Annotated in this window: 99 protein-coding genes and 4 tRNA genes (1 of these 103 running past the window's edge); 64 read left to right on the forward strand and 39 right to left on the reverse strand. The window is 53.6% G+C overall.

All coding sequences use genetic code 11. The features are described from left to right. Positions 1–252: 252 nt before the first annotated feature. From ACIDEJ_RS00005 to ACIDEJ_RS00015, 3 genes are all read right to left on the reverse strand, one after another. Positions 253–816 (reverse strand): acetate uptake transporter, encoded by a 564-nt coding sequence (locus tag ACIDEJ_RS00005; RefSeq protein ID WP_411986041.1) that lies wholly within the window; start codon positions 814–816, stop codon positions 253–255. A 390-nt stretch (positions 817–1206) separates the two neighbouring features. Beyond that, positions 1207–1770 (reverse strand): acetate uptake transporter, encoded by a 564-nt coding sequence (locus ACIDEJ_RS00010; protein WP_411986041.1) that lies wholly within the window; start codon positions 1768–1770, stop codon positions 1207–1209. A 230-nt stretch (positions 1771–2000) separates the two neighbouring features. Then, positions 2001–4310, reverse strand: coding sequence for an FdhF/YdeP family oxidoreductase (locus ACIDEJ_RS00015; RefSeq protein ID WP_411986042.1), 2310 nt, complete (start codon positions 4308–4310; stop codon positions 2001–2003). Positions 4311–4885: 575 nt separating this feature from the next. On the opposite strand from ACIDEJ_RS00015, the gene ACIDEJ_RS00020 reads away from it, so the two are divergent. The 6 genes from ACIDEJ_RS00020 (at position 4886) to greA (ending at position 12838) form a co-directional block, all read left to right on the forward strand. Beyond that, positions 4886–5797, forward strand: coding sequence for a lactate/malate family dehydrogenase (locus tag ACIDEJ_RS00020; RefSeq protein WP_411986043.1), 912 nt, complete (start codon positions 4886–4888; stop codon positions 5795–5797). Between the two features lie 156 nt (positions 5798–5953). Beyond that, positions 5954–6571: an FKBP-type peptidyl-prolyl cis-trans isomerase gene (locus ACIDEJ_RS00025; RefSeq protein ID WP_411986044.1), complete on the forward strand. Its 618-nt coding sequence runs from the start codon at positions 5954–5956 to the stop codon at positions 6569–6571. 56 nt (positions 6572–6627) lie between these two features. Further along, positions 6628–7446 carry a 4-hydroxy-tetrahydrodipicolinate reductase gene (gene dapB / locus ACIDEJ_RS00030; RefSeq protein ID WP_411986045.1) on the forward strand — a complete coding sequence of 273 codons (819 nt, stop codon included), beginning with the start codon at positions 6628–6630 and terminating at the stop codon, positions 7444–7446. 181 nt (positions 7447–7627) lie between these two features. After that, positions 7628–8773: a glutamine-hydrolyzing carbamoyl-phosphate synthase small subunit gene (gene carA / locus ACIDEJ_RS00035; protein ID WP_411986046.1), complete on the forward strand. Its 1146-nt coding sequence runs from the start codon at positions 7628–7630 to the stop codon at positions 8771–8773. Between the two features lie 21 nt (positions 8774–8794). Further along, positions 8795–12019: a carbamoyl-phosphate synthase large subunit gene (carB, locus tag ACIDEJ_RS00040; protein ID WP_411986047.1), complete on the forward strand. Its 3225-nt coding sequence runs from the start codon at positions 8795–8797 to the stop codon at positions 12017–12019. 342 nt (positions 12020–12361) lie between these two features. Beyond that, positions 12362–12838: a transcription elongation factor GreA gene (gene greA, locus ACIDEJ_RS00045; RefSeq protein WP_411986048.1), complete on the forward strand. Its 477-nt coding sequence runs from the start codon at positions 12362–12364 to the stop codon at positions 12836–12838. Positions 12839–13117: 279 nt separating this feature from the next. On the opposite strand, the gene yhbY is transcribed toward greA, so the two are convergent. Continuing rightward, entirely contained in the window at positions 13118–13417 is a 300-nt protein-coding gene (gene yhbY, locus ACIDEJ_RS00050; protein WP_411986049.1) for a ribosome assembly RNA-binding protein YhbY, read from the reverse strand. A 90-nt stretch (positions 13418–13507) separates the two neighbouring features. Between yhbY and rlmE the strand changes: the two genes are divergently transcribed. The 14 genes from rlmE (at position 13508) to rpsO (ending at position 26698) form a co-directional block, all read left to right on the forward strand. After that, positions 13508–14137, forward strand: coding sequence for a 23S rRNA (uridine(2552)-2'-O)-methyltransferase RlmE (rlmE, locus tag ACIDEJ_RS00055; RefSeq protein ID WP_411986050.1), 630 nt, complete (start codon positions 13508–13510; stop codon positions 14135–14137). 41 nt (positions 14138–14178) lie between these two features. Further along, positions 14179–16110, forward strand: coding sequence for an ATP-dependent zinc metalloprotease FtsH (gene ftsH / locus ACIDEJ_RS00060; protein WP_411986051.1), 1932 nt, complete (start codon positions 14179–14181; stop codon positions 16108–16110). A gap of 115 nt (positions 16111–16225) precedes the next feature. Beyond that, positions 16226–17059 (forward strand): dihydropteroate synthase, encoded by an 834-nt coding sequence (gene folP / locus ACIDEJ_RS00065; protein WP_411986052.1) that lies wholly within the window; start codon positions 16226–16228, stop codon positions 17057–17059. A 57-nt stretch (positions 17060–17116) separates the two neighbouring features. Beyond that, entirely contained in the window at positions 17117–18460 is a 1344-nt protein-coding gene (glmM, locus tag ACIDEJ_RS00070; RefSeq protein ID WP_411986053.1) for a phosphoglucosamine mutase, read from the forward strand. Positions 18461–18637: 177 nt separating this feature from the next. Further along, the gene (gene tpiA / locus ACIDEJ_RS00075) at positions 18638–19420 is read left to right on the forward strand and encodes a triose-phosphate isomerase (protein ID WP_411986054.1); all 783 of its coding nucleotides are present in this window, start codon (positions 18638–18640) and stop codon (positions 19418–19420) included. A 3-nt stretch (positions 19421–19423) separates the two neighbouring features. Beyond that, positions 19424–19762, forward strand: a complete 339-nt coding sequence (gene secG, locus ACIDEJ_RS00080; RefSeq protein WP_411986055.1) for a preprotein translocase subunit SecG — start codon at positions 19424–19426, stop codon at positions 19760–19762. 9 nt (positions 19763–19771) lie between these two features. Continuing rightward, positions 19772–19858: transfer RNA gene (locus tag ACIDEJ_RS00085), tRNA-Leu, on the forward strand. An 81-nt stretch (positions 19859–19939) separates the two neighbouring features. Then, a tRNA-Met gene (locus ACIDEJ_RS00090) sits at positions 19940–20016 on the forward strand. Between the two features lie 169 nt (positions 20017–20185). Continuing rightward, the gene (gene rimP, locus ACIDEJ_RS00095; protein WP_411986056.1) at positions 20186–20641 is read left to right on the forward strand and encodes a ribosome maturation factor RimP; all 456 of its coding nucleotides are present in this window, start codon (positions 20186–20188) and stop codon (positions 20639–20641) included. A 27-nt stretch (positions 20642–20668) separates the two neighbouring features. Next, a complete protein-coding gene (nusA, locus tag ACIDEJ_RS00100; protein ID WP_411986057.1) occupies positions 20669–22168 on the forward strand; it encodes a transcription termination factor NusA in 1500 nt (499 codons plus the stop codon). 25 nt (positions 22169–22193) lie between these two features. Then, positions 22194–24875 carry a translation initiation factor IF-2 gene (gene infB / locus ACIDEJ_RS00105; protein WP_411986058.1) on the forward strand — a complete coding sequence of 894 codons (2682 nt, stop codon included), beginning with the start codon at positions 22194–22196 and terminating at the stop codon, positions 24873–24875. A 65-nt stretch (positions 24876–24940) separates the two neighbouring features. After that, positions 24941–25369 carry a 30S ribosome-binding factor RbfA gene (rbfA, locus tag ACIDEJ_RS00110; RefSeq protein WP_411986059.1) on the forward strand — a complete coding sequence of 143 codons (429 nt, stop codon included), beginning with the start codon at positions 24941–24943 and terminating at the stop codon, positions 25367–25369. Then, positions 25369–26334 carry a tRNA pseudouridine(55) synthase TruB gene (truB, locus tag ACIDEJ_RS00115; protein ID WP_411986060.1) on the forward strand — a complete coding sequence of 322 codons (966 nt, stop codon included), beginning with the start codon at positions 25369–25371 and terminating at the stop codon, positions 26332–26334. The genes rbfA and truB overlap by 1 nt, the downstream gene beginning before the upstream one ends. A gap of 94 nt (positions 26335–26428) precedes the next feature. Beyond that, positions 26429–26698: a 30S ribosomal protein S15 gene (gene rpsO / locus ACIDEJ_RS00120; protein ID WP_411986061.1), complete on the forward strand. Its 270-nt coding sequence runs from the start codon at positions 26429–26431 to the stop codon at positions 26696–26698. 68 nt (positions 26699–26766) lie between these two features. On the opposite strand, the gene ACIDEJ_RS00125 is transcribed toward rpsO, so the two are convergent. After that, positions 26767–28839 (reverse strand): putative bifunctional diguanylate cyclase/phosphodiesterase, encoded by a 2073-nt coding sequence (locus ACIDEJ_RS00125; protein ID WP_411986062.1) that lies wholly within the window; start codon positions 28837–28839, stop codon positions 26767–26769. A gap of 202 nt (positions 28840–29041) precedes the next feature. Between ACIDEJ_RS00125 and pnp the strand changes: the two genes are divergently transcribed. The 10 genes from pnp to deoD all read left to right on the forward strand — a co-directional run bounded on the left by pnp (position 29042) and on the right by deoD (position 41380). Continuing rightward, on the forward strand, positions 29042–31153 hold the full coding sequence (gene pnp / locus ACIDEJ_RS00130) for a polyribonucleotide nucleotidyltransferase (RefSeq protein ID WP_411986063.1): 2112 nt from the start codon (positions 29042–29044) through the stop codon (positions 31151–31153). A gap of 162 nt (positions 31154–31315) precedes the next feature. Beyond that, positions 31316–32215, forward strand: a complete 900-nt coding sequence (gene nlpI, locus ACIDEJ_RS00135; RefSeq protein ID WP_411986064.1) for a lipoprotein NlpI — start codon at positions 31316–31318, stop codon at positions 32213–32215. Positions 32216–32428: 213 nt separating this feature from the next. Then, positions 32429–34018, forward strand: coding sequence for a peptide chain release factor 3 (gene prfC, locus ACIDEJ_RS00140; protein WP_411986065.1), 1590 nt, complete (start codon positions 32429–32431; stop codon positions 34016–34018). Positions 34019–34074: 56 nt separating this feature from the next. Then, complete coding sequence (locus tag ACIDEJ_RS00145; protein ID WP_411986066.1) at positions 34075–34272, forward strand: hypothetical protein; 198 nt, start codon at positions 34075–34077, stop codon at positions 34270–34272. Positions 34273–34340: 68 nt separating this feature from the next. Beyond that, entirely contained in the window at positions 34341–35132 is a 792-nt protein-coding gene (locus ACIDEJ_RS00150; RefSeq protein WP_411986067.1) for a TatD family hydrolase, read from the forward strand. A gap of 167 nt (positions 35133–35299) precedes the next feature. After that, positions 35300–36796 (forward strand): NupC/NupG family nucleoside CNT transporter, encoded by a 1497-nt coding sequence (locus ACIDEJ_RS00155; protein WP_411986068.1) that lies wholly within the window; start codon positions 35300–35302, stop codon positions 36794–36796. A 373-nt stretch (positions 36797–37169) separates the two neighbouring features. Further along, the gene (gene deoC / locus ACIDEJ_RS00160; RefSeq protein ID WP_411986069.1) at positions 37170–37943 is read left to right on the forward strand and encodes a deoxyribose-phosphate aldolase; all 774 of its coding nucleotides are present in this window, start codon (positions 37170–37172) and stop codon (positions 37941–37943) included. Positions 37944–38031: 88 nt separating this feature from the next. Then, positions 38032–39387 carry a thymidine phosphorylase gene (gene deoA, locus ACIDEJ_RS00165; protein ID WP_411986070.1) on the forward strand — a complete coding sequence of 452 codons (1356 nt, stop codon included), beginning with the start codon at positions 38032–38034 and terminating at the stop codon, positions 39385–39387. Beyond that, positions 39384–40601: a phosphopentomutase gene (locus ACIDEJ_RS00170; RefSeq protein ID WP_411986071.1), complete on the forward strand. Its 1218-nt coding sequence runs from the start codon at positions 39384–39386 to the stop codon at positions 40599–40601. The genes deoA and ACIDEJ_RS00170 overlap by 4 nt, the downstream gene beginning before the upstream one ends. Before the next feature lie 68 nt (positions 40602–40669). Further along, positions 40670–41380, forward strand: a complete 711-nt coding sequence (deoD, locus tag ACIDEJ_RS00175) for a purine-nucleoside phosphorylase (protein ID WP_411986072.1) — start codon at positions 40670–40672, stop codon at positions 41378–41380. A 137-nt stretch (positions 41381–41517) separates the two neighbouring features. Here deoD and ACIDEJ_RS00180 read toward each other — a convergent pair whose 3' ends face one another. Beyond that, positions 41518–42240, reverse strand: a complete 723-nt coding sequence (locus ACIDEJ_RS00180; RefSeq protein WP_411986073.1) for a YtjB family periplasmic protein — start codon at positions 42238–42240, stop codon at positions 41518–41520. Between the two features lie 83 nt (positions 42241–42323). Between ACIDEJ_RS00180 and serB the strand changes: the two genes are divergently transcribed. Then, positions 42324–43301: a phosphoserine phosphatase SerB gene (gene serB / locus ACIDEJ_RS00185; RefSeq protein WP_411986074.1), complete on the forward strand. Its 978-nt coding sequence runs from the start codon at positions 42324–42326 to the stop codon at positions 43299–43301. Here the strand turns inward: serB and ACIDEJ_RS00190 are convergent. Next, positions 43298–45676, reverse strand: coding sequence for a PilZ domain-containing protein (locus ACIDEJ_RS00190; RefSeq protein ID WP_411986075.1), 2379 nt, complete (start codon positions 45674–45676; stop codon positions 43298–43300). The genes serB and ACIDEJ_RS00190 overlap by 4 nt on opposite strands. Before the next feature lie 153 nt (positions 45677–45829). Here ACIDEJ_RS00190 and radA point away from each other — a divergent pair, with 153 nt between their 5' ends. Beyond that, on the forward strand, positions 45830–47191 hold the full coding sequence (radA, locus tag ACIDEJ_RS00195) for a DNA repair protein RadA (protein ID WP_411986076.1): 1362 nt from the start codon (positions 45830–45832) through the stop codon (positions 47189–47191). Between the two features lie 16 nt (positions 47192–47207). On the opposite strand, the gene ACIDEJ_RS00200 is transcribed toward radA, so the two are convergent. Further along, positions 47208–47576: a PilZ domain-containing protein gene (locus ACIDEJ_RS00200; protein ID WP_411986077.1), complete on the reverse strand. Its 369-nt coding sequence runs from the start codon at positions 47574–47576 to the stop codon at positions 47208–47210. Between the two features lie 330 nt (positions 47577–47906). On the opposite strand from ACIDEJ_RS00200, the gene ACIDEJ_RS00205 reads away from it, so the two are divergent. Beyond that, a complete protein-coding gene (locus ACIDEJ_RS00205) occupies positions 47907–49259 on the forward strand; it encodes an NCS2 family permease (protein WP_411986078.1) in 1353 nt (450 codons plus the stop codon). A gap of 162 nt (positions 49260–49421) precedes the next feature. Here the strand turns inward: ACIDEJ_RS00205 and ACIDEJ_RS00210 are convergent, their stop codons facing one another. Then, the gene (locus ACIDEJ_RS00210) at positions 49422–49922 is read right to left on the reverse strand and encodes a GspH/FimT family pseudopilin (RefSeq protein WP_411986079.1); all 501 of its coding nucleotides are present in this window, start codon (positions 49920–49922) and stop codon (positions 49422–49424) included. A 131-nt stretch (positions 49923–50053) separates the two neighbouring features. After that, positions 50054–50569 (reverse strand): GspH/FimT family pseudopilin, encoded by a 516-nt coding sequence (locus tag ACIDEJ_RS00215; RefSeq protein WP_411986080.1) that lies wholly within the window; start codon positions 50567–50569, stop codon positions 50054–50056. Positions 50570–50788: 219 nt separating this feature from the next. Here ACIDEJ_RS00215 and ACIDEJ_RS00220 point away from each other — a divergent pair, with 219 nt between their 5' ends. After that, the gene (locus tag ACIDEJ_RS00220; protein WP_411986081.1) at positions 50789–51127 is read left to right on the forward strand and encodes a P-II family nitrogen regulator; all 339 of its coding nucleotides are present in this window, start codon (positions 50789–50791) and stop codon (positions 51125–51127) included. A gap of 136 nt (positions 51128–51263) precedes the next feature. Here ACIDEJ_RS00220 and ACIDEJ_RS00225 read toward each other — a convergent pair whose 3' ends face one another. The 5 genes from ACIDEJ_RS00225 to yiaY all read right to left on the reverse strand — a co-directional run bounded on the left by ACIDEJ_RS00225 (position 51264) and on the right by yiaY (position 55156). Next, positions 51264–51443, reverse strand: a complete 180-nt coding sequence (locus ACIDEJ_RS00225; RefSeq protein ID WP_411986082.1) for a small highly charged protein — start codon at positions 51441–51443, stop codon at positions 51264–51266. Positions 51444–51588: 145 nt separating this feature from the next. After that, the gene (locus ACIDEJ_RS00230; RefSeq protein ID WP_411986083.1) at positions 51589–52869 is read right to left on the reverse strand and encodes an RsmB/NOP family class I SAM-dependent RNA methyltransferase; all 1281 of its coding nucleotides are present in this window, start codon (positions 52867–52869) and stop codon (positions 51589–51591) included. A gap of 68 nt (positions 52870–52937) precedes the next feature. Continuing rightward, on the reverse strand, positions 52938–53609 hold the full coding sequence (locus ACIDEJ_RS00235) for a DUF2461 domain-containing protein (RefSeq protein WP_411986084.1): 672 nt from the start codon (positions 53607–53609) through the stop codon (positions 52938–52940). 55 nt (positions 53610–53664) lie between these two features. After that, positions 53665–53892, reverse strand: coding sequence for a hypothetical protein (locus ACIDEJ_RS00240; RefSeq protein ID WP_411986085.1), 228 nt, complete (start codon positions 53890–53892; stop codon positions 53665–53667). Between the two features lie 115 nt (positions 53893–54007). Next, complete coding sequence (gene yiaY / locus ACIDEJ_RS00245) at positions 54008–55156, reverse strand: L-threonine dehydrogenase (protein WP_411986086.1); 1149 nt, start codon at positions 55154–55156, stop codon at positions 54008–54010. Positions 55157–55490: 334 nt separating this feature from the next. Here yiaY and ACIDEJ_RS00250 point away from each other — a divergent pair, with 334 nt between their 5' ends. From ACIDEJ_RS00250 to ACIDEJ_RS00310, 13 genes are all read left to right on the forward strand, one after another. Continuing rightward, positions 55491–55979, forward strand: a complete 489-nt coding sequence (locus ACIDEJ_RS00250) for a MarR family winged helix-turn-helix transcriptional regulator (protein WP_411986087.1) — start codon at positions 55491–55493, stop codon at positions 55977–55979. 446 nt (positions 55980–56425) lie between these two features. Beyond that, a complete protein-coding gene (malQ, locus tag ACIDEJ_RS00255) occupies positions 56426–58621 on the forward strand; it encodes a 4-alpha-glucanotransferase (protein ID WP_411986088.1) in 2196 nt (731 codons plus the stop codon). Between the two features lie 83 nt (positions 58622–58704). Continuing rightward, the gene (gene glgB, locus ACIDEJ_RS00260; protein WP_411986554.1) at positions 58705–60900 is read left to right on the forward strand and encodes a 1,4-alpha-glucan branching protein GlgB; all 2196 of its coding nucleotides are present in this window, start codon (positions 58705–58707) and stop codon (positions 60898–60900) included. After that, the gene (gene glgX / locus ACIDEJ_RS00265; RefSeq protein WP_411986089.1) at positions 60819–63134 is read left to right on the forward strand and encodes a glycogen debranching protein GlgX; all 2316 of its coding nucleotides are present in this window, start codon (positions 60819–60821) and stop codon (positions 63132–63134) included. The genes glgB and glgX overlap by 82 nt, the downstream gene beginning before the upstream one ends. A 28-nt stretch (positions 63135–63162) precedes the next feature. Next, on the forward strand, positions 63163–65676 hold the full coding sequence (locus tag ACIDEJ_RS00270) for a glycogen/starch/alpha-glucan phosphorylase (RefSeq protein WP_411986090.1): 2514 nt from the start codon (positions 63163–63165) through the stop codon (positions 65674–65676). A 31-nt stretch (positions 65677–65707) separates the two neighbouring features. Continuing rightward, positions 65708–66976 (forward strand): glucose-1-phosphate adenylyltransferase, encoded by a 1269-nt coding sequence (gene glgC / locus ACIDEJ_RS00275; RefSeq protein WP_411986091.1) that lies wholly within the window; start codon positions 65708–65710, stop codon positions 66974–66976. Between the two features lie 20 nt (positions 66977–66996). Further along, on the forward strand, positions 66997–68568 hold the full coding sequence (locus ACIDEJ_RS00280; protein ID WP_411986092.1) for a glycogen synthase: 1572 nt from the start codon (positions 66997–66999) through the stop codon (positions 68566–68568). 60 nt (positions 68569–68628) lie between these two features. Continuing rightward, positions 68629–71685, forward strand: a complete 3057-nt coding sequence (locus ACIDEJ_RS00285; RefSeq protein WP_411986093.1) for an EAL domain-containing protein — start codon at positions 68629–68631, stop codon at positions 71683–71685. 49 nt (positions 71686–71734) lie between these two features. Further along, on the forward strand, positions 71735–73018 hold the full coding sequence (locus ACIDEJ_RS00290; RefSeq protein ID WP_411986094.1) for a DEAD/DEAH box helicase: 1284 nt from the start codon (positions 71735–71737) through the stop codon (positions 73016–73018). Between the two features lie 79 nt (positions 73019–73097). Further along, positions 73098–74120: a CobW family GTP-binding protein gene (locus ACIDEJ_RS00295; protein WP_411986095.1), complete on the forward strand. Its 1023-nt coding sequence runs from the start codon at positions 73098–73100 to the stop codon at positions 74118–74120. Next, positions 74120–75481 (forward strand): MATE family efflux transporter, encoded by a 1362-nt coding sequence (locus tag ACIDEJ_RS00300; RefSeq protein WP_411986096.1) that lies wholly within the window; start codon positions 74120–74122, stop codon positions 75479–75481. The genes ACIDEJ_RS00295 and ACIDEJ_RS00300 overlap by 1 nt, the downstream gene beginning before the upstream one ends. 105 nt (positions 75482–75586) lie before the next feature. Next, positions 75587–76876, forward strand: coding sequence for an NAD(P)/FAD-dependent oxidoreductase (locus ACIDEJ_RS00305; protein WP_411986097.1), 1290 nt, complete (start codon positions 75587–75589; stop codon positions 76874–76876). 150 nt (positions 76877–77026) lie between these two features. Next, the gene (locus ACIDEJ_RS00310) at positions 77027–77728 is read left to right on the forward strand and encodes a SapC family protein (RefSeq protein WP_411986098.1); all 702 of its coding nucleotides are present in this window, start codon (positions 77027–77029) and stop codon (positions 77726–77728) included. A gap of 259 nt (positions 77729–77987) precedes the next feature. On the opposite strand, the gene ACIDEJ_RS00315 is transcribed toward ACIDEJ_RS00310, so the two are convergent. Next, a tRNA-Thr gene (locus ACIDEJ_RS00315) sits at positions 77988–78063 on the reverse strand. Between the two features lie 10 nt (positions 78064–78073). Then, positions 78074–78149 (reverse strand) — tRNA-Phe (locus ACIDEJ_RS00320). Positions 78150–78580: 431 nt separating this feature from the next. Between ACIDEJ_RS00320 and ACIDEJ_RS00325 the strand changes: the two genes are divergently transcribed. Beyond that, a complete protein-coding gene (locus tag ACIDEJ_RS00325) occupies positions 78581–79762 on the forward strand; it encodes an MFS transporter (protein WP_411986099.1) in 1182 nt (393 codons plus the stop codon). Positions 79763–80102: 340 nt separating this feature from the next. Here ACIDEJ_RS00325 and ACIDEJ_RS00330 read toward each other — a convergent pair whose 3' ends face one another. After that, on the reverse strand, positions 80103–80384 hold the full coding sequence (locus tag ACIDEJ_RS00330; RefSeq protein WP_411986100.1) for an oxidative damage protection protein: 282 nt from the start codon (positions 80382–80384) through the stop codon (positions 80103–80105). A 7-nt stretch (positions 80385–80391) separates the two neighbouring features. Beyond that, on the reverse strand, positions 80392–81492 hold the full coding sequence (gene mutY / locus ACIDEJ_RS00335; RefSeq protein WP_411986555.1) for an A/G-specific adenine glycosylase: 1101 nt from the start codon (positions 81490–81492) through the stop codon (positions 80392–80394). Positions 81493–81659: 167 nt separating this feature from the next. Here mutY and trmB point away from each other — a divergent pair, with 167 nt between their 5' ends. The 4 genes from trmB to ACIDEJ_RS00355 all read left to right on the forward strand — a co-directional run bounded on the left by trmB (position 81660) and on the right by ACIDEJ_RS00355 (position 85157). Beyond that, positions 81660–82376 carry a tRNA (guanosine(46)-N7)-methyltransferase TrmB gene (gene trmB, locus ACIDEJ_RS00340; RefSeq protein WP_411986101.1) on the forward strand — a complete coding sequence of 239 codons (717 nt, stop codon included), beginning with the start codon at positions 81660–81662 and terminating at the stop codon, positions 82374–82376. A 23-nt stretch (positions 82377–82399) separates the two neighbouring features. Beyond that, positions 82400–82723, forward strand: coding sequence for a 50S ribosome-binding protein YggL (locus tag ACIDEJ_RS00345; RefSeq protein ID WP_411986102.1), 324 nt, complete (start codon positions 82400–82402; stop codon positions 82721–82723). Positions 82724–83136: 413 nt separating this feature from the next. Then, positions 83137–83937: a YggN family protein gene (locus ACIDEJ_RS00350; RefSeq protein ID WP_411986103.1), complete on the forward strand. Its 801-nt coding sequence runs from the start codon at positions 83137–83139 to the stop codon at positions 83935–83937. Positions 83938–84215: 278 nt separating this feature from the next. Beyond that, positions 84216–85157: a LysR family transcriptional regulator gene (locus ACIDEJ_RS00355; protein ID WP_411986104.1), complete on the forward strand. Its 942-nt coding sequence runs from the start codon at positions 84216–84218 to the stop codon at positions 85155–85157. A gap of 181 nt (positions 85158–85338) precedes the next feature. Here the strand turns inward: ACIDEJ_RS00355 and hemW are convergent, their stop codons facing one another. The 7 genes from hemW to ACIDEJ_RS00390 all read right to left on the reverse strand — a co-directional run bounded on the left by hemW (position 85339) and on the right by ACIDEJ_RS00390 (position 90152). Beyond that, the gene (hemW, locus tag ACIDEJ_RS00360) at positions 85339–86472 is read right to left on the reverse strand and encodes a radical SAM family heme chaperone HemW (protein ID WP_411986105.1); all 1134 of its coding nucleotides are present in this window, start codon (positions 86470–86472) and stop codon (positions 85339–85341) included. Beyond that, the gene (gene rdgB, locus ACIDEJ_RS00365) at positions 86472–87074 is read right to left on the reverse strand and encodes an RdgB/HAM1 family non-canonical purine NTP pyrophosphatase (RefSeq protein WP_411986106.1); all 603 of its coding nucleotides are present in this window, start codon (positions 87072–87074) and stop codon (positions 86472–86474) included. The genes hemW and rdgB overlap by 1 nt, the downstream gene beginning before the upstream one ends. Positions 87075–87142: 68 nt before the next feature. Next, on the reverse strand, positions 87143–87574 hold the full coding sequence (locus tag ACIDEJ_RS00370) for a DUF4426 domain-containing protein (protein WP_411986107.1): 432 nt from the start codon (positions 87572–87574) through the stop codon (positions 87143–87145). Positions 87575–87655: 81 nt separating this feature from the next. Beyond that, positions 87656–87943, reverse strand: a complete 288-nt coding sequence (gene yggU / locus ACIDEJ_RS00375) for a DUF167 family protein YggU (RefSeq protein WP_411986108.1) — start codon at positions 87941–87943, stop codon at positions 87656–87658. Next, positions 87943–88491 (reverse strand): YggT family protein, encoded by a 549-nt coding sequence (locus ACIDEJ_RS00380; RefSeq protein ID WP_411986109.1) that lies wholly within the window; start codon positions 88489–88491, stop codon positions 87943–87945. Before ACIDEJ_RS00380 ends, yggU begins: the two co-directional genes overlap by 1 nt. Positions 88492–88529: 38 nt before the next feature. Then, the gene (gene proC / locus ACIDEJ_RS00385) at positions 88530–89348 is read right to left on the reverse strand and encodes a pyrroline-5-carboxylate reductase (protein WP_411986110.1); all 819 of its coding nucleotides are present in this window, start codon (positions 89346–89348) and stop codon (positions 88530–88532) included. A 96-nt stretch (positions 89349–89444) separates the two neighbouring features. Beyond that, positions 89445–90152, reverse strand: coding sequence for a YggS family pyridoxal phosphate-dependent enzyme (locus ACIDEJ_RS00390; protein ID WP_411986111.1), 708 nt, complete (start codon positions 90150–90152; stop codon positions 89445–89447). A gap of 38 nt (positions 90153–90190) precedes the next feature. On the opposite strand from ACIDEJ_RS00390, the gene ACIDEJ_RS00395 reads away from it, so the two are divergent. From ACIDEJ_RS00395 to ACIDEJ_RS00410, 4 genes are all read left to right on the forward strand, one after another. Then, positions 90191–91228, forward strand: a complete 1038-nt coding sequence (locus ACIDEJ_RS00395; RefSeq protein WP_411986112.1) for a type IV pilus twitching motility protein PilT — start codon at positions 90191–90193, stop codon at positions 91226–91228. Between the two features lie 9 nt (positions 91229–91237). Further along, positions 91238–92350, forward strand: coding sequence for a PilT/PilU family type 4a pilus ATPase (locus ACIDEJ_RS00400; RefSeq protein WP_411986113.1), 1113 nt, complete (start codon positions 91238–91240; stop codon positions 92348–92350). A gap of 122 nt (positions 92351–92472) precedes the next feature. Further along, positions 92473–93570, forward strand: coding sequence for a hypothetical protein (locus ACIDEJ_RS00405; protein ID WP_411986114.1), 1098 nt, complete (start codon positions 92473–92475; stop codon positions 93568–93570). A gap of 112 nt (positions 93571–93682) precedes the next feature. Beyond that, positions 93683–94219, forward strand: a complete 537-nt coding sequence (locus tag ACIDEJ_RS00410; RefSeq protein ID WP_411986556.1) for a glutathione peroxidase — start codon at positions 93683–93685, stop codon at positions 94217–94219. A 94-nt stretch (positions 94220–94313) separates the two neighbouring features. Here the strand turns inward: ACIDEJ_RS00410 and ruvX are convergent, their stop codons facing one another. From ruvX to ACIDEJ_RS00430, 4 genes are all read right to left on the reverse strand, one after another. Beyond that, the gene (ruvX, locus tag ACIDEJ_RS00415; RefSeq protein WP_411986115.1) at positions 94314–94736 is read right to left on the reverse strand and encodes a Holliday junction resolvase RuvX; all 423 of its coding nucleotides are present in this window, start codon (positions 94734–94736) and stop codon (positions 94314–94316) included. Next, the gene (locus ACIDEJ_RS00420) at positions 94733–95293 is read right to left on the reverse strand and encodes a YqgE/AlgH family protein (protein WP_411986116.1); all 561 of its coding nucleotides are present in this window, start codon (positions 95291–95293) and stop codon (positions 94733–94735) included. The genes ruvX and ACIDEJ_RS00420 overlap by 4 nt, the downstream gene beginning before the upstream one ends. 24 nt (positions 95294–95317) lie before the next feature. Then, positions 95318–95656 (reverse strand): stress response translation initiation inhibitor YciH, encoded by a 339-nt coding sequence (yciH, locus tag ACIDEJ_RS00425; RefSeq protein ID WP_411986117.1) that lies wholly within the window; start codon positions 95654–95656, stop codon positions 95318–95320. A gap of 186 nt (positions 95657–95842) precedes the next feature. Further along, the gene (locus ACIDEJ_RS00430) at positions 95843–96172 is read right to left on the reverse strand and encodes a hypothetical protein (RefSeq protein WP_411986118.1); all 330 of its coding nucleotides are present in this window, start codon (positions 96170–96172) and stop codon (positions 95843–95845) included. Between the two features lie 194 nt (positions 96173–96366). On the opposite strand from ACIDEJ_RS00430, the gene ACIDEJ_RS00435 reads away from it, so the two are divergent. After that, complete coding sequence (locus ACIDEJ_RS00435; protein WP_411986119.1) at positions 96367–96927, forward strand: DUF4136 domain-containing protein; 561 nt, start codon at positions 96367–96369, stop codon at positions 96925–96927. 198 nt (positions 96928–97125) lie between these two features. Next, positions 97126–97953 carry a mechanosensitive ion channel family protein gene (locus ACIDEJ_RS00440; protein WP_411986120.1) on the forward strand — a complete coding sequence of 276 codons (828 nt, stop codon included), beginning with the start codon at positions 97126–97128 and terminating at the stop codon, positions 97951–97953. Between the two features lie 169 nt (positions 97954–98122). On the opposite strand, the gene ACIDEJ_RS00445 is transcribed toward ACIDEJ_RS00440, so the two are convergent. After that, complete coding sequence (locus tag ACIDEJ_RS00445) at positions 98123–98752, reverse strand: trimeric intracellular cation channel family protein (RefSeq protein ID WP_411986121.1); 630 nt, start codon at positions 98750–98752, stop codon at positions 98123–98125. Between the two features lie 266 nt (positions 98753–99018). Between ACIDEJ_RS00445 and ltaE the strand changes: the two genes are divergently transcribed. Continuing rightward, positions 99019–100032 (forward strand): low-specificity L-threonine aldolase, encoded by a 1014-nt coding sequence (gene ltaE, locus ACIDEJ_RS00450; protein ID WP_411986122.1) that lies wholly within the window; start codon positions 99019–99021, stop codon positions 100030–100032. A gap of 30 nt (positions 100033–100062) precedes the next feature. Here ltaE and ACIDEJ_RS00455 read toward each other — a convergent pair whose 3' ends face one another. From ACIDEJ_RS00455 to trhP, 3 genes are read right to left on the reverse strand one after another with little or no spacing between them, the layout of a single operon-like run. Next, positions 100063–100263 (reverse strand): hypothetical protein, encoded by a 201-nt coding sequence (locus tag ACIDEJ_RS00455; protein WP_411986123.1) that lies wholly within the window; start codon positions 100261–100263, stop codon positions 100063–100065. Between the two features lie 26 nt (positions 100264–100289). Then, on the reverse strand, positions 100290–100547 hold the full coding sequence (locus ACIDEJ_RS00460; RefSeq protein WP_411986124.1) for a YfhL family 4Fe-4S dicluster ferredoxin: 258 nt from the start codon (positions 100545–100547) through the stop codon (positions 100290–100292). Positions 100548–100559: 12 nt separating this feature from the next. Further along, positions 100560–101933 carry a prephenate-dependent tRNA uridine(34) hydroxylase TrhP gene (gene trhP, locus ACIDEJ_RS00465; protein ID WP_411986125.1) on the reverse strand — a complete coding sequence of 458 codons (1374 nt, stop codon included), beginning with the start codon at positions 101931–101933 and terminating at the stop codon, positions 100560–100562. A gap of 294 nt (positions 101934–102227) precedes the next feature. Here trhP and ACIDEJ_RS00470 point away from each other — a divergent pair, with 294 nt between their 5' ends. After that, a complete protein-coding gene (locus ACIDEJ_RS00470) occupies positions 102228–103076 on the forward strand; it encodes an HDOD domain-containing protein (RefSeq protein WP_411986126.1) in 849 nt (282 codons plus the stop codon). A gap of 30 nt (positions 103077–103106) precedes the next feature. Further along, a complete protein-coding gene (locus tag ACIDEJ_RS00475; RefSeq protein ID WP_411986127.1) occupies positions 103107–104645 on the forward strand; it encodes a putative bifunctional diguanylate cyclase/phosphodiesterase in 1539 nt (512 codons plus the stop codon). Positions 104646–104666: 21 nt separating this feature from the next. Here ACIDEJ_RS00475 and ACIDEJ_RS00480 read toward each other — a convergent pair whose 3' ends face one another. From ACIDEJ_RS00480 to ettA, 3 genes are all read right to left on the reverse strand, one after another. Next, on the reverse strand, positions 104667–107774 hold the full coding sequence (locus ACIDEJ_RS00480; RefSeq protein ID WP_411986128.1) for a multidrug efflux RND transporter permease subunit: 3108 nt from the start codon (positions 107772–107774) through the stop codon (positions 104667–104669). Next, positions 107761–108873, reverse strand: a complete 1113-nt coding sequence (locus ACIDEJ_RS00485; RefSeq protein ID WP_411986129.1) for an efflux RND transporter periplasmic adaptor subunit — start codon at positions 108871–108873, stop codon at positions 107761–107763. The genes ACIDEJ_RS00480 and ACIDEJ_RS00485 overlap by 14 nt, the downstream gene beginning before the upstream one ends. Positions 108874–109195: 322 nt before the next feature. Beyond that, a complete protein-coding gene (gene ettA, locus ACIDEJ_RS00490) occupies positions 109196–110863 on the reverse strand; it encodes an energy-dependent translational throttle protein EttA (RefSeq protein WP_411986130.1) in 1668 nt (555 codons plus the stop codon). A gap of 202 nt (positions 110864–111065) precedes the next feature. Between ettA and ACIDEJ_RS00495 the strand changes: the two genes are divergently transcribed. Continuing rightward, positions 111066–112535, forward strand: a complete 1470-nt coding sequence (locus ACIDEJ_RS00495; protein ID WP_411986131.1) for a sensor domain-containing diguanylate cyclase — start codon at positions 111066–111068, stop codon at positions 112533–112535. Positions 112536–112594: 59 nt separating this feature from the next. On the opposite strand, the gene ACIDEJ_RS00500 is transcribed toward ACIDEJ_RS00495, so the two are convergent. Further along, positions 112595–113659 carry an FAD:protein FMN transferase gene (locus ACIDEJ_RS00500; protein ID WP_411986132.1) on the reverse strand — a complete coding sequence of 355 codons (1065 nt, stop codon included), beginning with the start codon at positions 113657–113659 and terminating at the stop codon, positions 112595–112597. A gap of 211 nt (positions 113660–113870) precedes the next feature. On the opposite strand from ACIDEJ_RS00500, the gene ACIDEJ_RS00505 reads away from it, so the two are divergent. Next, positions 113871–114344: a hypothetical protein gene (locus tag ACIDEJ_RS00505; protein WP_411986133.1), complete on the forward strand. Its 474-nt coding sequence runs from the start codon at positions 113871–113873 to the stop codon at positions 114342–114344. A 59-nt stretch (positions 114345–114403) separates the two neighbouring features. Next, positions 114404–114862: a YaiI/YqxD family protein gene (locus ACIDEJ_RS00510; protein WP_411986134.1), complete on the forward strand. Its 459-nt coding sequence runs from the start codon at positions 114404–114406 to the stop codon at positions 114860–114862. Between the two features lie 34 nt (positions 114863–114896). Here the strand turns inward: ACIDEJ_RS00510 and ACIDEJ_RS00515 are convergent, their stop codons facing one another. Next, a protein-coding gene (locus ACIDEJ_RS00515; protein ID WP_411986135.1) for a sigma 54-interacting transcriptional regulator crosses the window boundary here: on the reverse strand, positions 114897–115343 show its 3' portion. Its footprint extends 1650 nt past the window's final position; the window shows 447 of its 2097 coding nt (coding positions 1651–2097); the start codon falls outside the window, past its right edge; its stop codon occupies positions 114897–114899.

A 115343-nucleotide genomic window follows, 5' to 3' on the forward strand; every position in this document is an offset into this window, starting at 1 on the left:
ATCAGGACGGCACAGAACCTGAACCAGTGAAACATAACCATTCCTTTCATGTTATTCAGGGGGTGTTTGGCTGATAAGGATGTCAGCCTTCACAAAACAGACTGCATAAGATAGCAAGTGTCAGCACGGGAGACGAGTAGCGCCGGCGTGGTAAACCGGCGTACTGGCGCAGGGAATTGTTACAAATATTGTGCTGGCAGCCCATGGACATGCGCTGCCAGTCTTGACTTTTCAGGCCCTTTGGCCCGGTGTTTATGCGGGCTCGCCAATGGGCAATACGGTTTTGCCGTATTTCTCATTGAGCACTTCCGCCATGGCCAGATAAATGGCCGAGGCGCCACAGAAAATGCCTTCAAAGCCCGCCATGGTGCCCAGCCATTTATTGCCGGTGAAATCTTTTATGGCCAGCATGAAAAACAGCACTACCAGTGAACCAAACACCACTTGCAATGCCTTGGGCCCTTTGAGGGTGCCGAAAAACATCAGCAGGGTGAAAATGCCCCACATCAGCAGATAGCAGCCCATGGACAGCTCGTCTGCCGCTTCGGCCCAGCCCCATTTGGGCAGTAATAGCAGCAATACCAGGCTTATCCAGAAAAAGCCGTAGGAGGTAAAAGCGGTAACCCCAAAGGTGTTGCCTTTACGGTATTCCAGTATGCCCGCAATGATTTGGGCGCAGCCGCCATAAGCCAGCCCCATGGCCAGGATCATGGCATTCAGGCTAAAAAAGCCGGCGTTGTGTATGTTAAGCAGGACGGTGGTCATGCCAAATCCCATCAGGCCAAGAGGCGCTGGATTTGCCAGTTTTTCGCTCACAAATAGTCTCCAGAAATTGGTGGTGATGACACTACACCCGTGGTGCAGTTTAAAATAACGGCGGGATTCTAGAGGGCGCTGGCGTGGCCGGGCAATAGCTGCCCATGGCAGACTGTTGCATTATTTTAACATTGTGAAATCAGGACGGCACAGAACCTGAACCAGTGAAACATAACCATTCCTTTCATGTTATTCAGGGGGTGTTTGGCTGATAAGGATGTCAGCCTTCACAAAACAGACTGCATAAGATAGCAAGTGTCAGCACGGGAGACGAGTAGCGCCGGCGTGGTAAACCGGCGTACTGGCGCAGGGAATTGTTACAAATATTGTGCTGGCAGCCCATGGACATGCGCTGCCAGTCTTGACTTTTCAGGCCCTTTGGCCCGGTGTTTATGCGGGCTCGCCAATGGGCAATACGGTTTTGCCGTATTTCTCATTGAGCACTTCCGCCATGGCCAGATAAATGGCCGAGGCGCCACAGAAAATGCCTTCAAAGCCCGCCATGGTGCCCAGCCATTTATTGCCGGTGAAATCTTTTATGGCCAGCATGAAAAACAGCACTACCAGTGAACCAAACACCACTTGCAATGCCTTGGGCCCTTTGAGGGTGCCGAAAAACATCAGCAGGGTGAAAATGCCCCACATCAGCAGATAGCAGCCCATGGACAGCTCGTCTGCCGCTTCGGCCCAGCCCCATTTGGGCAGTAATAGCAGCAATACCAGGCTTATCCAGAAAAAGCCGTAGGAGGTAAAAGCGGTAACCCCAAAGGTGTTGCCTTTACGGTATTCCAGTATGCCCGCAATGATTTGGGCGCAGCCGCCATAAGCCAGCCCCATGGCCAGGATCATGGCATTCAGGCTAAAAAAGCCGGCGTTGTGTATGTTAAGCAGGACGGTGGTCATGCCAAATCCCATCAGGCCAAGAGGCGCTGGATTTGCCAGTTTTTCGCTCACAAATAGTCTCCAGAAATTGGTGGTGATGACACTACACCCGTGGTGCAGTTTAAAATAACGGCGGGATTCTAGAGGGCGCTGGCGTGGCCGGGCAATAGCTGCCCATGGCAGACTGTTGCATTATTTTAACATTGTGAACTCACGGCAAAGCGGCCCGGACAAAATGTTGTCTGGGTCGCATTTTTTCACAAATTGCTAAATTAACGCCCGGTAATCCGGGCGCATGAGGGTTAGTGGGTACTTGCCAGCAGTGCCGGTTGCGTGCTTTTGCACACAGTCACTGCCACTGATTTTGAGGTGGGGGTTTCACAGCGATCGCCAAAACTGTCCAGCGGGATCAGGGCATTGGCTTCCGGGAAATAGGCCGCCAGGTTGCCTTTGGCAATATCATGGGGTACCACTTTGAACGCTGATATTTGCCGTCTGATGTCATCATGCCAAAGACTGGCGATATCCACTAAATCACCGGTTTTCAGCCCCAGTTGCTGCATGTCGTCCGGGTTGAAAAACACCACGTTGCGTTCGCCAAAAACGCCGCGGTAGCGGTCATCATATCCGTAAACCGTGGTGTTGTACTGATCATGGGAGCGCATGGTTTGCAGTAAAAACACCTGTTGGCCAGCGGTTTTGTCTGCAGGCAATGGCACTATCATCTGCGGTAGGGCGTGGGCTGTGAAGCGGGCCTTGCCTGATGGGGTTTGCCAGCGGTGTTCACTGGCAGAATTGCCCAGATAAAAGCCGCCGGGAAGATCCAGCCGCTGGTTGAAATCGCCAAACTCAGTGAATACTTGGGCAATCAGCTCGCGGATGCGGTCATAATCATCCACCAGGGCCTGCCAGTCCACCGGATTGGTTTTTCCCAGCGTGGCCTGTGCCATGCCGGCCACAATGGCTATTTCGGAGCGGATGTCTTCTTCGCGCATGTCCACCTTGCCGGCAGAGGCATGCACCATGGAGAAGGAATCCTCTACGGTGATTTGCTGCGGTCCGCTGGCCTGAAGGTCAATGTCGGTACGGCCAAGGCAGGGCAGGATGACAGAAGCTTTACCCGGGGTGACATGGGTACGGTTTAACTTGGTGGCAATGTGCACGGTCAGTTCAGCGCCACGCATGGCGGCGGCCACCCGGCTGGTATCGGGCGCGGCGGCCACAATGTTGCCTCCAAGGCCGATGAAGATTTTACTGTCGCCCCGGCGCAGGGCTTCCAGCGCGGTAATCACGCTGTGTCCGTGCTGCTGTGGCGGGGCAAAACCGAATACCTGCTCCATCCGCTCAAGAAATGCCGGTGACGGTTTTTCATTAATGCCCACGGTGCGATCGCCTTGCACATTGGAGTGGCCGCGCACCGGGCACAAGCCTGCCCCTTCTTTGCCTACCTGACCAAACAGCAACTGCAAATTGACCAGCTCCTGAATGGTGGCTACCGAATGTTTGTGTTGGGTAATGCCCATGGCCCAGGTCACAATCACTTTGTCCGCCGCCTGATAGATGTCAGCCGCCTTGGTGATTTGCTGTTTGCTGAGCCCTGATTGCTGTTCTATCTGAGACCACTCGGTGGCATCCACCCGAGCCAGATACTCTTCCATGCCTTGGGTATGCTGGGCGATAAACGCCAAATCAAATACCGATCCACCCCGGGATTGGGCCTCACGATGCCGGGCCAGAAGGATTTTGACCATGCCCCGCACTGCCGCCATATCGCCACCCAACTTGGGAATGAAGTAGTCGCTGGTGGTGGGGGTGGAGCCATTACTGAGCATCTCCAGTGGATCCTGCGGATTGGTAAAACGTTCCAGACCGCGTTCTTTGAGGTTATTGAAGGCAACGATGCGGGCGCCACGTTTGTAGGCGCTGGCCAGGGTTTCCAGCATGCGCGGATGGTTGGTGCCGGGGTTCTGGCCGAACAGGAAGATGGCGTCTGCCTTGGAAAAGTCTTCAATGCGGGTGGTGCCCTTGCCAATCCCGATGGATTCTGCCAGCCCCACGCTGGTGGCTTCATGGCACATGTTGGAGCAGTCCGGGAAATTATTGGTGCCAAAGCGGCGGGCAAATAACTGGTAAATAAAGGCCGCTTCGTTGCTGGTACGTCCCGAGGTGTAAAACTCCGCTTCATCGGGGCTGCTCAGCTGGTTGAGATGGCGGCCAATAAGGGTGAAAGCCGCATCCCAGCTGATGGGCTCATAGTGATCCGTAGTGGGGTTATAACAAACCGGCTCGCTAAGGCGCCCCTGGAATTCCAGCCAGTAATCACTTTGCTTGTTAAGCCAGCTTACATTGTGGCTGGCAAAAAACTCGCTTCCCACCCGCTTGGCGGTGGCTTCCCAGTTCACGGCTTTGGCACCATTTTCACAAAAACGGAAGCGGCCGGGAATGCCTTTTTCACCCCAGGCACAGCCCGGACAATCAAAGCCGTGATCCTGATTGGTACGCAGCAGATTCATCAGGTTTTTGGCCACATTGTCGCTTTTTAACAGATGGGCGGTAGTGGCTTTCAGTGCGCCCCAGCCACCGGCGGCGCCGGCATATTCTTTGTAACTCATAGTGTCTCGTCCTGCAGTGATAGCCGCTGCTGTGATATGGGAATACGTTTTTGGTTCTTTCATGTGATCTGTATCACATATTTTTGGATAATCTAACGCGTTTCCCATATGCGGACAAGTAAAAACATTATAAAAAAATCATAATTAACAGTATGTTATTCAAATGTTCTAAATTGTTGCAATTGCTATTTTAAAATGTGTGACCGATGAAACGACAATGACTTGGCTGGGGCGGTATTGCCATCAATGGCGATGAATATAAATGTTAAAAATTAAATAAATCAAATTGTTATATAAAACCGTGAGCATTATTGATGATTGTCTGCTTATTTTTTGGTAGTCGGTTTTGCTGCATTTTTTCAGTAAAGCATGTCAAGAATGCTGATTAATCCTCATAAAATATCCATAAATGCTGCTTACACCGTTATAAAAAAGGCGTAAATTCTAACGGTACTGTTATTTCAATGGCCCAATCACCACGGGCTGTGCACAATAGCGATTTTGGGCGTTCCGGCAGGCCAATGGCCGGTACGGGACGCTGCTGAGCAACACTACTAAATAAGGGAGTTATTACTGTGAATCGTCATGTTGCCATTATTGGCTGTGGGCATGTGGGGGCGGATGTTGCCTTTAGTCTGGTTACCCAGAATTTTGCTGATCATATCAGTTTGTTTGATATCAATGATGCCAAGGCGGCCAGTGAACAGCTGGAATTGCAGGATATGGCGGCCCTGATGGGCTCGCGGGTGCATATTGATCATAATGACGAAGCGCAGTTTGCCACAGCGGATATTGTGGTAATGGCGGTAGGCCCTAGCAAAACACAAAAAGTGGACAGGTTGCGGGAGCTGGATGAAACCGCCAAAGCGGCAGGCATGTGGGTGCCAACGCTGCAAGCTGCCGGGTTTGACGGGGTGCTTATCAATATTACCAACCCTTGTGACGTGATAACCGCATTACTGGCCCAGCAACTTAACTTGCCGGCCGGTCGGGTGTTTGGTACCGGTACCTCGCTGGATAGCGCCCGCATGAAACGGGTGGTGGGGGCTTTGCTGAATGTGGATCCTGCCAGCATTGACGGCTACGTGATGGGCGAACATGGTGAATCCCAGTTTGTGGCCTGGAGCAGCATTCGTGTGGGGGGCTTGCCGTTAAGCCAGTGGGCTGCGGCCAAAGGGGCGGACTTGCCGGCACTGGAAGCGGCAATCCGTCGTGGTGGCTGGGATGTATTGGGTGGCAAGGGCTGGACCAGCTTCGGGATTGCCACTGCCACCTCAAAACTGGTGGATGCGGTGTTCAGTGACGCTCATCGGGTGTATGCGGTATCAGCAGTGGATGCAGAGTTTGGATTGCATATCGGCCAACCGGCCCTGATTGGTAAAGATGGGGTGATAAGCACCATCGCCTTGCCATTAAGTGACGATGAAACGCAAAAATACCAGGCATCTGCCAACGTCATTCGTCAGGCACTGAACAAATTCTGTTAATTTATCCTGCTCGAAAATCACGTCTGGCCGGGGCCATGTAGGGGGCCTCATGGCCGCTTTACCGCGCGGCTAATGGGGGAAATTACTGCACCACTCCCGTGACAGACGTGATACACTTTGGGCAGAATTCACCGACAAACCGAGAGTAAACCGATTATGTCTGAGAAGTTCACGACTGTTGAACAACAAGCAAGTTACGGTGTGGGTCGTCAATTAGGGGAGCAGCTGGCTGCCAACTCATTTGACGGCTTGGATATCCCGGCGGTACAAGCCGGTCTGGCCGATGCTTTTGCTGGCGAAGAAAGTGCTGTGAGCATGCAGGATCTGCAAAATGCCTTTACTGAAATCAGCACCCGTATCAAACAGGCCCAGGAAGCGGCTGCAGAAGCCGCCTCCGCAGAGGGTGTGGCTTTTCTGACTGAAAATGCCAAACGTGAAGGCGTTGTTGTGACCGATTCTGGTCTGCAATATGAAGTGATGGTAGAAGGTGACGGTGACAAACCCGCCTACGATGCTACCGTGCGTACCCACTATCACGGCATGTTCATCGACGGCAAGGTGTTTGACAGCTCCGTCACCCGTGGTCAGCCGGCAGAGTTTCCGGTATCTGGCGTTATCGCCGGTTGGACCGAAGCCTTGCAATTGATGCCGGTGGGTTCCAAGTACAAACTGTATGTGCCCCATCAACTGGCTTATGGTGAGCGCGGCGCTGGCGCGGCCATTCCGCCGTACTCGACCTTGGTGTTTGAAGTCGAGTTGCTCGATATTTTGTAATGAACAATCGCTTGGGTTTCCCCCAGGCGATTTTTTTGTGTGTTTAAGGAGGGCGTATGACTGCAAGCGTCAGAGTCGCTATTGCTGGCAGTGGTGGACGCATGGGCCGTACCCTTATTGAAGCCGCTTCCCAACAACCTTTGGTGATACTGGGGGCGGCCATCGAAAGGGTGGGGTCTAGCCTGGTGGGCGTGGATGCCGGAGAGTTGGCGGGTGTTGGCAAGCTGGAGGTTACCGTCACGGATAATCTCGACAGTGTGGTGGATGACTTCGATGTATTGATTGATTTCACCAGCCCGGAAGGCACGCTTGCCAATATTGACTGGTGTGCCCGTTACGCTAAGCCCATTGTGATTGGTACCACCGGATTCAATTCATCACAAAAAGCCCAGCTGGATGCCTTTTCCGAGCAACTGCCCATTGTGTTTGCCCCCAACATGTCGGTGGGTGTCAACCTGATGTGGAAATTACTGGAATTGGCCGCTGAAGTGATGGGTGAGCATACGGATATCGAGATTATCGAAGGACACCACCGCTTTAAAAAAGATGCGCCATCCGGCACGGCATTGAAAATGGGTGAAGTGATTGCAAAGACCCTTGGCCGCGATCTGGAACAGGTGGCCGTGTATGGCCGGGAAGGCATTACCGGCGAGCGGGATCGGCAAACCATCGGTTTCTCCTCCATACGCGCTGGCGATCTGGTGGGCGAGCATACCGCCATGTTTGCCGATATTGGCGAACGGCTGGAGATCACCCACAAGGCTTCCAGCCGGATGACATTTGCCAACGGTGCCATGCGTGCTGCTTTATGGTTACATGAGCAGGATGCGGGGTTATACGATATGCAGCAAGTGTTGGGATTGAAATCCTTGTGATGGAAAAGCCGCCGTTGGCGGTTTTTTTTTTGCAAAAAGGTCGCTAAGCCTATAGACGTAAGTCTATCTGCCCTATAAGATAGTTGGAATTTGTCAAAATTTCGTAAATTAGCGGAAATTGCAGGTTAGTTTTAATAAAAATATATAATTTTCAGTGGCTTGGCTCATTACGGAGGTTGCGTTGACTAAGTCTGCCTTACTCGTACTCGAAGATGGAACCGTCTTTACCGGCACAGCAATTGGTGCCGATGGAATAGCTGTTGGCGAAGTGGTTTTTAACACTTCAATGACGGGATATCAAGAAATTCTCACCGATCCTTCCTATTCCCGCCAGATAGTGACCCTCACTTACCCTCATATCGGTAATACCGGCACCAATGCCGAAGATACCGAATCCGGTGCAATTCATGCCTGTGGTTTGATCATTCGTGATTTACCCATCGTGGCAAGTAATTTCCGTTCTCAGCAATCCCTCAGTGACTACCTTGAAGCTGGTCAAATCGTGGGTATTGCCGATATCGACACCCGCAAACTAACCCGTATCCTACGGGAAAAAGGTGCCCAGGCCGGCTGCATCATGGCCGGTGATGTGGATGCGGAAAAAGCCTTGGCGGCAGCCAAAGCCTTCCCCGGCCTGAAAGGGATGGATTTGGCCAAAGAGGTCACCACGGATAACGCCTATCAATGGCGTCAGGGAACCTGGACGCTGGAAGGCGGGTTGCCGGTGGATAAAACCGCGGACGAACTCAACTTCAAGGTTGTGGCGTATGATTTCGGGGTGAAACGCAATATCCTGCGGATGTTGGTTGACCGTGGCTGCGATGTGACTGTGGTACCGGCACAGACCCCGGCCAGTGAAGTCTTGGCCATGAATCCTGACGGGATTTTCCTCTCCAACGGCCCTGGGGATCCAGAGCCTTGCGATTATGCCATCAATGCCATTCAGGCATTTTTGCAAACGGATATTCCGTTGTTTGGTATCTGTTTGGGCCATCAGCTGCTGGCGCTTGCCAGTGGTGCCAAAACCATGAAAATGAAATTTGGCCACCACGGCGCCAACCATCCGGTGAAAGATCTGGACAAGGGCACCGTGATGATCACCAGCCAGAACCACGGTTTTGCAGCCGATGAAGCCAGCCTGCCAGCGAATGTGAAGGTTACCCACAAGTCGCTGTTTGACGGTTCATTGCAGGGCATCCACTTGACGGACAAACCGGCATTTAGCTTCCAGGGACACCCTGAGGCCAGCCCCGGTCCCCACGATTGTGCACCGCTGTTCGATCATTTCATCGAACTGATCGCCCAACACCGTCAAGCCAAGCAGTAACTCCGGGAGAAGATTCAAGCAATGCCAAAACGTACTGATATAAAAAGTATTCTTATCCTTGGTGCCGGTCCCATTGTTATCGGTCAGGCCTGTGAGTTTGACTATTCCGGCGCCCAGGCCTGTAAAGCCCTGCGCGAAGAAGGGTATCGTGTCATTCTGGTGAACTCCAACCCCGCCACCATCATGACGGATCCGGAAATGGCCGATGCCACTTACATTGAACCCATCCATTGGGAAGTGGTACGCAACATTATCGCCAAAGAGCGTCCTGATGCGATTTTGCCCACCATGGGCGGCCAGACGGCACTGAACTGTGCCCTGGAGCTGGAAGCCAAGGGCGTGCTGCAAGAGTTCAATGTGGAAATGATTGGCGCCACTGCCGATGCCATTGATAAAGCGGAAGATCGTGCCCGCTTTGATGCAGCCATGCAGAAAATCGGTCTGGAATGCCCCCGGGCCGGTATTGCCCACAGCATGGAAGATGCCCATAAGGTGCTGGATGAAGTCGGCTTCCCCTGCATTATTCGTCCATCCTTTACCATGGGGGGCAGCGGTGGCGGTATTGCTTATAACGTGGAAGAGTTTGAAGAGATCTGTACCCGCGGGTTGGATTTGTCTCCCACCAATGAGCTGCTGATTGACGAAAGCCTTATCGGCTGGAAAGAGTATGAAATGGAAGTGGTGCGGGATCGTAAAGATAACTGCATCATCGTTTGTTCCATTGAAAACTTTGATGCCATGGGGGTTCACACCGGTGACTCCATTACCGTGGCTCCGGCGCAGACACTGACCGACAAAGAATACCAACTGATGCGTAACGCCTCCATGGCGGTACTGCGTGAAATTGGCGTGGAAACCGGCGGCTCAAACGTACAGTTTGGCATTAACCCGCAAAATGGCCGCATGGTCATCATCGAGATGAACCCCCGCGTGTCCCGGTCTTCTGCACTGGCGTCCAAGGCAACAGGGTTCCCGATTGCAAAAGTGGCGGCCAAACTGGCGGTGGGCTTCACCCTGGATGAACTGATGAACGATATTACCGGTGGCCGCACTCCGGCATCGTTCGAACCGTCCATCGACTACGTGGTGACCAAGGTTCCCCGCTTTAACTTTGAAAAATTTGCCGGTGCCAACGATCGCCTGACCACCCAGATGAAATCCGTGGGTGAGGTGATGGCCATTGGCCGCACTTTCCAGGAGTCAGTGCAAAAAGCCCTGCGCGGTCTGGAAACCGGTAAAAACGGCTTTGATCCCGTGGTCGATTTACAAGACCCGGATGCCATGCAGCACATTCGCCACGAATTGAAAGAGCCCGGTGCCGAGCGTATCTGGTACATCGGTGATGCTTTCCGTGCCGGCATGAGCCTGGATGAGATTTACAAACTCACCAACATTGACCCTTGGTTCCTGGTGCAGCTTGAAGAACTCATTCAGCTGGAAAGCGATGTGGCAGCCACCGGGCTTGCCGGCATGGATGCGTCTTTCCTTTACAAGCTGAAACGCAAAGGGTTCTCCGATGCCCGTCTGGCTGACGTATTGGGCATAAGCGAATCCGAAATGCGCAAACTGCGCCACCGGCTGGACATTTACCCCGTGTACAAGCGGGTTGATACCTGCGCGGCCGAGTTCGCCACCGATACCGCTTACATGTACTCCACCTATGAAGAGGAATGTGAAGCCAATCCGTCAAACCGTGACAAAATCATGGTGCTGGGCGGCGGCCCTAACCGTATCGGTCAGGGAATTGAGTTCGATTACTGCTGCGTGCATGCCTCCTTGGCATTAAAAGAAGACGGTTACGAAACCATTATGGTGAACTGTAACCCGGAAACCGTCTCCACGGATTATGACACTTCCGACCGACTCTACTTTGAACCGGTAACGCTGGAAGATGTGCTGGAAATCGCCCGCATCGAGAAACCCAAAGGGGTGATTGTGCAGTTTGGCGGCCAGACACCGCTGAAACTGGCTCGGGCGCTGGAAGCTGCCGGTGTGCCCATTATCGGTACCAGCCCTGATGCCATTGACCGTGCTGAAGACCGTGAACGTTTCCAGCAGGCCATTCGTCGCCTGGAAATGAAACAGCCGGAAAACGATACCGTCACCACGGTGGAAAGCGCTGTGGTTGCCGCTGAAAAAATCGGGTATCCGCTGGTGGTTCGCCCCTCATATGTACTGGGCGGGCGCGCCATGGAGATTGTGTATGAAGAGCAGGACTTGCGCCGCTATTTCAAGGAAGCGGTGAAAGTCTCCAACGAGTCGCCAGTGTTGCTGGATCACTTCCTGGACGATGCCATTGAAGTGGATATCGATGCGGTATGTGACGGCAAAACCGTGGTGGTTGGCGCCATCATGGAACACATCGAGCAGGCTGGGGTGCACTCTGGCGATTCCGGTTGTTCTTTGCCTCCTTATACATTGAGTCCGGCCATTCAGGACGAGATGCGTGAACAGGTGCGCAAGTTGGCGTTTGAACTTGGCGTAATCGGCCTGATGAACGTGCAGTTTGCCGTGAAAAACAACACCATCTTCATGATTGAAGTAAACCCGCGTGCCGCCCGTACCGTGCCTTTTGTCTCAAAAGCCACCGGGGTGCCTTTGGCTAAAATCGCCGCTCGGGTGATGGCCGGCCAGACACTGGAAGAGCTTAACTTCACCAAAGAGGTTATTCCGCCTTATTACTCCGTTAAGGAAGTGATGCTGCCGTTCAACAAATTCCCGGGTGTGGATCCGCTCCTTGGCCCTGAAATGCGCTCGACCGGTGAAGTGATGGGGGTGGGTGATACCTTCGCTGAAGCCTTTGCCAAGGCGCAGTTGGGCACGACATCCAAGGACATTCCCAAGTCAGGCCGCGCCTTGTTGTCAGTGCGTAACAGCGATAAGAAACGCGTGGCGGATTTGGCGGCCAAACTTATCGAACTGGGTTATGACATTGACGCCACGCACGGCACTGCCGTGGTGCTGGGCGAAGCGGGCATCAATCCGCGGCTGGTGAACAAGGTGCATGAAGGTCGTCCTCATATTCTGGACCGCATGAAAAACGGCGAATACACCTACATTGTCAACACCACTGAAGGTCGCCAGGCCATTGAAGACTCCAAGCAGCTGCGCCGTGGTGCATTGCGTTACAAGGTGAATTACACCACCACCATGAACGCGGCGTTTGCATCTTGCATGGCCCATACGGCAGATGATCGCAACAAGGTGTCTTCCGTACAGGAATTGCACGCGCGCGTCACCAAATAAGCGCTTGTTAACCTTGTTAATCAAGAGCCACCCTTCGGGGTGGCTTTTTACATGCCGCACCGTTATGACCCCGGGATGCCGAGTATTTCTCCATAAGGAGCAATTAGACTTTTTATCTGAGATATTTTCACTCCATCACTGGCAAGGCTGCGACGGCTTAGGTAAGCTTGTGCCATGGTGAAGTGATACCAACCCGGTAGTCGCCGCGGTTATCAAGCCAAACAACATCTTTGGCGCCGACAGTATCTGACGTTACGAGCGCCCATTCACCCCCATTGAGACTGTGCAGACCCATTTTGGGTCAGCATAGGTCGCTTTTGTTTTACAGGAGACGACAGAGACATGAATAAGGTTCCTATGACGCTGACTGGCGCGGAACAGTTACGTAAAGAGCTGGAAATGCTGAAGTTTGAAAGACGTCCAGCACTCAGTGAAGCTATTGCCACCGCCCGTGAACTGGGCGACCTGAAAGAAAATGCCGAATACCATGCCGCTCGTGAAGAGCAGGGCATTTGTGAAGCCCGCATTCGTGACATTGAGGGTAAGCTTTCCAATGCACAGATTATTGATGTGACCAAAATGCCTAACAATGGGCGGGTCATTTTTGGTTCAACCGTCACCATTTTGAATCTGGATACCGATGCGGAAATGACCTATCGCATCGTGGGTGACGATGAAGCCAACATCAAGGAAAACCTGATTTCCGTTAACTCCCCCATTGCTCGTGGCCTAGTGGGTAAAAACTTAGGGGATGAAGTCGGCATTCAAACTCCCGGTGGCCGTAACGATTTTGAAATCGTCTCGGTGGATTACATTTAATACGGCGCAGCAGACAACAAACACGCCGCTTTATTGGTGATGACAATAAGCTGATAGGGTTGTTTGCGGTTGAAAGTCAGGTTTGATTGATGCATAAAGCCCCCGCGAATCACAGAACGGGGGCTTTTTTGTGGCTGTGAAAATGAATGGGCACCCAAGAAGGGGAAAAACAAACGGCCCCGAAGGGCCGCTTGTTTTCTCGTAAGATTTGGCACTAAGCGGCTTAGCCGCAGGGTGCCGTGTCCTGGATGCCGGTCGGCGCCGAGACACCAAATGCACTTATTTTGCTTTGGGAAGGGCGATTTTTTTCTCTTCAGACTGGCGGTAAAGCACCAGTACATGCCCGATAACCTGGACTTTTTCAGACTGAGTTTCGCGAATGATGGCATCAATGATGGCATTTTTCAGTTCACGATCTTCCGATGCAACCTTCACCTTAATCAATTCATGATGGGCCAGCGCATTGTCAATTTCAGCCAGCACCCCTTCTGTCAGGCCATTGGCACCCAGCAGCACTACAGGCTTAAGACTGTGGGCCAGTCCCTTGAGGTGTTGTTTCTGTTTGGTTGTCAGGTTCATTTTTACCAACTTTTGCTGAGTTACTGTTGAAAACCCGGTATTCTACCCTCATATCGTTTTCGTGTAACTCTGATTTGTTGCGGATGTTGGATGTCGGGAAAAAAACGTAGTGCCAGCTCTACTCGCTGGATGCAAGAACACTTTGATGATCATTATGTTAAGCTAGCGCAAAAGCACGGCCTGCGTTCGCGGGCGGCTTTCAAGCTGGAAGAGTTACAACAAAAAGATCAGTTGATAAAACCGGGGATGACCGTTGTGGATTTGGGGGCGGCGCCTGGTGGCTGGTCTCAAGTAGCGGTAAAACTGGTGGGCGAGCAGGGTAAACTGGTGGCCTGTGATATTTTACCGATGGACCCAATCGTCGGCGTCGATTTCCTTCAAGGGGATTTTCGTGAAGAATCGGTGTTAGCGACATTGCTGCAGATGGTAGGGGATGCCAAAGTCGATGTTGTATTGTCGGATATGGCGCCTAACATGAGCGGTGCCGATGCGGTGGATCAACCGCGGGCAATGTATTTGGTGGAGCTGGCGCTTGATATGTGTCATCAGGTGTTGGCCCCCGGAGGCAGTTTCGCTGTGAAAGTTTTTCAGGGCGAAGGGTTTGATGCCTACATGAAGGCGGTAAGACAAGCCTTTACCACGGTCAAAACCCGTAAGCCAGAGTCCTCCAGAGCGCGCTCACGAGAGGTGTATCTGGTGGCTACTGGTTACAAGTTGTAGTAACCTGAGAAAGTAAGTCTTTAGACTGAGAGGTTTGATAATTGAGTGACATGGCAAAAAATCTGATTCTCTGGGTCGTCATCGCAGTGGTGCTGATGTCGGTATTCCAGGGGTTCTCGCCGTCTTCTTCCTCGTCGCAGAAGATGGAATATTCCACGTTTTTGAATGATGTCCGTTCCGGGCAGGTTGCTTCCGTGGAGTTCAAGAGCGATCAGCGCACCATTGAAGGTGTGACCAAGGGCGGTGAGAAGTTTGTCACCATCATGCCTATTTATGACCAGGATTTAATCAACGATTTGGTTCGTAAAGATGTCAATGTAAAAGGGCAGGAAGCCGAAGAATCCGGTTTCCTGACTCAAATTTTCATCTCCTGGTTCCCGATGCTGCTGTTGATTGGCGTATGGATTTTCTTCATGCGACAGATGCAAGGTGGCGGCGGCAAAGGCGCAATGTCGTTTGGCAAGAGCAAAGCCAAGCTCATGAGCGAAGATCAGATTAAAACCACCTTCGCGGATGTGGCGGGTTGTGACGAAGCCAAAGAAGAAGTTAAGGAAATGGTGGATTACCTGCGGGATCCCACCAAATTCCAGAAACTGGGTGGCCGCATTCCTACCGGGGTGCTGATGGTAGGTCCTCCAGGCACAGGTAAGACCTTGTTGGCAAAGGCTATTGCTGGTGAGGCCAAAGTGCCGTTTTTCACCATTTCCGGCTCGGATTTTGTGGAAATGTTTGTGGGCGTGGGGGCTTCCCGTGTCCGTGACATGTTTGAACAGGCCAAAAAATCGGCGCCTTGCATTATTTTCATCGACGAAATTGATGCGGTCGGCCGTCAGCGTGGCGCAGGGCTGGGGGGCGGTCACGATGAACGTGAACAAACGCTCAACCAGTTGCTGGTGGAAATGGACGGTTTTGAAGGTAACGAAGGCGTTATCGTGATTGCCGCCACCAACCGCCCTGATGTGCTTGATGCGGCATTGCTGCGTCCTGGGCGTTTTGACCGCCAAGTGGTGGTGGGCCTGCCGGATGTGCGCGGTCGCGAGCAAATCCTCAAGGTGCACATGCGTAAAATCCCTGTGGCAGATGATGTACAGGCCAGCGTGATTGCCCGGGGTACGCCAGGATTTTCCGGGGCGGATCTTGCCAACCTGGTAAATGAAGCCGCTCTGTTTGCCGCTCGTGGAAACCGCCGGGTGGTGACTATGGAAGAGTTTGAACGGGCTAAAGACAAGATCATGATGGGGGCTGAACGCCGCTCCATGGTGATGTCGGAAGAGGAAAAAGAATCCACCGCGTATCACGAAGCCGGTCACGCCATTGTGGGGTGTCTGGTGCCTGAACACGACCCGGTACACAAGGTGACCATTATTCCCCGTGGCCGTGCCCTTGGGGTGACATTCTTCCTGCCTGAAGCTGACTCCATCAGTGAAAACCGGCGCAAACTGGAGAGCCGCATCTCTGTGGCTTACGGTGGCCGTTTGGCAGAAGAGATTATTTATGGCCCTGACAAGGTGTCCACCGGCGCGTCCCAGGACATCAAACAGGCAACCGCCATTGCTCGCAACATGGTGACACAGTGGGGTTTTTCTGAAAAACTCGGGCCTTTGTTGTACGCCGAAGAAGATGGTGAAGTGTTCCTTGGGCGCTCCATGGCCAAGGCCAAACACATGTCTGATGAAACCGCGGCCATTATTGATGCGGAAATCAAGGCGTTGATTGAGCGCAACTATCAGCGTGCCCGCCAGTTGCTCAATGACAACATTGACATTCTGCATGCGATGAAAGATGCGTTGATAAAATATGAAACCATCGACTCCCATCAGATTGCCGATCTTATGGCCCGCCGGGATGTTCGCCCTCCGGCAGATTGGCATATGGATGACAAAGACTCCAACGGGGGCAACAGCAAACCTGAGGCAGATAAAGATGCCGATGTGACGGGTGCCGATTTGAGCAAGCCCGGTGAAACCCACTAGAGTTGCCATTCACCTGTCGTAAATGTTGAAAACCCCCGCGTGGGGTTTTCTGTTTTTTGCTCGCAAGTGGCAATACCTTCTCGATAAAATATTGCGATGTTCAAGAGAGGACCATGTGTTTGAATTAGTGTCAGGAGACAAGCGTCTCGTACTGGATACGCCCAAAGTAATGGGTATTTTGAATGTTACACCGGACTCATTTTCTGATGGCGGCCAGTTTCGGGCATTCGATGCGGCTTGCCGTCATGCTGATGAAATGATTACCGCAGGCGTGCATTTTATTGATATCGGCGGTGAATCCACCCGACCAGGTGCTGCCGATGTTTCGGTAACCGAAGAGCTGCAACGGGTGGTGCCATTAGTGGAATACATTGCTGCTAATGCCGATGTGTGGATTTCCGTGGATACCAGTAAACCTGAGGTGATGGCCGCCGCCGTGGCCGCAGGGGCCCATCTGATCAACGATATTCGTAGCCTACAGGAGCCGGGAGCGCTTGCCATGGCGGCCAGCTTGCAAGTGCCCGTATGCATCATGCACATGCAGGGGCAACCCAGAACCATGCAAGCGGCACCTCAGTATGACAATCTGCTGGTTGCGGTGGATACGTTTTTCGCTGAGAGGATAGACGCTTGTGTAGCTGCTGGATTGCCGCGGGAGTCATTGTTGCTGGATCCGGGATTTGGTTTTGGCAAGACGTTACAGCATAATTACCAGTTATTGGCACATCTGCAGGATTTTGCCAAATTTGAACTGCCATTGCTGATAGGCTTGTCCCGTAAGAGTATGATAGGCAATCTACTGGCTAGACCAGTGGCTGAGCGGTTAGCCGGCAGTTTGGCCGGCGCCATGCTGGCCGCTCAAGCCGGCGCGCATATTGTTCGGGTGCATGACGTGGTGGAAACGCTGGATGTACTCAAGGTGTTGCAGGCTACCCACAATGCCTATTAAAACACGTCAATATGACAACTAATCCTGCAATGGCCGCTTAATCATGGAGTTTTACGCGTGAGTTCAACAAGAAAATTTTTTGGTACAGATGGTGTGCGAGGTAAGGTCGGCGCTGGAAAAATGACCCCGGAATTGGTACTGAAACTTGGCTGGGCTGCTGGTCGGGTGTTGTCCCGTACCGGTACAAAAAAAGTGCTGATTGGTAAGGATACCCGCATTTCAGGTTACATGTTTGAATCGGCACTGGAAGCCGGCCTGTCCGCTGCCGGTTTGAACGTGATGCTGATGGGGCCCATGCCCACTCCGGCAGTGGCTTATCTGACCCGCACTTTTCGTGCGGAAGCGGGCATTGTGATCAGCGCTTCCCATAATCCTTACTACGACAACGGCATCAAGTTCTTCTCCTCTACCGGCAGCAAGCTGGATGACGCCTTGGAGCTGGAGATTGAAGCCGAATTGGCCAAGCCGCTGGCGTGTGTTGAATCCCATCAATTGGGGAAGGTGTCTCGCATCAACGATGCTGCCGGGCGTTACATTGAATACTGCAAAGGCAATTTTCCGGCGGATCAAACCCTTGAAGGCCTGAAAATGGTGGTGGATTGCGCCCATGGTGCAACTTACCATATCGCGCCCAATGTTTTTCGCGAACTTGGCGCCGAAGTGATAGTGATTGGCGACAAACCCAACGGTACCAACATCAATGATCAGGTTGGCGCCACCTCCATGGCCACCATTTGTGAAACTGTGCTGGCCAATGGCGCCGATTTGGGGATTGCGCTTGATGGCGATGGGGATCGCATCATGATGGTCAATCGCCATGGGGATGTGATTGATGGCGATCAGATCCTGTATATCCTGGCGAAAGACGCCTTGAATCGGGGCGTTCTCAAAGGTGGTGTTGTCGGCACCCAGATGTCCAACCTGGGCTTGGAGCTGGCATTAAAGGCGCTTGATATCCCCTTCAAACGCTCAAAAGTGGGTGATCGCTACGTGATGGAAATGCTGGCTGCGGAAGGTTGGCGCATTGGCGGAGAAAACTCCGGACATATCATCAATCTGGATCATTGCACTACCGGTGACGGTATTGTCGCGGGCATTCAGGTGCTGGCGGCCATGTGCCGTAACCAGATGACCCTGGAACAGCTGGCTGCCCCCATCACGCTGCTGCCCCAAGTGTTGGTTAATGTGCGTTTTGAAGGTGCTCAAGACCCATTACAGGCAGCGGAAGTAAAAGCGGCTGTTGTAACCGTTGAGCAGGCATTGGGTGAACGGGGCCGGGTATTGCTGCGTAAATCCGGTACGGAGCCCCTTATCCGCGTCATGGTGGAAGGGGATGACCAAGCCCGGGTAAAACAGCATGCTGACTATATCGCTACCGCGGTCAATCACGCCGTGGCGTGAGTACTCAACTGAATAATATAACTAAATTAATGGGTTAGTTCGTGGAATAATCCGGCTTCGGCTACTTGAGCATAAAAAGTAGCCGAACACACGGTAAATCGTAAAAATTCCCCGGACTGGTATTGTAACTTCACAAGTGGTTCGCTATCATTCACGCCGCTTTCAAAGGAGATGGTAATGGCTCTCAGACGCCCAATGGTCGCTGGCAACTGGAAGATGAACGGCAGCGCACATTTAGCGCAGGAACTGTTCAAAAAGTTTGCTGCCAAGCTGCATAACGACGCTGTAGAAGTGGTGCTTTGCCCACCAGCAGTGTATCTGGAAGGCGTAAGGCAACAGCTTGAAGCCAATAAAGAAGCGTTAAACGGCTCGGTTGTTCGCATGGGCGCGCAGAACCTCAGTCAGCACGACTTCGGCGCGTACACCGGTGAAATATCGGGTGCCATGCTCAGCGAAGTGGGTTGCCGTTATGTGATTATCGGTCACTCCGAGCGTCGCAGAATGTACGGCGAAACCAGTGATATCGTGGCAGACAAATTTGCCGCGGCGCAAAAACACGGGTTAACCCCCATTCTTTGTGTCGGTGAGTCAGGTCCTGCACGCGAAGCCCGGCGCACTTTTGAAGTGATTGCCGAAGAGCTGGATGTGGTGATTGAGAAAAACGGCACCATGGCCTTTGATAATGCCATTATTGCTTATGAGCCCCTTTGGGCTGTAGGTACCGGAAAAAGCGCTACGCCGGAACAGGCTCAGGAAGTTCATGCGTTTATCCGTAAACGGCTTTCTGAAGTCTCTCCCTATATCGGAGAAAATATTCGTATTCTCTACGGTGGCAGTGTGACACCGACAAACGCGGCAGATTTATTTGCTCAGCCGGACGTTGATGGTGGACTAATAGGTGGCGCCAGTTTAAACTCTACCGAATTTTTGAGTTTATGTACCATAGCGATGAGCGCATAAGTTATGTATGAAGTTCTGATTGTTGTTTACTTGTTGGTGGCTCTTGGATTGGTTTTTCTGATCCTTATCCAGCAGGGTAAAGGTGCTGACATGGGGGCCTCTTTTGGTGCCGGTGCTTCAGCCACATTATTTGGTTCATCAGGTTCAGGCAACTTCCTGACCCGTTCCACGGCTGTATTGGCCATTGCTTTTTTCGTGTTGAGCCTGGTGATTGGCAACCTGAGTGCCAATCACAACAAACATGAAGATACCTGGAAAAACATTGGCGCTGCTGAACAAACTCAGCCTGCCCCACAAAATGAACAACAGGTACCCACATCAGAGGATAAAATCCCTGATTAAGAATACCCTGCCGGGGTGGTGAAATTGGTAGACGCGCAGCCTTGAGGTGGCTGTGACCTAACGGTCGTGCGGGTTCAAGTCCCGCCCTCGGCACCATATTTTTATAACCAGAAACGGGATTTAATCGGTCTGGTTATTGCAAGTTGAAGGTTGAATCAGTAAACTTGCTGCAGTTGACGCGGGGTGGAGCAGCTTGGTAGCTCGTCGGGCTCATAACCCGAAGGTCGTCGGTTCAAATCCGGCCCCCGCAACCAGTTCCCGGTATTGAGTGTTAATTAAATCAATACTGAATTACAGGTATAAAAAGAAGAACCTCGTAGTACACGGGGTTTTTTGTTATCTGGGATGTAGTATTTTACTGCCCACAGGGCGGTGCGATATCGGGGCTATATAGCCCTTTTTTTGTTTTTTCAGGAGTTTAATTTGGCAACTTTGGAGTCAAAACTCGAAGAGATGTTGCAGCCAACCATAGCCGCACTGGGTTACCAGTTATGGGGGCTTGAATTTGTCAAAGCAGGCAAACATTCCACTCTGCGCCTGTTTATTGACAGCGAACAGGGGATCAACATAGAAGATTGCGCCAATGCCAGCCGCCAGGTGAGTGCATTGCTGGATGTTGAAGACCCCATCGCTTCTGAATACACACTGGAAGTGTCATCGCCCGGTCTGGATCGGCCACTTTTTACCGCTGAGCAGTACCAGATGTACCCCGGTGAAGAGGTGAAAATTCAGTTGACTATGCCAGTGGCGGGTAGTCGCAATTTAAAAGGTACCGTGTTGCGGGTGGAAGGGCAGATGATTGTCCTCAACGTATCCGGTAATGAATTGACAATTGCCTTGGATAACATCCGAAAAGGCAACTTGATTGCAAAGTTTTGATGGATTCAAGGTGAACGAGGCAAGACGATGAATAAAGATATTTTGCTGGTCGCTGAAGCGGTGTCCAATGAGAAGGCCGTACCCCGTGAGAAGATTTTCGAAGCCTTGGAAATTGCACTGGCTACCGCTACCAAAAAGAAATATGAAGGCGATATTGATGTGCGGGTTGCCATCGATCGCAAAACCGGTGACTACGAAACATTCCGTCGCTGGATGGTTATCGACAATAACGGCGAAGCGCTGGAAAACCCTTACCGGGAAATCACGCTGGAAGCTGCCCAGTTTGACAACGCCGAGATTCAGCCTGGCGATTATGTGGAAGATGAAATCGAGTCAGTAAAATTTGACCGCATCACCACCCAGACCGCCAAACAGGTTATCGTACAAAAAGTGCGTGAAGCCGAACGGGCCCAGGTAGTTGAACAGTTCCTTGATAAAGAAGGTGAACTGGTGACCGGCGTGGTGAAAAAATCCAACCGCGACAGCGTGATTGTGGATTTGGGCAGCAACGCTGACGGCGTGCTGTATAAGGAAGATTTAATCCCGCGGGAAACCTTCCGTCCCGGCGACCGCGTGCGTTCATTGCTGTATGCCGTACGTCCGGAAGCCCGTGGCGCCCAGCTGTTTTTGACCCGTTCAAAACCTGAAATGCTGATTGAGCTGTTCCGCGTAGAAGTACCGGAAATCGCCGATGAGATGATTGAGATTATGGGGGCTGCCCGCGATCCCGGTTCACGAGCAAAAATTGCCGTGAAATCCAATGACCGTCGCATCGACCCTATCGGCGCATGTGTGGGCATGCGTGGTGCCCGTGTACAGGCCGTTACCAACGAACTGGGTGGCGAGCGCATTGATATCGTGTTGTGGGATGACAACCCAGCGCAGTTTGTCATCAATGCAATGGCGCCCGCTGATGTGTCTTCCATCGTTGTGGATGAAGACAGGCATGCCATGGATCTTGCCGTAGAGGCCGACAGCCTGGCACAGGCCATTGGTCGCAATGGTCAGAACGTGCGTTTGGCAACCCAACTGACCGGTTGGGAACTGAACGTCATGACCGTTGAAGACATGAATGCGAAACATCAGGCAGAAAGCACCAAAGTGAAAACACTGTTCATGAATGCCCTGCATGTGGATGAAGATTTTGCTCAGGTACTGGCCGATGAGGGCTTTGCAACCCTGGAAGAGGTGGCGTACGTGCCCGCTTCCGAATTGCTGTCCATCGAAGGGTTTGATGAAGATATTGTCAATACGCTAAGAGAACGTGCAAAAGCGGCTTTGTCTACCCGGGCACTGGCTTCAGAAGAAGCTCTGGATGGTGCGCAACCGAGTGAAGAGTTACTGGAATTACCGGGTATGGAACGTCATACCGCGTTTATTCTGGCCAGCCAAGGCATTGTGACTCTTGAAGATTTAGCCGAACAAGGCGTAGATGATTTGATCGAAATTGAGCAAATGACAGAAGAAAAAGCAGGTGAGCTTATCATGGCGGCCCGCAATATCTGTTGGTTTGGCGATGAAGAGTAAGTCGATCAACAGGGGGAAGTAACTGATGGCAGAAACTACTGTAGAAAAGTTGGCCACGGAAGTCGGAAAAGACGTGGATCGACTGATCGAGCAATTTTCCAAAGCTGGCATTAAGAAACAACGCAATGATCGGGTTTCCGAAACAGAAAAGAAACATCTGTTGGAATACCTGAAACAACAGCATGGTCTGGAAAACGCGCCAGAACGCATGACACTGCAGCGCAAGACCGTCTCTACGCTGAGTGTTTCAGCTGGCGGCCAGTCAAAAGATGTCAAAGTGGAAGTGCGCAAGAAGCGTACATTCGTAAAACGTGACCCAGCAGAGCTAGCGCGTCAGGCCGCAGAAGCGGAAGCCAAGGCAAAAGCCGAAGCGGAAGCCGCCGCCAAGGCCAAGGCGGAAGCAGAAGCCAAAGCCAAGGCCGAGGCAGCAGCCAAGGCGGAAGCGGCAGCTAAGGCCAAGGCAGAAGCGAAGGCAAAAATGAACGTTGAAGCGGAAGCAGACGCAGAACCTGAAACAAAAGCGGTTAACCCTGTAGAGTTGACTCCTGAACAAGCGGCTGCCGCAGAGGCTGCACGCGTAGAGGCTGCACGTTTGAAAGCTGCACAAGAAGAAGCGGTACGTCGTAAGGCTGATGAAGAAGCGGCTCGCGCTGCAGAAGAAGCCCGGCGTATGGCTGAAGAAAATGAAAAACGCTGGGCAGAAGAAGAGCGCCAGCGTTTGGAAGCCGAAAACCGTAACGATCACCATATCACCACCTCTAAAGTTGCCCGGGCAGCGGAAGATACCAGTGACATGAACGAAGAGCGTTCCGGTCGTCGCAGTCGCCATAAACAGTCAGGTAAAAAACGTTCAAAAGATGAACGTCAGAGCCGTAATGGCGGTAAAGACCGCAACATGCGCAAAGCCCCGCAGTCCATGAAACACGGCTTTAACAAACCCGTGGCCGCGGTAAACCGTGATGTGCGCATTGGCGAAACCATCACCGTGGCTGACCTGGCACAGCGTATGGCCGTTAAAGCGGCTGAAATCATCAAGATGATGATGAAAATGGGCACCATGGTGACCATCAACCAGGTACTGGATCAGGAAACTGCCCAGCTGGTTGCCGAGGAGATGGGCCACAAAGTGATTCTGGTGCGTGAAAACGAACTGGAACATGAAGTGTTGGCCGATCGTGATGGCGAAGATGTCAAAGTTGAGCCACGTGCACCGGTTGTGACCATCATGGGTCACGTTGACCATGGTAAAACCTCATTACTGGATTATATCCGCCGCACTAAAGTGGCGTCCGGTGAAGCCGGTGGCATTACCCAGCATATCGGTGCTTATCATGTGCAAACTGACAACGGCATGATCACCTTCCTGGATACACCCGGACACGCGGCATTTACCGCCATGCGTGCTCGCGGAGCCAAAGCCACGGATATCGTTATCCTGGTGGTTGCTGCAGATGACGGGGTAATGCCTCAGACCATCGAAGCCATCCAGCATGCCAAAGCCGGCGGCGCGCCACTGATTGTGGCCGTGAACAAAATCGATAAGCCTGAAGCCGATGTGGAACGGGTGAAAAGCGAACTGTCCCAGCATGGCGTTATGTCAGAAGAGTGGGGCGGCGATAACATGTTTGTCTATGTGTCTGCCAAAACCGGTCAGGGCGTAGATGAATTGCTGGAAGCCATTTTGCTGGAAGCCGAAGTGCTGGAGCTGACCGCCGTGAAAGACGGCATGGCTGCCGGTGTGGTTATCGAGTCCAAACTGGACAAAGGCCGTGGCCCCGTGGCTACCGTACTGGTGCAGGAAGGTACTTTGCATCAGGGCGACATCGTACTGTGTGGCTTGGAATACGGTAAAGTGCGCGCCATGAAGGATGAAGACGGCAACAGCATCACTCAGGCTGGCCCTTCCATTCCTGTGGAAATCCTCGGTTTGTCAGGGGTGCCTTCTGCCGGTGATGAAGCAACCGTGGTTAAAGACGAACGCAAGGCCCGTGAAGTGGCACTGTACCGTCAGGGTAAATTCCGCGAAGTGAAACTGGCCCGTCAGCAGAAAGCCAAGCTGGAAAACATGTTTGCCAACATGACCGAAGGCGAAGTGCAGGAACTGAACATCGTGCTGAAAGCGGATGTACAGGGTTCCCTGGAAGCGATTTCCGACTCCTTGAGCCGCCTGTCTACCGACGAAGTGAAAGTCAGCATCATCGCCAGCGGCGTGGGTGCGTTGACCGAAACCGATGCCACATTGGCTGCGGCTTCCAACGCGATTATGGTCGGCTTTAACGTGCGTGCGGACTCTCAGGCCCGCAAGACCATTGAAAGCGAAAGCGTTGACCTGCGTTATTACAGCGTGATTTATGATCTGATTGATGAAGTGAAAGCTGCCATGAGTGGTATGCTGGCACCGGAATTCAAGCAGCAGATCATTGGTATGGCTGAAGTTCGGGACGTGTTCAAGTCACCAAAACTGGGTGCAATTGCCGGTTGTATGGTCACTGAAGGTCTGGTGAAACGCAGCGCTCCTATTCGTGTATTGCGTGATAACGTGGTGATTTACGAAGGTGAGCTGGAATCACTGCGTCGCTTTAAGGATGACGTCACAGAAGTTCGTTCAGGTACCGAATGTGGTATCGGCGTTAAGAACTATAATGATGTGCGCGTAGGCGACCAGATTGAAGTGTTTGAAACCGTCGAAGTAGCCCGTAGCCTATAAAAAGCGGGTTAGTCAGATGACAAGGGCGGCTTCGGCCGCCTTTATTGATTTGGGGGAGTATCCAAATGGCAAGAGAATTTAGCCGTACCCGACGTATAGCCCAGCAGTTGCAACAGGAATTGGCGTTTGTATTGCAACGTGACATGAAAGATCCCCGCATTGGCATGGTTACCGTAAACGATGTGGACGTGTCGCGGGATCTCAGCTTTGCCAAAGTGTATGTCACCCTGTTTGAAGAAGATCCTGAGCGCATTCAGGAAAAAATGGCGGCACTGACCAAAGCGGCACCTTATGTGCGCACGCTGGTGGCTGGCAGAATGAAGCTGCGGGTAATGCCAGAGCTGCGTTTTGTATACGATAAATCCCTGGTGGAAGGGATGCGCATGTCCAATCTGGTGACCCAGGTCGTCAATAGCGACAAGGCGAAACATCAGCAAAGCGAGCATGATGACGTGGCAATTGATGCAGAGCATGCTGATAAGGAAAACGACTGATGGCAAAACGACCCAAGGGCCGTTTCGTGGATGGCGTTGTCCTGCTGGATAAGCCTACCGGTATTAGCTCCAATCACGCCTTGCAGCGGGTCAAGCGCATTTATAATGCCGCAAAGGCCGGCCACACCGGTGCGCTCGACCCTTTAGCCACCGGCATGTTGCCCATCTGTTTGGGCGAGGCGACCAAATTTTCCCAGCACTTGCTGGATGCGGATAAACGCTACCTGGTCACGGCAAAATTAGGGGTGCGTACCGACACCAGTGATGCTGATGGTGAGGTGGTCAGTGAACGGCCCTTAACCTTTACCTCGCAACAGTTGGAAGATGCCCTAGAGCATTTCCGGGGGGACACACAGCAGGTGCCATCCATGTTCTCCGCGCTGAAATATCAGGGGCAACCCCTGTACAAATATGCGCGGGAAGGGAAAGTGGTGCCCCGGGAAGCCCGGCCCATCACCGTTTATGAGCTGAAATTCATCTCCCTGGAGCAGGATTTGCTAACCCTGGAAATTCACTGCTCAAAAGGCACTTATATCCGTACCATCGTGGATGACTTGGGGGAGATGTTAGGCTGTGGTGCCCATGTGGTGATGTTGCGGCGTCTAGCGGTGGGTAATTATCCCATGGCGCGAATGGTCACGCTGGAGCAACTGCAGCAATTACTGGATCAGGCATTGGAGCAGGGCATTGTGCCATCCCAACTGCTTGATCCGTTACTGTTGCCAGCCGATGCCGCCGTGGCGGACTTGGCCGAATGCAACGTGCCGGATGCCCTTGGCAGCTACCTGCTTAACGGCAATCCCGTCCGGGTGAATGGCCTGCAGCCCGGTGAATTGGTGCGCATTACGCTGGGTGATGCGCATCGCTTTATTGGCATAGGCACCATGAATGATGACGGCCTATTGGCACCCAAACGGTTAATGGTACTTCGCCCAGAGACGACGGCCCATCATACGGCGGGTTGAGCTTGCGCTGCTCCCGGTTACAGGGTATTATGCTGCGCCCTTGGCTGAGTTAGTGATCGGCTGAGGTAAATGAAATTATCAATTGGAGAGACTCATGTCACTAAGTACTGAAAAGAAAGCTGAAATCCTGGCTGAATTTGGCCGTTGCGAAAACGACACTGGTTCACCAGAAGTTCAGGTTGCACTGCTGACTGCCCAGATCAACCATCTGCAGGATCACTTTAAAACACACGCTAAAGATCATCACTCTCGCCGTGGTCTGCTGCGTATGGTTAGCTCTCGTCGTAAGCTGCTGAGCTACCTGCATAAAAAAGATGCACAGCGTTATACCGCTCTGATCCAGAAGCTGGGCCTGCGTCGCTAATCAGTTTCTCATTAAAAAAGGAGGCTTATGCCTCCTTTTTTAATGTCCGGGTAATGGCGCCATTACCATTAACTGCTGGATTCAGTGGTTTTTGATGCCATGTTCGCTTGCGGGAGCACGTAATCGCTTTCAAATTGCTCCAGCGTTACCGGCGCACTGAAATAATACCCTTGCCCCATGGCGCAACCATGGTGTTTAAGCCAGTCGAACTGTTGCTGGGTTTCAATCCCTTCTGCAATTATCTGTAAGTCCAGCTGTTTCCCAAGCGTCAGTACCGTGGACGCAATCGCGTTATTTTCCGGTAGCCCGGAAATGAAAGCCCTGTCGATTTTTAGCGTAGTGAGCGGCAGGCGGCGCAGGTAAGACAGGGATGAATAGCCGGTACCGAAATCATCCACCGCAATGCCGAATCCCGCCGTTTTTAATTGCTGCAATTTGGCGATTGCCTGCTCCACGTCATTCATGAAGGATGTTTCGGTAATTTCAATTTCCAGGCATTTTGGCGGAATTTGATAGCGCATTACCATGCGTTTTATATAAGGAATGAGCTCCGGATCGGCAAACTGTTTGGCTGACAGGTTACAGGCAATGGTGGTTTCAAAACCGTAATGTTTTTGCCAGTGACTGAGGGTTTTGCAGCTTTGTTCTATCACCCATTTGCCAATGGCAAGGATGATGCCGGTTTCTTCAGCAATGGGAATGAATGCCATGGGGCTTATCAGCTTGTCACCCCGTTGCCAGCGAATGAGCGCCTCACAGCCGGTGAGCTTGCCATTTTGCAAATTCATTTGGGGCTGGAAATGCAATAAAAACTCATGATTTTGAATGGCCTCATAAAGAGAGGCCTCCATGCGCAGCCGGGTCACCGCACGCTCGGTCATCTGCTGTTTGAAAAACGCCCATTTATTGGAGCCTGCCGCTTTGGCACTGTACATGGCAATATCGGCATGCCGCAACAGCGCCTCCGCACTATCTCCGTCATCGGGATACAAGGCAATGCCTACAGAGGCGGATGGATGGATGACATGATCGCCCAGCTTGATGGGCAATTTCAGCTGTTCAAACAATTTCTCCACATAATCCACGGCCTGATTGGGTGAGTGGAGATATTCCGTGAGGATGACAAACTCATCCCCCCCCAAACGCACCACCAGCCCTTTTTTCCCCACAAAGCGTTTGAGCAGCATGGCGATGCGGATCAAAAACTGATCGCCCCGACTGTGCCCCAAAGAATCATTGATGTTTTTAAAACGATCCAAATCGATGAACAGCAGCACCAAATTACTGTTGTGCACGCTGGCGCGTTGAATGGCAACCGACAGGGCTTCGATGAGCAAGGTGCGATTGGGTAACCCGGTGAGGGAATCCCTGGTGGCCAGTTTGCGCAACTTGGCCTGGGTTTTACCAAACTGGATCAGGATTTGATTGAATTTTGCAGATACCCGTCCCAGCTCATCATTCTGATGGTTGTTGAACATGGGCAGCAGGTGTTCATCCGGGGATTCCGGGTCAATACGATCAATGGCCTCACCAATTCGGGCGATGGGCTGGGTTAAAAAACGGTGGAATAGCAGCGACAGCACCAGGGTAATGAGCAAGGCTCTGGTGAGGGTGGCGATAAAACTCATCTGCAAGCGGTTGCTGAGGGTTTGTGTCAGGGCTCGCGGGCTGTAATTTATCTGCAGGGTGCCAATCATCTGGGGGGCTTGGCGGTGGCCAAGATAGGCGGGTTCATACAGTTGCCGGCTCACCTGCTGAAATTCGCCGAACAACTTGAGGCTGACGGCGGAAAAAAGATCATCAGGCAGGGGTGTGGCGTTGCCCACGCTGACAAACAGGCTGCCATCATCCAGCGTAATGACCGCTGAGCTGACATAATCGATTTTGAGCAAGCCTTCCAGTGTTTGCCGCGCCAAGTGATCATCCAGCGCCCACACGGCGTTTTCCACGGGTTGTTCGATGGAATCGAGTACTTCGGTTTGGCTGCTTTGCAGCGCTTCCCTTTCTGAGGTTACCAGCAGCAGGATTTCCACAATGGAAATGGCAATGGCAAAAAACAGTGCGGTAAAAACCACAAGATTGGTTTGCTTCCAGGTGAGGGATCTGAAGCGTTCAGCCGGCATCTGTTTTTGAGGTTGCATCAATATCCTTTTATCAAGGCAATACCGAGTAATCTTAAAATAAGGTTAGCCCAAACGTCATGGCATTATAAATGAAATTATATTCTGTCACTCTATGGAAAACTTGTGGTTTTGTCACCTTGTTACGCTCTTTATCTGTACAACCGCTTTGCAGTATACTTATGCGCGAATTCAAGATTATTGAAATTAAGGAATGGGTCACGTGAATCCAATAGTAAAAAGTTTTAAGTATGGTCAACATACAGTTTCTCTAGAAACTGGCGTAATGGCTCGTCAGGCTGATGGTGCCGTTTTGGCAAGCATGGGCGATACCACTGTGCTGGTAACCGTTGTCGGTAAGAAAGAATCAGACCCAAGCCGTGACTTCTTTCCTCTTACCGTGAACTATCAGGAAAAAACCTATGCTGCCGGTAAAATCCCCGGCGGCTTTTTTAAGCGCGAAGGTCGTCCTTCAGAAGATGAAACATTGATCGCGCGCCTGATTGACCGTCCCATCCGTCCGCTGTTCCCTGACGGTTTCACCAACGAAGTGCAGGTTATCATTACTGTCGTTTCCGTGGACCCACAGATTGAGCCGGACATCATCTCCATGATCGGGACATCTGCGGCACTGGCGGTTTCTGGTATTCCATTCAATGGTCCTTTGGGCTCTGCCCGCGTGGGTTACATGAATGGTGAATACGTCTTGAACCCAAGCATTGCGGATTTGGAAACCAGCGACCTGAACCTGGTGGTTGCCGGTACCAAAAACGCCGTGTTGATGGTGGAATCCGAAGCCAACATCCTGCCTGAAGAAGTGATGCTGGGTGCGGTGGTTTATGGTCATGAACAACAACAGGTTGTGATTGATGCCATCACTGAATTCCAGAAAGAAGCGGGCAAGCCTCGTTGGGACTGGAGTGCTCCTGCTAAAAACGAAACCCTGGCAGAGAAAATCAAGGCACTGGCTGAAGCCGACTTTACCAATGCTTACCAGATTACTGCCAAGCAGGAACGTTATCAGGCCGTGGCTGACATCAAAAAAGCCGTGACTGAAAAACTGCTGGCGGAAGATGCCGAAGTTGACACTTCCGAAGTGGACACTTTGCTGGGCAGCCTGGAAAAACGCGTGGTACGTAGCCGCATCCTGAAAGGACTGCCACGTATCGATGGCCGCGAACCTGACATGGTGCGCGCCCTGAGCGTAATGGCTGGCGTACTGCCCCGTACTCACGGTAGCGCCCTGTTTACCCGTGGTGAAACCCAGGCGCTGGTAACCTGTACCTTGGGTACCGAGCGTGACGCCCAGAAAGTGGACTCCATTTTGGGTGAACGCACCAAACGCTTCATGCTGCACTATAACTTCCCTCCATATTCAGTGGGTGAAACCGGCATGGTCGGCTCGCCAAAACGTCGTGAAATCGGTCACGGCAAACTGGCTTGGCGTGGTGTTAATGCGGTAATGCCTTCAGAAGCTGAATTCCCGTACAGCGTACGTGTTGTATCTGAAATCACCGAGTCCAACGGCTCCAGCTCCATGGCCTCCGTGTGTGGCAGCTCCCTGGCGTTGATGGATGCCGGCGTGCCTATCAAGACCTCCGTTGCCGGTATTGCCATGGGTCTGGTAAAAGAAGGTGATGACTTTGTGGTACTGTCAGACATTCTGGGTGATGAAGACCACCTGGGCGACATGGACTTCAAAGTGGCCGGTACCCGTGATGGTGTTACTGCGCTGCAGATGGACATCAAAATTGAAGGCATCACCAAAGAGATCATGGAAATTGCCCTGCAACAAGCTTATGGCGCACGGGTACATATCCTGAATGTAATGGATCAGGCCATCAACAAGGCACGTCCAGACATCTCCGACCATGCACCACGCATTACCACCATCAAGATCAATCCGGAAAAAATCCGTGACGTGATTGGTAAGGGCGGCGCCACCATCCGTGCCCTGACCGAAGAAACCGGCACCACCATCGAACTGGAAGATGACGGTACCGTGAAAATCGCGTCCACCAATGCGGAAGCCACCAAAGAGGCCATTCGCCGCATTGAAGAGATCACTTCCGAAGTTGAAGTGGGCCGCATCTACAAGGGTAAGGTTATTCGCATTGTGGACTTCGGTGCCTTTGTGAACATCCTGCCAGGTAAAGATGGCTTGGTGCACATTTCACAGATTGCAGAAGAACGCGTGGCCAATGTGTCTGACTACCTGCAGCTGAACCAGGAAGTTGCCGTTAAGGTAATGGAAGTGGACCGCCAAGGGCGTGTACGCTTGTCCATCAAGGAAGCACAGCAAGCGGCTGCACCTGCCGAGACAACTGCTGAATAATCTCAGCTGAACCATAAAAAAGGAGATCTGCGGATCTCCTTTTTTTATGGTTAAACGCTGTGGCAATTGACAATTTTTTGGCTTCACGGGCGGCACCAATGGCAGTGACAGGGCACTGTTGCTATGATGAACAGCGCATTAGGATGAACAAGGATTTTTTGCATGAACTTGAATTTTCGGGCCACCATATTCGCGTTGCTCGCTATGGCAGGACTCCTGAACAGCGGTTGCGCCACTACGGCCTCGGCTACCACTGATAATCAGGGGCAACTGTTGGTGGCACCATTATTGCCTGATTACAAAATGGAAATTACCCTGGCAAAGCTTAACGAGGTCATTGCCAAAGCCAAACTTACCCAAGAACAATTAGCCCGTTTTCATTATGACCGTGGGGTGATTTATGACCGCCTCGGCTTGCGCATCATGGCGCGGATAGATTTTCATGAAAGCCTGAAATTACAGCCGGACATGGCTGATGCCTACAACTTTATCGGCATTTACTATACCCAGGAAGGGGAGTTCGATGCCGCTTATGAAGCGTTTGATTCTGCGTTGGAATTGGCCCCTGATTATGATTACGCCTATTTGAACCGCGGCCTTGCCTTGTATTATGGCGAGCGGCCCCAGTTGGCGGTGGCAGACATGCGCGCGTTTTGGCAAAAAGACCCCACTGATGGTTATCGGGCCTTGTGGCTGTATCTGGCGCAAGAGCGCGTGGATGCCAAGCAGGCCTTGGCCACCTTGCAGCTGAACCGGCAACAGCTCCATGATGATGCCTGGGCCACGGTGCTGGTGGACTTTGTGCTGGGCAAGGTCTCCAGCCAACAAGTGTTTGCCTTGGCCAAACAAGGGCTGAAAACCCCTTCCGAATATGTGGAGCGCCTGTGTGAGGCGTATTTCTATCTGGCCAAGGTGGCAGAGCATCAGCAGCAAAACGACAAGGCTGCCAGCTATCTGCGATTGGCATTGGCCACCAATATTTATGATTTTGTAGAGCACCGTTACGCCCGGGTTGAACTGGCACTGCTGGCAAACGCCATGGCGCCGGTGCAGGGAAGTTAAGCCCGCCACATGCCACACAATGTGTAAATCCTGCTGTCAGGCCGCGGTTGCGGCCTGCTTTATCGGGTTTGCACATTGTTTATCCCGCCAAGATCATAGAAAATAGCCCCCTTGAACTTTGTTATCGTGCCTGCCACCCCATGAGTCGGTGGCCCTTGCATCGCTGCCTGTGGCAGCGGGTCATTGCACAATTTACGCAGAAGATAGTCATCCATGTCGAATAAGCTTATTCAGCAGGAAGTGGGTAAACGCCGCACTTTCGCCATCATCTCGCATCCCGATGCCGGTAAAACCACCATTACAGAAAAAGTATTGCTGCACGGTCACCTGATCCAGCAGGCCGGTACCGTTAAGGGCCGTGGCTCGGGCCAGCATGCCAAATCCGACTGGATGGAGATGGAAAAGGAGCGTGGCATTTCGGTCACCACTTCCGTGATGCAGTTTCCCTATAACGAATGTCTGGTGAACCTGCTTGATACCCCCGGGCATGAAGACTTTTCCGAAGATACCTATCGTACGCTGACGGCGGTGGACTCTTGCCTGATGGTGATTGATGCCGCCAAAGGGGTGGAAGACCGGACCCGTAAGCTGATGGAAGTGACCCGCTTGCGTGACACCCCCATTATCACCTTCATGAACAAGCTGGACCGGGATATCCGAGATCCCATGGAGCTGCTCGATGAAGTGGAAAACGAGCTGAACATCATGTGCGCTCCCATCAGCTGGCCCATCGGTTGCGGCAAGTCATTCAAAGGGGTTTACCACCTGCACCGGGATGAAACCATTTTGTACCAAAGCGGTTTGGGGCATGCCATTCAGGAGGTGCGCATCATCAAAGGGCTGGACAACCCGGAGCTTGACAGCGCCGTTGGCAGCGATTTGGCCCAGCAGTTGCGCGAAGAGCTTGAACTGCTGCGTGGTGCCTCCAATGAATTTGATGAAGAGCTGTTCCTCTGTGGTGAGTTGACGCCGGTATTTTTTGGTACCGCGCTGGGCAACTTCGGGGTGGACCATATGCTCGATGGCCTGACAAAATGGGCCCCTGCGCCAAAACCGCGGCAAAGCAGCGAGCGGCTGGTAGAGGCATCAGAAGACGAGTTTTCCGGTTTCGTGTTTAAAATCCAGGCCAATATGGACCCCAAACACCGTGACCGCATTGCCTTTATGCGGGTGGTGTCGGGTAAATATACCCAAGGCATGAAGATGAAACACGTGCGTATTGGTAAAACCGTCAGCATTTCCGATGCGGTCACCTTTTTGGCCGGTGATCGGGAACGGGCGGCAGAAGCCTATGCCGGCGATATCATCGGTTTGCATAACCATGGCACCATCCAGATTGGCGATACCTTCACCCAGAATGAAGAGCTGAAATTTACCGGCATTCCCAACTTCGCCCCTGAAATGTTCCGCCGTATCCGCCTGAAAGATCCCCTGAAACAAAAACAGTTGCTCAAAGGGCTGGTGCAGTTGTCAGAAGAGGGCGCCGTGCAGGTTTTCAGACCGTTGGACAGCAACGACTTGATTGTGGGCGCCGTCGGGGTGTTGCAGTTTGAAGTGGTGGTAGCGCGGTTAAAATCCGAATACAACGTGGAAGCGATTTACGAAGCGATACATGTGGCAACCGCTCGCTGGGTTTACTGTCAGGATGCCAAGAAACTGGATGAGTTCCAGCGCAAGTGCTCCCCAAATCTGGCACTGGATGGCGGCGATAACCTGACGTACATCGCCCCGACCATGGTCAATCTTAACCTGTCGATGGAGCGTTATCCCGATATTGAGTTTGCCAAAACACGGGAACACTGATAAAAGGCGGAGTAACACTCCGCTTTTTTCTTGAGCAACTGCAAAGGACAGACAATATGAAAAAATTGTTTTCGCCGGTTGTGAGCCTGTGGCACAAATACACCGCTTGGTGTGACCGTATGGGATTAACGGAAGATAACCGTCGTTGCTGCATGCCCCGTTTACAAGACCCGCCATTGGACAGCACGCCACAGGCTAAAAAAGTGCCTGCCCAAGGTGGTGCCAAGGCCAAGCCCAACACCGAGACCAAGTAAGTGGCCGCGGCATTCCCATCGGCGATGGACGGCTTTCACCTCAATCGTTTGAGTTTGCCAAGGCCCGCATGCTGACCGATTCTCACGCCCATCTGGATTTTCCGGAGTTTGACAGCGATCGGGCAATGCTGGTGCAGCAGATGCAACAAGTTGGCGTTCGCGATGTATTGCTGCCAGGAGTGGCGCCTGAATATTGGCCTCGGCAGATAACCCTGGCCGGCAGCTACCGGTGGCGTTACGCCTTGGGGATCCACCCATGGTATTGCCCGGACAACATTCCCGAGGCCATTGCCCGCCTGGCGCAGCAAGTGGCAACGGCCAAACATGACCCTTTATGGGTGGGCATTGGCGAATGCGGCCTGGATAAACCCATAGCCCAGTTGCCAGATGGTCACGCTCGAAAGGTTTCCTGGCAGCGGCAGATAGCGCTGTTGACGCCGCAACTGGCGCTGGCGCAAGGTATGCAGCGACCCCTGATTTTACATGCCGTGCGTTGTCATGAGCCGATGCAGCAGCTGCTTGGGCAACACCCTGGCTGTTACGGGGTCATTCACGGCTTCAGTGGCAGTTATGAGGTGGCCATCAATTACTGGCGCATGGGGTTTCGTTTGGGCATCGGCGGTTTGCTGCTAAATTCCCGGGCCAAAAAATTACGTCATGCGGTCATGCAGTTGCCCGCAGAAGCCTTATTGGTAGAAACCGATGCGCCCGCCATGGCACCCGCTGAACGGGCAAATACGCGCAATACACCGCTGCTATTGCCGGAGGTTGTGGCAGAAATGGCCCGGTTGCGTAACCAGGGTAATGTTCAATTATCAGAACAGCTGCAGCATAACTTTCATCAACTGTTTGAACCATAACCGGAATTGACTGAACATCTTTATCAATCAAAGATAAGGTTTTGATAAATAACCGCTAAAATAAATATCAACAGGCGATTTTGTAACGACCCTCCGTTATAATGCCGCCGGAATAAAGGCCGGTTAACACCATTAACATAGCAATGAACAATAAAAAGGGATAGTTAATGAGTATCGTCATGAGTTTAGTGGGAGTGGTTGTCCTGCTGTTTGTTGGTTTTCTGTTTTCCAACAACAAAAAAGCAATCAATCTGCGCACTGTGGCTGGGGCATTCCTGATCCAGGCGGCATTTGGCGGATTCGTGCTGTATGTGCCGGTGGGGAAAGATATTCTTAAAGGGGTATCGGATGCGGTGTACAGCGTAATTGATAAAGCTAACGACGGTATTCGCTTCCTCTTTGGCGATCTGGCAAACTTTAAAATGGGATTCCTGTTTGTTGTCCATGTGTTGCCGGTCATCGTCTTTTTCTCTTCCTTGATTGCCGTACTGTATTACCTTGGCATCATGCAGTGGGTCATCCGCATTCTGGGGGGCGCCCTGCAAAAGGCACTGGGCACCAGTCGCACCGAGTCCATGGCGGCCACCGCCAATATTTTTGTGGGACAAACCGAAGCGCCATTGGTGGTCAGACCGTTTATTCCCACCATGACGGAATCGGAACTGTTTGCGGTGATGGTCGGTGGTTTGGCCTCCATTGCCGGGTCGGTAATGGCAGGGTATGCCCAGATGGGGGTGCCCATGGAATACCTGGTGGCCGCTTCCTTTATGGCGGCGCCAGGCGGCTTGCTGATGGCCAAACTGATGCATCCGGAAACCCAAAGCACCCAAGACGATATCATCACCTTGCCCGATGATCCGGACAAACCCAGCAACGTGCTGGATGCCGCTGCCAGCGGCGCTTCTGCCGGCATGCAGCTGGCGTTGAATGTGGGTGCCATGTTACTGGCCTTTGTTGGCCTGATTGCGCTTATCAACAGCATGATTGGCGGCATTGGCGAAATGCTGGGGTATGGCGATGCCGCACTGGCTACCGCTTTCAATGCCTTGCAACAAGCCGCTGCTGCCACCCCGGAGTTACAGGCCGCGTTTAATGGCAGCTTGCAGGCGCTGGCCGAGCAGGCCCATGTTGCGGTAAATGCGCTGGCAATTACCGAGGTGGATCGCCAATGGGTGATTGATGCCTTTACGCCGCTACAGCAGCCAGAATTGGCCGCTGCTTCCAAAGCGGTGGTGGATGCGGCCGCCGCCCATATCTCCTTGGAGATGATCCTGGGCTACATTTTCATGCCGCTGGCATGGCTGATTGGGGTGCCATGGAACGAGGCCATGCTGGCCGGCTCGTTTATCGGGCAGAAAATCGTGGTCAACGAGTTTGTGGCCTATTCCTATTTTGCCCCTTATCTTAAGGACTTGGCTGACGGCGGCCAGATAGTGGCCCAAACCGGGGTGGCCATGAGCGACAAAACCAAGGCCATCATCTCCTTTGCCTTGTGTGGTTTCGCCAACCTGTCATCCATTGCCATCTTGCTCGGCGGTCTTGGCGGCATGGCCCCCAGCCGACGCCATGAATTGGCCCGTTTGGGCATGCGGGCAGTGGTTGCCGGCTCGCTGGCAAACCTCATGAGCGCCACCTTGGCCGGCCTGTTTATTACCCTGTCTTGAGTGATTGCCGGGCGGATGCTGCATCTGCCCGGTCACAACCCCCTTCCAGATCATTAATTTCATGAATTGTTCTTTAATATGAACCGATGGTTCTGGAAATGAAACTATCCCCAGTATATCATTGGCCTCCCAACAGGGGCGATTGCGCTGTGGCCCGCCACAGGATTGGGCACCAGCCTGGCAATCCCGTAATTTTCTCGCGCTAAAATGGAATTTTCGCGGGGAAGAGCCGCCGCTGACACTCTTTCCCGGTCTTCATGGAGACAAGTCGTGACCTCATATGACAGTCGTTATCTGAACATGTGAGAGGTTGCTGCATGCCGATACGGCAGCAAAGCGGAACAGATAAGGTTATTTCTCGGAGAGCTTACCCATGACTGATTTGAAACAGGCCGCCCGTCAGGCCATTGGACTGATGGACTTGACCACACTGAATGATGATGACACAGATGAAAAAGTGATTGCGCTGTGTCATAAAGCGAAAACCCCTGTGGGTAACACCGCAGCGGTGTGCGTGTACCCTCGCTTTGTGCCTGTTGCCCGTAAAACCCTTAACAGTATCGGTGCCAGCGATGTGCGCGTTGCCACTGTGACCAACTTTCCCCATGGCAATGATGATGTGGACATTGCATTGCTGGAAACCAAAGCCGCTGTTGCCTATGGCGCGGATGAAGTGGATGTGGTGTTTCCTTATCGCGCCTTGATGGCGGGGAACGAAACCATCGGTTTTGAACTGGTCAAGGCCTGCAAGCAAGCCTGTGGCGACAAGGCATTGCTGAAAGTCATCATTGAGTCCGGTGAGTTGAAAACGCCCGCCTTAATTAAAAAAGCGTCGGAAATTGCCATTGCCGCCGGTGCGGATTTCATTAAAACCTCTACAGGCAAAGTGCCGGTTAACGCCACCATTGAAGCGGCTGAAATCATGTTGCAGGTGATTAGCGATACCAATCCCCAGATAGGTTTCAAGCCCGCCGGTGGGGTGCGTGATGCGGCCCAGGCAGCAGAATTCCTGGGGCTGGCGCAACGCATATTGGGTGCTGACTGGGTATCGGCGCGCACTTTCCGTTTCGGCGCTTCCAGCTTGCTGGGCAATTTGCTGCATACCCTGGGGCAGGAGCCTGCTCCGGCTCAGACAAACGGTTACTAACCATTACCCAAATACAATAAGGCGGGTCAGGGGGACCTTTGGCCCGTGCTATCACGTTGCATGATGATGGATACTCCAGGAGGGATTGATGTATCTGGCACAGGAAATCATCCGTAAAAAACGTAACGGGAAAGCGCTTAGCGCAGAGGAAATTGCATTTTTCGTCCATGGCATAACTGATCGCAGCATCTCCGATGGGCAGATAGCGGCGCTGGGCATGGCGATTTACTTTAATGACATGACCATGGATGAACGGGTTGCCCTGACGTTGGCAATGCGCGATTCCGGCCAGGTACTGCAATGGGATCACTTGCAGTTACCAGGCCCGGTACTGGATAAACACAGCACCGGTGGTGTGGGTGATTGCACCAGTTTAATGCTGGGGCCCATGATTGCCGCCTGCGGTGGCTATGTGCCGATGATCTCCGGCCGTGGGCTGGGGCATACCGGCGGTACGCTGGATAAGCTTGATGCCATTCCCGGGTATCAGACCGAGCCGGACAGCCAGCGTTTTTGCCAGGCGGTAAAACAGGCTGGCGTGGCCATCATTGGCCAAACCGGTGATTTGGTGCCGGCTGACAAACGGTTTTACGCAATTCGGGATACCACGGCCACCGTGGAGTCCATTGCGCTCATTTCGGCTTCCATTTTGTCGAAAAAACTGGCCTGCAGCCTGGATGCGCTGGTGATGGACGTGAAAGTGGGCAGTGGTGCCTTTATGCCCACCATGGCGCAATCCAAAGCTTTGGCGCAGTCGATTGTCACTGTGGCCAATGGTGGCGGTACCCGGACATCGGCACTGCTGACCGACATGAATCAGGTACTGGCCTCCTGTGCGGGCAATGGGCTGGAAGTGGCAGAAGCGGTGCGTTTCCTTACCGGGGAGCAACGCTCGCCACGTTTATACGAGGTCACCATGTCCCTTTGCAGTGAATTACTGCAACTGGGCGGGTTGGCCAGCAGCGATGCCGATGCCAGAGCCCGTTTGCAACAAGTGCTGGATAACGGTCAGGCTGCCGAACGCTTTGGCAAAATGGTGGCGTTATTGGGCGGGCCGAAAGATTTTATCGAGCACTACCAGCATTATTTGCCACAAGCCACTGTTGTGAAACCGGTTTTCGCCGCAGACAACCACCATGGCCGGATGGTTCAGGCCATGGATACCCGCCAGTTGGGCATGGCGGTGGTCACACTGGGCGGCGGGCGTCGTCAGGTAGGGGATGGGCTGGATTACCGGGTGGGATTAAGCGAGATTTGCACTCTGGGGCAGCAGTTGTTGCCTGAACAGCCCCTGGCCATGATACACGCTGCCAGCGAAGCCCAATGGCAAGAGGCCGCCGCCATGGTGCGGGCTGCGGTGCAGCTGGGGGATACCTCGCCAGCCCTGCATGTCGAGGTTTATGATTGTATCCGGACAACCGGTAATCCGGTGGAGAATAGATGAAACGCTGTATCATTTTAATGCTGGACTCTTTTGGCATTGGCGCTACCGCTGATGCCGAGCAATTTGGTGATGTGGGCGCCAATACCCTTGGGCATATCGCCAGGGAGTGCGCCGATGGCCGGGCGGATATCCATCGGCAAGGCCCGTTGTCATTGCCAAACCTGAGCCGCTTGGGGCTTGGGCTGGCCGCCAGGGAGAGCTGCGGTGAATTACCGGCAGGGTTCAGTGACGCTATCAGTGTTACCGGCGCCTACGGCCATGCGGCCGAGCTGAGTTCCGGCAAGGATACTCCCAGTGGGCACTGGGAGATGGCCGGTGTGCCGGTGTTATTCGACTGGGGGTATTTTCGCCAGAAACAGCAATCCTTTCCCAAGGCGCTTACCGATGACATCCTTGCCCGCGCCGGTTTGAGCGGTTTTTTAGGTAATTGCCATGCATCGGGCACGGTCATTCTGGATGAGCTCGGTGAGCAGCACATGCAAAGCGGCCTGCCCATTTTTTACACCTCGGCGGACTCGGTGTTTCAGATTGCCTGCCATGAGGAGACTTTCGGTCTGGACAAGCTGTACCGTCTTTGTGAAATCACCCGGGAAGCCCTGGCCCCTTACAATATCGGGCGGGTGATTGCCCGGCCCTTTGTGGGCAGCGGTCGCGGGGCGTTTGTGCGCACCGGCAATCGCCGGGATTATGCGGTCGAGCCACCGGATGTTACCGTGCTGGACAAACTGCAAGCCGCTGGTGGCCAAGTGGTGAGTGTGGGCAAGATTGCCGATATCTATGCCCATCGCGGCATTACCCACAAAGTGAAGGCCTCCGGGCTGGAAGCCCTGTTTGAGGCCACTCTCAATCAGGTAAAGGAGGCGGCGGATAACACCATCGTGTTTACCAACTTTGTGGATTTTGACTCCCTGTACGGACACCGGCGCGACGTGGCAGGCTATGCCCGCGCGCTGGAGTACTTTGACCGGCGTTTGCCGGAGCTGCAGGCATTACTGCAGCCGGATGACTTGCTGTTGTTAACGGCGGATCATGGCTGCGATCCCACCTGGACAGGCACGGATCATACCCGTGAACACGTGCCGGTATTGGCTCAGGGGGCAGGGCTTGTGCCCGGCTCGCTGGGGCGGCGCCATAGTTTTGCGGATATCGGGCAAAGCATTGCCAGTTACTTTGAATTATCGCCAATGGCTTACGGGGAATCTTTTCTGCCGTAGTGCCGTTTTTCCGCTATGTTTGAGCGGAGCTGATCATCTTTATTTTGAACCATAGGGGTTATTTGTTCATGGCAACACCACATATCAACGCCGCCGATGGCGCTTTTGCTGAAACCGTACTGTTTCCGGGAGATCCGCTGCGGGCCAAATATATCGCCGAAACTTTTCTGGAAAACGCAGAAGAAGTCACCAATGTGCGTAATATGCTTGGCTATACCGGCACTTACAAAGGCAAAAAGGTTTCTGTCATGGGATCAGGCATGGGGATCCCTTCCTGCTCCATCTATGCCACTGAGCTGATTAAGGATTATGGGGTGAAAAACCTCATCCGGGTGGGAACCTGTGGTGCCATCAGCCGGGATATCAAAGTGCGTGATGTGGTGATTGGCATGGGCGCCTGTACGGATTCACGGGTTAACCGCATGCGTTTCAAGGACAAGGACTTTGCCGCCATTGCAGACTATGAACTGCTGAGCGCCGTGGTCAATGCGGCCAATGCCAGCAACATCAAGGTGCGGATTGGCAACGTGTTTTCGGCGGATCTGTTTTACTCGCCGGATCCTGAAATGTTTGACGTAATGGAAAAAATGGGCGTTCTGGGGGTAGAGATGGAAGCCGCCGGCTTGTATGGCGTTGCCAAAGAGTTCGGTGCCAAAGCCCTGTGCGTGGCCACGGTGTCCGATCATATCCGCACTGGAGAAGTCACCAGCGCTGCGGAGCGCCAGACCACCTTTAATGACATGATCACCATGACGCTGGATGCAGTACTGACGCTCTGAGTGCAGACCGCTTGGCAGTGACACCATGATAAAAAAGGCGCCTTGATGGCGTCTTTTTTATGGTTGATGCAGGTGCCATGACGCATAGCCAATGCTGCACATAGCCAATGTTGGGCATGGTGCTTGCCGTGGGCGGGTTATGGGCTTGTGGCTTCTTCGGGTGGTGACGGGGGCAATGCCCCGCTGTTGTCATTATCGCCATCATTATCGGCACCGGCGCTTTGCCGGTGTTTCTCAGCTTGTTTTTTCACGGCTTTTCGCTGCCGCTTGATGCGGGTCCGGCGGTGCACAAACCGCGCCCGTTTAAGGGATAATGCCCGGGACAGCAGCATCCCGATAATGCCCGCCATCAGCAACATGATTTGCTGTTGTTGCATGTTTTGCTCATGGGCGGCTTTAATCTCGTTCAAAAATAGCTGGGGATTAAGGCGCACCTCAATGAAGCCAAGGTTTTTCCCTTCCTGTATCACGCTTTCCACGTAAGGCGGATAAGGTGCCAGCAGAGCCTGCAGCGCTTCATCATCAGCGTTGATGGCCTCGTCGGTCACATCCTGGTCAAATGACATCCGCTGCCCCTCATCGTTATAGATGGTGGCGGCCATCACTTTCGGATCTTCCACCAGCGCCGTGGTAAGCCATTGCAGCTGTTCATCGTTTTGGAGTCTCAGGGCGGGAGCCGCGCCATAGGCCGTTTGCTGCACCAACAATCTGGCCATCATTTCGGTTTGGGACTTTAGCAAAAGCTGACCTTGTAGTAGGCTGGTCTGCCATAGCTGCACCAACGCGACAATCAGGGTGACCGCTAGCGCTATCTGCAGCAGCCTGATAATAGTGTGGGTGGTTTTCAGCCCGTCAAACAACGCGTTGTCCCTTAATTTTCAGCGGATTCACGTTAATCATAATGGATTATCGTCAACCCCGATAGCAGGAGAAACATACAAACATGGTTCCAGCGTTTTGCCATTTGGTTTGTCAGTCAGTGGATGACAAGGCAACCTTTCATCTGCCATCCCGTGTTTGGCAGGGGTATCAGGAAGGTCAGCATGTGTCAGGGTGGCGTTTGCGCCTGGTCTTTGCGGCTGATGCCGAAGATGCGGTGATGGCATTGCTGCCTGCATTGCCCATTGGGGCGATGGCGCAATTGCGGCGCCAACAACCGTTATTGGGGCTGGAATTATCGTTAACCGAAGCGCCGGATGAGGGCTTGCTGCAACAGGTACGCGCCGTGCCGCAGCTTGAGGCGTTATTACTGGCGCCGGGGGCCACGTTGCCGCTGTTGAACCGGCCAGGATTATTGGTGATGGACATGGACTCCACCGCCATTGAAATCGAGTGCATTGATGAGTTGGCCGCTGCCGCCGGCGTGGGCGCAGAGGTGGCCGCGGTAACCGAGCAGGCCATGCAGGGGCAACTGGATTTTGAACAGAGCCTGCGGGCCCGGGTGGGCAAGCTCAAAGGGGCGGATTGCAAGATTATTGCCGACTTGTGCGCGCGCTTGCCGTTAAGCCCCGGGTTAACTTCCATGATTGACGAGCTGCAACAGCATCATTGGCGCACCGTGGTGGCCTCCGGTGGCTTTACCCCGTTTGTGGAACACCTCAAGCAGCGCCTGTCGCTGGATGCCGCATTTGCCAACGAGTTGGTGCTGCAAGATGGCAAGTTTATGGGGGAAGTGCGGGGGCAGGTGGTTGATGCCGCCTTTAAAGCGGCAACGGTGGGTGATTGTGCCAGAAAGTGGCAGATTGCTGACGGACAGAAAGTGGCCATTGGCGATGGAGCCAACGACATTCCCATGGTTACGGCGGCGGATTTGGGGGTGGCCTATCATGCCAAGCCCAAGCTGGCGGCGGCGGCCGATGCAAAAATCAGCCAGTTGGGGTTACAGGTGTTGCCCTTCTTTTTGCAAGTGGCGGCGGGTTAATCCGCTGATGGCTCGTCCAGCTCCAGTGGCAGGCGCATTTTTACCTCGGCGGTGATATCGGTTAATTCCCCCACACCAATAATGCGCCACAGCAGTTTTTCCAGCTGTTGGGCGCGGTGCTTGGCGTGAATCTTCACGTAATCCAACTCCCGGCGCAAGTAGCCCAAATCCGGTTTGTCGGTGGCGCCGCGGTAGATTTTCAATGCCATGAAGCGGCCGATGTGATCCGCCTGCTGGATAAAGTCCAGCAAGGCCGCGGGCGACTCGATTTCATCCTCCCGCCGGCAGGTGAGGATCTGGGGATGAGTGGCAGTGCTCACAATGGCATACAGCTCAAAACTGTCGGCACTGTCTTGCGGACGCATCTGGCGGATGGGTTCGATGAGATCCAGTTTCAGGCGTCCGTCAGCCAGAATCGGGCTTAGGTCAAACAGTAACCGGTTGCCTTGCCCCCGTAAAAACAGGTCGCTGATATTGTCCCGCTGCATGCCAATGCCAATGCAGGCCATGCGGAAGGATTTCTCGGTTTTTTCCAGCATGAAAGGCACCCCGTGCAGGTAGCGGATTAACTGGTTTTTCAACCCGTCGGCCAGCTCTTTGGTTTGTTGGCTGGTATCGGTACTTGGCTGGAGCTTTTCGCGGTTGCGGATGATGAGCCGGTTGAGAAATTCAACCCCGGTATGGGGAGCATGGCCCACCACGGCGGCCAGATGCAGCGCCAGGCCATTTTTACGGCTGAGTACCAGCCGGTAAGGCAGCTCCTGCAGTTTTAGCTGGGGGGCCAGCGCCTGCAATTTGGGAAAGCTCAGCAGCAGTTCCTTGCCAGCATCAAAGGTGTCAGGCGCATCCAGATGCAGTTGTAAGCCCCGACTGGAAATGTCATGGGTCATCGCCTGGCATTGGTGGCCGTCTTGCTGTATTTGCACCAATGTCTTAAAGGTAAAACGCTCTTCGCGGCGGCGTTCACTGAAATTGAGGGTGACCAGATGACAGCGGTTTTGGGTGGTTTTTTCCACGCCAAAGCGTTTCAGGGCGTTGATGTTTTGCTCTGATTGCCAGCACTGGTAGTGCTCGGCTGCGGTTTCCGTTGTCAAATCCATCAGTTGCACCAAACTTTGGTACTGGGCCAGCTGCTGCTCAGTCAGTGCACTGTAACATTGATCGTCTATGGGGAGGGCCGAGGATTTATACGGCAGCTGGTGATCTATCGCATCCAGGTGTAAACGGCAGACCTTCCAACTGGCCTTGGCGGCACCATAGTGGAAAAACAGCGGCATCAGCCCGGATGCTTGCAGCTCTGCTAAGGTGGCCGCATAGAAAAACAAGCGCCCCCTGGCGTTATAGGTAAAGCAGTAAAGCAACCCGTAGGCGCTGTCGTCAGGGTGCTCCTGCAGTGCCTGCAGCCGCTGTGGGGTCAATATCATCGGCAGCTGGTTGCAGTCGTTCTCGTCAAAAAAGTAGTGCAGCAGCTCCTGATTGTCCTTGCTGAGCAATATGGTGTCGATGTGGGGTTGCTGCTCGGCATTTTGGCAGATGAACAGCGGCAGGTGGGGGTAATGCGGCAGATAGTGGCGTTCAAATCCCAGCCCGCTGGCATTGACCATCACATCGTTGATGTCCACTTTATAGCGGAATTTATACCCCCGGATAAGTTTGCCCAGCATGTCTGACAGCTCATCAGAGCCACTGACCCGCTTGAGCCGTAGCAAGCAGTCATCACCATCCTTGTCTGCATCCACAACCTGATAGTCCACACCCTGCTGCAAATCGGCAAAATAAAACTCATCTCCCAGGGCTTGCAGTTTTACCCGCAGCGGATGCTGCAGATCAAAGCCGTGTTTGCCGGGGATGCGAATGCGGGCGCCGCTGATGGACAAATCTAGGGTATTGCCGCTGATCTCTCTAAGCCCGGGCTGGGAAACCTGGATTTTGATGCTGTAATTCATCCGCTCTTCGGTGCGGCGGATGTAATTGCCCAGAATGATGCCCGGCACCAATGCCTGGACCGGAGCGCCCTGATGGCCTTCTTTTTGGTGACGGCGCTGCTGATGGGCACGCATCACTTCTTCATACACGCCCATGGTGTATTGGTTGCGATAAAGTGCCAGTGCGTGCTGTAACACCTGCTGGGCCGGCTCATCCAGATAATGCTGTTGCTCCCCCAGCGTAACGGCGCTGCAGGGCAGTTCGGATTTATCCCGCAGATCCATGATGCGCAAGCAGGGGGTGGCCAACCGCTTGATTTCCATTTTCAGCAAAAAACGGCTGGAGGTGGATTCCCCCTGGGTCATCTGCTCAAACAGTTCATCAAAGTTGGGCTCCATCATCAGCGGTTTCAATTGCTCAATGAGAAGGCTGTGGGGTTCTGCGCTCATCTATTCACTCATAAAAGATGCTAAACTGCGACGGGTGTTTAACTCTATGTCGGCTGCCACTGAGATAACTGAACGCCAATTGGCGGGTTATCATCTTGAATGGGCAGTTATTTTATCCATTTTTGTCAATATTATTCCAATATTCCATTCATTATGGCGAAAAATAAAACAGCTTATGTCTGCAGCGAATGCGGTCAGGATTTTCCCCGATGGCAGGGACAGTGTAGTGCCTGTCATGAGTGGAATACCATCACCGAGGTGCGATTAGGTGCGGCCACCCCTGCCCGCAGCGGTTTTAGCGGTTATGCCGGTGCGGGCAGCAGTGAAGTTAAAACCCTGGATCAAATCGATCTTAACGAGGTGCCGCGGATCTCCAGCGGTTTTGCCGAGTTTGACCGGGTGCTGGGCGGCGGGATAGTGGCCGGCAGTGCCATTCTCATTGGCGGCCATCCCGGTGCGGGTAAAAGTACCTTGTTGCTGCAAACCTTGTGTCAATTGGCTGAAACCCTGCCTGCGCTTTACGTAACGGGCGAGGAATCGTTGCAGCAGGTGGCCATGCGAGCCAAGCGCCTGATGTTGCCCACCGGCAAGTTGAAAATGCTGTCGGAAACCAATGTGGACACCATTTGCGATGTGGCGTTAAAAGAGCAACCCAAAATCATCGTGATTGACTCCATCCAGGTGATGCATATCAGTGATGTGCAGTCATCTCCCGGTAGTGTGGCTCAGGTGCGGGAGTCCGCCGCCTTTCTGACCCGTTTTGCCAAACAGAACAATATCGCCATCATCATGGTGGGCCACGTCACCAAAGACGGCAGTCTGGCAGGCCCCAAGGTGCTGGAGCACTGCATTGACTGCTCGGTGATGTTTGAAGGCGACAGTGACAGCCGTTATCGCACGTTGCGCTCCCATAAAAACCGTTTTGGTGCCATTAACGAGTTGGGGGTGTTTGCCATGACCGAGCGGGGGTTGCGGGAGGTGGCCAACCCGTCTGCCATCTTTTTGTCTCGTGCCGATGAGGCGGCCTCCGGCTCGTTGGTGATGGTGGTGTGGGAAGGCACCCGGCCGCTGCTGGTGGAGCTGCAGGTGCTGGTGGATCATTCCGCCTTGTCCAATCCCAGGCGGGTGGCGGTGGGCATGGACAGCAATCGCCTGGCCATGTTGCTGGCGGTGATGCACCGTCATGGCGGATTGCAGATGGCGGATCAAGACGTTTTCGTTAACGTGGTAGGCGGCGTGAAAGTCACCGAAACCAGTGCGGATTTAACCTTGTTGCTGGCCATGTTATCCAGTTTTCGCGGTGAAGTGCTGCCTCGGGATTTGGTGGTGTTTGGCGAGGTGGGGTTATCAGGTGAAATCCGGCCGGTGCCCAATGGGCAAGAGCGCTTGGTGGAAGCGGCCAAGCACGGGTTTCGCCGGGCCATTGTACCCATTGCCAACGCCCCCAAAAAAGCGCCTCAGGGAATGGAGGTAATTGGCGTAAGCAAGCTGAGCGAAGCGCTGGAGTCGTTATAAAGAAGGGGGGTAGGCATCAAGCATTTTGATCGTGCTGCATGATGAACTGATCCAGCTCCCGGTGCAGTTGTGAGCTGTCACCCGTGTTCAGCTCCAGCAAGCGGCGCAGATGGGTGATGCTGTCCACGTCTATCATGGCGCACTTCAGGCCCAGATGATTGTTTTTGTGGTACACGGGCTGGGCTTGCATGCTCATTTCAATATCGGTTCCCGGCAGGCAGAAACTCAAGACAAGCAACGCTGGCACCTCAATGTGGTCAGGAAAGCGTACCATCGCGCCATTCAGACACAAATCCAGCAACTGGGTATCCCATACCTCATCGGGGGTGCTTAACTGGGCTGGCGTCTCAAACAGCACGCGCGAAAATTTTCGCTGTTCTTTCATCTGTGGTCTGTTGTATTTGCTATATGCCTAAATTGTAGACAGATTGTATTCGATTAGCACCTGTCTTGTCCGTTTTACATTCCGTTTAGTGGATCAAGGCCATTTTGTTTTAAAACACCTTGCACGATAAAGCAGTTTCTACGGCAGTTGCCTGTTACTGCACAGTTCTTGAAAAGCTTATCGCGGTTGTAGCGGAATTGTTTTATGATCGCGCGTCAAATATCCGCGCTAGGGGCTTGCGGGGCAACTTGTGGTGTGTTGCAGCGCCAGCCCGGCGGGGTGTTCCGTACCCTATTTTTAGAACAAGTTTGTAGAACAAGGTAACTTCCTATGCAGTCATCTAACGCTGAAAATACTGTGGCAGCGTCACGGTTAGAGCGATATTTCGGGATCCGGGAGCGCGGCAGCAGTGTCCGTCGCGAACTCATTGCCGGTTTAACCACTTTCCTGGCCATGGTGTATTCCGTGATTGTGGTGCCCTCCATGTTGGGCAAAGCCGGATTTGATCCAGGCGCCGTATTTATTGCCACCTGTTTAATTGCCGCCTTTGGCTCGCTGCTGATGGGCTTGTGGGCCAATCTGCCCATGGCCATTGGTTGTGCCATCTCGCTGACCGCATTTACGGCATTCAGCCTGGTGCTGGGGCAAAACATGTCCATTCCGGTGACCCTGGGCGCGATTTTCCTGATGGGGGTAATTTTTACCCTGGTGAGCGTTACCGGCGTGCGCCAATGGGTGCTGACCAATCTGCCCCGTGGCATTGCCCATGGTACCGGGATTGGTATCGGTCTGTTTTTGCTGTTGATTGCGGCCAATAACGTCAGTTTGATTGTGGGCAACACCAGCGGCGGTTTGCCCGTGAAGTTGGGTGATGTGAACAGCCTGCCGGTGATTGCCTCCGTAGTGGGGCTGGCGGCCACCATCGGGCTGGAAAAACGGCGGGTGCCTGGCGGCATTTTGCTGGTGATTGTGGCCTTGTCAGTGTTTGGCCTGATTTTTGACCCGGCGGTTAAATTCAGCGGCTTTTTTGCCCTGCCGGATCTGACTTCTGAGCACAGCCTTTTTGGCCAACTGGATATCATGGGCGCGTTGAACCCCGTGGTATTGCCCATTGTGCTGGCATTGGTCATGACCGCCATTTTCGATGCCACCGGCACCATTCGCGCCGTGGCAGGACAGGCCAATCTGCTGGATGAAAATGACAATATCATCAATGGCGGCAAGGCACTGACCGCCGACTCTGTCAGCAGCATCTTTGCAGGCTTGGTGGGCGGCGCTCCGGCAGCGGTCTACATTGAGTCCGCAGCGGGCACGGCAGCGGGCGGTAAAACCGGCCTTAGCGCCACGCTGGTGGGCGTATTGTTCTTGTTGCTGATATTCTTGGCACCACTGTCTTATCTGGTGCCCGCTTACGCCACTGCACCGGCATTGATGTATGTGGGTTTGCTGATGCTGTCCAATGTCACCAAACTGGACTTCAATGATAAAGTGGATGCCATGGCAGGGCTTACCTGTGCGGTATTCATCGTGCTTTCCAGCAACATTGTAACCGGTATCATGTTGGGCTTTGCCACGCTGGTGATTGGCCGTATCTGTAGCGGCGAATGGCGTAAAATCAAACCCGGCGTATTGATTATTGCCATAGGTCTGGTGGTGTTTTACATGGGTGGCTGGGCCATCTAATCAACCATCGTCCGTATGGATGACAAAACGGGAATGGCTGCCAGGCACCATTCCCGTTTTTTGTGTTTTGCGTATGTCACTTCATGGGGGATTGTTCGGCCATGACGCTTTGGCAGGGGGCGTTACCTTTTGGCAGCGGCATATGCCATGGCCAGGAACCGGTTAGCTGCAGCCGAGTCCATCAGCGGCATATTTTATCATCCCCGCGCTGCTGACTTTGACACTGCGCGACTCATCGGTTTTGCCGTTGGGGCAATAAATGAAGGTGGTTTCTCCGCTACTGATGCCGTCAGCGCGGAAAGAAACTGTACTGCCTTTTACCTTGTCGCTGCTGTTAAAGCCTTCCACCACTTTCAGTATCTTGTTTTTTGTTGTGCTATCTACGGCATACACCAGCAACCCCTTTTGCCAGTCGGTGCCGCACACGCCGTAACCGTCAGCATCGGTTTTCTCGTAGGCACAGACAAATACCGTCATGCCGTAACTGATTGCCTGATTACGGGCAAAGGCCAGTGATTGCTCTATGCGGCTGATTTCCGAGCGGCCCCGGTAACCGTCATACAGGGATTTCAGTGACGGAACCCCAACCGATAACAAAATGGCTGCCACGGCGATGGTGACCATCAGTTCCACCAGTGTAAAACCGCGATGTTGACTTGCCATGTGATGCCCTGTTGAACCTGTTAGATCTCCAAGTATAGGGGCTTTGCCACCTGAATGGCAGAGGGGCTGGTCAAATAGCTTTATCACGTAGACATAGCCAAACCTGTTGTAAGGGGGATGTCATGATGTCATTAGCCGGGACAGTTGATCCCCGCGTTGCTGCGACGGGTTCTGCCCGCTTGGTTGACGATGAGGGCCTGGCCATTATCCGCAAGGTTGTCAGGACAATAGCTCAAGGTGCCGTTACTGCCGGTAGCCAAACCGTCCTGCATAAAGCGGATGGCTTTACGGTTGTAAAAAATGCCGTCCTCGCGGTGAAAGGTGCCGGATTCTTGCAACAGCGGCTCTGAGCTGTCCCGTATCCTGTCATCATTATTATCGATAAACGCGCTGATGCCCGCTTGCCAGTCGCTATCCAAACAGCTGTTGTTTTCAAGGCGGCATACCACTACCCGTGTTCGGTAATTGATGGCCTGATTGCGGGCCAAGGCGATGAATTGCTGCAATTGGCGCATGGCGGCATCGGTACGGTATTGGCGCTGCAGTTCTGTGAGGGAGGGAATGGCTACCCCCAGTAAAATGGTGAGTACCAGTAGGGCGACAATCGTTTCTACCAGCGTAAAACCAGATACATTTGTGGGTCTCATGGGTCCGTCCTTTGTGAGAGAGATAATGCTCCTTGCCATCTCCACAGGCGGCAGGCCGCGACGGCCACTTGCCACCTGTTGTATTATTTTTAGTCAATATTTGGCGCTCCTGCAGCTTTGCGGGTCATAAATGTTGCCTGAAACCTCTGGTTTCATGGCCATGCGCCGCATGATAAGCTAGCCCGAAAACATGGTGTTTAGGTCGTGAAGGAGTGCCTGATGAAAAAAGTGGAAGCCATAATCAAGCCGTTTAAACTCGATGATGTCCGTGAGGCATTGGCCGAGATCGGCATTACAGGGATGACGGTACTGGAGGTGAAGGGCTTTGGGCGCCAGAAGGGGCATACCGAGCTGTACCGGGGGGCCGAATACATGGTGGATTTTCTGCCTAAAGTGAAAATCGAGCTGGTGATCCAGGAAGAACTGCTGGAGCAGGCATTGGACGTGATTGTGGACGTGGCCCGCACCGGCAAAATCGGTGACGGCAAGATTTTTGTCACCGATGTGGAACGGGTGATCCGCATCCGCACAGGGGAAGAAAACGAAGAGGCGGTTTAAGCCGTAGTGATGTAACGTTGCAATGACGTAAAAATGAAGGGCGGTAATTTCCGCCCTTCATTTTGACATTATAAAATTCGGTGAATGATCTGTTGCCTTGGCACCATGGCCGACATTGATAGGTGAAGATGCAGCATTATTCCCAGTTGTTTTCCCCGTAGGTATCCCCTCGCGAATAATGCTCGGTTTCCGGCGATTCATCATAGTAACGGCGTTTGGTATCGCGACGGCGCTGCTTGACGCGTTTACTTCGCTGTTTGTTTAGCGGCTCCCCCCATTGGGAGTCATCATCATCAAATTCGTGTTGGCGTGACATGGTCCTGTTCCAGAAATATGTGCATAACGACGCACTGTTTCTTTTTACCGAAAGGCTCTGCCAAGCTAAAGCGAAAAATTTAATGTGTGTTGGTCAAAATAATTGAACAAGCGCCCGGATAAATGGCGGCGCTTGCCCTTGTGCATCACGCCATGCGTAGCATGCGCACCACAAACATGCCGTCAGTGTCGGCCTCATGAGGCCAGATGGTGAGATAGCGGGTATCGGCACCGGTGAACGGGTGCTGCACTACCTGTAACTGAAACTGGGGATTGCTTGCCAAAAAGGCGTCCACCACGGCGCGATTTTCAGCATCTGCCAGTGAGCATGTGGCATATAGCAGTACCCCGCCAGCTTTTACGGCAGCACTGGCCTGTTGCAAAATGGCCAACTGCAGCGATGGCTTGTCGGTGATGGCGCTTTCTTCATCAAGCCAGCGCATGTCAGGGTTACGCCGCCAGGTGCCGGTGCAGCTGCAAGGGGCGTCAACCAGCACACCATCAAAAGCATCCTGCGCTACCGGTAAAGTGCCAGCTTGCCACAACATGGGAACAATGACGTCAGCATGGCTGCGCATGGCACGCTTTTGCAACTCTTTCAGGGCATTGGGCCGAATGTCTGAAGCACTAATCCGCCCCTGGTTTGCCATCATTGCTGCCAATTGCAGGCTTTTGCCTCCGGCGCCGCAGCAGGCATCCCACCACTGCTCTCCCGCCTTGGGGGCGCAGATATGCCCTATCACTTGTGAGGCCAGATCCTGTACTTCAATGTTGCCCTCTTTATACAGCGCCACTTCATTGAGGTTGATGCTCTGGTGACCCAGGCTGATGGCATCAACCACATGGGATGACGGGCTCACCGCATAACCGGCCTGCTCCAGTGCGCATCTTGCAGTGGCCGCGCTTTGATGCTGCACTCGCAGCCATAAAGGCGGCCGGCGGCAAAAGCTCTGTAACAAGGCTTGTAACCCCGCGTCATCAAGTGCTGGCAGGTGGGTTAAAAACCAGTCTGGCACCAGTTCGCTGGGGGCAAATTCAGTACCGGAAAACCACAGTTGCAGCAACTCTGCCGCCTCTGTCAGGTCTTTCCAGGGAGCGGCGCTATGGGGCAGCAAGCCGCCACGCAGTTGCCATGCCTGCTGTATGGGCTGCCAGCTATGCTGCTCTAGCAAGCCACAGGCCGCCAGTTGCCGGAACCAGCGCTGCTCTTCATTGGTGGCCGGCAGTTTTTGCAGCCAGCCATGCCAGCGGAACAACGCAAACAGGGTTTCACGAATGATCCTGCGATCGCGCCCGCCGTGTTTTTTGTTAAGCCGGAAATAACTGGCCAGTACCCGGTCGGCACTTTGGCGGTTCTGGCAAATGTCGGTGAACAGTTGGCGGATGGTGTTGGCGTAGCTTTCGGCGTATTTTTCTGCAGGTGTCATGATGCGATAACAATGAAGAACAACAGCCTGCAAGTGTACCAGAAGCCGGGGGCTGGCGCGTCAGTTTGTTAGTAGTCCAGCGCCAGCGCAAAACATAAATAAGCCATCAGTTGCTGGGTGTGCTGCCAACTTTGGGCACAATACTCACAAAAATCGTCAGCGGTTACCTGCGCTGGCGTAAGGGCTTTAACGGCAATGAAATCCTTGCGTTTTAATTCGTCGATGAGGGGGTGCTGCTTGTCGTAGCCTTTTGGCGGCCGTTGCAGGCTGTCACCATCCAGATAAAAGCCGCCAGCACCAAGTGCCGCCACGGCTTTTTGATAACTGCGGGGATTTTCATCCATGCACTGGCGGATTTGACTCAGCTGCGCCGAGGCGGGATGCCAGATGCCCGCTGCCAGAAAACAGCCATCATTGGCCAGATGCAGGTAAAGTCCGGGAGCGTGTACGTCCTTGCCCTGAAAATGGCGAAACTGAATGCCCACATTGGTTTTATACGGGGTTTTATCATGGCTGAAACGGGCATCCCGCTGTGGTCGCATCAGGCTGCCACCGATTTTTTTGGAAACGGCGGTCAATCGTGGCGAAAGCGCTGCAATATGGGGCTGCATGTGGCTGATGAACTGCAGTGCTGGCGTGCGGACCTGGGCTTCATATTGCTGCTGGTGGGCCTTGAACCAGGTGCGATCATTGTGCAGGTGCAACGCGTCTAGAAAATCAAAACAGTCTTGGGTGAACATGAATGTTGCTTCTCCTTTGCCGCGCCTTTTGCATTACGGGTCTGTATGTGGGGTATTAGCACCCCGGCAGTGAGGCTTCCAGTTCAATGTCGGTACAGCCTTTGGCGCAGCGGATGTAACCTGTGGTATCGCTGTGGGCGCTGGGCAGCTGTGCCTGTAATGCCTGGCCGCAGTGGCGGCAGGTGATGGTTTTGCCTGCCAGCAACTGCTTGATCAGCCGTTTCTGTTCGTGGAAGGCATTGGCGCTGCGGCGGTTTATGTCAGCAAAATTTTCAGGATTCATCGGCAGTTATGCATGGCGGCAAGATGCAACGATTATAATCTGCATCCCTTTGGCGCTTCAATGGCAATAAAAAGCCCTGCACGATGGCAGGGCTTTTCGTCATTGGCTCAAGCCATTACATGGCGTTTTTGAAGATCTGGCAGATTTCTTCGTGAGAAGCCTGTTTCGGGTTGGTCAGGCCGCAAGCATCCTGCAGCGCGTTGGTGGCCAGTACCGGAATGTCTTCGGCTTTCACGCCGATGGTAGTCAGGTTTGCCGGAATGTTCACATCGGCAGCCAGCTGTTTGATGGCGTCAATGGCAGCCTGGGCACCCTGTTCATCGTTCATGGCGCTAACATCCACCCCAAGGGCCTTGGCTACGTCTTTCAGGCGAGGCGCGGCTACCTGGGCATTGTATTCCTGTACAAATGGCAGCAGCAGCGCGTTGCACACACCGTGTGGCAGGTCGTAGAAACCGCCCAGCTGGTGCGCCATGGCATGTACATAACCCAGGCTTGCGTTGTTAAAGGCCATACCGGCCAGGAATTCGGCATATGCCATCTGCTCACGGGCTTCCATGTTGTCGCCGTGGGCAACTGCGGTGCGCAGGTTATCACGGATAAGCTCCATGGCTTTTACCGCGCAGGCATCGGTAATCGGGGTGGCAGCGGTGGATACATAGGCTTCAACCGCATGAGTCAGGGCATCCATCCCGGTGGCAGCTGTCAAACCTTTGGGTTTTTTCAGCATCAGCTCAGGGTCGTTAACGGACAAAATGGGGGTGACATGCTTGTCAACAATGGCCATTTTGATGTGACGTTCTTCATCGGTAATGATGCAGAAACGGGTCATTTCACTGGCGGTACCGGCAGTGGTGTTGATGGAAATCAGTGGCAATTGCGGTTTGGCAGAACGATCCAGACCTTCGTAATCACTGATGGAACCACCGTTAGAGGCTACCAGGGCAATCCCTTTGGCACAGTCGTGTGGTGAACCGCCACCTAAGGAGATAACGCAGTCACACTGGTTTTCACGCAAGAGTTTCAGCCCGGCTTCAACGTTGGAAACGGTAGGGTTGGGGTGCACGCCGTCGTAAACGGTAACAGATAAACCAACTTGTCCCAGTTTTTCAGCAATCGAACCCACAATTCCAATACTTACCAACGGCTTGTCAGTGACGATCAGCGCATGTTTGAAACCAAGACTTTTGATATCGTTGATAGCGTCATCTACGGCGCCTTGACCCAGTACGTTGACTGACGGGATAAAGAATTTCGCAGCCATTAGTACACCTCCTAGTGTTATTTGGGCGATGAGATCCATAAGCTGTATTAACACAAGAAAAATCTAATGTAAACCGAAATAAGCTTACGAACCAGATAAATAAGTAAAAATGCGATATAGTCCCCTTGTGTTTATTTGATAACTTTGCTAGGGAAAAGTAAAGTGATAAATCGTTTCTTGGGGTGATCTGCAGCACATGTGCTCAGTATTTGAGCGGCTATCCTGAAAATAAAACCTGCCATGGAATTTCCTGCCCCAAAGGGTGCTATTTGTTATGATGAGCGCCACCTTGAATAACCCGTGCCTGTAATGGGCCGATACAGATGGAACCGACATGGAAAAATATGAACAGTTGCTGATTTCCCTTAGAAAAATCATTCGGGCCATCGACATGCACTCCAAACAGCTCAGTAAGCACTCCGGGCTGACGGGCCCCCAATTGATAGTGATGCAGAAAATCGCTGCGCTGGGCATGCCGCTGGCAAAGCAGGTGGCGGCGGAAATCAATTTGAGTCCGGCCACGGTGACCACCATTGTGGACCGGTTGGAAGCCAAGGGCTTGGTGATCCGCCAGCGCAGTACGGAAGACAAGCGCAAGGTGCACCTGTTGCTGAGTGATGCCGGGCATACCTTGTTGTTATCGGCGCCCAAACCGCTGCAGGAGCACTTCATTACCCGCTACCAGCAACTGGAAGACTGGGAGCAAAGCCAGTTGTTATCCGCGGTGGAGCGCATTGCCAACATGATGGATGCAGAAAAACTGGATGCGGCCCCCATGTTGCTGGTGGGACAGATTTTGCCTCATGAAGATAAACAGGGTTAAGTGATTGTTTGGCATTTACCGCGATGCTGACAGCGTTTTCTTGATGACTCACAGGCCCCCAGACCGTTAGTGCTTGTGGTTCTTTGTCTTTAACGGCTTTTTGCCCTTGTCCCGTTGCTTGGCATCTGCCCAGGCTGCAATACCCATACCCCGTTAAACGAATATCGCTTTCACTATTGGCGGGCGTGCATCATTGCACTTGTTTGGTGAGCTATTGCACATTTTTACGGCAAAAGCTACTCTGTGGCAGCTACAGTCATAACTGTTTTAGTAAATGATGATTTGTCACTTGACTGTAATAGTTATTTGATTTTAAACGTGTTAAATCATGCTTTATACAGTTTTCGCAGAACCTCAGACCGCAGACATCTTTCTGTGATTTTTCTCTGGCATGGTAACTGCTCAATAATTGACTACTGGCCGGACGACAAACAGGGAGTGCGTCGATGGATCTGGAGAAGTTGCTGTATCTGCAAGGCGTAGGAAATGGGTTTGTGGATTGCGACGGGCAGCACCACACCACACCTGCAGCTGATCGTCTATCCATTTTGCAGGCCATGTGCCATGGCGAGCTGGCTCCGCTCGATGATACTGCTTTTGCCGTTTGGTCCGAGCAACGCATAGACCTGCTCGATGCCCGCCCCTGGCGCACACTGTTGCTGCCATTTCAATGGTGTTACACCGACACGCCCAAACTCCGTTTTCGCTGCCCCCAGACTTTTGACGGTGAGTTGCAACTGCAACTCGTGACCGAGTCCGGCAGCAGCATTGCATTGCGCTTTTTCGTGAGTGACTTGCCGGTTACCGGCGATTACTACACCCATGAACAGCTGTATCTGGAGCGTGAACTGGCGCTGAGCGATCGGTTGTCAGCCGACCAGTTGTCTGCCCTGGTGCCCGGGTATCACAGCGTTTCGCTCTCGGTGACGGGCGCAGATGCCGCCTTGGGTGATCTGCCAGCAACGGCTCAGGGCATGTGGTTGCTGGCGCCAAGGCGCAGTTACGGCGCCGGACTCCCCGGGCAGTTACCCCATAAACCATGGGGAGTTAGCGTGCAGTTATTTGCCTTGTGGTCCGAGACGGACTGCGCTGCGCATCGCAGTGGCATTCCGGCAACGGTAGGCGATTTTGCCGATTTGGCGGCATTCATTCGGCTGATGGCCGCCAAAGGTGCCGATTTCATTCAGCTCAACCCTTTGCATGCATTGCCGTTACACCATCCGGAGGCGGCAAGCCCATATAGTCCTTACGATCGTCGCCGGTTGCATCCGTTGTATATCAGCGTGGCACTGTGCCCCGAGTCCAGCGAGCCCCAGTGGCAGGCCGCTTTACCTAAAAAACAGCCCGCGAATGATAATGGCAGTGAATGGATTGACTATCCGGCGGCGTTCAAGGTGAAAGTGGGGCAGCTAAAGGCATTGTTTAACGTGTTTAAAGGCTATGCCCCGCAACATCCCCGCCAGCAGGCATATGCGCGATTTGTCAGTGAACAGGGGGCGGCGTTGCAGTTTTATGCCCATCTGCAGGCTCAGGATGCCGTATCTCCCTGGCTGAAAAATCCGGCATTTTATCTCTATTTGCAGTTTGTGGCCGAGGAGCAACTGGCCCAGTGTCAGGCGTTGACACAAACCTGTGGCATGAGCATTGGCCTGGTGCGGGATCTGGCCGTGGGTGCCATAGGCGAAGGCGCCGAGGTGCAACAGCATCCCCAGCAGTTTTGTGCCCGTGCCAGCATTGGGGCACCGCCGGACCCATTCGCTCCCCAGGGGCAAAACTGGGGGTTGACCCCGCTGGATCCCGTGGGATTACGGCAAGCCAATTTTGGCCATTTTATTGAACTGCTACGCGCCAACATGCAGCACTGCGGTGCATTGCGGATTGATCACATGATGGGGCTGTTCCGGCTGTGGTGGTGGCCGCAAGGCGCTGATGACAGCGCGCCGGGCGGCACCTATGTTTATTATCCCTTTGATTGCCTCATGGCCATTTTATTGCTGGAAAGCCAGCGGGCCGGCTGTATGGTGATTGGCGAAGATTTGGGCTTGGTGCCCACCGAAATCATTGAACCCATGCAGCAGGGCGGGATTTTCTCCAATGAATTGTTTTATTTTTGCCTGGATGAAACCCGCTATCCCCAGTTTGCCGGTTTCAAAGCACCTGGAGAGTACAAGCCCCATGCACTGATGATGCTGGCAAACCACGATGTGCCCACCATGCATGCCTGGTGGCAAGGCAAGGATTTGCAGCAACGCTATCAGCTGGGGTTATATCAACCGGATGAGCTGCAACAGGCCTTGGCACTGCGCCAGCAGAAAAAACACGGCTTGCTGCGCTGGCTGTATGAATACAGCGGACAGTCGCTCCCCGTAACGGCAGATTTTGCCACCTTGCTGCCGCTATGGGCCGCCACTGTGGCCTCGGGCAACAGTGAGCTTTACAGTCTGGCGCTGGCAGATCTGCTGGCGGAAGAAACGGCCATCAACATTCCCGGTACCAGTACGGAATATCCCAATTGGCGGCGACGCTATTCGCACTCGCTGCAACAGCTGGCACAACATCCCCTCTTGCGGCAAACCCTACATGGGGTGCAGCACATGAGACGGCACAACATCCATCAACTTACGGGAGAAAACCGCCAATGAAACAGCAGTTATCCGTCAAATCCGCTCCACATGCTGTCGCGGCAATGTCCACTCAGGATATTGGGCAGGATATTTGCGGCGATATGACGGTATGCCAGGCTTTGGCCAAGGGCAGTTTTGGTGACGCTTTCAGCTGGCTGGGAATGCATCAGATTGCCATACAGCATAAAGCGGCATTAGTGGTGCGGGCCGTACTCCCCGGTGCTCTGGCAGTGTGGGTGGTTGACCGTAAAAAGGGGAACACCGTGGCCCAGCTGCATCCTGTTGCCGGCGCTGAGCCGCTGTTTGCCGGCCGGATTGGGCGGCGGGTAAAGCCGTTTGCCTATCAGCTCAAGGTGCGCTATCCCGATGCTGAGTTGCTGCTTGATGACCCTTATGCTTGCCCGTCACAGCTGGATGAACGGGATACTTACCTGTTTTGTGAAGGACGCCAGCAACAGGCCTGGCAGTTTCTGGGCGCCAACTGGCGCGAATGTGACGGCATGACCGGCGTGCTGTTTTGCGTATGGGCGCCCAATGCCCGCGCAGTATCGGTGGTGGGGGATTTCAATTACTGGGATGGCTGCCGCCACAGCATGCGTTTTCATCCCGGCTCCGGCATCTGGGAAATCTTCATTCCCGGGTTGCAGGGCGGGGAACACTACAAATACGCCATTCAGACCATGAATGGCGACTGGCAGCATAAAGCCGACCCTTGCGCCAGAGCCATGGAGCCGCCACCGCACAATGCCTCACGGGTACCGTTTGATGAACAATGGTCATGGCGCGATGCCAACTGGATGCAGGCGAGGGTGCAGCAGCCATGGCACAAGTCCCCCATGAGCATTTACGAGGTGCATCTTGGCTCTTGGCGCCGGCAGGGAGCCGATGGCCGGGATTACCTCAGCTATGATGCACTTATTGCCCAGCTCGTGCCTTACGTGCAGGAGATGGGCTTTACCCATGTGGAGCTGATGCCCTTGAGCGAATACCCCTTTGATGGCTCCTGGGGTTACCAGCCGGTGGGATTGTATGCACCGACCTATCGTTTTGGCAGTGCCGCTGGGCTTAAATCGCTGGTGGATGCGTTTCATCAGGCAGGCATTGGCGTGCTGCTTGACTGGGTGCCGGCACATTTTCCCAAAGATCCCCACGGACTGGCCCGTTTTGACGGTACCTGTTTGTACGAACATGAAGATCCGCGCCGGGGCAGCCATCCCGACTGGGACACGCTTATCTATAACTACGGCCGTAAAGAGGTGCAGAGCTTCTTGTTGAGTAACGCCTGTTACTGGCTGCAGGAGTTTCATATTGACGGGCTGCGCCTTGATGCGGTGTCGTCCATGCTGTATCTGGATTACAGCCGCCAACCCGGTGAGTGGGTGCCCAACCAATATGGCGGCCGGGAGAATCTGGACGCCATTGCCTTGTTGCAGGAAATCAATACCCGGCTTTATTCCCGCTATCCCGGCATTGTGATGATTGCCGAAGAGTCCACCGCCTGGGACGGGGTCAGCCGGGAGGTAGGCCATGGCGGGCTGGGATTCGGCTTCAAATGGAACATGGGATGGATGCACGATACCCTGAGCTACATCAGCCGGGATCCGGTGCACCGCAGTTATCACCATCACGAGATGACATTTTCGCTGGTCTATGCCTATACCGAAGAGTTCATTCTGTCCTTGAGTCATGATGAAGTGGTGCACGGCAAACGGGCGCTGCTGGAGAAAATCCCCGGGGATGACTGGCAGAAATTTGCCACATTGCGGGCCTATTACGGTTTCATGTGGGCCCACCCTGGCAAACAGTTGTTGTTCATGGGCAACGAGTTTGCCCAGCGCCATGAGTGGCAGCACGACTACAGTCTGGATTGGCATCTGCTGCAATATACGCCCCATCAGCAACTGCAGGGCTGGGTGAAAGATCTTAACCAGTGCTATCGCCAGTATCCGGCATTGTGGCAGCGCGATGGTGACAGCAGCGGCTTTTGCTGGCTCGACTGCACCGATGCCGCTGACAGCGTACTGGCATTTTGCCGTTTTGATGATGACGGCAATGTGCTGGTGGCCGTGTGCAATTTCACCCCTGCGGTGCGTGAAGGTTACCGTATCGGTTTGCCCAAGGCCGGGCGTTATGTGGAGCTGCTCAATAGCGACAGCCATTTTTACGGCGGCAGTGATGTGGGGAACGGTGCTGGCGTCAACGCGGAACACGTGCCATGGCAGGGCATGCAATACAGTGCCATGGTCACCTTGCCGCCACTGGCAACGGTGTATTTCCACTGGCAGGGGCGCGTTTGATGCGGATGCTTCCCGGGCAACCCTATCCACTTGGCAGCCATGTGGTCAGAGATGCTGACAGCCGCCTTTTAGGCGTGAATTTTGCGCTGTTTTCTGCCCATGCCACCCAAGTGGAACTGTGCGTTTTCAGTGGTGAAACCGGCGGCCACTGGCGGGAAGTCGCACGTTATCCATTGCCTTTGCAGCGCCAGCAAATCTGGTGCGGTTTCCTTGAAGGCGCCGCGCCCGGCCTGTGTTACGGCTATCGGGTGGATGGCCCTTATCAGCCCCATCTGGGGCACAGGTTCAATCCGGCCAAGTTATTGCTTGACCCTTATAGCCGCTGGCATGCAGGTACCTTGGAGCCTGGCCCTTGGCATCTGGGTTACGCCCGGGTGGACAGTGCCGGCCGCCCTCTGGATGATGAATGCCAGCTGGAGTTGCCGGAAATCGCCCATGAAAGCATGCGCAAAGTCAGTGCCGATGGTGGCATTGGCGATGATACCCAGGCCAATGGTTGTGATAACGCCTGGGCCATGCCGCGATCGGTGGTGGTGGAAGACCAGGCCTTTTTTGGCAAACGGCTCACGCCGCGGCCATTAAGCCATGAAGTGATTTATGAGATGCATCTCAAGGGCTTCAGTGCCGGTTTGCCGGGGCTGGATAAATCCCTTCGGGGAACCTTTGCCGGCCTTGGCAGCGATATCGCCATCAATTATCTCAAATCCTTAGGGATCACCTGCGTGGAGCTACTGCCGGTGCACAGCTTCTTTTCCGAGCCTTTTCTCACCGATAAAGGCATGGGAAATTACTGGGGCTACAACAGCATCGGTTTTTTTGCGCCCCATGGCGCTTATTGCGCCACTGCCGATGGCATCAACGAATTCAAGCAGATGGTGGATGCACTGCACCGTAACGGCATTCGGATATTGCTGGATGTGGTGTACAACCACACCGCCGAGGGCAGCCGCATGGGGCCCCAATACAGTTTCCGGGGGATTGATAACGCCAGTTATTACCGTTTGCACCCTAACGACAAACGTTTTTACATCAACGACAGTGGCTGTGGCAATTGCCTTAACATTTGCCATCCACGGGTGTTGCAACTGGTGATGGACTCCTTGCGCTATTGGGTGTCGGTCATGGGGGTGGACGGTTTCCGTTTCGATTTGGCCAGTTGCCTGGGGCGTGAGCCACAAGGGTTTGACCGGGGCAGCGGCTTTTTTGACGCCCTGATGCAAGACCCGGTCCTGAGCAATGTGATCCTGATTGCCGAGCCTTGGGATATCGGCCCCGGCGGTTATCAGTTGGGGCAATTCCCGCTGGTGTTTTCCGAATGGAACGACCGCTACCGGGATACGGTACGCCGCTTTTGGCGGGGCGATCACGGCATGTTGCCGGAACTGGCAAAACGGCTGCACGGCTCCGGCGATTTATTTGAGCATTCCGGGCGCGGGCCTTGCAGCACTGTCAATTTCATCAGCAGCCACGACGGTTTCACCCTGCGGGATCTGGTGAGCTACCAGTGGCGCCATAACGAAGCAAATGGCGAAGACAACCGGGACGGTCACCGGGAAAATTTCAGCAGCAACTACGGCATAGAAGGGGAGACGGACAACCCCAAGATTATGGCAATCAGGGCGCGCCAGTGCCGCAATATCATGGCAACACTGTTGCTGTCCCAGGGGGTGCCCATGCTGCTGGCCGGTGATGAGCAGGGCAATACCCAGCAGGGCAATAACAACGGGTACTGTCAGGATAACCCTTTGGGATGGATGGACTGGCGCGATGATGACGACAGCCGTGCCTTGCAGCAATTTTGCCGGCGCCTGCTGGATATCCGCCGTGAGTTTTCCATCTTTCGCTGCCCGGTTTACATTCATACCGACGATCCTGCCGCGCCCCATGCCCTTGGCTGGTTTGATGCCCAAGGGGAAATCATGAGCCGGCTGCACTGGGGGGAAGGCCAGTGCCGCAGTTTGCAGATGCTGCTGAAAAGCGAGCAAACAGAAGTGCCCTCCGGACAGGCGCCACAGCCTGAAATGCTGCTGCTGATGTTGCATGCCGGTGAGGAAAACCATGTGTTTACCGTACCGCAAATTCCCCAGGTGCGTGGCTGGCAGCCGTTGCTCACCAGTGTGTCGGCTACCGGCGCCCCTACAGAAACCACTTTGAAAACCCCAGGCCAGCAGTTGCTGTTGCCATCCCGCAGCCTGTTGCTGTTAAAAGCGCGGTTACAGAGTGGCAACCGTTGATGTGTGTTGTACCTGCCAAGGAGGAAGCATGACCGATACCCCGAAAACGCCAACCCGCCGCGCTAAAAAGCCGGCGGCCGGGCGTCAGAAAAAACCGGCGGTTGCTGCCGAGACGGCGCAAACCGCGGCGATGTCCCATGATTCGTTAACAGCGGCCTTTGCCCGGCAACTGCGTTATGACCTGTGCTGGGATGATCAAAACGAAGAGGCCATGTTTGATGCACTGGCCTTGAGCGTTAAAGAGCAGCTGTTGGATAACTGGCGCAACACCCGCAAACAGGACTTGCAGCAAGGGAAAAAACATGTGGCTTATCTGTCACTGGAATTCCTCATGGGGCGCACCTTGGGAAACGCCTTGCTGAATATGCAGCTGACACAGGAATGCCGCCAGTTACTGCAGGAATATGCCGTTAGCCTGGAAACCCTGGAGCAGCAGGAACACGATGCGGGGCTTGGCAATGGCGGGTTGGGAAGGCTGGCGGCCTGTTTCCTGGACAGCTGCGCCACACTGGATTTGAACGTGACAGGGTATGGCATCCGTTACGAGTACGGCATGTTTTTGCAAAAAATTGTCGATGGCTATCAGGTGGAACAGCCTGACCGCTGGCTGCGGGACGGCAATCCCTGGGAGGTGCGGGTGCCCCAGCACAATGTCACCGTGCAGTTCTTTGGTCATACCCAAAGCTATGTGGACAGCAAGGGCCGCCGTCACATGTTGTGGTGTGACACCCAGGACGTGATGGCCGTGGCTTATGATGTGCCCATTCCCGGTTATGGCAATGGCCGGGTCAACACCCTGCGGTTGTGGAAGGCGGAAGCCACTAACGAGTTCGATCTGGCAGAATTCAACCAGGGGGATTATACCGAGGCGGTGGCGGCCAAAAACCAGGCGGAACAGATCACCATGGTGCTCTATCCCAATGACAGCAGCGAAAACGGCAAGGAGCTGCGGTTGCGCCAGCAGTATTTTCTGTCATCCGCCAGCTTGCAAGACCTGCTGCGGCAATGGGTGCAGCAGCATGGCATGGATTTTAGCGAGTTTCCCCGCTACAACGCCATCCAGCTGAACGATACCCATCCGGCCATTGCGGTGCCAGAGCTCATGCGCTTGCTGGTGGACGTGTATGAACTGGAGTGGGATGCCGCCTGGCATATCGTCAGCAATTGCATGGCCTACACCAACCATACCCTGTTGCCCGAAGCGCTGGAGCGGTGGCCGGTGCGCATGCTGGCACACATGCTGCCACGGATTTTGGACATCATTTATGAAATCAATGCCCGTTATCTGGACGAGGTGGCCCATCGCTGGCCCGGCGACGTGGCCAAACTGCGGCAGATGTCCATTATCGAAGAAGGCGACGAGCCGGCTGTTCGCATGGCGTATCTGGCCATTGTGGCCAGTTATTCGGTCAATGGGGTGGCCGCCTTGCACACCCAGTTGCTGACCACGGGCTTGTTTCGTGATTTTCATGAGTTATGGCCGGCAAAATTCAATAACCGCACCAATGGCGTCACTCCCCGCCGTTGGCTGGCCTATTGCAACCCGCGTTTGACGGCGCTTATCAGCAGCCGTTTGGGGGATGGCTGGATTACCGAGCTCGGGCGGTTGTCGGCACTTAATGCCTTGAGCACTGATGCCGATTTTTGTCGTGAGTGGCGGCAGGTGAAACAACTTAACAAACAGGCGCTGGCCCAACTGGTGCAAGAGCGCTGCCACGTGGAGTTTTCGCCCGAGATGCTGTTTGATGTACAGGTGAAGCGCATCCATGAATACAAACGGCAATTGCTGAACATTTTGCATGTCATCCACCTGTACCAGCGCATTTTGAGTGGCGACACCCACGGCATGCAGCCCCGCTGCGTGCTGATTGGCGGCAAAGCGGCTCCCGGGTATGCCATGGCCAAGCTCATCATCAAACTGGCCAATAATGTGGCCCATATGATCAATGGCGATAGCCGCGCCAAGCCCTGGCTGCGCCTGGCCTTTTTACCGGACTATAACGTCAGCGCCATGGAAACCATCTGCCCCGGCACCGATTTGTCTGAGCAGATTTCCACCGCCGGTAAAGAAGCCTCCGGTACCGGCAACATGAAATTCATGATGAACGGCGCCCTGACACTGGGCACGCTTGATGGCGCCAACATCGAAATGCTGGAGGAGGTGGGCGAAGACAATTTCTTCCTGTTCGGCCTCAATGCCCCAGCGGTGGATGAGCTGCGCATGCACTACCGCCCATGGGAATACATTGCCGCTTCAGAAGCGTTGAGCGGGGTGATGTCCCTGCTGAAAAGCGGCTACTTCAACCTGCAGGAGCCGGACATTTTCGCCCCCATTGTGGCGGCCATTGAGTCTCCGTCCGATCCCTGGATGCTGGCGGCGGATTTTGAATCATTGCGCCTGGCACAACTGGAAGTGGCCAAAGCCTATCAGGACCCTCAACGCTGGACCACCATGAGCATTCATAACACTGCCGCCAGCGGCCGTTTTTCCAGCGATGAGACCATTGCCGGTTACCGTGATCATATTTGGCATTGCCGTTAATGCACTTTGACTAGTGGGAGAGACAGAGGATATGTCCAATTCGAGTTTACGTTTTATCAGTAACCTGACCCGTGATACCTATGCCCTGATCCTGGCTGGGGGCCGGGGCAGCCGTTTACATGAGCTTACCGACTGGCGTGCCAAACCCGCACTGTATTTCGGTGGCAAATTCCGCATCATCGATTTTCCGTTGTCCAACTGCATCAACTCCGGCATTCGCCGGGTGGGCGTGGTGACCCAATACAAGTCCCACTCCCTTATCCGCCATATCATGCGGGGTTGGGGCCATTTCAAGAAAGAGCTGGGGGAGTCGGTTGAGATCCTGCCCGCATCCCAGCGTTATTCCGACAACTGGTATCAGGGCACGGCGGATGCGGTATTCCAGAATATCGACATTATCCGCCATGAACTGCCAAGGTTCGTGATGGTGCTGTCCGGGGATCATGTCTATCGCATGGATTATGCCGGGCTGTTGGCGGCCCATGCCGAATCCGGCGCCGACATGACCGTGTCCTGCATGGAAGTGCCCGTGGCCGAAGCGGCCAATGCTTTCGGAGTGATGGAAGTGGACACCAGCAACCGCATCTTGGGGTTTGAAGAAAAACCCGCCCACCCCAAATCCCTGCCGGATAATCCGGGCGTGTGCCTGGCCTCCATGGGCAACTATGTGTTCAATACCGACTTTTTGTTTGAACAGCTAAAACGGGACGCCCAGAATGCCGAGTCGCAACGGGATTTCGGCAAGGACATTATTCCCTCCATCATTGAAAACCACCGGGTTTATGCTTATCCGTTTCGTGGCTCGTTCCCCAATGAGCCGGCCTATTGGCGCGATGTGGGCACGTTGGACTCCTTCTGGATGGCCAATATGGAGCTGTTGTCTCCCACACCGGCATTGAACCTGTATGATGCCAAATGGCCCATCTGGACTTATCAGGAGCAGTTGCCCCCTGCCAAGTTCGTGTTTGATGATGACGGCCGGCGCGGCATGGCGGTGGATTCAGTGGTGTCCAGTGGCTGCATCATTTCCGGAGCCACGGTGCGTCATTGCGTGCTGTTTAACGAGGTACGGGTCTGCTCCTATTCGCTGGTGGAAGACTCGGTGATTTTGCCGGATGTGGTCGTGCTGCGTAACTGCCGTATTCGTAAGGCGATTATTGATCGTGGCTGCATTATTCCTGAAGGAATGGAGATAGGTTATAACCATGATCATGACCGGGCCAAGGGCTTTAGGGTCTCGTCAGATGGCGTTGTGCTGGTGACCCGGGACATGCTGGGTTTGCCTGTGGGCTACGAGTAACAAAACAACAAGGATAGCAAATGCGGGTACTGATGCTGGCTGCAGAAAATGCAGCGTTAAAAGGCGCAAAAGTGGGTGGCATGGCCGATGTGTTGCGGGATTTGCCACAGGCGCTGCATCCACACGGTGTTGCCGTGGATATGATCATGCCGGATTACGGTTTCCTTGCCAGAGAGCAGCAGGCGGAATTCGTGTGTGATTTTGTGGTGCCGTTTGATAGCGGCCATTATTCGCTGCAACTGTATCGCATGCCTAATCCGTTACTGCCCGAGGTGTGGATTTACCTGCTGGCCCATGACTGGTTTGTCTCTTTGGGACATGCCATTTACACCCAGGACCCGCCGGGACGCCCCTTTGCCTCTGACGCCAGTAAATTCGCCCTGTTTTGCTCGGCGGTGGCCACCTTGCTGTGTGGCGGCTTGTTGCCCATGCCACAACGGGTGCACCTGCATGACTGGCATTGCGGTTTTTTCAGCATGTTGCGGGCTTATGATTTGGCCTATGCTCCATTGCAGCAAATTCCCACGGTACTGAGCATTCATAATCTGGCCATGCAGGGCATTCGTCCCTTTGACGGCGACAACTCATCCTTGCGGGCATGGTTCCCGCAAATGGCGGCGCTGGGGCCAGATGTGCTGGCTGATGCCATGGATCCCCGCTACCCGGATTGTGTCAATCCCCTGCGGGCGGCCATTAACCTGAGTGATGCGGTGCATCTGGTGTCTCCCGGTTACGCAGGCGAAGTATTGCAACCCTCGCGTCATGGTGAAGGCTTTTTTGGCGGCGAAGGACTGGAGCAGGATTTGCAGCGGCTGCAGCGCGCCGGAAAACTGTTCGGCATCCTCAATGGCTGTGACTATCACGTTGCCGCCCCGGCAAAATCGCCGGCCCAATTGCGCAAGACCCTCAAACCGCTGGTGTACCAGGCGTTGCTCAGCAAGCTCGGATACAGTGAGTTTGTGCATCCTTCCGAGGTGATTGCCCAAATCCGCCTGTCCCAGCAGGATAACCCTGGCGGCTTTTTATTGACCTCGGTAGGACGGCTGACAGACCAGAAAATCTTAATCTTGCGCCAGCCCTGGCAGGGGGGACGGGTACTGGATGCCATTTTGCAACGCTTGGCCGAGTGGGACAGCAAGGCCAGGTTCTGGCTGCTGGGCAGCGGTGATGAAAGCATTGCCCGGGAGTTCAGTGAAGTTGCCGCCCGCCATGAGAATTTCTTGTTCATTAACGGCTACCACGAGCAGCTGTCAGAGGCGTTGTATTACAGCGGCGATCTGTTTTTGATGCCCAGTTCCTTTGAGCCTTGCGGCATCAGTCAGATGTTGGCACTGCGGGCCGGACAGCCATGCCTGGTACACGGGGTGGGCGGCCTGAAAGACACGGTGGTGGACGGTCAGAACGGGTTCGTCTTTCAGGGCGGAAATTTGCAGCAGCAAAGCGCCGCATTGTTGCAGACCCTGGATAGGGCCTTGGCCCAGTTTGCCACCCCAGCCTGGAAGACACTTATCCAGGCGGCCAAACAGAGCCGTTTTGAATGGCAAACCAGTGCCGGTGAATATGTGAACAAGCTCTATGGCGTAAGTAATTAGCCAAGGAGATTCAAAGGACTCTGCTAAAATTACCCCAGTAGGGCATGCTATCGAGGGAGCTTGGCAACGGACATGGTTCTTCCATTGGTGCAGAACATTGCGTTATTGCTGGCATTGGTGCTGGTGTATGACGTGCTGCCTTTATGGCGTAATGGCGGCCGCTACTCTCTCGGGTGGCAATTGTTGTCCGGCGTGCTGATTGGCGGCATCTGCATGGTGGTTATGCTCACCCCCTGGACGTTCAGTCCGGGGGTGTTTTTTGATGGACGCAGTGTGTTGCTGTGTCTGGCCGGGCTGTTTTTTGGTGGCCTTCCCACCGTAGTGGCCTGCATGGCGGTGACCGTCTTTCGTTTTTATCTGGGCGGTGACGGCGAATTCATCGGCATTGGGGTCATCTGGAGCAGCGGCCTTTTGGGCATTGCCTGGCGCCAATGGCGCCACTGGAACCGGCAGTCGCTTTCCCATATCGGTTACTCCGAACTCATCGTTTTTGCCTTGCTCGTCCATGTGGCGATGTTGCTGTGGATGCTGTTGTTTCCAGCCACACTGGCCGTGGATGTGATAAGCCAGATAAGTTTGCCGGTATTGCTGGTACTGCCTGCGGTGACGGTACTTATGGGCAAACTGTTGTCCCGGCGCCTGGAGCGGGAAATCGCCCAGCAGCTCAAGTTGCAGGACGATTTTCTGTTCCGTTCCCAATTCAATGTGGGCAATTACGGCATTTCCATCAGCTCTCCGGAGCGGCGTTTTTTAAAGGTGAATCCCCACTTTTGCCGCATGCTGGGCTACAGCGAAGACGAATTGTTGCATAAAAACTGGGATAGCCTGACCCATCCTGATGATATTGATGAAAACATGCATAATTTCAATCAGATGGTGCAGGGTCACATCGATCGTTTCGAGCAGGAAAAACGTTTTGTGAAAAAAAACGGGCAGGTGCTGTACACCCATGTCACGGTGTCCTGCCAGCGAAGTTTCCATCAGGTACAGTTGGTGATTGCCGGTTATATTGACATCACTGCCGCCAAGGAAGCGCAGCAGGCGCTGGCGGTCAGCCATGCCGAGCTGGAACTGGTGCTGGCCAGCAGCCAGTTGGGTTATTGGGTATGGGATCTGAAAAGCGATCGGATTATCAGCGATCAGCTGAGCGCCGAAATGCTGGGCTGCCCGCTTACGGAGCTTAATCGGGATAAATACACCTGGATTGACGCCATTATGGATGACGACAGGCTCGATACCCTGCATGCCATGGAGCAGCACATTGCCGGTGGCAGCGCCATTTACCACAAGGAATACCGCATCAAGCGTGCCGATGGCGGCGTGCGCTGGATACGGGATGTGGGCAAGGTGATGGAGCGTGAAGATGAACAGCCGGTCAAAATGTGCGGCATTCATCAGGACATCACTCGGGAGAAACAGCGGGAAATCTCCTTGAAACTGGCCGCTTCCGTGTATGAAAACAGCAGTGAGGCCATGAGCGTACTCAACCGGCGGGGCAAGATTATCAACGTCAATCCGGCCTTTTGCGCCATCATGGGCTATCGGGAAGAGGACATCATTGGCCGTAATATCAGTGTGCTGCGCAGTGAACGCTACTCTTCTGCAGATTTTCTGGCCATCAAAAAGGAGATTGGCCAGCACAAACGCTGGCAGGGCGAGCTGTGGTTACGGCGCCATGACGGCAACGAAATCATCACCTGGCTGACGGTGAACACCATTGACAGCAAAAAAGGCGAACCGCAGCAATGGGTGGCGCTGTTTTCCAACATTACCGAGAAAAAACATTCAGAGCAGGTGATTTGGCATCAGGCCAACTATGACCAGCTTACCGGACTGCCCAACCGCCGCATGCTGCTGGAGCAGCTGTATCATGAAATTCAGCGGGCCCATCGCCGTCAGGGCAAGCTGGCACTGCTGTTTTTGGATCTGGACCTGTTCAAAGAGGTTAATGATACCCTCGGCCATGACATGGGGGATTTGCTGCTTATCCAGACCGCCGCCAGGCTGCGGGAATGTGTGCGTGAGTCCGATTTCGTGGCCCGTCTTGGCGGCGATGAATTTACCATCATTTTAACCGATGAGATTAATTCTCAAGGCATTGAGCGGGTTGCCGGAAAAATTCTGGCGCGCATTGCCGAGCCTTATCAGTTGGGTGAAGAAACCGCCTATATCAGCGTGAGTATTGGCATTACCGTGTATCCGGATGATGGCGATACGGAAGATGTGTTGCTCAAACATGCCGATCAGGCCATGTATGCAGCCAAAGAGCAGGGACGCAACCGTTATCACTATTTCACCGAGTCTATGCAGCAATTGGCACACTATCGCATGCGGCTTATCCAGGACCTGCGCACGGCGGTGGAAAACAGTGCCTTCCAGCTGAGTTACCAACCCATTGTGGAGGTGAAAACCGGCAAGGTGACCAAGGCCGAAGCGTTGATCCGCTGGAATCATCCGCAGCGGGGCTTTGTTTCCCCCACCGAGTTCATTCCGGTGGCAGAAGATACCGGGCTGATTTTTGCCATCGGCAACTGGGTGTTTCAGCAGGTGGTGCAGCAAAATGCCCGCTGGCGGGAGCGCTTTGGCATTGAAATCCAAATCAGCATCAATAAATCCCCGGTACAGTTCCGTGATGAGGGCGCCCGTTTTCATGAATGGCTGAAAGTCTTGCAGCAACTGCCGGGCTGCGGCATCTGCATTGAAATCACCGAAGGGCTGCTGCTGGACACCAACCTGGCCGTCTCGGAAAAACTGCTGGCCTACCGGGATGCTGGCGTGCAGGTATCGCTGGATGATTTCGGTACCGGTTACTCATCATTGGCTTACCTGAAAAAATTCGATATCGATTACCTGAAAATCGACCAGTCATTTACCAAGAGCATTGATAGCGATGCCAGCAACCAGGTGTTGTGTGAGGCCATTGTGGTCATGGCCCACAAGCTGGGGATGAAAGTGATTGCCGAAGGGGTGGAAACCGCCGAGCAGGCCGCCGTGTTGCAACAGATTAATTGCGATTATGCCCAGGGGTATTTTTATTCCCGGCCAGTGCCTGCTGACGATTTTGAACATCTCTATCTGTTGGCCGAAGCGGCAACGGCGGACTCGGAATCCCCCTGATGCCGGTGTATACTGCGCAGCTTTTATTGCGGCTACTGCGGGGCTTATCATGCTGTTTTCTGAAACCACCTTACCGGCGCCACTGTTGGCGGCCGTGAGCGCCTATGGCTACCGTGAATTGACGCCGGTGCAGCAACAAGTGTTGCCCTTGGCGCTGGCGGGGCAGGACTTACTGGTTTCAGCACAAACCGGCAGCGGTAAAACCGCCGCTTTCGGCCTGCCCATGCTGGCAGGGTTTATCGGGCAAACCCCTGCCGATGGCGCCATTCCCAAAGCCCTGATCCTCACCCCCACCCGAGAGTTGGCCCAACAGCTGGCCACCCACTTGAGCGCTTTTGCCCATGGCAGCGCTTTACGGGTGATGGCGGTGTATGGCGGCGCCAATTTCAGGCCGCAGCGACAGCAACTGCAACAAGGGGTGGATGTTTTAGTGGCAACCCCCGGGCGGCTTTTTGATCATCTGAGCCAGGATTACCTTAATCTCGGGCAGTTGCAGTGCTTGGTGCTGGATGAAGCCGACCGCATGCTGGACATGGGCTTTATCAAGGACATTCAGCGCTTGCAGAAATGGCTGCCAGCGCAGCGGCAAACCATGCTGTTTTCTGCCACTTTTCCACCGGCGGTACGGCAATTGGGATTAGAGATGACCCAGCAGGCCCAGTGGGTGGAAGTGGCTCCTGATCATAGCGGTGCCAGCATCGACCAACAGGTATTGCTGGTGCCCAAACAGCGCAAGGCCGAGCTGCTGGCAGAGCTGGTGGGCAAGCATAACTGGCAGCAAACACTGGTGTTTGTGAATACCAAAGAGGCAGCCACCCGCCTTGGCGCAGAGCTGATGCTGGATGGCATCAGTCACGCGGTATTTCATGGAGACTGCACCCAGGGTGCCCGTAACCGGGCACTGGCAGGGTTTGCCGCGGGGAATGTCCGGGTGCTGGTGGCTACCGATATCGCCGCCCGCGGGCTGGATATTCCCGCCTTGCCCCGGGTGATTAACCTGGAGTTGCCCGTTGAGGCCGAAGATTATGTGCATCGCATTGGCCGCACGGGGCGCGCCGGGTTAGACGGTGAGGCCTTCTCTTTTGTCAGCCCGCAGGAATTGCCACAACTGCAACGCTTGCAGCAGGCATTGGGCGTGCAGCTAGCGCAGAGCACTCCGGCAGGATATGAGGCAACAGCGCCTTTGCCTGAGCGTTACCGGACTGGAACTGGGGCTGGCGCGGATAACACTGCCCGGCGTACCGACAAAAAGCATCCGCGTCACGCTCCGCGCGCTCAGGCGCGTTTTTCCAAAACGGCACGTAACGGCACGCACCGTAAGCCACAGCGTTGAGCCTGCTGATAACGGATGTTGCCGTCGGTGAATTTGGGTACACTGGCGCATTCCTTGTCGCCAGTATGTAACGTTGCCCATGATTATTTCCGCGGTTCCCACTCACGTGATCACCGGCTTTCTCGGTGCCGGTAAAACCACTTTCATTAAAGCGTTGCTGCAAACCAAGCCTGAGGCGGAAACCTGGGCGGTATTGGTCAATGAATTCGGGGAAATAGGCATTGATGGCGGATTGATGGGCAATGGCGGCCAAGGCGTGGTGGTTCGCGAGGTTGCCGGTGGCTGCATTTGCTGCGCTGCCGGGGTGCCGCTGCAGGTGGCCGTTACCCAGCTGCTGGCCAAGGCCAAACCCCAGCGCTTGTTGATTGAACCCACAGGCCTTGGGCATCCGCTGCAAATCATGCAAATGTTGCGCTCAGACAGTTTTGCCCAGTCGCTGAAGCTGTTGTCGGCGGTGTGCCTGCTGGACCCGAGAAAACTGGCCGATGGCCGTTATCGCGACAACGCCACCTTTCTTGCCCAGTTGCGCAGTGCCGATGTGGTTTTGGCTGCCAAAGCGGATTTATGGCAGGCGCAACCGCAGGTGTTGTCCGCCTTGCAGCAATTCTTGGCCGAACATCACCCAACCGCGCCAATGCTGCCGTGGTCACGGCAACAATCCTTGCCATCTGCCCTGTGGCGATTGTTGCAACAGCCCCACAGTGGCAAAATGCCCGCTATCAAACAGACTGCGCGTTTACAACCCGCGGTTGATTATCAGGACGACGGTGCCCCCTTGTCGGCGGCTTTTGATGAACGGGGCATTGTGTTCCGCCAGCATCAAGAAGCGCAGGCCTGCAGTTACGGCTGGCAGTTCAGCCCGCGCTGGGTGTTTTCCCTGGCGCCATTATTACGCTGGGTTCAGGCACAGCAGGTGGTGCGGCTCAAGGCCGTGATGATTACGGCTGACGGTATAGCGGCCTTTAACATGCTTGATGGTGAATTGACCATTGACGAGCTGGATGATGCCATGGATTCTCGCCTGGAGCTGATTAGCCATGAACCGCTGGATGCCGCCCTGATGGAGCAGCAACTGCTGGCGTGTGCGCTAACGGAGAATTAATGGAAGTAAGTGCAAAGGGGATGGCGGCCGATGTGGCATTGCTGCAGGCGCCAATTCCCAGGCTGTTTTGGCGTTATGTGGTGCCAACCATTACCGCCATGCTGGCCACCGGGGTATATGTCACCATTGATGGCATGTTCATCGGCCACTATCTTGGCGGCGACGGGCTGGCGGGCATTACATTGGCCTATCCGCTGGGCGCGGTGCTGTATGCCCTTGGCACCTTGATTGGCATGGGGGGCGCCGCCTGGGTGTCACTGCTGCTGGGGCAGGGGAACGTTTCCCAGGCCCGTCAGGTGGTGGGCAACAGCTTCACGCTGGCCATTCTTGGCGGCAGCTTGTTTTCGGCAGCCGGCGTACTGTGCAGCAAACCCTTGCTAGGGTTGCTGGGGGCTGAGGGTGCAGTGCTGCATGCGGCCAGCGATTACCTGTTTTGGTATTTTGCCTTGGGTATGCTGCCCGTATTGGCCACCACTTTCACGGTGATGTTACGCAACGATGGCCGCCCGGGAAGGGTGACGCTGATTTTGATTTTTGGCGGCATTCTCAACACCTTTCTGGATTGGCTGTTCATTGTGGTGTTCCCTTTCGGTTTGGCCGGGGCGGCCATTGCCACCATGTTGTCTCACGGGGTCACCGCCATGTTATGCCTGCAACACTTTTTCAGCTCGGCTACCCGGTTGCGGCTCAATTGGCAGCAGATGCAGCTGAAGTGGTGCCATGTACACCGCATCGGGCAGATGGGGCTATCAAGCATGTTGATGAGCTTGTACCTGTCGGTGGTATTGACCCTGTATAACGTTGCCTTGTTGTGGCAGGGCAACAATCTGCATTTGGCCGCCTACGGGGTGATTGGTTATACAGAGGCCATGTTTTATTTTATTTTTGAAGGTATTGCATTAGGCACTCAACCCATTCTCAGTTTTAATACCGGCGCCCGGCAAATACAACGGGTGCGGCAGGCCGCCAAGCTGGCTTTCGGGGTTACGCTGGTGACCGCGCTGGTGGGCTGGCTGCTGATCTATGGTCGCCCCCAATGGATGTTGTGGTTGTTTGCCGGTGACAATCCGTCATTGGCGCCGGTGGCCATTCAAGGCATGTATCTGTATTTTTGGGGATTGCCGTTAGAGGGCATCATTCTTGTGGGCGCTAGCTTGCTGCAAGCAACCAACCATCCGAAAGATGCCGCCATACTCACCGGCGCCAAGATTTTTCTGGTGGCCATATTGTTGTGGGTACTGGGCGCTTGGCTCGGGGTTACCGGCGTCTGGTTGTCATTGCCCTGTTGCAGCGTGCTGTTGTGCGGCTGGTTGTGGCGTACCCTGGCCCGGATAAATCATGCACATAAACATATCATCTGATTGTTTTTAAAAAGATTAATTTAACAACGCCTAAATGAGTCATTACCAAGACAAGGGTTTTATGATAAAAATAGGGCCAAATTTTGTGGCACTGGGAGGTAAGCGGTGGCCCCGAAAAGAATTGTCATTGTAGGCGGCGGTGCCGGTGGTTTGGCTCTGGCCTCAAAACTCGGGCGCAAGCTGGGGCGCAGCGGCAAGGCGGAAATCTGTCTGGTGGATAAAAGCCCGGTGCACATCTGGAAACCCAAGCTGCACGAAGTGGCGGTGGGCGTGATAGATCAGTCCATTGAAGGCTTGCTGTACCGGGATCACGGCCTGAAAAACGGCTATCGTTTCTTGCGGGGAGAGTTGATTGGCTGCGATCCCCTGAAACGGCAAATCACCCTGTCCAAAGTGCTCAATCATGAAGGCGAGCAACTGCTGGATGAGCGCCATGTGGCATATGATGCGCTGGTGCTGGCCATCGGCAGCGTCTCCAACAGCTTCAATACCCCGGGGGCAGAGCAGCACTGCATCTTTTTGGACAATCTGGAAAGTGCCAACGTGTTCCACAACAAACTGCTGGATAACCTGTTGCTGCTGGATGAAACCAAGGAAAAACTCAGCATTGGCATTGTGGGCGCTGGCGCTACCGGTGTGGAGCTGGCCGCCGAGCTTTACCATGTGCTGGAATCGGTCAAGGATTTTGGCTATTTGCACATCGACAAATCCCATCTGGAAATTCACCTCATCGAAGCCGCCCAGCAACTGTTGCCCGGCTTGCCGGACAAGGTGGGGGCCGGTGCCCAGTCGGTGCTGGATCATATCGGCGTGCGGCTGCATATTGGCGTGCAGGTTAAAGAGGTGACCAAAGAGGGCTTCATCACCCAAGACGGGGTGTTGATCCCGGCAGGGCTCAAAGTCTGGGCCGCGGGCGTCAAAGGGCCGGAACTGCTGCGGCAGTTCACCTTCCTGCCCCTTAATCAACGTAACCAGATAGAAGTGGATGCCTGCATGCGGGTGAAAGGGCAGGAATACATTTACGCCCTTGGTGACTGCTCATCGCTGATTATGGATAACGGTAAGTGTGTCCCCCCCCGGGCGCAGGCAGCGGCGCAGATGGCCGCCACCCTTTACAAAAATCTGGTTAACCGCTTGCAGGGCAAGGCGGAGCTGCCTTTTCGCTATCAGGATTACGGTTCACTGGTGTCCCTGAGCCGCTTTTCGGCGGTGGGCAACCTGATGGGGAATCTGCGCTCCGGCTCACTGTTCATTGAAGGCTACCTGGCACGCATCATGTACATGTCGTTATATCAACGGCATTTGGCCAGCCTTTATGGCTGGTTTTCCGCCTTGGTATACCGGCTGGCGCAGCGCCTGCTGAAATGGCACCGGCCGAAACTGAAATTGCATTGACGGATTGCTGAAAATCCCGGCAGTTACATCATCTTTGCGAGGTTAACGGTTTTTTATCCGGCCACAAACAAGGTATAACTAACGCAGGGAAGCGATTTCCTTTCATTTTTTTAACGGGATTTTAAAGTCAGAGCCCTCAAGGAGCTTTCAATGAGCGAACCATTTGCACTGCTTGATAACCAAAAGCATGCTGACGTTAAGTTTACCGCGCCTAAATATGCCCATGTTGCCGATCAGCATATGTTGCCGGTTTCTCTCCATGAGCTGCTGTATGCGGCAGTTGATGTACCTGTGGTATTTATCAAGAACAAAGAAGCCGATGAATATCAGGCCGTGATGATGCTGGGGCTTAAACCCAATCAGAACCTGCTGGTAAAAGGTGAAGAGTGGCAGGGCAACTACATCCCTAACGTACTGCGTGATTTTCCCCTTACCGTCGTGCTGAACCCGGAACACAAAGACAAGGTTTGGGTAGGGCTGCGTGAAGAAAGCACACAGATCAGCAAAGAAGAAGGCGAGCCACTGTTTGCCAACGGTGAAGAAACCGAATTTTTGAAAAACCGCCGCGAAGCCCTGCTGAAACACTTCGAGCAGGATCAGCAAAGCCGCGCCATTTTGGGCTATCTGGCCAGCAAGGGTTTGCTTACTGCCCAGACACTGACGGTGGAAGTCAAAGGCCAGCCGCGCAACATCAACGGCATCTACCTGATTGATGAACGCAAACTGGCTTCACTGTCAGACGAAGAATTCCTGGATCTGCGTAAACGCGGCCTGCTTGGCCCCATTTACAGCCACCTGACATCACTGAACCAGATCCCCCGTCTGGTGCAGCTGGAAGATGCATTGGCATAAGCTTTTGCCAGCTTGGCAAATGGCGGCGTAAATGCCGTGTTCATCCAAAAGAGCGCCTTGGCGCTCTTTTTTGTGCCCGTCGGTTTTTATCCGGCAAGCCTATGCAACAGGATAGGGCATGACAAAAAATGGCTTTACGGGCCAAGCGGCGCTACAAGCGGGAAATGCCATGTCGATGTGTTTTTTGTCTTTGTTCTTTTTTGGGGGAGGAAGGCAGAAAGGCGAAAAGCCACTCATTGAGTGGCTTTTCTTGAATTCATGGTGCCGGCACCAAGAGTCGAACTCGGGACCTACTGATTACAAGTCAGTTGCTCTACCAACTGAGCTATGCCGGCAGATATAAAGTGGTGCCCGAACCCGGAATCGAACCAGGGACACGCGGATTTTCAATCCGCTGCTCTACCGACTGAGCTATTCGGGCAACTGAACCTTAATGCGGGTTCTCTATCAAAAATAACCGTTACGGCTGTTTTCGAAGTGCGCGTATGATAAAGCAGGACATTTTACCTCTGCAAGCGCTTTTTCGCCAGTGGTGGGTTGTTCGCTCAGTTAATGGACAAAATGTGCCGTTCAGGTCCCCAAACATGCTGAAAATCCTGAAAGGGCGGCCTGTTCATGATGGGCGACACTTTGCATGTCGCCGGCCACTGGGGACTTGTTGTTGGACATTGGTGATTGGACATTGGCGGGGTATCGCTGCGAATATGCCGTTATGCCCGCCAGGTTTGGGGAGATTGATTTTGCAGGCATGCCAGCCAGCGTTACGGTGATTTGTTATCATATGCAGCGCTTAACACCATGGGTCACAGGTAGGTGACCCATGGTTCTTCCCTTAAGCCCTAAGGAACTTCAATGGCCTCTTTTCAATCCCGCACGCTTTCTTCCTGGTTAACCCTGCTGCTGGCGGTGGCAACCGGCGTGGCCGTGGCAAACAACTATTACGCCCAGCCATTGCTGGAAACCATTGCCAAGCATTTTTCCGTATCACAAACCGCCGCCGGCATGCTGGTCACCACCGCACAACTGTTTTACGGCGCCGGCTTACTGCTGCTGGTGCCATTAGCCGACATGCTGGAGCGCCGCCGGCTGATAGTGGTCATGCTGCTGTTGGCCACGCTGGGATTATTGATTTGCGCCATGGCCCCCAACCTTTACTGGCTATTGCTGGGCACGGCATTAACCGCCGTTTGCTCGGTTGTGGCGCAGGTATTGGTGCCGCTGGCAGCCACGTTGGCTTCCCCCACCCAACGGGGGCGGGTGGTTGGCACCGTCATGGCCGGACTGCTGCTTGGCATCTTGCTGGCGCGGGTGGTGGCGGGGTTCATCTCCACACTGTTTGCCTGGCAGGCAGTTTACTGGCTAGCCGCGGGGGGCATGCTGTTGGTGACATTGCTGCTGGCAAGGGCATTACCCACTTATCGCAGCGAAAACCCCTTACGTTACCAAGCGCTGCTTGGCTCTTTATGGGCATTGTTTCGCCATGAGCCACTGCTGCGCAGCCGCGCATTACTGGGGGGACTGTCCTTTGCCATGTTTACCCTGTTCTGGACGCCGTTGGCATTTTTGCTGGCCAATCCCCCTTATGAATACACCGATGCCACCATTGGCCTGTTCGGGCTGGCAGGCATTGCCGGGGTGATGGCCGCCCGCTGGGCTGGTAAATTGGCCGATGCGGGGAAAGGCGATATTGGCACCTGGCTGGGGCTGGGCTTTTCCTTGCTAAGCTGGGTATTGCTGTTCTTTGGGGGACAATCGTTGCCATGGTTGCTAAGTGGCGTGGTATTGCTGGATTTGGCGGTGCAGCTCACCCATGTCAGCAACCAAAATGCCATTTACAGTTTGCCCCAGCAGATGCGCAATCGCCTGACGGCCGTGTACATGACCTGCTATTTTATCGGCGGCGCTTTTGGCTCTTGGGTGTCGGTTCTCTTGTACCAGTCAGGTGGCTGGCCTGCGGTGTGTGGCGGCGGCTGCGTACTGGCCATTATTGGGCTTGGTTATACCGCCATCAGGCGCCAAGCCCAGATGCGGTAATCCAGACACCGCTTTATTTGAGGTTTTATGGTTGGCGTGGGGGATGTTTTTGGTCAGCGGAGCGTTCACCAAATCGCTGCTGAATGACATTCTGCTCAGGTATGTAACCCTCCCTCCAATATGAGAAACCGGGAACAAATGGGAGCAGCTAAAAGTTGGTGCACGAAAGCCACGAGTGACGGGGGGTAGACAGGTGTAACGCACCTTTAATGGTCGTTTAACTTCTATTTTTAACTGCAGTTAAAAATGGGAGGATTACCGTTTAAAGGCCCATTAAGGGCCTTTAGTTTTTCTCATTTTGCCCGATCCCATTTCTCATTTTGCCCGGCGCGCTACACCTCTACAGTTCTTCCTCTTTTGGCGGCACGTAGCCTTCTACATGCACATCACCGCCTTCAAACAGAAAGTGCACCATCTGTTCTTCCAAAAACTTGCGGTGGTCGGCGTTCATCATGTTGAGTTTTTTCTCATTGATCAGCATGGTCTGCTTATGCTGCCAGGCGGCCCAGGCTTCTTTACTGATGCTGTCAAAAATGCGTTTGCCGATGTCACCGGGGTAAAGCTGAAAATCCAGACCGTCAGCTTCTTTGTTGAGATAGACGCAGTGAACTGTGCGTGCCATAAGACCGTTACTCCTCAATTGCACTGGGTGTTAGGCCTGCCAGAACCCGCTCGGTGGCGGCGGCCAGCCCAACCCGTGATGGTTGGCCTAAGTTATACCAGAGACTGGGGGCGGCTTCCATGACTGCATCCTGCGGATGGGCAGATTGTTGCAGTTTTGCCGCCATTTCGTCGTCATGCTGATTTAGCGTTAGCAGCATGGGCTGGGCATCCAGATGAAAATGGCTGAAGGTATGCCGGAATCCCGGCAACGCCTGCAGTTGTGTGGCGCTGTAACCCAACCCTTCAAGGGCGTCGGTGAGGGCCGCTTTGCTGGCATATTGGGGAAAACACCACAGTCCGCCCCAAATGCCAGCAGGCGGCCGTTTTTGCAGCAAAATCGTGTTGCCGTGGCGCACCACCAGTAACCAGGCATCCCGGGCTGGAATGGCTTTTTTCGGTTTCTTGCCCGGATAATCCCCTTGCTTGCCTTGCAGCTGCGCCTGGCAGTCAACGGCTACCGGGCAGCGCTCGCAGGCGGGACGGGAGCGGGTACAGATGCCGGCGCCCATGTCCATCATCGCCTGATTGTATTGGGCAATGTCATGGTTGGGAGAAAGCGTTGCGGCCAGTTGCCAGAGGGTTTGCTCTACCTTGGGTTGCCCCGGCCAGCCGCCAATGGCGCCATGGCGGGCCAGCACCCGTTTGACGTTGCCATCCAGAATGGGGTGATGCTGCCCCAGCGACAATGACAAAATGGCCCCGGCAGTGGAGCGGCCAATGCCCGGTAATGCCAGCACTGCATCAAACTGCCGGGGAAATATTCCCTGGTGTTCATCGCGGATGATTTGTGCCGCTTTATGCAGGTTACGGGCACGGGCGTAATAGCCAAGCCCGGTCCAGTGATGCAGCACTTCATCCGTGTCGGCATTTGCCAGCGCTACCACATCGGGAAAGCGTGCCATGAAGCGGGTGAAGTAGGGGATAACCGTTGCCACCTGGGTTTGTTGCAACATGATTTCTGACACCCATACTTTGTAAGGGGTTTTGTTGAGTTGCCAGGGCAGGGTTTTGCGGCCGTGCAGGCCGTACCAGTGGATGATCCGCTGAGAGAAAGACGCTGTTTTCATGGAGCGCAGTGTAGCCGCAGCCAGATCGCCACACAAGGGAATATTAGCCATTGATGGCGCCACTATTTGCAGCGGGGGATACTTTTTCCTCAGGCGGGGCTTGCACTCACCGGTGAACTTTGCATAATGCCCTTCTTTTATGAGATCTGGCCGGATCAGGGGTAATCATGAGCGAAGTCACCACTGCTGAATATAATGAAGAAGGCAAATATTTACGCAAAGTCAAAAGTTTTGTATTGCGTGAAGGGCGCCTGACCAAAGGCCAGGAGCAAGCCATTGAGCAGTACTGGGCGCCAATGGGGCTGGAATATTCCGCCACGCCGCTGGATTTGTCCCAAGTATTCGGACGCCACAGCGATGTGGTGCTGGAAATCGGCTTTGGCATGGGCGCATCCTTGGTGGCAATGGCAAAAGCCGCGCCGGAGAAAGACTTTATCGGCATTGAGGTGCACAAACCCGGTGTGGGCGCATGTCTGGCAGCTGCGGCCGAAGCGGGCGTCAGCAACCTGCGGGTGTTTCATCATGATGCGGTAGAAGTGCTGCAACACACCATTGCTGAAGGCGCTTTGGCGCGGGTACAGCTGTTTTTCCCCGATCCGTGGCATAAAAAGCGTCATCACAAGCGCCGCATTGTGCAGCCTGAATTTGTACAGTTATTGCGCTCCCGTTTGCGCATTGGCGGCGTTTTCCACATGGCGACCGACTGGGAAAACTACAGCGAGCACATGCTGGAGGTGATGAATGTCGCCCCCGGCTATAAAAATCAGTCAGTTGATGGTACTGTGGTGCCTCGGCCCGATTACCGGCCACTGACCAAGTTTGAAGCCCGTGGTCAACGCCTGGGGCATGGTGTTTGGGATTTGATGTTCGAGCGTATCGAGTAACACAAGTAACTAAAGAGGTTGTCATGGCCATTCGCAGTCGCCGTTTACGTAAAAAATTACGGGTTGATGAGTTTCAGGAACTGGGTTTTGATGTGAGCTGGCGTTTTGCCGACAGTCTCAGTGAAGACGAGATTGATGCCCAGGTGGACCGTTTTATTGCTGAAGTGATTGAACCGCGGGAACTGGGGTTCCATGGTGGCGGCCATCGCTTGTGGGATGGCGTGATTGCCACCCAGCGGCTGGGCAAATGCACCGATGAAGACCGCCAGGCTGTGGTTGCTTTTCTGGAAAGCCTGAACGCGCAGGAAGTGGAAGTGAGCGCGCTTTACGATATCTGGTGGGGTTAACGCATTTTTGTAGGTAACCACTGCTGGCAGCACCCGTAGCGACAAGTGCCCACTTATGGCAGATGTCCAAGGTAATGCCCCCCCACAAATCCCCATGATGAAAGCAGTGCTGCGGCGCTGCTTTTTTGTGTCTTTTCCGTTTATCGGCCCAAGGTTTCTGCCCCAGTATTTGCCGTGGGTGGCGGAGGACTGCCCAAGCACGGCCATTATTTTTGCGTTCATTCCAACCTTTTATGCCCTTGGCATAGTCATATTTACCAAAAGCTGGCGTGTTTGACGATTGGCCAGTTGCTTCATTGCTTGCTAGCGCAAGATGATTTTATAAAATTCTTTAAAATCATAAACATAAAAATATGGCATGACTCATGCTTTATCTTGGGCAGCTCATGAAGATTTTTACAAGGAACCCTTAAATGAAAAAGCTGATGCTTGGAATGACGTTAGGTTGCGCCCTGTTAACGCCGGTGTTTTCTGCCACGGCAGTAGCGCTGAAGTCCCCCAATAATGCCTGTGACGTGTCTCTTAATTACGATGTCACCCTTACGCCCGAGCAGTTGGTTGTGGGCAGCAAAGGTCAGGAGCATTACCGTATTGAAATGGAACACCTGTATGTGGACGGTAAGGAAGTCCCCTTGAATGCGGCGCAGAAAAAACTGCTGACCGAGTATCATCAGGGCGTAGCCGAGCAAATGCCGGAAGTGATTGCACTGGTGGATGATGCATTAATCATGGCCAATGACGGGGTAACTGCGGCACTCACGCCCCTTCTTGGGGATGATGCCGGCAGCAAACTGGATGCCATGATGGGCCAGTTGCGTGAGCGCATCAACAAAACCGTGTATCACAAACAGGATACCTATTTTATTGGGGCTACCGGCAGCGATGTGGATGAGGCTTTCAATGAAGAGTTTTCCCAACAGGTGGAAGAACTGATGATGCAGTCGGTGGGGTCCATCCTGATGAACGTGGGCCAAAGCATGATGAACGGTGACGGGAACTTCAGCGAACGCATGGAGGCGTTTGGCGAGCGCATGGAGCAGATAGGCGATGAGATTGAAAAGAAAATGGAAGCCCGCTCCGATGCCATTGAGCAGCGCGCCGACCGTTTATGTGACAATTTCCAGCAACTGTTAGTGGTAGAGCAACAACTGCGGGAACAAGTGCCCGCCCTGGCGGCTTACCCGCTGGTATCCCGCCATACTGACGATGATTGATTAACCCTTCTTCCCTCGACGTGGACTTTCCCCGCATTTCCCTTCCAGATGCGGGGTTTTTTATTTCTGACACCAGGCTTTTTTGCGAATACAGAACGATGGGGTTAGAGTAGCGAACAAAGACTTGATATACTCTAAGCGCTTAACCTCCGAGGGTCTGCGCCTTATATGGCAACGATGCATTACTGATCGGCACCCCCGCAAGTATCCCCGCAGCAGGAACCATGCTGTTTGTCGTTATAAAATATCAATGAAGTTAAAGGTTTAAGGCGACTTTCATGTTAGAACTATTGGAACCTATCGCGATTTTCACCCACGTCGCCCGTGCCGGCAGCTTTAGCGCTGCTGCCCGCCGTCTGGGAATTTCAAAGTCCAAGGTCAGCACTCAGGTGGCCGATTTGGAGCACAAACTGGGTGTACAGTTAATTCAGCGTACTACCCGCAGCCTGAGCCTTACTGAAGCCGGTAACCTGCTCTATACCCAGGGTGAAGAGCTGTTGCGCGGCGCCGATCAGGCGGTTGCCAGCGTGCATAACCTTAATGATGCCACCCGTGGGGTATTGAAACTGGGCATCTCCCAATCCTTTGGTACGGCGCATATCATTCCGGCACTGCCTGAGTTCATGGAGCGTCATCCGGAGCTGGAGTTACAGGTAAGCTTGCTGGATCATAAAGTGGATGTGGTCAGTGAAGGGTTGGATCTGTTGCTGACCATGTCAGAGCAGTTGCCGCTTGGCATGGTGGCAAGACCCCTGATGAAATGCCAGTTCATGCTGCTGGCTTCCCCCGAATACATTGCAGCCCATGGTCAGCCCACACGGCCAGAACAGCTGGTGGAACACAACTGCTTGGTGTACCACGGTGAATGGCACGAGCACAGTGTGTGGCAGTTCAAAAAAGGTGATGATTACTGCGAAATCGGCGTTAACGGCAACTTCCGGGTGGATAACGCTCCGGCGCTGAAATCCGCTGCCGTCAGTGGCTTGGGCATTGTGTATCTGGCCACTTACCTGCTGGAAAACGAGATTGAAGAAGGCAAACTGGTGCCTCTGCTGCCGGAATGGCATCTGGTGAATCATCTGCCATTACAGGCGGTGTACCCGCGGCGTAAGCATTTGGCGCCCAAGGTCAGCGCTTTTATCGATTTTATCAAAAATCATATTGGCACCCCGCCAAAATGGGATGAAAAATACACCGAGCTGTTTGCCAAGCGCCAGTAATGGCTGCCAACAATCAGCCGTTTGGGGCGCTGCTTGAGTAAACCGCCCGCTGCCAGCGTTGGCAGGTAACTGCATTCGTTAAAAAACGTACATGGCCTTGATGGCGGCATGTACGTTTTTTTTATGGCACTTTTTTATCAAACATAGGGTGTTTGGTCGGTTATCCGCTTAGCACACCGTTTTAGCAGAACTCGCCCAAAAGCTCATTGACAAAATAATGGCCTTTGTCCGTAAGCGCCCAACTGTCGTCATGGACGATTACCAGTCCTTTAGCCACTCCGCGTTGCATCCCAGGCTCAAGCATGCGGGCTGGCAGGCCGGTTCTGGCTTCAAATTCCGCCTTGGGAATGGGCCGCATCAGCCGCAGGCGGTTCATCAGGTATTCCAGCGGTAAATCTTCGCTGTTGACCGGATTGGTCTGGTAGTGATACTGGCCAGCCAGATAGCCTTTGGGGTGTTTCACCTTGATGGTGCGGACAATTTTTTGTTGTGCTGCCAGGGTGATTTTACCGTGGGCGCCGCAGCCGATGCCCAGATAATCGCCAAACTCCCAGTAGTTGCGGTTGTGGCGGCATTCGTAACCGGGCTTGGCATAGGCGGAAATCTCGTATTGCCGGTAACCCAGCTCCGCTAGCCGTTGCTGCCCCGTGCGGTAAATCTGCCACAGGGCTTCGTCATCGGGCAGTTGTGGTGGCCGGGAGTGGAACAGGGTGTTGGGCTCAATGGTCAGTTGATACCAGGACAAATGGGGCGGATTAAGCGCGGCGGCGGTTTCAATGTCATGCAGTGCTTGTTGCAGGTTTTGCCCTGGCAGTCCGTGCATCAGATCCAGATTGAAGCTCTGGTAATCGGCCTGTGCCAGCGCCTTTGCGGCATTGGTGGCTTCATGACCGTTATGGATGCGGCCAAGGATTTGCAGTTTATCTGCCGCAAAACTCTGTACCCCCATGGAAATGCGGGTAATGCCGGCCTGGCGGTAGGCGTCAAAATCATCATGCTCCAGGGTGCCGGGGTTGGCTTCCATGGTGATTTCTATCTGCTTATCGAAGGGAATTTGTCGGCGCACACCAGCGAGCAGCCGGCCAATCTGGTCGGCATCAAACAGTGATGGCGTACCGCCGCCAATGAAAATGCTGTGCAGCGGCCGTTGCTGCACATACGCCTTATCTGCCTGCAAGTCCTGTAGCAGTGCATCCACATATTGCTGCTGCGGTAGCTCGCCGTGCTGGGCATGGGAGTTGAAATCGCAGTAGGGGCATTTGCGCACACACCAGGGAATGTGAATATACAGGCTCAGCGGCGGCAGTTGTAACATCAGTCAATAATCCCTTGCTGGCGGAATGCTTCCAGTAACAGCTGTAGTGCCTTGCCCCGATGGCTTAACTGGTTTTTCTCATCACCGGTCAATTCAGCGGCGCTTTGGCGAAAGCCCCGGGGGATGAAAACCGGATCATAACCATGGCCGTGCTCACCTATGGCTTCAAACGCGATTTCCCCTTCCCAGGCGGCCTGGCAGATAATCGGTGTGGGGTCCAGCGCGTGGCGCATATACACCAGAACGCACTGGAATCTGGCTGTGCGCGGGGCAGGGGTTTGCCCAAGGGTGGTCAGCAGTTTCTGGTAATTGGATTTGGCGGTGGCATCCGCGCCGCTGTAACGGGCGGAGTAGATCCCCGGTGCGCCCTGCAGGGCATCGACTTCAAGGCCGGAGTCATCGGCAATGGCGGGCAGGCCGGTGGCCTTGGCGGCGTGGCGTGCCTTGATGATGGCGTTTTCGACAAAGCTCAAGCCGTCTTCCACCGCTTCGCTGACGTTAAAGGCATTTTGAGGGATCACCTCAATATTGAAATCTGCCAGCATGTGGGCAAACTCTGCCAGCTTGCCTTTGTTGCCACTGGCCAACACGATTTTTTTCATGGGAATGTTCCTGGGCTGAGTAAATGACAATCAGGTCAATCTCACGCATAGCGTGACATGGGATTGTGTCAGTCGTTAAAGAATTTCTGGATGAAATCCAGGGTGCTGTTAAGGTCATCGCCTTTGCGGATCACCAGTTTGAAGTGGATTTCTTCGGTTTCCCGGTAGGGGCATTCCGCCAGATAGTAAATGGAATGCCCTTCGCGAATTTCCCGGAATTTCAGCTTGAAGCGCGCATCCAGAATATTGGTGGCAATACCGCTGATGCTGGCCTCAACCATGGGGTGGCCGGGGCGGGTATTGTCTTGCACCACCACGTTGACGAAACCGGTATAAGGGCTGCGATCAATCCCGTAATTGTGGGCAATGGCGGGCGTCAGGAAGGTGCTGGGCAATGCCATGTAGTGAATGGTGTAATGGCCCACTTGGCGTGTTTGCTCGGCTTGTGCCAGATGGGCACCAGCCAGCCATAACAGGGTTAACAGGATAAATCTGCGCACGGGTATTCTGGATGTGTACTGCAACATGGCGGCAATTATAACTGCTAAGCCGGCAGAAGCCTATGGCGTGGCAATGATGGATTAGAGTAACTGACGAATTAACTCGGGAATTTCCCGGGGGGCGATGATGCGTACCTGTTTATGGCGCCCTTGCTCGCCTTTGGTGATCTGTACCTGACTTTTGGGCACCCGAAAACTCTTGGCCAGCAGTTTGGCCAGGTAAGCGTTGGCCTTGCCGTCAATGGGCGGTGCGGTAATGGCCAGTTTCAGCTCGTCACCATGCAGGCCCACCCACTGATCGCGGCTGGCTTTGGGCTGAATGTAAAGCCGGAGCAGCAGGTCTTGCTGCTCCTGTGTTACCGCGGGCATCAGGCCGCAGCCCAGAAAGGAATGTACTGGGATAACAGCATGTTGAGAAAATTCAGTGCAATCATCAGTACCAATACGGACAAATCCAGCCCGCCCATGGGCGGAATGATGCGCCGCAGCGGGCTGAGCACGGGTTCTGTCAGCTGAATGAGCACATACTCAAACGGATTGCTGCCCTGACTGACCCAGCTCAAGATGGCGCGGATGATTAATATCCAGAACAGCAATACGCCGGATTCCTTTATCACCGACACAATGGCAAACACCATGGTGGTACCAAAATCAAACTTGGCGCCGGCAATCAGCGACAACGCCAGAATCTTTAGCACCACCACGGCCAGTGCCAATACCACTGAGGCGGTGTCAATGCCGCCAACCGCTGGCAGCACCCGGCGCATAGGCGCCACAATCGGGTGCGTGGCTTTGACAATGAACTGGCTGAAAGGATTATAAAAATCCGCCCGGGCCAGTTGCAGCCATATGCGAAGAATCACCACCATCAGATATAAATCAAACAGGGTATTAACTAAGTAAGCGAATGCATTCATGGATGTTATCGTTCTCTATGGTTGGTCGAGTGGGTTGCTCAGAATTCTTGCGCCATGGCTTCTGCCCTAACAATGCAGTTATTCATGGCCTGTTGCACCAACTCCGGCAGTTTTCCCTGTTTCAGGGTTTCTACCGCTTCATGGGTGGTGCCGCCCTTGGAGGTTACGTTCTGGCGCAACTGCTCCGGTGTCAACTGGGGGTTTTCCTGCAGCATTTTGGCAGCGCCCAATGCCGCTTGCTGCGCCAATGCCCTGGCTTTGTCTTCATCCATTCCCAGCTCGCTTGCCGCCTTTATCATAGCCTCGATAAACAGGAAAAAGTAGGCCGGAGAGCTGCCGGAAAGGGCAATCACCAAATTGAGATCCGCTTCTTTATCCACCCACAATGCCTGGCCGCCGCTGGACATGATGCGATGACAGATGGTTTTGTCGTCCTCGCTGATGTTGGCCGGGGCGAACATGCCGCTCATGCCCGCGCCAATCTGCATGGGGGTGTTGGGCATGGTGCGGATTAATTTCACCGGTTGGGCAAAATAATCCTGGTAACGCCCGGCGTTAATGCCGGCGGCAATGGTGATCAGCAGTTTGTCTGACAAGGCCAGCGGCCGCAGCGCCTCGCACACCTGTTGCATCAGTTGGGGCTTTACCGCCAGCACAATGACATCCGCCTGCTTGGCGGCGGCAAGGTTGTCGGTGGTGACCTTAATGCCGAAATCGGCCTCGAGCGCTGTTAGCTTGCCGGTACTGGGGTTGCTGGCCTCAATTAAATGGGCTGGATAACCACTGTTTACCAGTCCGCTGATGATGCTGCGGCTCATGTTGCCGGCACCGATAAAACAGATGCGCTTGTTTGACATACCATCCCCTGTGTTGATGAATTGGGTGCGGCGCTTGGTCGCGAATCTCCATAGTATTTGGGCTTAGGGTATCAAAAACAAGGGGATTACGGCCAATCAAGCGTCTTTTTGCGGATAATCCCGGGCGCCAAAGATGGCACTGCCAATGCGCACCAAGGTGGCGCCACATGCCACAGCCTGCTCCAAATCATGGCTCATGCCCATCGACAGGGTGTCGGCTTGGGGATAGTCCTGTTGCAGCCTGGCCAGTAGCTGCTGCATCAGCTGGAATTGCCGGCGCAGTGGCTCACCCTCTTCAGCGCTGGGAATGGTCATCAGCCCCCGCAGGGTCAAATGGGGCAACTGGCTGATGTCCCGGGCAAGAGACAACATCTCCTGCTCACTGCTGACGCCGGATTTTGATGCTTCACCACTGACGTTAACCTGAATGCACACCTGTAGCGGAGGCAGTTGTAACGGGCGCTGGGCATTGAGGCGCTGGGCGATTTTGCTGCGGTCAATGGTGTGCATCCAGTGGAACAATTCGGCCACTGGCCGGCTTTTGTTGGATTGCAGCGGGCCGATAAAATGCCACTGGATGTCAGGATGGCTTTGTTGCAGCTCAAGGATTTTTTGCTGGCCTTCCTGAACGTAGTTTTCACCGAAACAACGCTGCCCGGCATCATAGGCGGCCATGATATCGCTCACCGGTTTGGTTTTGCTGACCGCCAACAATGTGATGTCGTCCGCTTGTCTTGAGCATTTACCGGCCGCCTGGGCAATCCGGCTCTGGGCGCAGGCCAGTCTCTCTGCTATTGTTGTCATGATGTTAATCTTTCGCTTTGTAAGGGATATCCCGTTCTATGGAAATCACTGAATTATTGGCTTTTAGTGTAAAGCATAACGCTTCGGATCTGCATCTGTCTTCTGGGGTGCCGCCGTTGATCCGTGTTGATGGGGAAGTGAGAAAACTCAACGTACCGGAGCTGACCCATCAGGAAGTGCACCGCTTGGTGTACGACATCATGAATGACAAGCAGCGCAAGGATTATGAAGAGTTTCTGGAAATCGACTTTTCCTTTGAAGTGCCCAATCTGGCGCGTTTCAGGGTTAACGCTTTCAATCAGTCCCGTGGCGCGGCCGCCGTTTTTCGTACCATTCCCAGTGATATCCTGTCTCTGGAACAGTTGGGCGCGCCGGAAATCTTCAAAAAGATTTCATCTTACCCTCGCGGACTGGTGCTGGTGACCGGCCCTACCGGCTCCGGTAAAAGTACCACGCTGGCGGCCATGATTGATTATGTGAATGACAGCCGTCATGACCATATTCTCACCATTGAAGACCCCATTGAATTTGTGCACAAAACCAAGCAATGCCTGATTAACCAGCGTGAAGTGCATCGTCATACCCTGAGTTTTGCCGCAGCCTTGCGCAGCGCCCTGCGTGAAGACCCCGATGTGATTCTGGTGGGGGAAATGCGTGATTTGGAAACCATACGTTTGGCGTTAACCGCCGCCGAAACCGGCCATTTGGTGTTTGGCACCCTGCATACCACCTCTGCGGCCAAAACCATTGACCGTGTGGTGGATGTTTTCCCTGCCGGTGAAAAAGACATGGTGCGTGCCATGTTGTCAGAATCCTTGCAGGCGGTGATTTCCCAGACTCTGATCAAAAAGGTGGGCGGTGGCCGGGTGGCAGCCCATGAAATCATGGTGGGAACGCCGGCTATCCGTAACCTCATCCGTGAGGATAAAATTGCCCAGATGTATTCAGCCATTCAGACCGGGATGGCCCATGGCATGCAAACCCTTGAACAGAGTTTGCAGCAGCTGGTGGCCAGAGGGGTGATCACCCGTGAAGATGCGTTGTCCAAGAGCTCCAACAAACAATTGAATCTGTAAGGAATTATAATGGACGTCAGACCTTTTCTTGAAGAAATGGTAGCGCGTAAAGCTTCGGATCTGTTTGTCACCGCGGGCTTCCCGCCCAGTGTCAAAGTGGATGGCGAGCTGCGACCACTGGCAGAGCAAACGTTTACCCCGGCACAGTCACTGGAATTTGTGGAATCCCTGATGACGCCGGACAACAAAAAAATGTTTCATGAAAGCAAGGAATGCAACTTTGCCATTGGCGTGAAAGGACTCGGGCGTTTTCGTGTCAGCGCCTTCTGGCAGCGGGAAGCGGCCGGTTGCGTCATGCGGCGCATTGAAATCCGCATTCCCACCATGGAAGAATTAAGTCTGCCGCCAATCCTCAAAGATCTGGTGATGAGCAAACGCGGACTGGTGATCATGGTGGGGGGCACCGGCACCGGTAAGTCCACCTCGCTGGCGGCGCTTATCGGTTATCGCAATGCCAATTCCAAAGGGCATATCCTGACCATTGAAGATCCGGTGGAATTTGTGCACCAGCACCGCAAAAGCATCATCACCCAGCGGGAAGTGGGCATTGATACCGAATCTTTTGATGCGGCATTGAAAAGCTCGTTGCGCCAGGCGCCTGACGTGATCCTTATCGGTGAAATCCGCAGCCAGGAAACCATGGAGTTTGCCCTGTCTTTTGCCGAAACCGGCCATTTGTGCATGGCGACTTTGCACGCCAACAACGCCAACCAGGCGCTGGACCGCATTATGCACTTGGTGCCGGAAAACAAGCACCGGCAGCTCTTGTTTGATTTGTCATTGAATCTGCGGGGGGTTGTGGCGCAGCAATTGATCCCCAAAGCCGACGGCAGTGGCCGCCGGGCGGCCATTGAAGTCCTGATTAATACTCCCCGGGTGGCCAGCATCATCCAGAATAATGAACTGCACTTGTTGAAAGAAACCATTGCCAAATCCAACGAGCAGGGCATGCAGACCTTTGATCAGGCATTATTTCAACTTTATAACGAAGGGGAAATCACCTATGCCGACGCGCTGCGACATGCGGATTCACCCAATGATTTGCGCTTGATGATTAAGTTGCAAAGTGGCACCACCGGGTCTGAAGGGGGCATGGCCGGCGTGACGCTGGATATGGATTAATAAAGACAACAACTTGCATAAAAGGCGCCATTGGCGCCTTTTATTTTTCATATAGAATTCGATATTTTGATAAATATTTGATAAAATCCCGCGTCTTTTGTTAAATAAATCGGAGTAAATACGTGAAAGTTGGGGGAAAACTGTTGTCTGTGGCCGCTATGGCCGGGGTTGTATTCCCAGTGTTGGCAGTGCCTGTTTCGGATGCGTTGGACATTGGGGGTGCAGCGCGTGTCAACTATGGTTGGAGAGATTACGACAATAACGCAAAATTTGAATTTGAGCTGTTCCGCGCCGATGTGAATTATGATGACGGCGAAGTGTTTGGGTCAGCCCAATACCGTTGGTACAAGGACATGGACTTTGTCAGCCATGCCTGGGTGGGATATCGCTTCTCTGAGGCGTCCAGTGTCAAACTGGGGGTGACTCAGGCGCCATTTGGCCTGTTGCCATACTCTTCCCACTCTTTCTGGCTGGGCGTGACCTATCCGCTCGGGCTTGAAGAAGATACCGATGCCGGTGTTCACTGGCAATATGAGCAAAACGGCTGGCGTTATGACTTGGCCTACTTTGCCAATGATGAATACGGTGACGGTACCCGTGCCAACCGTTATTCCTTTGATACCGCCACCACTGCCGCTTCACCCTATGAAGAAGCCGGTCAGCTCAATGGCCGTATTGAACGCAGTTTTCAAAATGGCAGTGCCAGCCACAAACTGGGTGCCTCACTACAGTTAAGCCGTTTTGAATACAAAGCGGTGGAAAACGCGGTTGCCGGTGAAAATACCGACGGCTATGCTGCCGCTGCCCACTGGCAAATGGACTGGCAAGGCTGGCAGACACAACTGCAATACATCCATTATGATTATGATATGCCGAATAATCGTATGACCATGTCCGGCTTTGGCTCACCATTTGAAGTGGCTGCCAAAGGCGATGTGGTGACTGCCAACCTGACTCGCAGCATGGATGTAAACTGGGGCCCGGTTTCCAACCTCACTTGCTATAATGACTTTTCCAATGCCATGGTATCAGGTACCGGTTTGGATGATTCCATGCAAAACGTGACTGGCTGCGCGATTACTGCCGGGAAGTTTTCCACTTATGTGGACTGGATTGCCGGCAAGAACATGTGGTCTATCGGCGGCCCAGGTGTAGGGGTGTTTGATGGCGGCAATGGCTGGCATTCCCGCTTTAACATCAATATTGGCCTGTACTTCTAAGCTCTTGCAATCGCGTTGATTGCCGCTACCGCTCATGGAGGATGAATATATGAACATAACGACATGTGTGAATATGACCAAGTGGGCGGGAAAAACCCCATGGATATACGGGATGGCGGCAATCATCATGAGCTTGCCTGGGATGGCGGCCCAGTGTCCGGATTACCTGAACCTGAGCGTGCGCAAGTTGCATTCACAGGAAACGGTGGACTTATGTGCCTTGACTGACGGTAAGCCGGTGTTGCTGGTCAATACCGCCAGTCATTGTGGTTTTACGCCGCAATTCAAGGGGCTGGAAGCCTTGCATCAGCAGTACCTAGATAAAGGGCTGGTGGTGATAGGCTTCCCTTCCAATGATTTTTTCCAGGAAGAAAAACAGGAAAAAGACACCGCCGATATCTGTTATATTAACTACGGCGTGACATTCACCATGCTGGCCACTTCCGCGGTGCGGGGCAATGATGCCAATCCGGTTTTTGCCTACCTTAACGATAAGGCGGGTGCACCCAAATGGAATTTCTTTAAATATCTGGTCAGTGCCGATGGTAAAACGGTGCAGCGTTTTGGCTCGCGGGTAACGCCACAGAGCAAGGCCCTGACGGATGCCATTGACGCATTATTGGCTGATGGCACCAACATGGCTGAGTAGGATATTGCCCCGTTTGGCAATTGGCGCCATCATCAATCACGGGCGGTTATCAAGGCCGCCTGATGTTAACCCCGCAGTGTTTTATTACGGTGCGTTAATCACCATAGTGATTTTCAAAATAGCTTTCGATTATCAGCACCGCTGAAACCGCATCCACCTTGCTTTTCCCCAGTGATTTGAAACCGCCCAGCTCAAATAACCTGGCTTTGGCATCGGTGGTGGTAAGGCGCTCATCTTGTGTTGTAACCAACACGCCAAAACGGCCGTGAATGCGGTTGGCAAATTTTTTGGCCCGCTGGGTCATTTCCTGCTCGGTGCCGTCCATGTTCAAGGGTAGTCCCACCACCACCAAATCCGGTTGCCATTCTTGTAGCAGGGTGCCAATTTGCTCCCAGTCAGGGATCCCGTCCCTGGCTTTCAGTGACAACAAGGGCTGGGCGCTGCCAGTAATTTCCTGACCCACCGCCACCCCAATGCTTTTGGTGCCAAAATCAAATCCCAGAACGGTTTTACTCATGCATGACCTACATCGCCGGACATTTGCCAGGCATTGAATCCTAATGAATGGGTGGCTTTTTCCCAGCGTTCTTCAACCGGGGTGTGAAATAACAGCTCCTCGGTTGCCGGGAGTGTCAGCCAGGCGTTGTCTGCCAACTCCTGCTCCAGCTGGTTACGGCTCCAGCCCGCATAGCCCAGGATCACTAAAAAGTTGTCCGGAGCCTTGGCGGTGCACAGCGCGGCCAGAATGTCCCGGGAGGTGGTCAGCATCAGCGCTTCACTGACTGTGTCGCTGTTGCTCCAATGGGGCTGGGCGCTGTGCAGTACAAATCCCCGCTCCGGATTCACCGGGCCACCAACAAGCACCTGGCTTTGTAGTGCAGGATGCAACATGGCGTCATCTGCCAGTTCCAGTTGCGTCAGCAACTCCTGCACGCCCAAGCCGATGGGTCTGTTAACCATTAAGCCCATGGCACCTTTGGCATCATGTTCGCAGATATAAATCAGTGAACGTTCAAAAAAGGTGTCGTTGAGTGATGGCATGGCAATGAGAAAATGATTTTGTAAACTGTCCATACTACGACTCCTGCAAGATGTTGTTCAGCCACCGGCCAGCTTCACCTTATACCCCATTTTTTCCAGCAAGGCTTTCAGTTGCTCTCGATTATCTGTTTGTATTTCAATGGTAAACGCCTTTACTGTACCACCACAACCACATTGTTTTTTCAATTTCTGAGCCAGGGCTTTCAACGCGTCGGTTTCCAGTGCCAGCCCGCTTATCACGGCCACCCCTTTGCCTTTTCGCCCTTTGCTGTCGCGGTGGATGCGGACAATGCCATCCCCTTCGGGAGGCTTGGCCTGGGGCGTGGGTTGGCTAATTCTGCCTTTATCCGTGCTGTACACCAAAGTGGCGTCTGAGTCGCGATTCATCGGGAGCATTCCTTATTGGGTTATGGGCGCAGTTTACCAGATTTGACGGCTATGCTTATAGTTTACAGCACGGCGTGCATGGGCAAAAAAAAAGACCACCTAACAGGTGGTCAAACACTGATTTTATCTTTGCAGGGATAGAAAATCAGCAGAGGTTGTCTCATCGATGAGACCTTGACGAGGGAGGTAAACCTTTTAACCCAGCAGCGTGCCAAACAGTACCGACAACATTGACACTAAAGCGCTGGCAAGCATCCATGGCCGCCATGCGGGGATCATCAGCGTTAACGGGGTGATGACAAAACCGATGGCCGCCAGGCTGAAAAAAGAGAAGGTTGAGGTAAATAAATGACCTGCCAACCAGCAAAGCGTGATTACCGGTAGCAGTAACCAGGCTTTGTGCAGCTTAAGGGACGCCAGCCCCGGGAGGTCGATACTGTTCGTGGTCGTGGCCGAGGTCAACCGGGTGGGAACGGCTAACAGTAAAACGCCGGCGATAATCATAATGCTGAGATACCAACCCATGAGTAATACCTTTAATGCTGCTTTAAAATCTTAATGATAATTATTATCATCTAGTTTTAAGGGAAGGTCAAGTAGGAAGTGCATGATTGTGTTGTTGTGCTAATAATGGCGGAAATGTAAGCTTTAACTTAATGAGTGGCCAAGGTGATATTGCATCATCGTGAATGCCATGAAGGGGAATAAGGACGGGATCCATGAAAAAACTGATGTTGGCAACGTTAATATTGTTGTTAAGTGGTTGTGCGTCGCTGGATACCAGCTGGGACTACAACCCTGAAGTGAATTTCACCCAGTACAAACAGTATGCCTGGGTGCCAACCACCAAAGAAAGCCAGAGTGAATATCAGCTCAACGGCTTGTTGGATCAACGAGTACGCAGTGCAGTTGATGCCGATTTGGCCCGTAAAGGCTATGTGAAGGTCGACATCAAACAAGCCGATGTGCTGGTGAACTACCTTACCAAGTTGGATAAGCGCTTTAAGGTGGACACTGTTAACACCGGGATGGGATACAGCCCGTTTTGGGGGCCTCATTGGTATTTCGGCGGTTCATGGCAAACCAATACCCGGATAAAGGAGTATGAGGTGGGAACACTGGTTTTGGACATGGTGGATGCCAAAAGCAATAAACTGATTTGGCGTGGTGCGGCCAATGGTGTCATCCGGGATTATAAAACGCCACAGCAGCGCATTGGAAAAGTGAACGATGCGGTAGCCGGCGTACTTGATAATTTTCCACCAAAGCCGCAACAGTAATGACTTTGTGTCGTGTCAGCCCTCCACCTGCAGGGCTGACAGGCAGGTTTTGTGCCAATTAGCAATTCTAGATGCAAGCCAGCTCACAAAAGGTTATCTTATTGTGTGATCCAACTCGGGTGATTGCAGTTACATGGATGCTTCTGGCCGTTACGTCGGATCTGTCACAATTATTTATGATTAAAGGGAGAGTTTTTAATGAATAACATCGAGGAACTGATGAAGCAGGTTCCTGAATTGGTGGCGGTTTACGGCATCAAGATCCTGCTGGCTCTGGTGATATTCTTCGTTGGTAAGTATTTTTCCGGCGTTGCCAAAAAGGTCACAGAACGTCTGCTTGATAATCGCAAAGTAGATAAAACCGTTTCTTCTTTTGTGGCCAATCTGGTTTGGGCCGTGGTCTTCACCTTTACCGTGATTGCCACGTTGGGGCAGGTGGGCATTCAAACCGCATCACTGGTTGCCGTACTCGGTGCTGCTGGCTTGGCTGTCGGTTTGGCGCTGCAGGGCTCATTATCCAATTTTGCGGCGGGGGTGTTGCTGGTGATGTTTCGCCCATGCCGTGTGGGCGATTATATTGAAGCCGGTGGCGTTGCCGGGACTGTGGATGAAATCACCATTTTTGCCACACGCCTGAAGAGCCCTGACAACAAGGTCATCACCGTGCCCAACTCGGCCATTATGAATGGCAGCATCGTGAACTACTCAGCCATGGAAAACCGCCGTTTGGATTTGACCATTGGCGTGTCTTACGATGCGGACATCCGTAAAACCAAGCAGCTGCTGAGCGACATTCTGGAAAACAACGACAAAGTGCTTAAAGACCCAGCTTATACCGTGGGCTTGGCGGCACTGGCGGATTCATCCGTCAATTTTGCGGTGCGTCCATGGGTAAAAGTGGGTGATTACTGGCCGGCGCATTTTGAACTGATGGAACAGATAAAACTGGCACTGGATGAAAACGGTATTGGCATTCCTTATCCGCAAATGGATGTTCATATCAAAGAGATGCCGGTAAAAGAGTAAGGTTTACGGCAATGAAAAAACCGGCATGAATATGCCGGTTTTTTTATGGTGCTCACGCAGGCTTGCATGTGTGGTTTTACTGGTGAGTCATTGTCGGGCAACCGTTGTATTTCCCGCAGATGCCCATCTTGAACAGCCTTATGCCAAGGGCTATCCGATGGGGTTTCGGTCATTTTTCATCTGCCGAATAGTGAAACGTGGGCACTGACCAGCAAAAGCGGATTGCCAGCATTCTCAAACTGAAGCCTAAAAACAGGCTAACGCCAAGGCTTATCCATGGTGCAGTGCCGGTTGTCTGCAAGATGACATAACAACAGGCGGTGACGATGGATACAATGCCATAGAGCTCCTTGCGGAAAATCAATGGCATCTGATTACACAAAATGTCGCGGATAACCCCACCAAACACCCCGGTGATGACGCCCATGACAATGGCAACCGGCGGGCTGAATCCCAACAGCAAGGTTTTTTGGGTGCCAATAACCGAAAATACGGCCAGCCCCAGCGCATCAATGGTCAAAAAGAGTTTTGCCAGGTAATGCATCAGGGGGGCAATAACGACCGTGAGCAGAGAGGCGACAATAATGGCCACCAGATAGTGCCAGTTTTCAACCCAAATCAATGGATAATTGCCCAGCATGATGTCCCGCAGGGTACCGCCGCCAATGGCTGTGGCACAGCCCACAATCACCACCCCGAAAAGATCCATTTTCTGCTTGCCAGCGGCCAGTGCGCCAGTCATGGCTTCGGCGATGATGCCAATAAACCAGAGCACTAATACAACTTGGGTCTCCTGCATTTTGCTTTCCAGTCCTGTTGAAGAGAGAGGGGAATTTTGAATGAAACACCACTAAAACGAAAATGAGATATTTTACTATTAATCAATAATAATACTAATGCATAATTTTTATATTGCACTGAAAAATAAACAATAATTATTTCAAGTTAAAATATAGAGATAGAATTTATTAATTTTTAAATTACATTTTCATCTTTTGTGCGGCGCTGTACAGCTTTTTACGAGCGGGGTAGAGTGGACTTTTCCGCTTTGCATTGGATAACGCAATGATTGATTTACGCAGTGATACCGTGACGCACCCCACCGCCGCCATGCGCGCTGCCATGGCAAAGGCAGAGGTGGGTGATGATGTGTATGGTGATGACCCGACAGTTAACCGTCTGGAGCAGATGGCTGCCGAAATGCTGGGGTTTGAAGAAGCGCTGTTTACCACATCAGGCACACAGGCAAACCTGTTGGCGCTGATGTCCCATTGTCAGCGTGGCGATGAATATATCTGTGGGCAGCAGGCCCACAACTATAAATACGAAGCTGGTGGTGCGGCGGTACTGGGCAGTATTCAGCCCCAGCCCATTGCCAATATGGCTGATGGCAGCTTGTCGTTATCGGCCATTGCGGATGCCATTAAACCGGATGATGTGCACTTTGCCCGCACCCGTTTGATCAGTCTGGAAAATACCATTGCCGGTAAGGTGCTGCCACAGCAGTACCTGGCGGATGCCCAGCGACTGGCATTCAGCAAAGGGCTGAAAATCCATCTAGATGGTGCCAGAGTGGCCAATGCCGCTGTGGCGCAGGGGCTTGAAATTGCCGACATCACGCAATTTTTTGATTCAGCCACTATTTGCCTGTCAAAGGGGTTGTGTGCCCCGGTGGGCTCCTTGTTGGTGGGCGATGAGCATTTCATTCAGCGGGCGCGCCGCTGGCGCAAGATGCTGGGTGGGGGAATGCGTCAGGCGGGCATTTTAGCGGCGGCAGGCGAGTTGGCACTCACGCAGCAGGTGGCCCGCTTGGCAGAAGATCATGCAAATGCCCGTTTGTTGGCGGAAGGACTGTCGGCATTGGCGGAGGTGTCGGTGGATTTGTCTTTGGTGCAGACCAATATGGTATTTGCCGAGTTGGATGACAAGGTCAATCCGCTGAAACTGGCGGCGCAGTTGGCCGAGTGTGGTGTGCGTATCAGTGCGGCAAAATCCCTGCGTCTGGTAACGCACCATGATGTTTCCGGGGCGGACATCCGTAAAACCATTGGGGCGTTCAAGCAATGCCTGGCGCAGTGATCCTTGCCGGGCAGCATTGGTTTGCCCAGCTTATTCTTTTTCCATCTCTTTTTTGACGGATTTGACCGCATCCCGTGAGGTATGACCAATCTCCTTGGTGACATCCCGGGTGGTGTGACCGATGGTGGTGGTCACCTCGCGGGTGGCATGGCCAATATCCTGCCCGGTTTGTTTCAGTTCAGCACAGGCGCTCAGTAACAGCAGCATGCTTAAGGTCAGCAGGGTTTTCATGTTACAGACTCCTTATGCCTGGGGTGTCAGTCGTCGAGCTTGCCGGTGAGCCGGGCATATTTCAGCAGCAGTTCATCGGCAGACTCCACCCGTTGCGGATCGGTGGCAATGCAATCGATGGGACACACGGACACACAGGTGGGCTTGTCATAATGGCCCACGCATTCTGTGCAGCGTTCGGGATCAATCATGTAGATTTCCTCCCCCATGGTGATGGCCTGGTTGGGACACTCAGGCTCACACATGTCGCAATTGATGCAGCTATCGTCAATCAGCAGTGCCATGGTATGTCTCGGTTATGCGCCTTTGTGGGGGTTGCGGGTATCCTGGCCCGTGGGCAGGTTGCGCAGCAAAATCCCCTGTTCCAGCGCCACTTCTTGCGGTACGGGCAAATATACAGTATGGCCGTTACCCGGGGCGCAATCAACGGCTTCCCCTTTGCGGTTAAGCAGTGAGTCAATGGTCAGGCTGATATTGCCCTGAGGGGTCATCAGCTCCACGCTGTCACCCACGCTGAATTTGTTTTTCACGGCGATTTCTGCCAGCCCGTCGGCATTGCGCTGGCCGGTAAGCTCGCCCACAAATTGCTGGCTGTCGCTGACGGAGTAACCATAGTCATAATTCTGGTATTCATCGTGCACGTGGCGGCGCAGGAACCCTTCGGTATAACCGCGGTGAGCCAAGCCTTCGAGCTGGGTCATCAGATTGCGGTCAAAAGCATGGCCGGCAGCGGCATCATCAATGGCCTTGCGATACAACTGGGCGGTGCGGGCCACGTAATAAAACGATTTGGTACGACCTTCGATTTTCAGCGAATCCACGCCCATGCGCGCCAAACGCTCCACGTGCTGAATGGCTCGCAGATCTTTGGAATTCATGATGTATGTGCCGTGTTCATCTTCAAATGCCGGCATGTATTCGCCTGGACGATTGCCTTCCTGTAACAGGAAAATCTTGTCGGTTGCCGGGCCTTCCCCTAATGTGGGCTTTTCTATTTGCACGGCCTCTTGTACCGGATTGACGGCAATGATGTCACCGGTGTCATTCTGGGTGGCTTCATGCACATCGTATTTCCAGCGACAGGCATTGGTGCAGGTGCCCTGGTTAGGGTCGCGCTTGTTGATGTAGCCCGATAACAGGCAGCGGCCGGAGTAAGCCATGCACAATGCGCCGTGCACAAACACTTCTAGCTCAATATCCGGGCAGCGCTGGCGGATTTCTTCAATCTCATCCAGCGACAGTTCACGGGACAGGATCACCCGTTTGATGCCCTGGCTTTCCCAGAACTTCACTGAGGCCCAGTTGATGGCATTGGCTTGCACTGACAAATGCACCACCTGCTGCGGAAAGGCTTCTCGCACCATCATGATAAGGCCGGGGTCCGACATGATAAGGGCATCTGGCCCCATGGCAACCACAGGCTCCATGTCCTTGATATAGGTTTTCAGCTTGGCATTGTGAGGGGCGATATTGCTCACCACATACAGCTTTTTGCCCAATGAATGGGCTTCGTTTATTCCTGTTGCCAGGGTTTCCATGTTGAAGTCGTTATTGCGTACCCTCAGGCTGTATCGCGGCTGGCCGGCATAAACGGCATCGGCGCCGTAAGCAAAGGCATAGCGCATGTTTTTCAGTGTCCCAGCAGGGGACAACAGCTCAGGTTTGAACATAACTTCTCTCACTCATGAAATCCGACAGTCACAAATGTGTGACGGGCGCGGCATTTTACTGAATATGGGCTGGCGGATGCAAATGAAACCAAGATCCATTTGTGTTTCTCCATGGCAACTTCCCCATCCATGGCAATGCACCATCCACTGGTGCTCGCTTTTTCATAATCGGGTAAAACTTGGGCAAATGTCTTGGGTTTTTTCATTGGGGGCGGAGATCTCTGCTCCTTGTCATAAAGGGAGCTGATATAATCAGGTACATATTTTGAACATTCAGGTTACATCGGGGCGCGCATGTCCACAGAGCATCAACTGTTGGTCAGTCTTTTAAAGAAGTTGAAATACGATACACTGGTTTTGCCCACCTTGCCGGAGGTGGCGATTCAGGTGCAGGAGGTGATGGGGCGTCCCAACTCCAGCCTGCGGCAGATTGCCGATGTGATTGGGAAAGATGCGGCGATTTCAGCCCGTTTGATTAAGGTGGCCAACAGCGCTTTTTATAGCCGTGGCGTGCCTGCAGAAAACATCAATCAGGCCGTTACCCGCATCGGCCTTACCCAGATAAAAACCATTGTGACATCCATTGCCATGGAGCAGTTGTTCATTTCCAGCAACGAGATGGTATGGGATGTCATGGATGAAGTGTGGAGCACCTCAATCGAGGTGACCGCTGCGGCCGCCTCCATGTTGCTGCTGTATAAAAAGCAAAACCCCCAATGCCAGCTGAATTATGACACCTTAACGCTGGCGGGCCTGGTGCATAACATCGGCGCCTTACCTGTGCTGACAGAAGCGGAATCCCATCCGGCACTCTTTACCAATATCGGTCAGTTGCGGGCACTGGTGCGCAAACTGCAGGGGCCGATTGGGCGGGCGGTGTTGAATAGCTGGTCATTCACACCGGAAGTGACAGAAGTGGTGGAACGCTGGGCTGATTTACACTATTTGCCTGAGGCGGTGACCTATCTTGATTTCATCCGCGCTGCCGCATTTTATGTGGGAGAACTGCGTGCCGGGCCGGAGCTTGAACAACGGTTGGCAATATTTGCCGACAAAGGACTGCCGGTGTCAGCGGAAGCGCTAGCAAGCGAAGCGTTTTTGGAACATTTCCATTCAATCAAATCCAGTTACGATCAAGACTGATAATAAGCCACCACAAGTGGCACAAACAAGATGGCACCAGCGGATGCCTTGGGGATGCAGATGATTGTTGGCTTGGCAGGGTTATTGGCCATTAGTGTGTTGGTAGGCTTGGTGTTGTGGTGGCGTTATCGCCGTTTGCAGCGCTTTGTCGGACAATTGGCTGAGGCGCTGCGTTTTGCCTCCGAGCATCCCAAACCATTGGCGCTTTCCCGGGTTCCCTCCAAGGCTGAACCGCTTTATCTCGTCACCAAATCCCTGTTACAACGATTACCGGCCAATGCGGGTAAAGATCCGCTCACCGGGTTGCAAGACCGCCAGTGGTTTAAACGGGTGATGACGCCATTAATGCCGGTTACCCGGGGGACGCTGGTGTTACTGGACATTGAACGATTGCGTTTGGTGAACGATTTATTCGGCTTTAATGTGGGGGATATTCTGTTACGCAGTTATGCTGGCAGATTATCCCAGGGCACTCCTACTCCACGGTTTGTGGCCCGTCTGGACGGTGACGAATTTTTACTGTTTTATGAACAGGCACTGACGCTGCCAAATTTGGAAGCACTGCAGCAGCAACTGCAACAGCCTTATAACATCGGCAGCACCCCCATCGGCATTCGCGTCAAAATGGGCTATTTACCCTTGGCGCAACATCACGCAGACATGAGCCTGATGTTAAAGCGGGTGGATTTGGCCCTGAAAAAAGCCCGGAACAAACAAAACAGCATTGCCGTGTATGAAGCCGGGGATGACCAGTTGCATCTGCGGGAGATGAACATCATTCATTCACTGCCCAAAGCCTTGCGGCATGATCAGTTATATGTGGTGTATCAGCCCAAGGAAACCCTGCAAAACGGTAGCTGTGAGCAGGTAGAGGCGCTGATCCGCTGGGAACATCCACAGTTGGGACAGATTGCGCCATCTGAATTCATTCCCCTGGCTGAACGCGCCGGGATGATTTCACTGGTGAGCCAGTGGATGGTGGACAATGTACTGCAACAGCAACAACGCTGGCGCAAACAAGGGCTGGATCTCCGGGTGGCGGTGAATCTGGGCAGCAATGATTTCGAGCAGGACGTGGTGGCTTGTATCAGCCAAAAACTGGCGCAATACCAGTTGCCCGGCAGTGTTCTGGCCCTGGAAATCACCGAAGGGGTGTTGCTGGCAAACCTTGGCAGTACCCGGGAAAAACTGCAGCAGTTGCAGCACTTGGGGCTTGAAATTGCCATTGATGATTTCGGAACCGGCCACTCGTCACTGGCTTACCTGAAAGATTTGCCTGTGGACGAGCTGAAAATTGATAAATCCTTTGTGGATGATTTGCTCACCGATGGCAAAGCCCGGCGGATAGTGTTGACCACCATCGAGATGGCCCATTATCTGGGGTATCGGGTGACGGTTGAAGGGGTTGAGGATGCGCAGCAACGCCATGTGCTGCAGCAGATGGGCGCCGATGTATTACAGGGCAACCTGTTTTCCCGCCCGCTGCGAGGCGCGGAACTGGCCTTTCACCGTGAAGGCCTGCGCCTGCAGCAGCAGGCGGTGGCGCCGTTAGCGGTAGTGGCCCAGTAACGGCGTAATGTCAGGTGCAGCCTACTGCTGCGCTTTGGGTTGTTGTTTGGCCAGCTCCTCATTGAGCTGTGTTTCCACCCACCCCGGTGACTTGGTGTGATATGACAGCAAGCGGTACATGGCGGGGATCACGAACAGGGTAACCAAGGTGGCAAACGCCATGCCGAAAAATACCACCGTGCCCACCGCAATGCGGCTCTCAGAGCCGGCACCGCTGGACATAATCAAGGGTACGGCGCCCACCAGCGTGGTAAATGCGGTCATCAAGATGGGCCGCAAGCGCCGCGCCGAAGCATCCACAATCGCCTGTTCAAAGGGCAATCCCCGGTCCCGTAATTGGTTGGCGAACTCCACAATCAGGATCCCGTTTTTGGTGACCATGCCAATCAGCATGATCATGCCTATCTGGCTGTAAATGTTGAGCCCCTGCTGGGTTAGCCATAACCCGAGAAAACCGCCAAAAACGCCCATGGGCACAGTAAACATCACGACCAGCGGGTTAATAAAGCTTTCAAACTGGGCGGCCAGCACCAGATAAGCGACCAACAGCGCCAGCGCAAAAACGATGAACACACTGCTCTGGTTTTCCTTGAAATCCTTTGACTCGCCGGAATAGCTCACAGTGATGTCCCCTGGCAGCAGCTCCACCGCTTTTTGATCAAGGAAGGTCAGTGCTTCGCCCAGGGTATGACCGGCATTGAGGTTGGCACTAATGGTGATGGATTTCTTTTTGTCGGTGTGGCTCAAGCGCTGGGCCGAGGCTTCTTCTTCCACGCGGGCAACGCTGTCTAACGTGACCAGTTGGCCCTTGGAGGTACGGACATAGATTTTGCTCAAATCCGTCATGCTGTTGAAGTGGTTTTCATCCCCCCGCAGGTAGACGTCATATTCTTCGCCGCGCTCCACATAGGTGGTTTGGGTGCGACCGCCAAGCATGACCTCCAGGGTGTCTGAAACATCCGATACGCTGATCCCCAGCTCCGCTGCCCGGCGCCTATCCACGGTGACCAGCAGCTCAGGGGTGGTTTCGGCATAATCCAAATCCGCCCCGTTCATGATGCCGCTGTTGTTGGCCTGTTGTTGCAATAGTTGGGCCCATTTAAACAGCTCTTTGTAATCGGAGCCGCCAATCACGAATTTGACCGGTTCGCTGGAGCGGCCACGAAACCCCGGAAGCATGGGGCGCACCATAATGTCAGGAATGCCCTTAAGGGCTTTTGTCACCACGCCGAGAATTTGTTGGGCGTTCATCTGCCGTTGGCTCCAGTCAGGCAGGCGCATTATCACAAACCCCGTCTGATCGCCTGCCCGCCCGCCAAATGCCGGTGCCTGAATGCTGAAAGACTTCAGCATGCCCTGTTGCAACAGTGGCATTAACTGGCTTTGCACGATATCCATGTTGGCTGACATCCGGTTATAACTGGTGCCTTCCGCCCCTTTGACAAATGCGTAAATAACACCGCGATCTTCCATGGGGGCCAATTGGGTGGGCACTTGTTGCGACAACAGGTAACTGCCACCGATGCAGGCGAGGATCACCAGTGGCGCGGCCACTTTATGGCGGATGGCGCCGTTAACCCCGCGGCGATAATGGCGCTCAAGATGGCGGAAAATGCAATCCAGCAAATGATTCAGCGCATTGGGTTTCTCTTTGTTCTTTAAAATCTTGCTGGCGAGCACCGGTGTCAGCGTGAGGGCGACAATGGAGGAAAACACCACCGAAACGGCCAGTAGCACGGAAAATTCGGTAAACAGCAGCCCCACCATGCCTTCCATGAAGGAGATGGGCAAAAAGACCATCACCAGCACGGCGGTGGTGGCCATGACGGCAAATCCCACTTCCCGGGTGCCTTTGTAGGCGGCCAACAGCGGGGTCTCTCCCCGTTCAATATGATGAAAGATGTTTTCCACCACCACAATGGCGTCATCCACCACCAAACCGATGGCCAGGATAAGCGCCATCAATGTCAGCAAGTTGACCGAAAATCCCAGGAAATAAGCCGCCATGAAGGCTGATATCAGCGATACCGGTACGGTTACGGCCGGAATGAGCGTTGCCCTGGCTTGCCCGATGAAAATGTACAGCACCAACACCACCAGCGCACTGGTGATGTACAGCGTGTTGTAGACCTCGTTAATGGCCTGATCGATAAACACCGTGGCATCATAGCCAATCTTCAGCTGGGTGCCCGCCGGTAAAAACTGTTGCAAGGCCTGCACCTGTTGGGTGACCGCATTGGCCACTTCCAGCGGGTTGGCATCAGACTGGGGGATTATCCCCAAGCTGATATTGGAAACCCCGTTACTTTTATAGGTGGAGTTTTCGTTTTGCGCGCCGATGTACACATCGGCAATGTCTTTGAGGTAAATGGGGGTACCGTCACTGGCGGTGCGCACCTGCAGGTAGTCAAAGTCCTCCGGATGCAGGTACAAGCGGGCCGTACGGACGGTCATGGAAGTGGCATCATTACGGATTTGGCCGCCGGGAGACTCAAGGTTTTCATTGTTAAGGGCGGTAATGACATCGTTGACGGTGATTTTGCGCCCGGCCATCTCCTCAGGCTTGAGTTTGACATACATCACCTGGGTAAGGCCGCCAGAGATGTTAATGGAGCTGACACCGCTGATCAGATTGAATTTGTCTTCCAGTACCCTGCGGGAATAGTCTGTCAGCTGGGTACGGTCCATCTCGGTGGAGCGTAAATCCACGTAAATTGCCGGATCGCCGTTACCGTTGTCTTTGTATACGATGGGGTCTTGGGCTTCTTCCGGCAAGCGGCGCTGGGCCCTGGCTACCGCATCACGCACATCACTGACGCCTTCGGTAATGTCCCAGCCCAACTTGAAGTTGACCGTGATGCGGGATGAGCCGTTACGGCTAACGGAGGTGATCTGATCGATACCGCTTATGCCGGTGAGCTGATCTTCAATATTTTTGGTGACCTGGCTTTCCATAATCGAGGCACTGGCACCGGTATAAATGGTGCGAATGCTGACGACAGGTTTTTCCACGTCAGGCATCTCGCGCACCGATAATTTGCTGAAGGACACAATGCCGAAGACGCACAGCAACAAGCTGAGCACAATCGCCACAATCGGGCGTTTAACGGAAACGTCAGAGAGCAGCATTGTGAGACTCCCGCGGGGTTGGCGTCTGTGATGCTGAAGGTGATTCATGGCCAGTGGGCTGCGGTTTTACCTGCATGCCATCACGGATATTCACCAGCCCTTGCACCACTATCTGATCGCCGGGCTGTAATCCATCAGTAATTAATACCAAATTGTCAATGCGGGCTCCCAGCTGGACTTGCGTGCGCTGGGCCTTGAGCGTGTCATCAACCTTGTACACAAAACGTTTGGTCCCGGAATATTCTAGCGCCTGCACCGGAATGACCGGATGATGCTCCGGGGCAAAACTCATGGTGGCTTCCAGCATCATGCCCGGGCGCAGCTTGTGCTGCGGGTTGCTAAATTGCACCCGGGTACGCACATTGAGGGTTTCTTCATTGATGCGCGGGTCAATGGCCACAACCTTGCCGGAAAATGTTTCGCCGGGCCAGGCGGCACTTCGGGCGCTGACAAGCATCCCCAGGCTGAGCTGTGAAAGATGCGCCTCCGGCACCTGCAGATCCAGTCGCAGTACGCTTAAGTCATCCAGCGATAGCAACTCGGTGCCCTGGGTAACCATTTTCCCCAGACTGAAGTCCACCAGGCCCACAACCCCGTTAAAGGGGGCCTTGATGTGGTGATAGGCCAAATCGGCTTCGGCGGATGCCAACCGCGCTGTGGCAATATCCACACTGGCCCGTTGAGCGTCAATTTCCGTTTGGGTAATGGCATCGCTATGAGCCAGTTTTTCATATTCTTGCAACTTGCGTTGTTCATCGGCGAGGTAAGCTTTCGCCTCCATGACGGCCGCCACCGCTTTGGCGTCTTCCAGTTTCAGCAGTTGTTGCCCGGCGCTGACTTGTTGATTGGAGCGCACTGAAATTGCAGCTATTTTCCCTGTAACCTGCGGCGCAATGTACACCGAATGCTCGGCAGCAAGTTTCCCCACCAGTTTGATGTCGGCAGACAAGGCCTTGTTTTCCACGATGGCGGTGACCACCGGGATGATGCGCGCATGCTCGCTCGGCTGGTTTTGGGTGGCTTGCTGGGCATTTTGCCAGCGATAAAAGCCCGCGGCACATATGCCGGCTATCACAAGAGCGGTGATAAATTTCTTCATGAATCTATACTGCTGTAGTTATGGAGCTGCTGTAGGTTATGGCAATCATTCTAGGGGAGGAGTGTTAAAAAACTAAGCGCTAAAGTGTGGAAAAGTGTAAATAAATGCACTGATGATGTTTACATATTGCCATGGCGGCTTTTAAGTGGTGATGATTGGTTTAACTTTATGATTTTTTTTTAAATTTACATTAAATCATTTTTAAAATTCAACGCTTGTGAAGTGTTGGCCATCAAAATGCGTTGATGTTAGTGAATAAAAAGCCACGGTGAATATCAATGCCGTGGCTTCAATGGGATGTATGTGCGTGAAAGCGGGTAAGTTACTTGCTCATCCGCTTGTATTTCAGTCGGTGGGGCTCAATCACATCGGCACCGAAGTTGGCCTTGAGCCAGGCGGAATATTCGCTGTAGTTGCCTTCGTAGAAGTTCACCTTGCCCTCGTCGCGGTAGTCCAGGATATGGGTGCAGATACGGTCGAGGAACCAGCGGTCATGGGAGATCACCATGGCGCAGCCCGGGAATTCCAGCAACGCTTCTTCCAGTGCCCGCAGGGTTTCTACGTCCAAATCGTTGGTGGGTTCGTCAAGCAGCAGCACGTTACCGCCGGATTGCAGCAGTTTGGCCAGATGCACCCGGTTGCGTTCACCGCCTGACAAGGTGCCAATGACTTTCTGTTGATCGCCGCCGCGGAAGTTGAAGCGGCCCACGTAGGCGCGGCTGGGAATTTCCAGTCCGTTGATGCGCATGATGTCCTGACCGCCGGAAATCTCTTGCCAGATGGTGTTGTTGGCGTTCATGGCATCGCGGAACTGTTCCACTGAGGCAATCTGCACGGTATCGCCAATTTCCACTTCGCCGTTATCTGGCGTTTCTGCACCGGTGAGCATGCGGAACAGCGTGGATTTGCCCGCGCCGTTCGGGCCAATGATCCCCACAATGGCGCCTTTGGGAACGGTGAATGACAGATCGTCAATCAACACCCGGTCACCATAGCTTTTGGTCAGGTGCCGCACTTCTATCACCTTGTCTCCCAGGCGTGGGCCAGGTGGAATGAACAGTTCATTGGTTTCGTTACGGCGCTGGTATTCCTGACTGTTCAGCTCCTCAAAACGGGACATGCGCGCCTTGCCTTTGGACTGACGGCCCTTGGCGCCCTGGCGTACCCATTCTAGTTCTTTGGCAATGGTTTTCTGGCGGGCGCTTTCGGTGGCGGCTTCTTGTTGCAGGCGTTGATCTTTTTGCTCCAGCCAGGAGGAGTAGTTGCCTTCCCATGGAATGCCTTCACCACGGTCCAGCTCCAGGATCCAGCCGGCGGCGTTATCCAGGAAATAACGGTCATGGGTAATGGCCACTACGGTGCCGGGGTATTCGTGCAGGAATTGTTCGAGCCAGGCAACGGATTCGGCATCCAGATGGTTGGTGGGCTCATCCAGCAGCAGCATTTCGGGTTTTTCCAGCAGTAGGCGGCAAATGGCCACCCGGCGGCGTTCCCCCCCTGACAACACCTCTATTTTGCTGTCCCATTCGGGCAGACGCAGTGCATCGGCCGCCCGTTCCAGAATGTGGTCCAGGTTATGGGCATCCTGCGCCTGGATGATGGCTTCAAGCTCGCCCTGTTCTTTGGCCAGTGCATCAAAATCAGCATCCGGCTCAGCATAAGCCGCATAGACTTCATCCAGACGCTTCAGGGCGTTTTTGGCATCGCTCACGGCTTCTTCAATGGTTTCCCGCACGGTTTTTTGCAGATCCAGTTGAGGCTCCTGGGGCAGGTAACCGATGTTCAGGCCAGGCATCGGGCGAGCTTCGCCTTCAAACTCTTTATCCACCCCGGCCATAATCCGCAGTAATGAGGACTTGCCTGAACCATTAAGCCCCAGAACGCCGATTTTGGCGCCGGGGAAGAAGCTCAAAGAGATGTCTTTGAGGATGTGCTTCTTGGGCGGCACCACTTTGCCAACCCGCAGCATGCTGTATACAAACTGAGCCATAGTCACTCTCTGTGTTTTTACCTGGCGGCAGTGTACTAAATTGCGCAAAGCGCTGCCAATCCGGCCTTGGTGGAAGCTACATGATTTTTTCGGTGAAATGGGCCATCAGTTGATAAAATTTGAAGTATCAGGTCGTTATTGTCTATAGGGTAATGGCCATACATGTTATCCGCCGGGGGTAGCATATTTTCTGGAGCCGCTTATGTTAAAAGAACACCAGCCGCTGGCAAATGTGAAAAGCAGAATGCTGTGGTTGTTCAGCGGGTTGCTGTTTCTGGTGTTTTTCATCATGAGCTGGAGCAGTTACTATGTGGCACAAAAATCCATCTCTCACCAGATTGAAAGCCACTCACTGCCGCTTACCAGCGATAATGTCTATTCCCAAATCCAGCGGGATTTAGTGCAGCCGATTTTTGTGGCCACCTTGATGGCTCACGATACATTTGTGCGGGACTGGGCCTTGCAGCCTTCACCGCCCAGCGAACCAATGCAGCGTTATCTGCAGGAAATTGACCGGCGTTTCGGCACCATTATCTCGTTCTTTTTACTGGAAAAGGATCGTCGTTATTATCTGCCGCACATTGCCGACCACATTATTGATGAGAACAATCCAAGATACGCCTGGTACGAGCAGGTAAAAGCGTTGCCGGCCTCCCAGCCTTACCTGGTAACCGTGGGCCCTGATGAAGAACGGCCGGGGCAGATGGACATTTACATCGATCACAAGGTGTTTGATTACCAGCAGCAATTAATCGGCATTACCGGTGTGGGATTGTCGGTGAACAAAGTGGCTGAGATGATCAACCACTATGAGCAACGTTACCAACGCACCATCTACTTTGTCGATCGCCAGGGGCGGGTGGTGCTGCATGGCGATAATTTTGATGATGGCGATACCTTGCAGCAAATACCGGGCATGCAGCAAATCGCCTCGCGTTTGTTATCGGAACCCGCTGGCAGTTATCACTACCTGTTGGGGGATGAAAAAGTGTTTGTCAACGCCCGGCTGGTACCGGAATTTAACTGGTATCTGGTGGTGGAAGAGCATGAATTGCTGTCACAGCAGGCGGTGTTTCACGCCTTCATGATCAATCTGGCCGTGGCGGCATTGATTACGTTGCTGGTGCTGGGACTGAGCTTGCTCACCCAAGGGCGCTATCACCGTAAATTGGCGGTGCAGGCCGCACTGGACCCCTTAACCAAGGCGATGAACCGCCAGTCCTGCGAAGAATTTTACGAATTATTGCTGGAACAGTGCCGTCATCAGCAACAGCCCTTGTCCCTGCTGGTGTTGGATATTGATCACTTTAAGGCAATTAATGATCACTACGGGCACGATATGGGCGACAGGGTGTTAAAGCGTCTGGTGAGTGAGCTGCGCTCACAAACCCGTTATGCCGATGCCATCTGCCGTTGGGGCGGCGAGGAGTTTGTCTTGCTGCTGGGCAACTGTGAACGGCATAAAGCCTGGGAGTTGGCCGAACGCATTCGTCAGCGAATCATGGCGTTAACGTTTTCAGCCGGTGAAGAATCATTCAGCATCACCATCAGTTGCGGCATTACCCAAGCCAAGCCCGGGGAGACCATGGCGCAAGTGGTGAAACGTGCGGATTTTGCACTTTACCAGGCCAAGGCCAATGGCCGTAATCAGGTGTGCCACACCGATGATTAATCGCTTTTTGTTGATAACGTCGCTTGTCCTTTCCCCATCAAATGGCGTGTTTCTCGGGATTAGGGTTCAAATATCACCCGTTTGCTGTGTTGCAATGCATCACTTTTGGCATTTTGAAAGCCGTCCTGATGCTGCGTGATGAAAAACACTTCCAGTTGTTCGGCGGTGGCGATTTTCTGCCCCTCATCCGGCCCCAGGCACAACATGGCTGTTGCCCAAGCATCACTGACTCTCGGGTCCTGCCCGAAAACCGATGCCGACACCAAGGCATGGTTAACCGGGGCGCCGGTGCGCGGGTCGAGGATATGGGAGTAGCGCTGACCATTTTCATCAAAATGGTGGCGATAGGTGCCAGATGTATCCAGTGTTACGCCATTTTCATCCTCAATGGTAAGAATGCTGTAAGGCTGGCGTTGGGCTGATTGCTGATCGGGCCGGTCTATGGCAATGCGCCATTTTTTGCCGTCGGGTTTATGGCCGCGGATTTTCATGTCACCACCAAACTCCACCAGATAATGCGCAATGTGATGGCGCTCAAGCACCTTGGCCAGCTTGCTGATGCTGTAGCCTTCGCCCATGGATGACAAGTCAACCTGTAAGCCCGGCAGGGTTTTGCGGATGCGTTGCCCCGCCGGATCTATGAGGAGTTTATCTATGCCAACCTGGGCTTTTACCGCGGCGATGGCACTGGGTGATGGCAGGTGAAAACTGTCTTTTTGAAAGCCCCAGAGGTTGAACAGCGGGCCGATGGTCGGGTCGTAACAGCCACCGGTTTTATGGTGAATCGCTTTGGCAATTTCAATCAGTGCAATGAAGTCGGCGGAGGCCGCTTGCCAGCGGGTGTCGGTGCTGCGATTAAAGCGGGAGATGTAAGAGTCTTCCCGGTAAGTTGATAACTCCACATCAATGTTGGCCAGGGTGTCATTGAATTCCTGGACGATGACGTCGGTGGATACCGGATTGTCTGACCACCAACTGACATGGTAAGTGGTGCCTTGTGCGTGTCCTTCTATTTGCTGGATGGTCGCGGGACGCTGGTACTTAATGACGGCAAACACAAGGGCCAACAGCAAAATGCCGTAGCTGATAAGGCGAAAGTTACGCTGAATGGCAGGTGTAGACATAAACAATGACAGCGACACGGATGGGCAATGGCGCAAAGTTTATCATCTGGCAGAGGCGGACTCTAGCCATGTAACGCTGCCCATGATTGATGGCCCGTTTGTCATCAAGGCGCGGGTAAAAATGGCTTGGATAAAAAGGTGCTCTGACAACAACGAACTCTGGTAAATTGGTGCACGATGTATGGTATCCGTTAATGGAAAGGAAGTTTAGATGAAAAACAGCAAATGGCGGGCGTTACTGCTGGGCACCGGCTTGTGGGCCATGGCGTCTGGCGTACAGGCAATCCCAACCCCAACATCCAATATGCAGGTGGTGCAGCAGTTTAGTACCTGCCTGACGGATTCGATGACTGGCAAAGAGCGCAAGTTGCTGGCACGCTGGGTGTTTATGGGCATGGCACAACATCCGGAAATTCAACCCTATGCCAACGTAACGGCCCAGGATAGGGAGCATGTGAGCCGTGAAGTGGGCGCCTTGCTGACCCGGCTGCTTACACAAGATTGTGAAGCTCAGACCAAAACCGCCATTGCGCAGCAAAACAGCCAGGCGGTGTTTGAACAGGCGTTCTCCCTGGTGGGGCAGCTTGCCATGCAGGAGCTGATGCTGGATCAGGCGGTGTCGGGGTATCTGTCGGGGATTGGCGCCTATATGGATGCACCCAAGATGCAGGCGCTGCAGCAATAGATGCCTTTGCCGTGTTAAATGAGGTAAAGTCGGCATACTATTTTTGAATGTGGAACGTTATGAAAATTTGGGTGGATGCGGATGCCTGTCCGGTGGTGATAAAAGAAGTGTTGTACCGCGCGGCAGAGCGCTGCCAGATAATGCTGACGCTGGTGGCCAATCAGCCGCTGCGAGTGCCTAAGTCTGCTTTTATCCATACCGTACAGGTGATGCAAGGGTTTGATGTGGCAGACAATGAAATCGTGGCGCGGGTGGCTGCCGATGACTTGGTGATCACCTCTGATATTCCGCTGGCTGCGGATGTGCTGGCCAAAGGCGCCAAAGCCCTGAGCCCAAGAGGCGATGCCTTTACACCGGATAACATTCGGGCGCGGCTGACCATGCGGGACTTTATGGATACGCTGCGGGCCAGTGGCATTGAATCCGGTGGCCCGGCAGCGCTGAGTCAGGCCGACCGCCAGGCATTTGCCAATGCCCTTGATCGGTTGTTGGTGCAGCAGCTGCGCTGTCAGCGCTGATGCCGCTCGGATGTTGCAGCAGTGCTTGCGATGTTTACAGCAGCACGGATTCTTTATCTATGCCTAAGCGTTTCATGCGTGATAACAGCGTGGTGCGCTTTAACCCCAGCTTGTGGGCGGCGCCTCGGGGGCCGGCCACAATGCCGTTGGTTTCCTGCAGCACGGCAATAATCCGCTGATATTCATCTTCCTCATCATGATCACGGCCGGGACGGGCCTTGGCCGGTGTTAATGACAAGGCCTCGTTGGGTTGGTGAGCACTGAGTTCCGGCGGCAGTTGCAGGGTATGGCCGGGGGTAAGCAGTACCGCCCGTTCAATCACGTTTTGCAGCTCGCGGATATTGCCGGGCCACTCCATCTCTTGCAACTGCTTCAATACCCGTGAGGGAATGCTGTCAATCTCCCGTCCCATGTGCTGGCTGGCACGGGCCACAAAGTATTTCACCAGCAGGGGAATGTCGTCACGGCGCTCGCTCAGGGG

The sequence above is a fragment of the Shewanella mytili genome, from assembly GCF_046765975.1.
Taxonomy (GTDB): domain Bacteria; phylum Pseudomonadota; class Gammaproteobacteria; order Enterobacterales; family Shewanellaceae; genus Shewanella; species Shewanella mytili.

Bases quoted from the DNA above. Each gene is read 5' to 3' on its own strand.
- ACIDEJ_RS00200 (WP_411986077.1), bottom strand. From the start codon at position 47,576: ATGAAAGAACAGCGAAAATTTTCGCGCGTGCTGTTTGAGACGCCAGCC.
- ACIDEJ_RS00225 (WP_411986082.1), bottom strand. From the start codon at position 51,443: ATGTCACGCCAACACGAATTTGATGATGATGACTCCCAATGGGGGGAG.
- ACIDEJ_RS00325 (WP_411986099.1), top strand. From the start codon at position 78,581: ATGGCCTCTTTTCAATCCCGCACGCTTTCTTCCTGGTTAACCCTGCTG.
- serB (WP_411986074.1), top strand. From the start codon at position 42,324: ATGGTTCCAGCGTTTTGCCATTTGGTTTGTCAGTCAGTGGATGACAAG.
- ACIDEJ_RS00460 (WP_411986124.1), bottom strand. From the start codon at position 100,547: ATGGCACTGCTGATTGACGATAGCTGCATCAATTGCGACATGTGTGAG.
- secG (WP_411986055.1), top strand. From the start codon at position 19,424: ATGTATGAAGTTCTGATTGTTGTTTACTTGTTGGTGGCTCTTGGATTG.
- ACIDEJ_RS00295 (WP_411986095.1), top strand. From the start codon at position 73,098: ATGATTATTTCCGCGGTTCCCACTCACGTGATCACCGGCTTTCTCGGT.
- ACIDEJ_RS00220 (WP_411986081.1), top strand. From the start codon at position 50,789: ATGAAAAAAGTGGAAGCCATAATCAAGCCGTTTAAACTCGATGATGTC.
- yiaY (WP_411986086.1), bottom strand. From the start codon at position 55,156: ATGGCTGCGAAATTCTTTATCCCGTCAGTCAACGTACTGGGTCAAGGC.
- ACIDEJ_RS00170 (WP_411986071.1), top strand. From the start codon at position 39,384: ATGAAACGCTGTATCATTTTAATGCTGGACTCTTTTGGCATTGGCGCT.
- ACIDEJ_RS00210 (WP_411986079.1), bottom strand. From the start codon at position 49,922: ATGGCAAGTCAACATCGCGGTTTTACACTGGTGGAACTGATGGTCACC.
- ACIDEJ_RS00455 (WP_411986123.1), bottom strand. From the start codon at position 100,263: ATGAAAACCCTGCTGACCTTAAGCATGCTGCTGTTACTGAGCGCCTGT.
- ACIDEJ_RS00480 (WP_411986128.1), bottom strand. From the start codon at position 107,774: ATGCTGCTCTCTGACGTTTCCGTTAAACGCCCGATTGTGGCGATTGTG.
- ACIDEJ_RS00510 (WP_411986134.1), top strand. From the start codon at position 114,404: ATGAAAATTTGGGTGGATGCGGATGCCTGTCCGGTGGTGATAAAAGAA.
- rpsO (WP_411986061.1), top strand. From the start codon at position 26,429: ATGTCACTAAGTACTGAAAAGAAAGCTGAAATCCTGGCTGAATTTGGC.
- radA (WP_411986076.1), top strand. From the start codon at position 45,830: ATGGCGAAAAATAAAACAGCTTATGTCTGCAGCGAATGCGGTCAGGAT.
- ACIDEJ_RS00445 (WP_411986121.1), bottom strand. From the start codon at position 98,752: ATGCAGGAGACCCAAGTTGTATTAGTGCTCTGGTTTATTGGCATCATC.
- ACIDEJ_RS00440 (WP_411986120.1), top strand. From the start codon at position 97,126: ATGAATAACATCGAGGAACTGATGAAGCAGGTTCCTGAATTGGTGGCG.
- ACIDEJ_RS00350 (WP_411986103.1), top strand. From the start codon at position 83,137: ATGAAAAAGCTGATGCTTGGAATGACGTTAGGTTGCGCCCTGTTAACG.
- ACIDEJ_RS00155 (WP_411986068.1), top strand. From the start codon at position 35,300: ATGAGTATCGTCATGAGTTTAGTGGGAGTGGTTGTCCTGCTGTTTGTT.
- ACIDEJ_RS00330 (WP_411986100.1), bottom strand. From the start codon at position 80,384: ATGGCACGCACAGTTCACTGCGTCTATCTCAACAAAGAAGCTGACGGT.
- ACIDEJ_RS00485 (WP_411986129.1), bottom strand. From the start codon at position 108,873: ATGAAGAAATTTATCACCGCTCTTGTGATAGCCGGCATATGTGCCGCG.
- yhbY (WP_411986049.1), bottom strand. From the start codon at position 13,417: ATGAACCTGACAACCAAACAGAAACAACACCTCAAGGGACTGGCCCAC.
- ACIDEJ_RS00240 (WP_411986085.1), bottom strand. From the start codon at position 53,892: ATGAATCCTGAAAATTTTGCTGACATAAACCGCCGCAGCGCCAATGCC.
- tpiA (WP_411986054.1), top strand. From the start codon at position 18,638: ATGGCTCTCAGACGCCCAATGGTCGCTGGCAACTGGAAGATGAACGGC.
- ltaE (WP_411986122.1), top strand. From the start codon at position 99,019: ATGATTGATTTACGCAGTGATACCGTGACGCACCCCACCGCCGCCATG.
- ACIDEJ_RS00420 (WP_411986116.1), bottom strand. From the start codon at position 95,293: ATGGACAGTTTACAAAATCATTTTCTCATTGCCATGCCATCACTCAAC.
- prfC (WP_411986065.1), top strand. From the start codon at position 32,429: ATGTCGAATAAGCTTATTCAGCAGGAAGTGGGTAAACGCCGCACTTTC.
- rlmE (WP_411986050.1), top strand. From the start codon at position 13,508: ATGTCGGGAAAAAAACGTAGTGCCAGCTCTACTCGCTGGATGCAAGAA.
- ACIDEJ_RS00505 (WP_411986133.1), top strand. From the start codon at position 113,871: ATGAAAAACAGCAAATGGCGGGCGTTACTGCTGGGCACCGGCTTGTGG.
- ruvX (WP_411986115.1), bottom strand. From the start codon at position 94,736: ATGAGTAAAACCGTTCTGGGATTTGATTTTGGCACCAAAAGCATTGGG.
- ACIDEJ_RS00300 (WP_411986096.1), top strand. From the start codon at position 74,120: ATGGAAGTAAGTGCAAAGGGGATGGCGGCCGATGTGGCATTGCTGCAG.
- ACIDEJ_RS00470 (WP_411986126.1), top strand. From the start codon at position 102,228: ATGTCCACAGAGCATCAACTGTTGGTCAGTCTTTTAAAGAAGTTGAAA.
- ACIDEJ_RS00395 (WP_411986112.1), top strand. From the start codon at position 90,191: ATGGAAATCACTGAATTATTGGCTTTTAGTGTAAAGCATAACGCTTCG.
- nusA (WP_411986057.1), top strand. From the start codon at position 20,669: ATGAATAAAGATATTTTGCTGGTCGCTGAAGCGGTGTCCAATGAGAAG.
- ACIDEJ_RS00310 (WP_411986098.1), top strand. From the start codon at position 77,027: ATGAGCGAACCATTTGCACTGCTTGATAACCAAAAGCATGCTGACGTT.
- malQ (WP_411986088.1), top strand. From the start codon at position 56,426: ATGGATCTGGAGAAGTTGCTGTATCTGCAAGGCGTAGGAAATGGGTTT.
- mutY (WP_411986555.1), bottom strand. From the start codon at position 81,492: ATGAAAACAGCGTCTTTCTCTCAGCGGATCATCCACTGGTACGGCCTG.
- glgC (WP_411986091.1), top strand. From the start codon at position 65,708: ATGTCCAATTCGAGTTTACGTTTTATCAGTAACCTGACCCGTGATACC.
- ACIDEJ_RS00280 (WP_411986092.1), top strand. From the start codon at position 66,997: ATGCGGGTACTGATGCTGGCTGCAGAAAATGCAGCGTTAAAAGGCGCA.
- deoC (WP_411986069.1), top strand. From the start codon at position 37,170: ATGACTGATTTGAAACAGGCCGCCCGTCAGGCCATTGGACTGATGGAC.
- ACIDEJ_RS00015 (WP_411986042.1), bottom strand. From the start codon at position 4,310: ATGAGTTACAAAGAATATGCCGGCGCCGCCGGTGGCTGGGGCGCACTG.
- truB (WP_411986060.1), top strand. From the start codon at position 25,369: ATGGCAAAACGACCCAAGGGCCGTTTCGTGGATGGCGTTGTCCTGCTG.
- greA (WP_411986048.1), top strand. From the start codon at position 12,362: ATGAATAAGGTTCCTATGACGCTGACTGGCGCGGAACAGTTACGTAAA.
- ACIDEJ_RS00355 (WP_411986104.1), top strand. From the start codon at position 84,216: ATGTTAGAACTATTGGAACCTATCGCGATTTTCACCCACGTCGCCCGT.
- ACIDEJ_RS00430 (WP_411986118.1), bottom strand. From the start codon at position 96,172: ATGGGTTGGTATCTCAGCATTATGATTATCGCCGGCGTTTTACTGTTA.
- ettA (WP_411986130.1), bottom strand. From the start codon at position 110,863: ATGGCTCAGTTTGTATACAGCATGCTGCGGGTTGGCAAAGTGGTGCCG.
- ACIDEJ_RS00205 (WP_411986078.1), top strand. From the start codon at position 47,907: ATGCAGTCATCTAACGCTGAAAATACTGTGGCAGCGTCACGGTTAGAG.
- ACIDEJ_RS00250 (WP_411986087.1), top strand. From the start codon at position 55,491: ATGGAAAAATATGAACAGTTGCTGATTTCCCTTAGAAAAATCATTCGG.
- ACIDEJ_RS00435 (WP_411986119.1), top strand. From the start codon at position 96,367: ATGAAAAAACTGATGTTGGCAACGTTAATATTGTTGTTAAGTGGTTGT.
- yciH (WP_411986117.1), bottom strand. From the start codon at position 95,656: ATGCTCCCGATGAATCGCGACTCAGACGCCACTTTGGTGTACAGCACG.
- ACIDEJ_RS00495 (WP_411986131.1), top strand. From the start codon at position 111,066: ATGTTAAAAGAACACCAGCCGCTGGCAAATGTGAAAAGCAGAATGCTG.
- trhP (WP_411986125.1), bottom strand. From the start codon at position 101,933: ATGTTCAAACCTGAGCTGTTGTCCCCTGCTGGGACACTGAAAAACATG.
- ACIDEJ_RS00500 (WP_411986132.1), bottom strand. From the start codon at position 113,659: ATGTCTACACCTGCCATTCAGCGTAACTTTCGCCTTATCAGCTACGGC.
- ACIDEJ_RS00025 (WP_411986044.1), top strand. From the start codon at position 5,954: ATGTCTGAGAAGTTCACGACTGTTGAACAACAAGCAAGTTACGGTGTG.
- ACIDEJ_RS00380 (WP_411986109.1), bottom strand. From the start codon at position 88,491: ATGAATGCATTCGCTTACTTAGTTAATACCCTGTTTGATTTATATCTG.
- ACIDEJ_RS00230 (WP_411986083.1), bottom strand. From the start codon at position 52,869: ATGACACCTGCAGAAAAATACGCCGAAAGCTACGCCAACACCATCCGC.
- ACIDEJ_RS00270 (WP_411986090.1), top strand. From the start codon at position 63,163: ATGACCGATACCCCGAAAACGCCAACCCGCCGCGCTAAAAAGCCGGCG.
- ACIDEJ_RS00400 (WP_411986113.1), top strand. From the start codon at position 91,238: ATGGACGTCAGACCTTTTCTTGAAGAAATGGTAGCGCGTAAAGCTTCG.
- glgB (WP_411986554.1), top strand. From the start codon at position 58,705: ATGACGGTATGCCAGGCTTTGGCCAAGGGCAGTTTTGGTGACGCTTTC.
- ACIDEJ_RS00390 (WP_411986111.1), bottom strand. From the start codon at position 90,152: ATGACAACAATAGCAGAGAGACTGGCCTGCGCCCAGAGCCGGATTGCC.
- proC (WP_411986110.1), bottom strand. From the start codon at position 89,348: ATGTCAAACAAGCGCATCTGTTTTATCGGTGCCGGCAACATGAGCCGC.
- ACIDEJ_RS00410 (WP_411986556.1), top strand. From the start codon at position 93,683: ATGGCGGCAATCATCATGAGCTTGCCTGGGATGGCGGCCCAGTGTCCG.
- infB (WP_411986058.1), top strand. From the start codon at position 22,194: ATGGCAGAAACTACTGTAGAAAAGTTGGCCACGGAAGTCGGAAAAGAC.
- deoA (WP_411986070.1), top strand. From the start codon at position 38,032: ATGTATCTGGCACAGGAAATCATCCGTAAAAAACGTAACGGGAAAGCG.
- ACIDEJ_RS00235 (WP_411986084.1), bottom strand. From the start codon at position 53,609: ATGTTCACCCAAGACTGTTTTGATTTTCTAGACGCGTTGCACCTGCAC.
- rdgB (WP_411986106.1), bottom strand. From the start codon at position 87,074: ATGAAAAAAATCGTGTTGGCCAGTGGCAACAAAGGCAAGCTGGCAGAG.
- carB (WP_411986047.1), top strand. From the start codon at position 8,795: ATGCCAAAACGTACTGATATAAAAAGTATTCTTATCCTTGGTGCCGGT.
- ACIDEJ_RS00190 (WP_411986075.1), bottom strand. From the start codon at position 45,676: ATGAGCGCAGAACCCCACAGCCTTCTCATTGAGCAATTGAAACCGCTG.
- ACIDEJ_RS00145 (WP_411986066.1), top strand. From the start codon at position 34,075: ATGAAAAAATTGTTTTCGCCGGTTGTGAGCCTGTGGCACAAATACACC.
- yggU (WP_411986108.1), bottom strand. From the start codon at position 87,943: ATGCCCGCGGTAACACAGGAGCAGCAAGACCTGCTGCTCCGGCTTTAC.
- glgX (WP_411986089.1), top strand. From the start codon at position 60,819: ATGGCAGGGCATGCAATACAGTGCCATGGTCACCTTGCCGCCACTGGC.
- dapB (WP_411986045.1), top strand. From the start codon at position 6,628: ATGACTGCAAGCGTCAGAGTCGCTATTGCTGGCAGTGGTGGACGCATG.
- trmB (WP_411986101.1), top strand. From the start codon at position 81,660: ATGAGCGAAGTCACCACTGCTGAATATAATGAAGAAGGCAAATATTTA.
- nlpI (WP_411986064.1), top strand. From the start codon at position 31,316: ATGAACTTGAATTTTCGGGCCACCATATTCGCGTTGCTCGCTATGGCA.
- ACIDEJ_RS00125 (WP_411986062.1), bottom strand. From the start codon at position 28,839: ATGCAACCTCAAAAACAGATGCCGGCTGAACGCTTCAGATCCCTCACC.
- rbfA (WP_411986059.1), top strand. From the start codon at position 24,941: ATGGCAAGAGAATTTAGCCGTACCCGACGTATAGCCCAGCAGTTGCAA.
- hemW (WP_411986105.1), bottom strand. From the start codon at position 86,472: ATGTTACAACTGCCGCCGCTGAGCCTGTATATTCACATTCCCTGGTGT.
- ACIDEJ_RS00475 (WP_411986127.1), top strand. From the start codon at position 103,107: ATGGCACCAGCGGATGCCTTGGGGATGCAGATGATTGTTGGCTTGGCA.
- ACIDEJ_RS00150 (WP_411986067.1), top strand. From the start codon at position 34,341: ATGCTGACCGATTCTCACGCCCATCTGGATTTTCCGGAGTTTGACAGC.
- ACIDEJ_RS00215 (WP_411986080.1), bottom strand. From the start codon at position 50,569: ATGAGACCCACAAATGTATCTGGTTTTACGCTGGTAGAAACGATTGTC.
- deoD (WP_411986072.1), top strand. From the start codon at position 40,670: ATGGCAACACCACATATCAACGCCGCCGATGGCGCTTTTGCTGAAACC.
- ACIDEJ_RS00345 (WP_411986102.1), top strand. From the start codon at position 82,400: ATGGCCATTCGCAGTCGCCGTTTACGTAAAAAATTACGGGTTGATGAG.
- ACIDEJ_RS00290 (WP_411986094.1), top strand. From the start codon at position 71,735: ATGCTGTTTTCTGAAACCACCTTACCGGCGCCACTGTTGGCGGCCGTG.